We start from the raw sequence: 115343 nt of genomic DNA on the forward strand, positions 1-115343 counted from the left end.
GCCGCAGGTTGGTGTGATGGTGGAGGTGCCCGCCGCGGTGTATCAGGTGCGACGTTTTGCTCGTCGGGTGGATTTCATCTCAGTGGGGTCGAATGACCTGACGCAGTATCTGTTGGCGGTGGATCGAAACAATCCGCGTGTAGCGGGTTTATACGTGTCTTATCATCCTGCCGTGTTACGTGCGCTCGAATATATCGCGCGTGAAGCGCATAAAGAGAGTGTGCCTGTATCGATCTGTGGTGAGATGGCATCTGAACCGGGTGGCGCGTTGCTGCTGATGGGGATGGGCTATGACGTATTGTCGATGAATGCGACGAACTTACCTAAGATTAAATCCGCTATCCGGGGCGTCACAAAAATTGAGGCCGATGAGTTGTTGCAACAGGTGATGGGCATGGATGATGCCGATGAGATCCATCATCTGTTGCGTCGTCGCTTGCGTGAGCTGGGGCTGTCGCAGCTGACCCGTCCTGTTATTCCTGATTGATTCTGGCTGCAGCGCCAATCGCTGGTAGCTGCAGTTCAAACTCCTGGCTGTCCGTATTCCCATGTGTGTCGAATGTATCTTCACGCAGATAGGTTGTGCCGTCTGGTTTTTGCAATAAGAGCGTAATCGCGCGTGTGCCATAGTCGGGAGAGCGAATGAAACAGGAGGAGAGCATTTTCTCCCATTCTGCACTGATGCCAGTGTCGGGTAGATCTGTATCGGCAGCCTGAGTCTGATCCATCATCAGCGAGATTAATGCGTCAGGTTTCAGGTGGTTATCCTGCAGTTGTTGTGTCAGTCCGTTACGCACGTTGAGTAATTTGGGCCACGGGGTGTCTAGTAGTGCATTGGACAAGCCGTAAACGCCGGGGGGCAGTGAACGGTGTGTTGCGTCACTGCGGTTGCTGAGATAATGCAGCCCCGTTTCATCCCCCAGTAGCAGGTTGAAAGCACCGTAGGTGTGTTGTTCTGGTGTCAGATGTTCCAGATAGTGTCTTGCCGATTGTGGTTCTTGCAAATAGTGGCGGGTTAAATCGCCTCGGGAGCGAACCCCCATAGGTTTGTCCCGGCCATTACGGTGATTTGTGACTGTTGCAAAATGCCCGTGCTGATTCAGGCCTAGCCAGGTGCCTCCTTGTTCCAGATCACGCCCCGCCAGAATGTGGGGTGTATCCTGCCAGTAGTGCACTTCCCGGCTGGGGCGGCGGAAAAATTCGTCGCGGTTGGCTATCAAAATGAGTGAATAGACCGGATGGCTGTCGTAGGCGAATGTAATCAGGCACATGGGGCAGTTTGTCATTTCCTTAGCAAAGGTGGACCGCTAATATAGGCGCTTCCGAACGGGCGGGGCAAGTCAGCATGTGCAGCGGCAGCTGGTATGCAGGCGTTATCTGAAGGATTTTTCTATGTTCTTAACCCTATTGTTGTACTTGGTGCTGGGCGCAGTAGCAGGTGTTGTTGCAGGGCTTTTTGGTATCGGCGGCGGTTTGTTGATTGTGCCGGTGTTGATATTCAGCTTCGCTGCGCAAGGCATGTCGCCGGATGTGCTGACGCATGCGGCTGTGGCGACGTCGCTGGCAACGATTGTTGTTACCTCCATTAGCTCGGTGCGGGCGCATCATAAGCGTGGAGCTGTGCGCTGGGATCTGTTTAAACCGATCAGCGTGGGTATTCTGGTTGGGGCGTTTCTGGGGGTGAAAGTCGCCGGAATGATGCCCGGTTCCTTGCTGCAGGTTGTGTTTGGGGTGTTCGCACTGTGTGTGGCGGTCCAAATGGGGTTTGGGATCAAGCCGTCAGCAGGTACGGAGCCGCCATCGTCGACTACGTTGGCGGTGGGCGGAGGGTTTATTGGTGGACTGTCCACAATTTTTGGTATTGGTGGCGGTACATTAACCGTGCCATTTTTAAGCTGGAAGCGCGTGCAGATGCAGCAAGCGGTGGCAACATCCGCTGCCTGTGGATTGCCGATTGCGGTGATGGGTGCTCTGACCAATGTGTGGGAGGGTTGGGGGCATACGCAGACCGATGAGTGGAGTCTGGGTTATGTTTATCTGCCCGCGTTTGCCGGTATTGTGATTACCAGCTCTCTGTGTGCCAAATTTGGTGCGCGAATGGCGCACAGTTTGCCAGCGCCAGTGTTGAAACGATGTTTTGCTGTGTTTTTGCTGTGTGTGGGTACGTATTTAATCGGTAAGAACCTGTACTGAGGAAGGGTTTATGTGGGTGCATGATATTGATCCGGTCTTGCTGGATGTTGGGCCATTAACAGTCCATTGGTACGGTGTGATGTATCTGGTCGGTTTTGCGGCTGCCTGGTGGTTAGGGTGTGTGCGTGCACGTAAGCCGGCTTCAGGCTGGACCGAAGATCAGGTGTCTGATCTGATTTTTTGGGGGGCGATGGGGGTCGTACTTGGTGGCCGCTTTGGGTATGTGCTGTTTTACAACTTTGACCAGTTTTTGGCTGACCCGCTTTGGTTGTTCGCTGTATGGGAAGGCGGGATGTCTTTCCATGGGGGGTTGTTGGGCGTCATTGCCGTGCTTTGGCTTTGGGGGCGTAAGCACAATAAGTCGCTGTTGCAGATGGGAGACTTTGTTGCGCCACTGATTCCAATTGGTCTCGGGGCGGGCCGGATCGGTAACTTTATTGGTGGCGAGCTCTGGGGGCGTGCAACAGATCTGTCCTGGGGTGTTGTGTTCCCGCGTGCCGCCGATGGGATCGCCCGTCACCCGTCGCAGCTATATGAATTTGCACTGGAAGGTGTGTTGTTGTTCGTTATTCTGTGGTGGTACTCCAGTCAGCCGCGTCCAAGAATGGCAGTATCTGGTATGTTCCTCCTGCTATATGGCGTGTTCCGCAGTCTGGTGGAGTTGGCGCGTGAGCCTGATGCGCATCTGGGCTTTCTGGCATTCGACTGGTTGACGATGGGGCAGTTGCTCTCTGTGCCAATGATCCTGGTGGGGATGGGCATGATGGGGGCGGCTTATGCACGTACGAAGTGAATGGTGTAGAATCGGTTCAAAAATGACGCAATTGAAAGCTTAGGGCGAAACTATCCATGCAGCAGTATCTGGATCTGATGCGAGACATTCTGGAGAGCGGCACCGATAAAGGTGACCGTACCGGCACAGGGACGCGTTCTGTGTTTGGACGTCAGTTACGGTTTGATCTGTCAGAAGGTTTTCCGTTGTTGACGACGAAAAAGGTCCATCTCAAATCGATCATCTATGAGTTGCTCTGGTTTTTGGACGGCAATACGGACAATAACTGGCTGAAAGAACGCGGTGTTTCGATCTGGAATGAGTGGGCGCTCGAAGATGGTGATCTGGGGCCGGTATACGGTAAACAGTGGCGCTCCTGGCAGTGTCCTGATGGTAGTACTGTTGATCAGATCGGTCAGGTGGTTGAGCAGATCAAGCGCACGCCGAACTCCCGGCGTTTGATTGTCAGTGGCTGGAACCCGGCGGATTTGCCGGATGAGACTCAGAGCCCGCAAGACAATGTGCGTAACGGCAAGGCTGCGTTGCCACCATGTCATACCTTGTTTCAGTTTTATGTGCTGGACGGAAAGTTAAGTTGTCAGCTCTACCAGCGCAGTGCTGACTATGTACTGGGCGTGCCGTTTAATATCGCTTCCTATGCATTGTTAACTCACATGATTGCACAGCAGTGTGATCTGGATGTGGGGGACTTTGTGCATACCTTTGGGGATGCTCATCTCTATCAGGATCACATTAATGATCCTGCCATCGTATCTGAGCAGCTGTCTCGTACGCCGCGTGCATTGCCTAAATTGCTAATTAAGCGTAAGCCGGAAAGTCTGTATGACTATCGGTTTGAAGATTTTGAAGTCGTTGATTATGACCCGTATCCTCCGATCCGGGCTGCAGTATCAATCTGAGGAAAGAATATGAGGCTGGCAATCATCGTTGCTCAGGCAGAAAACCGGGTAATCGGGATTAACAATAAATTACCCTGGCATCTGCCGGAGGATCTGCGTTATTTCAAGCAGGTCACGATGTCGAAACCGATCATTATGGGGCGTAAAACCTATGAGTCGATTGGTCGTCCATTGCCGGGCCGAACGAATATTGTAATCTCCAGACAGGCCGGTTATACGCCGGAAGGGGTGAAGGTTGTCCCGTCGCTGGAGTCTGCAATAGAGCTGGCAGAGAGCATTTGTGTAATTGATGGTGCTGAAGAGGCGATGGTGATCGGTGGTGCTCAGATCTATGAGCAGGCGCTACTCCGTGCCGATCGGCTGTATCTGACGCAGGTTCACTCCAGTGTAGAGGGTGATGCCTGGTTCCCGGTGATTGCCATGGAACAGTGGCAAGAAGTTGGGCGCGAGGACTTCACAGCAAAGGAACCAAACCCCTACGATTACAGTTTTATCGTGTTGGACCGGGTGTAACGAAGGATGAAGTAGTATGGCGATCCGTTCGTTGTTGTCTATCCTGGCTGACGGACGCTTTCACTCTGGGCGTGAGCTTGGAGAAGTGCTTGGCGTAAGCCGTAGTGCAATCTGGAAGCAGATCCGCAAGCTGGAAGAGTTCGGCTTGGAAATTTATAGCGTTAAGGGACGTGGTTACCGGGTTCCGGGAGGTCTTGACCTGCTGGATCTGGAGCAGATTGAGACCGTACTGGAGCCATCAGTGCGAGCGAAGCTGAAAACCATTGAACTTGATTTATCTATTCCTTCGACAAATCTGCGAGCCTCGCAGAAGAGTCAGGAGGCTGACTGTCACGGGCATCTGTTCGTGGCCGAGCAGCAAACAGAGGGTCGCGGTCGTCGCGGCCGACCTTGGGAGAGCCCTTTTGGGCGTAATCTCTATTTCTCTTTGGTATGGCGTTTCGAAAACGGTGCCGCTGCGCTGGAAGGATTGAGTCTTCTGGTGGGGTTGAGTCTGGTTAAGGCTTTGCAAAAGCTGGGGGCGGACGAAGTTCAGCTGAAATGGCCCAATGATCTGCTGTGGCGAGATCGTAAGCTGGCGGGCATATTGCTTGAGATGACCGGAGATGCGTCGGGTGAATGTCAGGTCGTGATCGGTATTGGTGTCAATGTGGCGATGCCGATGGATTTTGCTGCCGCGATTGATCAGCCTTGGGTTGATCTACAAACTGCAATGGGTGTGAAGGTTTCACGCAATAATCTGCTGGCGGCGGTTCTGGAAGAGTTGGTGCCAGCGCTTGAGCGGTTTGCGGTTGAGGGCTTTGCGCCGCTAGTGGATCAGTGGCATCAGTGGCACGCCTATCAGGATCAGCCCGTTAATCTGTTTGTTGGTCAGAATACCCTTGAAGGTGTGTGTCGGGGTGTCGATACTAGCGGGGCGCTCTTGTTGGAAACAGCAGAAGGATTGCGCAGTTTTCATGGTGGTGAAGTGAGCGTCAGACGAACAGGATGATCCTTGATATCGATGTGGGCAATACGCTGCTGAAGTGGCGAACGGTGGAGTCGGGTGCGGTGGTTGATCGCGGTCGTCATCCCACCGATCGCTTAACGGCCGAGATGCCAGTGGACTGGCCTGCTCAGATTGATCAGGTTCGTATCTCTAATGTGGCGGGTCCGGCAGTCGCTGCTTTGCTATTGGCATACTGTCAGGCGCGCTGGGGTTGCCAGCCTGAGTTTGCGGTGACCCGTGCGGAAGCGGCGGGTGTTGTGAACAGTTACTCAGATCCATCGCGTATGGGGGTGGATCGCTGGCTGGCAATGCTGGCGGCGTATAACGACTGTCAGCAGGCGTGTTGCGTGGTTGATTGTGGTAGTGCGATCACCGTTGATTATCTGGAAGATGACGGTCGACACCGGGGAGGGTTTATTATCCCTGGTCTGCGTCTGATGTCTGAGAGTCTGCAGCGTAATACCGCAGAGGTGTTGGTTGATCGCACGGTAGATCAGTTTCAGGTAGAGCCTGGTCAGCATACGTCTGCAGCTGTTGCGCACGGTATAAATTTTGCTTTTAAGGCGTTGCAGGAAAAGATAGTCAATGAGCTGGGTGAGTCTGTCGATACCTGTCTCTATATCACCGGCGGTGATGGTGTGCTGTTTCATCAATTGTCAGGTGTGGGTCAGCTGCATCAGGATCTTGTAATGGAGGGTTTGCGCTGGTCGCTGTCCTGAGCCCTTCTCTTTCTATCCCCTTGTCTCTCCCTATTTGATATTCCGTCTATCTAAGGCGTGCGTAAGTTCGTTCCTTTCCTGTCTAAGAATTACCCAATAAAATCAAAGTGCTAACCCTGTTCAAAAGTTTTTCGAAAAAAACTTAAAAAAGTTGGGTTTTGGGGTTGCGTCGTATCTGAGCTGTGGGTAATATACGCGCCACTTCGACGCTGAGCCGGTATAGCTCAGTTGGTAGAGCAACTGACTTGTAATCAGTAGGTCCCGAGTTCGACTCTTGGTGCCGGCACCATTCAGCTGCGAAGTATTGGTAAGGTGGGATTCCCGAGTGGCCAAAGGGATCAGACTGTAAATCTGACGCGAAAGCTTCGGTGGTTCGAATCCACCTCCCACCACCATTTCAGCTTGACCCAAAGCGGGTATGGTATAGTGGCTATTACCTCAGCCTTCCAAGCTGAAGAGGCGGGTTCGATTCCCGCTACCCGCTCCAGCTGGAGTATATGAGTTTTCGCTCATGTAGCTCAGGGGTAGAGCACACCCTTGGTAAGGGTGAGGTCGGCGGTTCAAATCCGCCCATGAGCTCCAGTTTTATGAAGGGCAGATATAGCAATATATCTGCCCTTTGTTATATTTGTTTTTCAAAAAATTATCGCTAGTGGACTGTACTGATGGCTAAAGAACAATTTGAACGCTCCAAGCCGCACGTTAACGTTGGTACGATCGGCCACGTTGACCACGGCAAAACTACACTGACCGCTGCCCTGACTCGCGTATGTGCGGAAGTCTTCGGCGGTGAAATGAAAGCGTTCGATCAGATCGATAACGCTCCAGAAGAACGTGAGCGTGGTATCACTATCGCAACGTCTCACGTTGAATACGATTCTACTATCCGTCACTACGCACACGTAGACTGCCCAGGACACGCCGATTATGTTAAAAACATGATCACTGGTGCTGCGCAGATGGATGGCGCGATTCTGGTATGTGGCGCGACTGACGGCCCTATGCCTCAGACTCGTGAGCACATCCTGCTGTCTCGTCAGGTAGGTGTTCCTTTCATCGTAGTATTCCTGAACAAAGCTGACCTGCTGGCTGAAGATTGCGGCGGCGTTGACTCTGAAGAATACGAAGAGATGCTGGAACTGGTGGAAATGGAACTGCGTGAGTTGCTGGACACTTACGACTTCCCAGGTGATGACACTCCAATCATCGCTGGTTCCGCTCTGATGGCTCTGAACGGCCAGGACGACAACGAGCTGGGTACTACCGCTGTTAAGAAGCTGGTAGAAGCGCTGGATACTTACATTCCAGAGCCAGAGCGTGCTATTGATCAGCCGTTCCTGATGCCTATCGAGGACGTATTCTCTATCTCCGGTCGTGGTACTGTAGTAACGGGTCGTGTAGAGCGTGGTATCGTTAACGTTGGTGACGAAATTGAAATCGTCGGCGTTAAAGAAACTACCACTACTACTTGTACTGGTGTTGAAATGTTCCGTAAGCTGCTGGACGAAGGTCGTGCAGGTGAGAACATTGGTGCGCTGCTGCGTGGTACTAAGCGTGACGAAGTTGAGCGTGGTCAGGTACTGGCTAAGCCAGGTTCCATCACTCCGCACACTCGTTTCGAAGGCGAAGTATACGTACTGTCCAAAGAAGAGGGTGGTCGTCACACTCCATTCTTCAAAGGCTACCGTCCACAGTTCTACTTCCGTACAACTGACATCACTGGTGCTTGTGAGCTGCCAGAGGGTGTAGAAATGGTAATGCCGGGTGACAACATCCAGATGGACGTTACTCTGATCAACCCAATCGCGATGGAAGACGGTCTGCGTTTCGCTATCCGCGAAGGTGGTCGTACCGTTGGTGCAGGTGTTGTATCTAAAATTATCGAATAAAAACCGATAATTAGGTGTTGCCAAACACCGGGGGGGTGCATATAATGTGCCTCCCTATTACGCAGTAGGCCAGTGGCTCAATTGGCAGAGCAGCGGTCTCCAAAACCGCAGGTTGGGGGTTCGAGTCCCTCCTGGCCTGCCAATCCTTCTCGGGATTGGCATCACAAAGCAGTAGCTTTTCTAAAATTCTGAGGCTTCCAAACGTGAACTCTAAAGTGTCTTCCGAAGGTTCAAAATTCGATGCTCTTAAATGGGTAGCGGTTGTGCTGGTGGTTGCCGCCGGAGTTGTAGGTAACTCCATCTACGCGGAAGAATCGCTGTTCTATCGTGTCGTTGTGCTTGTGGTGCTGGCGCTGGTTGCAGGCTTTGTTGCTTTGCAGACGGCTAAAGGGCAGGCATTCTTTAACTTGTTTAAAGAAGCCAAAGCAGAAATTCGTAAGGTTGTATGGCCTACACGTCAAGAGACTGGTCAGACAACGGCAATCGTTGTGGTTGTTGTGTTGATCGTTGGTCTGGCGCTGTGGGGGCTGGATTCATTATTGAGCTGGCTTGTGTCCGGTGTGATCGGTTAAGAGGTTATTGGCATGTCTATGCGTTGGTATGTTGTACATGCGTATTCCGGTTACGAAAAGCGCGTGATGAATACGCTGAAAGAGCGTATTGAGCTGCATGAAATGCAGGATTTCTTTGGTGATGTGCTTGTGCCAACCGAAGAAGTAGTAGAGATCCGCGAAGGTAAGAAGCGTAAGTCCGAGCGTAAGTTCTACCCGGGTTACGTACTGGTGCACATGGATATGAATGATGAGTCCTGGCATCTGGTTAAGAATACTCCTCATGTGCTTGGTTTTATCGGTGGTACTGCAGGCAATCCTGCGCCGATCACTGAAAAAGAAGCAAATGAGATACTGCAGCGCGTTGAAAGTGGTGTAGATAAACCTAGGCCGAAGACAGTCTTCGAGCCGGGTGAAATGGTTCGTGTTACTGACGGTCCGTTTGCTGACTTTAATGGTGTTGTTGAGGAAGTTAATTACGAGAAGAACAGGCTGCAGGTTGCAGTGCTGATTTTCGGTCGCTCCACGCCGGTAGAGTTGGAATTTATTCAGGTCGAAAAGGCCTGAGTTAAGAAAAAGTTGTAAAAAACTCTGCCTCTTGAGGGGTGGGGTTTTTGCGTTTTAAAGAAACGGGGAGCCGCAAGGCGCTTGTACCCAAATGAGGTGATTTCAATGGCTAAGAAGATCGAAGCTTATATCAAGCTCCAGGTCGCTGCCGGTCAGGCTAACCCAAGTCCACCAGTTGGTCCAGCTCTGGGTCAGCACGGTGTAAACATCATGGAATTCTGTAAGGCATTTAACGCTGCTACGCAGAGCATGGAAAATGGGATGCCAATCCCGGTTGTGATTACTGTGTACGCTGATCGCAGCTTCACTTTCATCACCAAAACTCCACCAGCATCTGTTCTGCTGCTGAAGGCTGCAGGCCTGAAGAGCGGTTCCGGTCGTCCTAACACTGAGAAAGTCGGTACTGTTACCCGCGCTCAGCTGGAAGAGATTGCGACTACTAAGATGGCTGACCTGACAGCTGCTGATATGGATGCAGCTGTACGTACTATCGCAGGTTCTGCGCGTAGCATGGGTCTTGTTGTGGAGGGTCAGGAATAATGGCTAAGCTGTCTAAGCGTCAAAAGCTGATCAACGAAAAAGTTGATAGCACTAAACAGTACGCAGTTGCAGACGCTGTTGCACTGCTGACTGAACTGTCTACCGTTAAGTTCAAAGAAACTGTTGAGCTGGCTGTAAATCTGGGTATCGATCCACGTAAATCTGATCAGGTTGTTCGTGGTTCTACTGTACTGCCAAACGGCACTGGTAACGATGTTCGCGTTGCTGTTTTTGCTCAGGGTGAAAACGCTGAGAAAGCAAAAGCTGCTGGTGCAGATGTTGTTGGCTTTGAAGATCTGGCTGAGCAGATCAAAGGCGGCGATCTGGACTTTGGTGTTGTTATCGCAACTCCAGATGCAATGCGTGTAGTTGGTCAGCTGGGTCAGATTTTGGGCCCGCGCGGTCTGATGCCAAACCCTAAAGTTGGCACTGTAACTCCAGACGTTGTTACCGCTGTAAATAATGCTAAAGCCGGTCAGGTGCGTTTCCGTGCTGACAAAAACGGCATCATCCACGCGGGTGTTGGCAAAGTAGATTTCGATGCTGCTGCTGTTAAGAGCAACGTTGAAGCACTGCTGGTTGATCTGAAGAAGGCTAAGCCTGCTTCTGCCAAAGGCGTGTATGTGAAGAAAGTTACTCTGTCCACTACTATGGGACCGGGTCTGACTCTGGATCAGAGTTCTCTGGAATTCTAATTCTGAGTTAAAGGTTTTTTGAGGGTCTTCGTTCCCTCTTAATAGAGACGAAGGCCGTCAAAGACCGCAGGTGGACTGCAGTCTTCTGACTGTAGTTCTTAATGGGAAACCAGCCTGCGCAGACGGTGAGATTCCTTGTGAATCTAAAACCACCGTACTCAAGCTTCGCTTCCCAGTGAAGTGATTGGTAAACAGTCGTAAGACTAAATCCAGGAGTAAATCGTGGCATTAGGACTCGAAGACAAAAAAGCGATCGTCGCTGAAGTCCAGGAAGCTGCTAAAGGCGCTCTTTCAGCGGTAGTTGCGGATTCTCGCGGCGTTGCTGTTGAAGATATGACTGCTCTGCGTAAGCAGGCTCGTGAAGCAGGTGTGTGGCTGAAAGTTGTTCGTAACACACTGGCGCGTCGTGCGGTTGAAGGTACTGACTATGAGTGTCTGGCTGACACTTTCAAAGGTCCGTCCATCATCGCTTTCTCTACCGAACATCCGGGAGCAGGTGCTCGCATCCTGCAGGATTTCGCTAAGGGTAACGACAAGTTCGAGCTGAAAGCAGCAGCATTTGAAGGTGAAGCGGTAGATATCGCTATGCTGGCAAGCTTGCCAACATACGACGAAGCTATTGCGAAGCTGATGATGTGCATGAAAGAAGCAGCAGCTGGCAAGCTGGTCCGCACTATTGCGGCCGTTCGCGACCAGAAAGAAGAGCAGGCTGCGTAAGTTACTTACGCAGGCAGTTTTTAAAAGATTCAACGGGCTATGTGGCCCGAGATTATCAGGAAATACATCATGTCTCTGACTAACGAAGATATCCTTAACGCAATTGCTGAAATGTCCGTTAAGGACGTAGTTGTTCTGATCGAAGCAATGGAAGAAAAATTCGGCGTTACAGCTGCTGCTGCAGTTGTAGCTGGCGGCGCTGCTGGCGGTGACGCTGGTGCAGCTGAAGAACAGACTGAATTTGACGTTGTTCTGACCGCTGTAGGCGATAAGAAAGTAAACGTAATCAAAGCAGTACGTGCTGCAACTGGCCTGGGCTTGAAAGAAGCTAAAGGCATGGTTGACGGCGTTCCAGCGGCTGTTAAAGAAGGCGTTAGCAAAGAAGAAGCTGAAGAACTTAAGACTGCCCTGGAAGAAGCAGGCGCATCTGTTGAAGTTAAGTAATAGCTTCTTTGCATTACAGAGCAGCATATAGCTGCTCGAAGTGCTGATGGCTGGTGGCAAATTGCCACCGGCCTTTTTCCGTTATTTATAGACAGCAAATAATTAACGGCAAGACAGACCGGGAGCACTCCTTCTGGACTGTTTCTCACTTGGTGCACTTGCTGGGGAACACTGATGGCTTATTCATACACTGAAAAGAAACGCATCCGTAAAGACTTCGGCAAATTGCCGCAGGTTATGGATGTGCCTTACCTGCTTGCAATCCAGATCGATTCCTATAAGCGGTTCTTGCAGCAGGGATCCGATGTCGCTGAAGTTCGCGATGAAGGTCTTCACGCAGCGTTTAGTTCTGTTTTTCCAATTGTTTCATATTCCGGAAATGCATCTCTGGAATACGTCGGCTACCGCCTCGGTGAACCTGTTTTCGATGTAAAAGAATGCCAGATGCGCGGTATCACCTATGCTGCACCGCTGCGCGTCAAAGTTCGCCTGGTAATCTACGACCGTGAATCTAGCAATAAAGCGGTTAAGGATATCAAGGAGCAGGAAGTATACATGGGCGAGATGCCCCTGATGACTGATAACGGTACCTTCGTAGTGAACGGTACTGAGCGTGTTATCGTGTCTCAGCTGCATCGCTCTCCGGGTGTGTTCTTTGATCATGACAAAGGTAAAACACATTCTTCCGGTAAGCTGCTTTACTCCGCGCGTATTATTCCTTACCGCGGTTCCTGGTTGGACTTCGAGTTCGACCCGAAAGACAGCCTGTTCGTACGTATTGACCGTCGCCGTAAGCTGCCAGCAACTATTCTGCTGCGCGCGCTGGGCTACAGCTCTGAAGAAATTCTAGATATCTTCTTTGACAATACCTCATGGACACTGGACAAAGATACGATCCGCATGGAATTGGTGCCGGATCGCTTGCGCGGCGAGACCATGACCTTTGAGGTGAAAGATCCTGAAGGTAATGTAATCGTTGAGCCAGGTCGTCGTATTACTCCACGTCACATTCGTCAAATGGCGAAGGCGAACATGGAGCATCTGGAAGTGCCTGCAGAATATCTGGCAGGTAAAGCGATGGGTAAAGACATCGTTGATCCGACTACCGGTGAACTGCTTTGCGCGTCTAACGCCGAGATCACCGAAGACCTGATCGAAAAAATGCAGCACCTTGGCGTAACCGAGTTTGAAACTCTGTACACCAATGAGCTGGATTGTGGCGCGTTTATCTCCGATACCCTGCGTAACGATCCGACTCGCAACCAGCTGGAAGCATTGGTAGAGATCTACCGCATGATGCGTCCTGGCGAGCCGCCAACCAAAGAATCCGCAGAAGCGCTGTTTGAGAACCTGTTCTTTGCAGACGAGCGTTATGATCTGTCCGGCGTTGGTCGTATGAAGTTCAACCGTCGTCTGGGTCGTGATGCAGTCACTGGTCCTGGCGTGCTGGATAAAGAAGATATTCTGGCGGTAATGAAAACCCTGATCGAAATCCGTAACGGTTTCGGTACGGTCGATGATATCGATCACCTGGGTAACCGTCGTATCCGTTCTGTTGGTGAGATGGCAGAGAACCAGTTCCGTGTGGGTCTGGTGCGTGTTGAACGTGCGGTTCGTGAACGTCTGAGCATGGCGGAATCCGATAACCTGATGCCTCAGGATCTGATCAACGCTAAGCCAGTTGCTGCGGCAATCAAAGAGTTCTTTGGTTCCAGCCAGCTGTCCCAGTTTATGGATCAGAACAACCCGTTGTCCGAAGTTACTCACAAGCGTCGTGTATCCGCGTTGGGTCCAGGTGGTCTGACTCGTGAACGAGCGGGCTTTGAGGTGCGAGATGTACACCCGACTCATTACGGTCGTGTATGTCCAATCGAGACCCCTGAGGGTCCGAACATCGGTCTGATCAACTCGCTGGCTGTATTTGCCCGCACCAATGACTACGGTTTCCTGGAAACTCCATACCGTCGTGTTGTTGAGGGTGTGGTTACCGACGAGATCGATTACCTGTCTGCGATCGAAGAGAACAAATACGTTATCGCACAGGCGTCCGCGGAGATGGACGAAGGTAAGCGTCTGGTTGAAGAGCTGGTTAACGTTCGTCACCTGAACGAATTCACCGTGATGGCACCGGATAAAGTCCAGTACATGGACGTATCTCCACGCCAGGTTGTATCTGTTGCGGCATCCCTGATCCCATTCCTGGAACACGATGATGCCAACCGTGCATTGATGGGTTCCAACATGCAGCGTCAGGCTGTTCCAACATTGCGTGCTGATAAGCCGCTGGTTGGTACAGGCATGGAGAGTAACGTAGCACGTGACTCCGGTGTATGTGTGGTTGCCAAGCGTGGCGGTATCGTTGAGTCCGTTGATGCGGGCCGTATTGTTGTAAAAGTACGCGATTCGGAAGTGGGTGCAGGCGATGCAGGTGTAGATATCTACAACCTGACCAAATATACCCGTTCTAACCAGAATACCTGCATTAACCAGCGCCCAATCGTTTTCCCGGGTGATGAAGTTAATGCGCGTGACATCATGGCTGACGGTCCGTCCGTTGATATGGGTGAGCTGGCGTTGGGTCAGAACATGCGTATCGCGTTCATGCCGTGGAATGGTTATAACTTTGAGGATTCCATCCTCATCTCTGAGCGTGTTGTTCAGGAAGACCGTTTTACCACTGTTCACATTCAGGAACTGACCTGTGTGGCGCGTGACACCAAGCTGGGACCTGAGGAAGTGACTTCAGATATCCCTAACGTCGGTGAGTCTGCGCTCGGAAAGCTGGATGAGTCCGGTATCGTTCACATCGGTGCTGAAGTAGGCCCTGGTGATATCCTGGTCGGTAAAGTGACACCTAAGGGTGAGACTCAGCTGACTCCGGAAGAGAAGCTGCTGCGTGCGATCTTCGGTGAGAAGGCGTCTGACGTTAAAGATACGTCCCTGCGTGTTAAGACCGGTACCATCGGTAAAGTTATCGATGTACAGGTATTTACCCGTGATGGTGTGCCTAAAGACGAGCGTGCGCTGTCTATTGAGACCTCTGAGCTGGATTCCATCCGTAAGGATTTGAACGACGAATTCCGTATCGTTGAAGAAGCGGTATTTGAGCGTCTGGAAAAAGCGCTGGTTGGTCTTAAAGCTGACGGTGGTGCAGGTCTGGCGAAAGGCGACGAAATTACGTCTGAGTTCTTATCCGATCTGAAACACTCTGAGTGGTTCAAGATCCGCCTGTCCGATGAAGCTGTTGCAGAGCAGCTTGAGCTGGCTCAGAAACAGCTGGAAGAGCGTCGTGAACAGCTGGATGCCCGTTTCGAAGATAAGAAAGGCAAATTGCAGACTGGCGATGATCTGGCACCGGGTGTGCTGAAGATCGTTAAGGTATACGTTGCAACTAAGCGTCGTGTGCAGCCAGGTGACAAGATGGCAGGTCGTCACGGTAACAAAGGTGTTATCTCCGTGATCATGCCTGTTGAAGACATGCCTTACGACGAAAAAGGCGAGCCAGTCGATATCGTACTGAACCCGCTGGGTGTACCGTCTCGAATGAACGTTGGTCAGATTCTGGAGACCCACATGGGTGCTGCAGCTAAAGGTCTGGGTAACAAGATCAACGAGATGCTGGAAGAAGAGCGCGCTAAAGCCGAGAAGGTTAAAGAGCTGCGTGAATTCCTGGATCGTATCTACAACAGCAAGCTGGGTGGTTGGGAGAATGCCCGTAAAGAGGACCTGGATACCTTCAGCGATGAAGAGATCCTGACCCTGTCGCATAACCTGCGTAAAGGTGTACCTCTGGCAACTCCTGCATTTGATGGTGCGAAGGAAGCAGAGCTTAAAGAGCTGCTGACACTGGCAGATATCGACACCAGCGGTCAGTTCACGCTGTTCGACGGCCGTACCGGTAATAAGTTTGATCGTCCGGTAACCGTGGGTTACATGTACATGCTCAAACTGAACCACTTGGTTGACGATAAGATGCACGCGCGTTCTACCGGTTCTTACAGCTTGGTTACTCAGCAGCCGCTGGGTGGTAAAGCTCAGTTCGGTGGTCAGCGTTTCGGTGAGATGGAGGTATGGGCGCTGGAAGCATACGGTGCTGCATACACCCTGCAGGAAATGCTCACCGTTAAGTCCGATGACGTCAACGGCCGTACTAAGATGTACAAGAACATCGTTGATGGCGATCACCGTATGGAGCCGGGTATGCCGGAATCCTTCAACGTGTTGATCAAGGAGATTCGCTCCCTCGGTATCGATATCGAGCTGGAAAGCGAATAACGGCTTAACCGAAATCAGGCGGGGGTCACCTTGGTGGCCCCAGGCATTAACTCCGTGAGGAGCCAGAAATAATGAAAGATTTGCTGAATCTGCTTAAATCTCAGGGCCAGTCTGAAGAGTTTGACTCCATCCGTATTGGATTGGCGTCACCGGAGATGATCCGCTCCTGGTCTTATGGTGAGGTTAAAAAGCCGGAAACCATTAACTACCGTACTTTCAAGCCTGAGCGCGAAGGTCTGTTCTGTGCCAAGATTTTTGGCCCGGTCAAAGACTATGAGTGCCTGTGTGGTAAGTACAAACGCATGAAGCACCGTGGTGTTATCTGCGAGAAGTGTGGCGTTGAAGTAACCCTGGCAAAAGTTCGTCGTGACCGTATGGGCCACATTGAGCTGGCGTCTCCTGTCGCGCACATCTGGTTCCTGAAATCACTGCCGTCCCGCATCGGTCTGATGTTGGATATGACGCTGCGTGATATCGAACGTGTTCTGTATTTCGAATCATTTGTTGTGATCGATCCGGGTATGACTACCCTGGAACGTGGTCAGTTGATGAACGATGAGCAGTACTTCGAAGCACTGGAAGAATTCGGTGATGACTTCGATGCGCGTATGGGTGCAGAGGCGGTGAAAGAACTGCTGGCATCGATCGATCTGGAAGGCGATATCCAGATCCTGCGTGAAGAACTGCCACAGACAAATTCTGAAACCAAGATCAAGAAACTGTCCAAGCGTCTGAAACTGCTGGAAGCTTTCTTCAAGTCTGGCAATAACCCAGAATGGATGATCATGGAAGTACTGCCGGTACTGCCACCTGATCTGCGTCCTCTGGTACCGCTGGATGGTGGTCGATTCGCGACATCCGATCTGAACGATCTGTACCGTCGTGTTATCAACCGTAACAACCGTCTGAAGCGCCTGTTGGATTTGAATGCACCGGACATCATCGTACGTAACGAAAAACGTATGTTGCAGGAATCCGTTGATGCATTGCTGGATAACGGTCGTCGTGGTCGTGCCATTACTGGTTCGAACAAGCGTCCGCTTAAATCTCTGGCAGACATGATCAAAGGTAAGCAGGGTCGTTTCCGTCAGAACCTGCTGGGTAAACGTGTTGACTACTCCGGTCGTTCCGTAATCGTAGTAGGTCCGTACCTGCGTCTGCACCAGTGTGGTCTGCCTAAGAAGATGGCACTGGAGCTGTTCAAGCCATTTATCTTCTCCAAGCTGGAGCTGCGTGGTCACGCAACGACCATTAAGGCTGCGAAGAAGATGGTTGAGCGTGAAGAGCCGCTGGTATGGGATATCCTCGACGAAGTTATCCGCGAGCATCCGGTTCTGCTTAACCGTGCACCAACCCTTCACCGTCTGGGTATTCAGGCGTTTGAGCCCGTACTGATCGAAGGTAAAGCGATTCAGCTGCACCCTCTGGTATGTGCGGCATACAACGCTGACTTTGATGGTGACCAGATGGCGGTACACGTACCGCTGACAATTGAAGCGCAGCTGGAATCCCGCGCGCTGATGATGTCTACCAACAACGTGCTGTCTCCTGCGAACGGTGAACCAATCATCGTACCGTCTCAGGACGTTGTATTGGGTCTGTATTACATGACCCGTGAGCGTGTAAATGCTCAGGGTGAAGGTATGGTCTTCTCCAACATCGAAGAGGTGGAGCGTGCACACGGTGCCGGTCAGGTGTCTTTGCAGGCGAAAGTTCGTGTGCGTATCACCGAGACCATTCGTGACATTCAGGGTAATGTTGAAACCCGCACGGAAGTAAAAGAAACCACTGCAGGTCGTGCTTTGTTGTTCGCGATCGTTCCGGATGGCTTGCCATATGAGCTGGTCAACCAGAACATGAAGAAGAAGGCGATCTCTCGACTGTTGAACGAGGCGTATCGTCGCTGCGGTCTGAAAGATACTGTTATCTTTGCTGACCAGTTGATGTATACCGGTTTCCGTCAAGCGACGATGTCCGGAGCTTCCATCGGTGTAAACGATTTCGTTGTGCCGGATGAGAAAGTAGACATCATCGGTGAAGCTGACGCAGAAGTTAAAGAGATCGAACGTCAGTTCGCAGACGGCTTGGTAACTGCGGGCGAGAAATACAACAAAGTTGTTGATATCTGGTCCCGTGCCAACGAATTGCTGGCGAAGAAGATGATGGACAACCTGAAAACCGAGCCGGTGATTAACCGTGAAGGTGAAGAGGTTGAGCAGGAGTCTTTCAACTCCGTATATATGATGGCCGACTCCGGTGCACGAGGTAGTGCAGCGCAGATTCGTCAGCTGGCAGGTATGCGTGGTCTGATGGCGAAGCCGGATGGCTCGATCATCGAAACGCCAATCACCGCGAACTTCCGTGAAGGTCTGAACGTACTGCAGTACTTCATCTCGACCCACGGTGCTCGTAAAGGTCTGGCTGATACCGCACTGAAAACAGCAAACTCCGGTTACCTGACACGTCGTCTGGTAGATGTGGCACAAGATAACGTGATCACTGAGCACGACTGTGGTACCGAAGAAGGTCTGCTGATGACGCCGCTGATTGAAGGTGGTGATGTTGTAGTGGGTCTGGGTGATCGAATTCTGGGTCGTGTAATCGCGCGTGACGTATTGGATCCGGAAGGTAATCTTCTGATCGAAAACGGCGAGTTGATGGACGAAGCTTGGATTCATCTGCTGGAAAACGACGAAAAATACTCCTCAATCGATGAGGTGATCGTTCGCAGTGCAATTACCTGTGAAACGCGTCATGGTATTTGTGCGTGCTGTTACGGTCGTGATCTGGGTCGTGGCCATCAGGTTAATCCGGGCGAAGCTGTGGGTGTTATTGCTGCACAGTCTATCGGTGAGCCAGGTACACAGCTGACCATGCGTACGTTCCACATCGGTGGTGCTGCATCCCGAGCAGCTGCTGTCGACAGTGTTCAGGTTAAAAATGGCGGTGAAATTCGTCTGCATAATCTGAAGTATGTAGAGCGTCCTGACGGTGCTTTGGTTGCAACCTCTCGTTCCGGTGAGCTGGGTGTAACAGATGAGCACGGTCGTGAGCGTGAGCGCTACAAGCTGCCATACGGCTCTGTGATCAAGACTAAAGATGGCAAGTCTGTAAACGCTGGCGACATCGTAGCTAACTGGGATCCGCATACTCACCCAATCATCACTGAAGTAGGTGGTAAGGTTGAGTTTGCAGGGATGGAAGATGGCATCACTGTTAAGCGTCAGACGGATGAGCTGACAGGTCTGTCCACCATCGAGGTTCTCGATGCGAAAGACCGTCCGCAGGCGGGTAAAGATATCCGCCCATTGATCAAGCTGGTTGACGCTAACGGCGAAGATATCATCTTGACTAACGGTGCTCCTGCGACATACTTGCTGCCGGCTAAGGCGATCCTGAACCTGGCGGCAAACGCTGAGGTACAGGCAGGTGATGTACTGGCACGTATCCCTCAGGAAGGTACGGTCAACAAGGACATCACCGGTGGTCTGCCACGCGTAGCTGACTTGTTTGAAGCGCGTAAGCCAAAAGAGTCCGCGATTCTGGCTGAGATCTCCGGTACCGTAACGTTCGGTAAAGAAACCAAAGGCAAGAAGCGTTTGGTTATCAGTCCGAAGGACGGTGATCCGATTGAGATCATGATCCAGAAATGGCGTAACCTGAACGTGTTCGAAGGCGAGCAGGTTGAAAAGGGTGAGGTTATTTCCGATGGTCCATCTAACCCGCACGATATTCTGCGTGTACTGGGTGTAGGTGAGCTGGCGAAATATATCACTTCCGAAATTCAGGACGTTTACCGCCTACAGGGTGTAATCATCAACGACAAGCACATCGAAGTTATCGTACGTCAGATGTTGCGCAAAGTTGAGATCCTGTCGTCTGGTGACTCCAGCTTCATTCCGGGTGATCAGGTTGAATACCAGGCTGTTGTGGCTGAGAATGCTCAGCTTGAAGCAGATGGTAAGATCCCGGCGAAGTTTGAACGAGTCCTGTTGGGTATCACTAAGGCATCTCTGGCAACAGAATCCTTCATCTCTGCTGCATCCTTCCAGGAGACTACTCGAGTCTTGACTGAAGGTGCGGTGACCGGCAAGCAGGACTTCCTGCGCGGCCTGAAGGAAAACGTTGTTGTGGGTCGTTTGATCCCAGCGGGTAGCGGTCTTGCATACCATGCCGAGCGTAAGCGCAAGAAAGCGCAGCCGGAAACTGGTACAGCAACCGTGAGTGCGGAAGAAGTGCAACAGGCACTGACCGAAGCACTGAACGCTTCAATGCCAGACGCTGAATAAATTTTATTCAATGTTTGACGTTATGGGTCGGAATTGAGTACAATTCCGGCCCCTTTTGTGACTGGATTAATTTCAATTCAGTTTTTTATGGTGCCCATCAAAACGTGGAGTTTGCTAAATAATGGCAACTATTAACCAGTTGGTGCGCAAGCCTCGTAAACGTAAGGTGCAAAAAAGTGACGTTCCTGCTCTGCAGGCATGCCCACAGCGCCGTGGCGTGTGTACCCGTGTTTACACTACTACCCCGAAGAAACCGAACTCAGCATTGCGTAAAGTATGCCGTGTTCGTCTGACCAACGGATTTGAAGTGACTTCCTACATCGGTGGTGAAGGCCACAACTTGCAGGAACACTCCGTTGTACTGATTCGCGGTGGTCGTGTAAAAGACCTTCCGGGTGTACGCTACCACACTGTTCGCGGTTCTCTTGACTGCTCCGGTGTGAATGATCGTAAACAAGGCCGCTCCAAGTACGGTACCAAACGTCCTAAGTCTTAATCGCCATCCCTAATGGCGAGGCTAAGCAGCGGTCTTTAAGTAGGCCGCTGGCGCGCTAAACCAGACAGGATAAGAGTAAGGCGGGTGTCGTTTGACTACCTGAATACCTGAAGACCTTTTTAAATTTGAGGGCTTATCAATGCCTAGAAGAAGAGTTGCTGCGAAGCGCGAAATTCTGCCGGATCCGAAATTCGGTAACACAATTCTGGCAAAGTTTATCAACCACGTAATGATCAGCGGTAAGAAATCTGTTGCTGAGAAAATCGTGTACGGAGCACTGGACAAAATCCAGGAGCGCTCTGACCAGGATCCTCTGGAAATCTTCGACAAAGCGCTGGAAACAGTTCAGCCTATGGTCGAAGTAAAGTCCCGCCGTGTCGGTGGTGCTACTTACCAGGTTCCTGTTGAAGTACGTCCTAGCCGTCGTATGGCCTTGGCTATGCGTTGGTTGGTAGATGCATCTCGCGGTCGTGGTGAAAAATCCATGGCGCTGCGTCTGGCTGGTGAGCTGGCTGATGCTGCAGAAGGCCGTGGTGCTGCTGTGAAGAAACGTGAAGACGTTCATCGCATGGCTGAAGCGAACAAAGCATTCGCTCACTACCGCTTCTAAGCTGCTGAGGATTGAGTTGTGGCTCGTAAAACTCCTATCGCACAATATCGTAACATCGGTATTTGTGCGCACGTAGATGCTGGCAAGACCACTACCACTGAGCGTGTCTTATTCTACACCGGTCTATCCCATAAAATTGGTGAGGTGCACGATGGTGCAGCTACCATGGACTGGATGGAGCAGGAGCAGGAGCGAGGTATTACGATTACCTCTGCTGCGACTACTTGTTTCTGGAAAGGGATGAATCAGCAGTTTGAAGACCACCGTATCAACATCATCGATACACCAGGGCACGTTGACTTCACAATTGAAGTAGAGCGTTCTCTGCGAGTACTGGATGGTGCTGTGGTTGTGCTTTGTGCATCGTCCGGCGTGCAGCCTCAGACTGAGACTGTATGGCGGCAGGCGAATAAATATGAAGTGCCACGTATGGTGTTCGTCAATAAGATGGACCGTATGGGTGCGGATTTCTTCATGGTCGTAGACCAATTGAGGGATCGCCTGGGTGCAACTGCTGTGCCGATCAATTTCCCGATCGGTGCGGAAGATGAGTTTAAGGGTGTCGTAGATCTGATTCTCATGAAAGCTATCATGTGGAATGAGGCGGATCAGGGCATGACTTACGAGCTGCAGGATATCCCTGCAGACCTCCAGGATAAAGCCGAAGAGCTGCGTGAAGAAATGGTCGACGCTGCAGCCGAGGCATCCGAAGAGCTGATGGACAAATACCTTGAAGAGGGTGAGTTGTCCGCAGAAGAAATTAAAGCGGGTCTGCGTCAGCGCACGCTGGATAACGACATTGTTCTGATGCAGTGTGGTTCTGCGTTCAAGAACAAAGGCGTTCAGGCGGTGCTTGATGCTGTCATCGAATATATGCCGTCTCCGGTCGAAGTTAAAGCGATCGAAGGTACGCTTGATGACGCAGCAGAAACTGTCGCAACTCGCGAAGCTGATGACGAAGCGCCGTTTGCGGCGCTGGCGTTTAAGATCGCAACTGATCCATTCGTAGGTACGCTGACTTTCGTGCGTGTGTATTCCGGTGTTCTCAACTCTGGCGACAGTGTGATGAATTCCGTGAAAAGCAAGAAAGAGCGTGTTGGTCGTATGGTGCAGATGCACTCTAATAACCGTGAAGAGATCAAAGAGGTTCGCGCAGGCGACATCGCGGCTCTGATCGGTATGAAGGATGTAACGACCGGTGACACTTTATGTGCGACCAATAACGTTATCGTTCTGGAGCGTATGGAGTTTCCGGAGCCGGTTATCTCTGTTGCGGTTGAGCCAAGGTCCCAGGCGGATCAGGAAAAAATGGGTATAGCGCTGGGTAAGCTGGCGCAGGAAGATCCTTCTTTCCGGGTAGAAACTGATCAGGAAACGGGTCAGACTATCATTTCCGGCATGGGTGAGCTTCATCTGGATATTCTCGTGGATCGAATGAAGCGAGAGTTCAAGGTTGAAGCAAACATCGGTAAACCACAGGTTGCCTACCGCGAAAAAATTCGCCAGTCAGTTAACGCAAACCATAAGTTTGCGCGACAGTCTGGTGGTCGTGGTCAGTACGGTCACGTTGTGATTGAGTTCAGTCCGTCTGATAAAGAGGGTCTGGAGTTTATCAACGAGGTTGTGGGTGGTGCGATTCCGAAGGAATTCATCCCGGCGATCGAAAAAGGTATCACCGAGCAAATGCAGAACGGTGTTATCGCAGGCTACCCGCTTATTGGTCTGAAGGCTCGTCTTCATGATGGGTCCTTCCATGAGGTTGACTCCAACGAGATGGCGTTTAAAATCGCGGCATCTCAGGCGCTTAAGAAGTACGCGCAGGATGCCAGTCCATGCTTGTTAGAGCCGATGATGAAAGTAGAGGTGGTCACTCCTGAGGAGTACATGGGCGATGTGATGGGTGACCTGAACCGTCGTCGTGGCCTTGTTCAGGGTATGGAAGACAGCTCTTCCGGTAAGGTCATCAATGCACAAGTACCATTGGGTGAAATGTTCGGATACGCAACAGATTTGCGCTCCGCTACCCAAGGTCGTGCGACCTACTCTATGGAATTTGAAGATTACGCTGAAGCGCCAAAAAATGTCGCTGATGCGGTTATCAATCAGAATTAATTATTGCCCTTTCGTTTAAGAGGTATTAACCGTGGCTAAAGAACAATTTGAACGCTCCAAGCCGCACGTTAACGTTGGTACTATCGGCCACGTTGACCACGGCAAAACTACACTGACTGCTGCTCTGACTCGCGTATGCGCGGAAGTTTTCGGCGGTGAAATGAAAGCGTTCGATCAGATCGATAACGCTCCAGAAGAACGTGAGCGTGGTATCACTATCGCAACGTCTCACGTTGAATACGATTCTACTATCCGTCACTACGCACACGTAGACTGCCCAGGACACGCCGATTATGTTAAAAACATGATCACTGGTGCTGCGCAGATGGATGGCGCGATTCTGGTATGTGGCGCGACTGACGGCCCTATGCCTCAGACTCGTGAGCACATCCTGCTGTCCCGTCAGGTAGGTGTTCCTTTCATCGTAGTATTCCTGAACAAAGCTGACCTGCTGGCTGAAGATTGCGGCGGCGTTGACTCTGAAGAATACGAAGAGATGCTGGAACTGGTAGAAATGGAACTGCGTGAGCTGCTGGACACTTACGACTTCCCAGGTGATGACACTCCAATCATCGCTGGTTCTGCTCTGATGGCTCTGAACGGCCAGGACGACAACGAACTGGGTACTACCGCTGTTAAGAAGCTGGTAGAAGCACTGGATTCTTACATTCCAGAGCCAGAGCGTGCTATTGATCAGCCGTTCCTGATGCCTATCGAGGACGTATTCTCTATCTCCGGTCGTGGTACTGTAGTAACAGGTCGTGTAGAGCGTGGTATCGTTAACGTTGGTGACGAAATTGAAATCGTCGGCGTTAAAGACACTACCACTACTACTTGTACTGGTGTTGAGATGTTCCGTAAGCTGCTGGACGAAGGTCGTGCAGGTGAGAACATTGGTGCACTGCTGCGTGGTACTAAGCGTGACGAAGTTGAGCGTGGTCAGGTACTGGCTAAGCCAGGTTCCATCACTCCGCACACTCGTTTCGAAGGCGAAGTATACGTACTGTCCAAAGAAGAGGGTGGTCGTCACACTCCATTCTTCAAAGGCTACCGTCCACAGTTCTACTTCCGTACAACTGACATCACTGGTGCTTGTGAGCTGCCAGAGGGTGTAGAAATGGTAATGCCGGGTGACAACATCCAGATGGACGTTACTCTGATCAACCCAATCGCGATGGAAGACGGTCTGCGTTTCGCTATCCGCGAAGGTGGTCGTACCGTTGGTGCAGGTGTTGTATCTAAAATCATCGAATAATATTCGCTGATTGACAGAAAAAGGCTCCCGGACAGGGGGCCTTTTTTTTGGTTAAAAAATAAGCTTGACCGAATATCCTTATGCAAGTAGTATTTGCGTCCCCTACATAGTAGGGGTGGTCGGCTTTGCCGTAATATAATTCGTTAGGAATTGTGTGATCGAAATGCAGAATCAGAAAATTCGTATTCGTCTGAAAGCCTTTGATCATCGCCTGATCGACTCCTCCGCGCAGGAAATTGTAGATACTGCGAAACGGACGGGTGCTCAGGTGCGTGGCCCGATCCCACTTCCAACCCGCAAAGAACGCTACACAGTTCTGGTTTCTCCTCACGTGAATAAAGATGCACGTGATCAGTATGAAATCCGTACTCACAAGCGTGTTCTGGACATCGTTGAGCCAACTGAGAAAACAGTTGACGCACTGATGAAGCTGGATCTTGCTGCGGGTGTAGAAGTGCAGATCAGCCTCGGCTAATCAAAAGGCACTGCGCAGATTTAATTTATTAATGAAGCGCTTTTTTAGTGTGGAATGCTCTGGGAAGGGCAGCCGTAGTGGGTAACAGCCCCGTACACAACTGGCAAGAGGTTTTAAAGAAATGTCTGTAGGTCTTATCGGACGTAAAGCGGGTATGACGCGCATCTTCGCAGAAGATGGCGTATCCGTGCCAGTCACCGTCATCGAAGTGGAACCGAACCGTGTAACTACTGTGAAAACAGCAGATACCGACGGCTACGCAGCGGTACAGGTTACTACCGGTTCTAAGAAGGCTAATCGCCTGTCTAAGCCGGAAGCGGGTAACTTCGCCAAAGCTGGTGTAGAAGCCGGTCGAGGTTTGTGGGAGTTCCGCCTGTCAGGTGACGAAGAAGTCAACGTTGGCGATGAGCTAACTGTTGCGCGCTTCGAAGCAGGTCAGAAAGTAGATGTTACTGGTCAGTCTAAAGGTAAAGGTTTCCAGGGCGGCATTAAGCGCTGGAACTTCTCCATGCAAGACGCGACTCATGGTAACTCTCTATCTCACCGTGCTCCGGGTTCTATTGGTCAGTGTCAGACTCCTGGCCGCGTGTGGAAAGGCAAAAAAATGGCAGGGCACATGGGTGCTGCACAGGTAACTGTACAGACTCTGGAAGTCGTTCGCGTAGATGTTGAACGTAACCTGCTGTTGATCAAAGGTGCTGTTCCGGGCGCAACCGGCGGTGACGTAATCGTTAAACCGGCTGTTAAAGTCGGCGCCTAAGGGGGTTTGAAATGAATCTGAATTTAGCTGGAGCTAACGGTTCGGTAGAAGTTTCCGACCTGGCTTTTGGTAAAGAATTCAACGAAGCGCTAGTACATCAGGTTGTTACGGCATACCTGGCTGGCGCTCGTCAGGGTACTAAAGCCCAGAAAAACCGCTCCGCGGTATCTGGTGGTGGTGCTAAACCTTGGCGTCAGAAGGGCACCGGTCGTGCTCGTGCGGGTACTTCCCGTTCTCCAATCTGGCGTACTGGTGGCGTAACGTTCGCTGCACAGCCACGTGACCATGCTCAGAAAGTAAACAAGAAAATGTACCGCGCTGCTATGCGTTGCATCTTCTCTGAGTTGGTTCGTCAGGATCGCTTAGTGGTTGTAGAAGATTTCGCTCTGGAATCTCCTAAAACTAAACAGTTTGTGGCCAAGCTGAACGAGCTTGACCTGTCTAACGTACTGCTGATCACTGCAGACGTGGAACAGAATCTGTACCTGGCTGCGCGCAACGTACCACACGTTGACGTACGCGATGCTGCGGGTGTTGATCCAGTAAGCCTGGTCGGTTTCGACAAGGTGCTGGTCACTGTTGCTGCGCTGAAGAAGGTTGAAGAGGTGCTCGCATGAACCAGGAACGCATCTTCCAAGTGCTGTTGGGTCCGCACATCTCTGAAAAGGCAACCATCGTAGCTGAAGGTTCTCAGCAGGTGGTGTTCCGCGTTACTAAAGACGCTACCAAGCCAGAAATCAAGAAAGCGGTTGAAGAGCTGTTCGACGTCAAAGTTAAAGGCGTGAACATCGTCAACGTTAAGGGCAAGACCAAGCGCACTGCGCGTGGTTTCGGCAAGCGCAATGATGTACGTAAAGCGTATGTCTGCCTGGCTGACGGCTCTGAGATTGATTTCCTCGGTGGCGAGTAATTAGGGGTTTAAAAAATGGCATTGATCAAAACTAAGCCGACCTCTGCTGGACGTCGTCATGTCGTTAAAGTGGTAAGTGCTGACCTTCACAAAGGTAAGCCTTACGCGCCGCTGGTTGAGAAAAAATCCAAAAGCGGTGGTCGTAACCACTACGGTCGTATCACTACTCGTCACGTAGGTGGTGGTCACAAACAGCAGTACCGTGTTATCGATTTCCGTCGTAACAAAGATGGAATCCCAGCCGTTGTAGAGCGTCTGGAATACGATCCTAACCGTTCCGCACACATCGCTCTGTTGAAATACGCAGACGGTGAGCGTCGTTACATCATCGCACCTAAAGGTGTTGCTGCTGGTTCCCAGATCAAATCTGGTACTGACACTGACATCAAGCCGGGCAACTGCATGCCGTTGCGCAACATCCCTGTGGGTTCTGTTGTTCACTGCATCGAGTTGAAGCCTGGTAAAGGCGCTCAGATGGCACGTTCTGCGGGTACTTCTGCTCAGCTGGTCGCGCGTGAAGGTGCTTATGCAACTCTGCGTCTGCGTTCTGGTGAGATGCGTAAAGTCCTTGTTGACTGTCGCGCAACTCTGGGTGAAGTAAGCAACTCTGAACACTCCCTGCGTCAGCTGGGTAAAGCTGGTGCTAAGCGCTGGCGTGGTGTTCGTCCAACCGTTCGCGGTGTTGCAATGAACCCGGTTGATCACCCACATGGTGGTGGTGAAGGTCGTACCTCTGGTGGTCGTAACCCTGTTACTCCATGGGGTGTACCAACCAAGGGTTATAAGACCCGTAAGAATAAGCGTACCGATAAATTGATCGTACGCCGTCGTCAAGCCAAATAATTAGGTTGAGGATACAGTTGTGCCACGTTCACTGAAGAAAGGTCCATTTATCGACCTTCACCTGCTGAAGAAGGTAGAGGCTGCAATTGAGAACAATGAGCGCCGTCCTATCAAGACTTGGTCTCGTCGTTCTACCGTCTTCCCGAACTTTGTCGGTTTGACGATTGCAGTACATAACGGTCGCCAGCACGTTCCAGTGTTTATCACTGAGGACATGGTCGGTCATAAACTGGGCGAGTTCGCTGCTACACGTACATACCGTGGTCACGCAGCGGATAAGAAAGCCAAGCGATAATAGGAGTTAGATGATGGAAGTTGCCGCTAAATTGAAAGGCGCCCGCATCTCCGCTCAGAAAGCCCGTCTGGTCTGCGATCAGATCCGTGGCAAGTCTGTAGGTGAAGCTCTGGATATCCTGGCGTATAGCCCAAAAAAAGGTGCGGCGCTTGTTAAGAAAGTACTGGAGTCTGCTATCGCGAATGCGGAGCATAACGAAGGTGCTGATATTGATGAGCTGCGCGTTTCAACTACTTTCGTTGACGAAGGTATGACTATGAAACGCATCAAGCCGCGTGCGAAGGGTCGCGCAGATCGTATTCTGAAGCGTTCCTGCCACATCACCGTTAAAGTGGCTGACTAAGCGACTGCTAGGAGAGTTTGTTATGGGTCAGAAAGTACATCCGACCGGTATACGACTTGGTGTCGTTAAAGACCACACTTCGGTGTGGTATGCGGACAAGTCCGAATACGCAAGCAAGCTGCTGAATGACCTCGAGGTGCGTAAGTACCTGGAGAAGCAGCTCGAAAAAGCATCTGTAAGCCGCATCGAAATCGAGCGTCCTGCACAGAATGCAAAAATCACCATTCACACTGCGCGTCCTGGCATCGTGATTGGTAAAAAAGGCGAAGATGTAGAGAAGCTGCGTAATGCTGTTTCCCAGATGATGGGCGTTCCTGTTCACATCAACATCGAAGAAGTTCGCAAGCCTGAGCTGGACGCGAAACTGGTAGCACAGAGTGTTGCTAACCAGCTTGAGCGTCGCGTAATGTTCCGTCGCGCTATGAAGCGTGCGGTACAGAACGCTATGCGTCTGGGTGCTAAAGGCATCAAGATTCAGGTTGGCGGTCGTCTGGGTGGCGCTGAGATTGCGCGCTCTGAGTGGTATCGTGAAGGCCGTGTGCCGTTGCACACACTGCGTGCTGATATCGATTACGCTACTTATGAAGCGCACACCACATACGGTGTGATCGGCGTTAAAGTCTGGATCTTCAAAGGCGAGATTCTTGGTGGCATCGAACAGGTGCGTGCTGAGAAGAAAAATGCGCCTAAGAAGAAAGGTAAGTGAGGTAGAAGTCCATGCTGCAACCTAAACGCCTTAAATACCGCAAGATGATGAAAGGCCGCAACCGCGGTCTGGCACAGCGCGGTAGTAAAGTAAGCTTCGGCGAAATCGGCCTGAAAGCTACTAGCCGTGGCCGTATCACTTCCCGTCAGATCGAGGCTGCTCGTCGTACGATGACCCGTCACGTAAAACGTGGTGGTAAGATCTGGATTCGCGTTTTCCCTGACAAGCCAATTACCTCTAAGCCTCTTGAAGTGCGTATGGGTAAAGGTAAAGGTAGTGTTGAGTACTGGGTAGCCCAGATTCAGCCAGGTAAGATGCTGTTCGAAATGAGCGGTGTACCTGATGAGTTGGCGAATGAAGCGTTCGCGCTGGCTTCCGCTAAGCTGCCTGTTTCTACAACTGTTGTTAAGCGTACGGTGATGTGATGAAAGCGAGCGAACTACGTGAGAAGTCCGTTGATGAGCTTCAGCAGGAACTGTTAGGTCTTCTGAAAGAGCAGTTCAATCTGCGCATGCAGAAAACCACCGGTCAGCTGGCACAAAATCACCTGTTGGGCCAAGTCCGCCGCGACATCGCTCGCGTTAAGACTTTACTCAACGAGAAGGCAGGTAACTAAGAATGAGCGCAGAAAAACGTACTCGTACTGTTACTGGCCGCGTTGTCAGTGACAAGATGGATAAAACCATCACAGTTATGGTAGAGCGTAAAGAGAAGCATCCGATTTACGGAAAATTCATGAAACGTTCCACCAAACTGCACGCTCACGATGAGAAAAACGAGTGTCAGCAGGGGGATCTGGTAACCATCGCGGAAACCCGTCCTCACTCCAAGTCTAAAACTTGGGCACTGGTTCGTATTGAAGAGCGCGCAGCGAAGGTGTAATATACGCACCCTCGCTCCAATTGTCGGCTCGTTGCTTCTGGCGACGAGTCTTACACAGAGTTTGTGGAGTAGACCATGATTCAAACTGAATCTATGCTTGATGTCGCTGATAACAGCGGTGCTAAGCGTGTGCAGTGTATTAAGGTCCTAGGCGGTTCTCACCGTCGTTACGCAAGCGTCGGTGACGTTATTAAAGTTACCGTCAAGGAAGCAATTCCGCGTGGCAAAGTGAAGAAAGGTCAGGTCCTGAAGGCTGTTGTGGTACGTACCCGTAAGGGTGTTCGTCGTCCAGACGGCTCAGTAATCCGCTTTGATACTAACTCAGCGGTGTTGCTGAACGCTAGCGATGCACCTATCGGTACTCGTATCTTTGGCCCAGTAACGCGTGAACTTCGTTCTGAGAAGTTCATGAAAATCGTTTCCCTGGCGCCTGAAGTGCTGTAAAGATCAAACTCCAAGTAGTTTGATTTATGTAAAAACGCTAACGCCGAGAGGCGTTGGCGTTTTTGAGCATGAGAAGGACGTAGGAAAGAGGTATTTATGCTTAAAATTAGACGTGAAGACGAAGTTATCGTCATCGCAGGAAAAGACAAAGGCAAGCGTGGCAAAGTCATGCGTGTCCTGGATAACGGTCGTGTGATCGTATCCGGTATCAACATGGTGAAGAAACACACCAAACCTAACCCAATGCTGGGTCAGGCTGGCGGCATCGTAGAAAAAGAAGCGGCTCTGGCTGTTTCTAACGTTGCTATCTTCAACCCTCAGACGGGCAAAGGCGATCGCGTTGGCTTCAAGATTCTTGAAGACGGTACTAAGACGCGCATCTTCAAGTCCTCTGGCGAAGCGATCAGCTAAGGGGAATTGTTGATATGTCTAGATTGAAAGCGCTTTATAAAGATTCTGTTCAGCAGCAGCTGAAAGAAGAGCTGTCCAGCCCGAACATCATGGCTGTGCCTCGTTTGACCAAAATCACTCTGAACATGGGTGTGGGTGAAGCATTGGGCGATAAGAAACTGCTGGATTTTGCAGTTGCTGATATGACAAAAATCGCCGGTCAGAAGCCAGTAGTTACTCTGGCTCGTAAATCTATCGCGGGCTTTAAAGTTCGTGAGGGTTGGCCGATCGGTTGTAAAGTTACCCTGCGCGGCGAGCGTATGTGGGAATTCCTGGATCGCATGGTAGATATCTCTATCCCGCGTATCCGTGACTTCCGTGGCCTGAATCCGAAATCTTTCGACGGTCGTGGTAACTACAGCATGGGTGTTAAAGAGCAGATTATCTTCCCTGAGATCGAGTACGACAAGGTTGATAAGCTGCGTGGTATGGATATTACCATCACCACGACTGCTCGTGACAATGATGAGGGTCGCGCCTTGCTGGCTGCCCTAGGCTTCCCATTTAAGAAGTGATAGGGGTATATCATGGCTAAAGAATCTATGAAGGCACGCGAAGCTAAGCGTGCAAAAACAGTTGCTCAGTTCGCTGAAAAGCGTGCTGCACTGAAAGCAATCATCCTGAGCGCTACTGCATCTGAAGATGAGCGTTGGGAAGCACAAGTTGCGCTGCAGAAATTGCCGCGTGATGCGAGCCCTTCTCGTCAACAGCGCCGCTGTCAGGTTACAGGTCGTCCACATGCGGTTTACCGCAAGTTTGGCCTGTGCCGCAACCAGTTGCGTGAAGCCGCTATGCGCGGTGACGTGCCGGGTCTGAAAAAGGCTAGCTGGTAATCAGCTAGTTTCATGGTAAGCGCGACGGACAGGGCCTGAAAGGGCTACCGGGTCGCGCTGCACAACGAGGAAGTAAAAAGCATGAGCATGCAAGATACACTCGCGGATATGTTCACTCGTATCCGTAACGGTCACATGGCTGAAAAGCAGGCCGTATCCATGCCGTCTTCCAAAATGAAGGTTTCCGTAGCTAAGGTGCTGCAGGACGAAGGTTATATCGCTGACTTCTCTTTAGAAGAAGGTGTTAAACCTGTTCTGACCTTGGAACTGAAATACTTCGAAGGTAAGGCGGTTATCGAAGAGATCAAACGCGTAAGCCGTCCTGGTCTACGTATCTATAAAGGCGCTACTGAGCTGCCTAAGGTACGTGGCGGACTGGGCGTAGCTATCGTCTCTACGAGCAAAGGTGTCATGACTGATCGCGCAGCACGTTCTGCAGGCGTCGGTGGCGAAGTAATCTGCACGGTATTCTAAGAGGATTTCCAATGTCTCGTATTGCGAAAAACCCGATTGCTGTACCGGCAGGTGTTGAGCTGAAAATCGACGGCCAGACAGTCAATGTAAAAGGTAAAAACGGTCAGCTGAGCATTGATGTTCATGCGACTGTAGAGATTCAGCAGGGCGAAGAAGGCCTGACGTTTGCGGGCCGTGACGGTTCCAAACAGTCTACCGCTCTGGCTGGTACTAGCCGCGCGCTGATCAACAACATGGTTGTTGGTGTAAACGAAGGCTTCAAGAAAACTCTGCTGCTGCAGGGTGTTGGTTACCGTGCAGCTGTAAGCGGTAACACTTTGAACCTGACGCTGGGCTTCTCTCACCCGATCGATTATGAACTGCCTGAAGGTATCAAGGCTGAAGTACAGGGTCAGACAACTGTTGTTATCAGCGGTATTGATAAGCAGACTGTCGGCCAGGTAGCGGCTGAGGTGCGTGGCTTCCGTCCACCAGAACCTTATAAAGGTAAAGGTGTTCGCTACGCTGATGAATATGTTCGCCGTAAAGAAGCGAAGAAAAAATAAGTAGGGCAGAATCATGAACGCTAAGAAACAAGCTCGTGTTCGTCGTGCGCGCCGTTCTCGCCTGAAAATGCGTGAGCTGGGTGCTGCGCGTTTGTGCGTAAACCGCACACCGCGTCACATCTACGCGCAGGTTATTACTGCTGATGGTGCTACCGTTGTTGCGGCTGCGTCCACAGTAGAAAAAGAACTGCGTGAATCCACTACCGGTAACGTCTCAGCTGCTGAAAAAGTAGGTGAGCTGATCGCATCTCGTGCGAAAGAAGCCGGTGTTACTAAAGTTGCTTTTGACCGCTCTGGTTTTAAATACCATGGCCGTGTTAAGGCACTCGCTGACGCAGCCCGTGAAGGCGGCCTGGAATTCTAAAGGGGTCGAAAATGGCAAATCACGAACAGAAAGACGGTGACCTGCAGGAAAAACTGGTTCAGGTTAACCGTGTCGCTAAAGTGGTTAAGGGTGGTCGTATCTTCGGTTTCACCGCTCTGACTGTAGTTGGCGATGGTAACGGCCGTGTAGGTTTCGGTCGTGGTAAAGCACGTGAAGTACCTGTTGCTATTCAGAAAGCAATGGATCAGGCACGTCGCAACATGGTTCAGGTTGACCTGAACGGTGACACTCTGCAGTACCCTGTGAAAGCACGTCACGGTGCTTCCAAGGTATACATGCAGCCTGCTTCCCAGGGTACTGGTGTAATTGCAGGTGGTGCAATGCGTTCCGTACTGGAACTGGCAGGTGTACATAACGTACTGGCGAAGTGCTACGGCTCTACTAATCCGGTTAACGTTGTTCGCGCGACCATCAAAGGTCTGGCAGCAATGCATTCTCCGGAAGATGTGGCAGCTAAACGTGGCAAGTCTGTAGACGATATCCTGGGGTAATCGATAATGGCTAGCACTGTAAAAGTTACACTGGTTCGTAGCCCTATCGGTATCCTGCCTAAGCACAAATTGTGCCTGAAGGGTCTGGGTCTGCGCCGTATTGGCCACACAGTTGAAGTAGAAGATACTCCATCTGTCCGTGGCATGATCAACAAAGTCAACTACATGCTGAATGTAGAAGGCGAGTAAGGGGAGTTCGTCACATGCGTCTGAACACTCTGAGCCCTGCTGAAGGCTCCAAGCACGCACCGAAACGCGTCGGTCGTGGTATTGGTTCCGGTCTGGGTAAGACTTGTGGCCGTGGTCACAAAGGTCAGAAATCCCGCTCCGGCGGTTCCGTAAGACCTGGTTTTGAAGGCGGTCAGATGCCTTTGCAGCGTCGTCTGCCAAAATTTGGTTTTACTTCCCGTAAAGCACGTTACGTAGCAGAAATTCGTCTGAACGAATTGGCTGGCGTAAATGCTGACGTTATTGATCTGGCTGCTCTGAAAGAAGCAGACATCATTAAGCAAGAGATCAAAGTTGCTAAAGTGATTCTGTCCGGCGAGATCAACAAAGCTGTCACCATTAAAGGTCTTAAAGCGACCAAAGGTGCACAGGCTGCAATCGAAGCTGCGGGCGGCAAAGTCGAGGCGTAAATGGCTAAGCAAGGACCAGTACCAGCAGGCAACCAGAGCGGACTTGGCGAGCTAAAGTCTCGTTTATTGTTCGTGATTTTGGCGATTGTTGTATACCGTATCGGTGCGCATATACCGGTACCGGGCATCAACCCAGATCGTCTTGCTGCGTTGTTTGATCAGAATCAGGGAACAATCCTGAGTCTCTTTAATATGTTCTCCGGTGGTGCGTTGGAGCGAATGAGTATCCTCGCACTGGGCATCATGCCGTACATCTCTGCATCGATTATCATGCAGCTGATGACGGTGGTAAGTCCGACACTGGAACAACTGAAGAAAGAAGGCGAATCAGGTCGTCGCAAGATTAACCAGTACACCCGTTACGGGACGGTTATTCTGGCGACTGTTCAGTCTTTTGGTATGGCCGTTGGCCTTGCTAATCAGGGTATTGCATTCACCGCGGATGCCAGCTTCTACTTTGTAGCGGTTGTGACATTGGTGTCTGGTGCGGTCTTCCTGATGTGGCTGGGCGAGCAGGTAACCGAAAGAGGTATCGGTAACGGTATCTCCATTTTGATCTTTGCCGGTATTGTGGCTGGATTGCCTGGTGCAATCGGTCAGTCCTTTGAATCAGCACGTCAGGGTGACTTGAATATTCTGGCGTTGCTGGCCATCGCTGTACTGGCGGTCGCGACTGTTGGTTTTGTAGTGTTTATGGAGCGCGGTCAACGCCGTATCACCATAAACTATGCAAAACGTCAGCAGGGGCGTCGCGTGTATGCGGCACAGTCCAGTCATTTGCCTCTGAAGGTGAATATGGCCGGGGTGATTCCGCCGATCTTTGCATCTAGCATTTTGCTGTTCCCTGCCTCTATCGGCCAATGGTTTGGTCAGTCTGAAGGTATGGAATGGCTACAGGATGTTGCGCTGGCGCTGGGACCAGGTCAGCCGTTGTATATCCTGTTATTTGCGATTGCGATCATTTTCTTCTGCTATTTCTATACGGCGATTGTTTTCAATCCTCGTGACGTAGCAGATAACCTGAAAAAATCAGGTGCCTTTATTCCGGGGATTCGTCCTGGGGAACAGTCAGCGCGTTACATTGATACCGTGCTGAGCCGACTGACGTTGTTCGGGGCCTTGTACATCACTGCTGTGTCACTTATGCCACAGGCTTTGGTAGTTGCATGGAACATCCCGTTCTACTTCGGTGGTACGTCCCTGCTGATCGTTGTTGTCGTCGTGATGGACTTCATGGCGCAGGTGCAATCGCACCTCATGTCGCATCAGTACGAATCTCTGATGAAGAAATCTAATCTCAAAGGTGGCGGCGCAGGAATGATGCGCTAAGCACGCCAAAGGAGTAGATCATGAAAGTACGTGCGTCTGTTAAGAAGATCTGCCGTAATTGCAAAATCGTTCGTCGTAACGGTTCTGTGCGTGTGATCTGTAAAGTAGAGCCGCGTCACAAGCAGCGTCAGGGTTAATTTACCCTGATAATTGAAGTGTAGGGCGTGCATCCTTGATTTAATTTTGATCAGGGTGTATTATTGCGCGCCTTCCACGAACTAACGAGTTTTCGGTTCCTAGCCTCAACGTATAAAACAGAAGGCGAAAGAACCCCAATTGGAGTAAATAGAATGGCCCGTATAGCTGGAGTCAATATCCCTGACAATAAGCATGCGGTAATTTCTTTGACTTACATTTACGGGATTGGCCGTACTACGGCGCAGAGCATCTGCGACGCTTGTGGCATTGCTACAAGTACTAAGATCGCTGACCTGACTGATGAGCAGCTGGATAATGTTCGTGGTGAAATTTCCAAGCTGACTGTCGAAGGCGACCTGCGTCGTGAAGTTTCCATGAACATCAAGCGTCTGATGGACCTTGGCTGTTTTCGTGGTCTTCGTCACCGCCGTAATCTCCCGGTACGTGGGCAGCGTAGCAAAACCAATGCACGCACTCGTAAAGGCCCACGTAAGCCGATCCGTAAGTAAGTGGTAAGCGATAGGAATTCCCAATATGGCTAAGCCAGGTAATCGCACACGCAAAAAGGTTAAAAAGCAGGTAGCTGACGGGTTCGCCCACATTCACGCCTCTTTTAACAACACGATCATTACTATTACTGATCGTCAGGGCAACGCTCTGTCATGGGCAACTGCAGGTGGCTCCGGCTTCCGTGGTTCCCGCAAGAGCACCCCGTTCGCCGCTCAGGTAGCTGCTGAGCGTGCTGGTCAGGCCGCACTTGAGTATGGCCTGAAAAACCTCGACGTATTTGTTAAGGGACCTGGTCCCGGTCGCGAATCTGCAGTACGTGCATTGAATGCATGTGGCTACAAGATCGCTAACATCACCGACGTGACGCCAATCCCTCACAATGGTTGCCGTCCGCCGAAGAAACGTCGCGTTTAATCTGGAGACAGTAAAAAAATGGCTCGTTATTTAGGACCAAAGTGCAAGCTGTCTCGCCGTGAAGGTACGGACCTGTTCTTGAAGAGCGGTGTTCGTACACTGGATAGCAAGTGTAAAGCTGAAGCTGCTCCAGGTATGCACGGTGCGCGTCGTGGTCGTCTTTCCGACTATGGCCTGCAGCTGCGCGAAAAACAAAAAGTACGTCGTATGTACGGCGTGCTGGAACGTCAGTTCCGTGGGTATTATAAAGAAGCGGCTCGTCGCAAAGGTGCAACCGGTGAAAACCTGCTGCAGCTTCTGGAAGGCCGCTTGGACAACGTTGTATACCGTATGGGTTTCGGTGCGACTCGCGCTGAAGCACGTCAGGTAGTATCACACCGTTCTATCACTGTTAACGGTCAGGTAGTCAATGTGGCTTCCTACCAAGTACAGGCTGGCGATGTGGTAGCAGTTCGTGAAAAAGCTAAGACTCAGCTGCGCATCAAAGCGGCGCTGGATCTGGCTGCTCAGCGTGCACCAGTTGAGTGGGTAGAAGTTGATTCTGCGAAGATGGAAGGTACTTTTAAAGCCGCTCCTGAACGTAGCGATCTGTCTGCTGACATCAACGAGCACCTGATCGTCGAGTTGTACTCCAAGTAATTGTTGAACTCTTTATTGGTGGAACTATGCAGCGTTCGGTAAACGAGTTTCTAAGCCCACGTCATATTGACGTACAGGAAATTAGCAAAACTCGCGCTAAAGTGACTCTTGAGCCACTAGAGCGTGGGTTTGGCCACACGCTGGGCAATGCATTACGCCGAATTCTTCTGTCTTCTATGCCGGGTTGTGCCGTATCAGAAGTGGAAATTGAAGGTGTACTGCATGAGTACAGCACTGTAGAAGGGGTTCAGGAGGATGTAATTGAAATCCTGCTGAACCTGAAAGGTGTTGCGATCTTGTTGCACAGCAACGATGACGTAACCCTGACACTGAGCAAAAGCGAAGCGGGTCCTGTTACGGCAGGCGATATCCAGTTAAATCAGGATGTTGAGATCGCTAACCCGGATCACGTAATTGCTCACCTTAATGAAGGAGCGAGCCTCAACATGCAGCTGCGTGTTGAGCGTGGTCGTGGCTATGTGCCTGCCGATGCTCGTACTTCTGAGGAAGATGAAACTCGCGCCATTGGTCGCTTGCAGTTGGATGCTACTTACAGCCCGGTACGTCGTGTCTCTTACGTGGTAGAAAGTGCCCGTGTAGAACAGCGTACCGATCTGGACAAACTGGTAATCGATATTGAGTCTAACGGCACAATTGATCCAGAAGAGTGCATCCGTCGCGCGGCGACAATCCTTCAGCAGCAGCTAGCTGTATTTGTTGATCTGGAGGATGGAGCTGATCAGGCTAAGGAAGAACCGGAAGAACCAGAGATCGATCCGATCCTGTTACGCCCGGTAGACGACCTGGAACTGACTGTACGTTCTGCTAACTGCCTCAAGGCAGAGCAGATCTACTACATCGGTGACCTGATTCAGCGTACCGAGGTTGAGCTGCTGAAGACCCCGAACTTGGGTAAGAAGTCGCTGACTGAGATCAAGGACGTGCTGGCCTCTAAAGGTCTGTCCCTTGGTATGCGTCTAGAGAACTGGCCACCGGCTAGTTTGAAAAATGACGACAAAGTCGCGTCTTGATACAGCGATTCGAACTGACTAGTTTGGTAAGGATTTAATCATGCGTCATCGTAAAACTGGTCGTAAATTCAGCCGTACCAGTGCGCACCGCAAAGCGATGTTCAAAAACATGGCAGTGTCCCTGTTTGAGCATGAGTTGATTAGAACAACTCTGCCTAAAGCTAAGGAACTGCGTCGCTATGCCGAGCCACTGATTACACTGGCTAAAAACGACACCGTAGCAAACCGCCGTCTGGCATTTGCACGTACCAACAACAAAGTAGCTGTTGGTAAACTGTTCAACGATCTGGGCCCGCGTTACGCGCAGCGTCCAGGTGGCTACATTCGTATTCTGAAATGTGGCTTCCGCCCTGGCGATAATGCGCCAATGGCTTACGTTGAACTGGTAGACCGTCCGGTAGCAACTGAAGCAGTCGAAGAGACTTCTGAAGATTAATTGCTAATACCGTCAAAAAACCCGGCTTATGCCGGGTTTTTTATTGCCTGAAATTTGCCGTTGATGGGCTTCTGTCTTGCTAAAGCGCGAAGGACGATCCCACATTTCAGACATAAAAAAGGAGAGCTGCGCTCTCCTTTAGTGTTTTTGGAATAGGTTATCCGAGCATTGGCTTTAGGAAGCGACCGGTATGAGAATGCCCGCATTCGGCCACCTCTTCAGGTGTACCTGTTGCGATAATTTCGCCCCCGTTGATACCTCCTTCCGGTCCCAGATCTACAATCCAGTCTGCGGTTTTGATGACGTCGAGGTTGTGCTCGATAACCACAATGGTATTGCCGTGGTCACGCAGGCGGTTGAGCACGGTCAGCAGCTGCTGAATGTCGTAGAAGTGTAAGCCTGTGGTGGGCTCGTCGAGAATATACAGTGTCTTGCCGGTATCTCTCTTAGACAGTTCTTTCGCCAGTTTCACGCGCTGCGCTTCACCGCCTGACAGGGTGGTCGCGGCCTGACCGAGTCGGATGTAGCTCAAACCCACATCCATCAGTGTTTGTAAGCGGCGCGCAAGCGCAGGAATCGCATCAAAAAATTCGCGCCCGTCCTCGATTGTCATCTGCAGGACTTCGTCGATGCTCTTGCCCTTGTATTTAATCTCCAGTGTCTCACGGTTATAGCGTTTGCCTTTACAGACGTCGCAAGGCACATAGACATCGGGTAAGAAGTGCATCTCTACCTTAATGACCCCATCGCCCTGACACGCTTCACAGCGACCCCCTTTAACGTTAAAGCTGAAGCGGCCCGGCTTGTAGCCTCGGGAGCGGGCTTCCTGGGTGCCAGCAAAGAGTTCACGTACGGGCGTGAAGATGCCGGTGTAGGTTGCCGGGTTGGAGCGTGGAGTACGGCCAATAGGGCTTTGATCAATATCGATGACTTTGTCGAAGTGTTTCATGCCTGCAACGCTGTCATGTGCGGAGGCATCCAGAGTCGTCGCATGGTTCAGTTCGGTCGCGGCTATCGGGTATAGGGTTGAGTTGATCAGGGTGGATTTGCCGGACCCAGACACGCCAGTGATACAGGTGAAGAGCCCAACCGGCACTTCAAGGGTGACGTTTTTCAGGTTGTTCCCGGTGGCTCCGGCCAATGTCAGCATCTTCTCCGGATCAACCGGATGACGTTGTGCAGGCACTTCAATTTTACGGGCGCCCGACAGATACTGTCCGGTGAGAGAGTGCTCGCACTCCATCACATCCTGAGCTTTACCGTGTGCAACAATTTCACCACCGTGTACGCCTGCGCCGGGACCGATATCGACCAGATAATCAGCCATTCTGATAGCGTCTTCATCGTGTTCAACAACAATGACGGTATTACCGAGGTCGCGCAGGTGTTCCAGCGTCCCAAGAAGCCGTTCATTGTCACGTTGATGAAGACCTATCGAAGGTTCATCGAGGATATACATGACCCCGACCAGCCCCGCACCAATCTGGCTGGCAAGACGGATACGCTGAGCCTCGCCGCCGGAGAGTGTTTCTGCGTTACGTTCCAGTGATAGGTAATCCAGACCCACATTAACCAAGAAACTGAGGCGTTGGCGGATCTCTTTGAGGATTTTTTCCGCAATTTCGCCTTGTTTGCCTTCGAGTTTTAGCTGCTCGAAGTACTGGTAACAGTTGCCAATCGGAAGCTGTACAATTTTTGGCAGGGTTTCGCCATCAATAAAGACGTGGCGTGCATCGCGGCGTAAGCGGCTGCCTTCACAAGAAGGGCATGGCTGGATATTCAGGTATTTAGAGAGATCTTCGCGAACCATCTCTGACTCAGTCTCGCGATAACGGCGGTCGAGATTGTTCAGCACACCTTCAAACGGGTGTGACTTGCTGATCATGTCGCCACGGTCATTAAGGTATCGGAACGGAACGCTTTCCTTGCCACTGCCCTGGAGGATGATCTGCTGGTGTTTCTTAGAGAGATTACAGAATGCAGTATCCAGATCGAAACCGAAGTGTTCCGCCACGGCCTTAAGCTGCTGGAAGTAATACAGGCTGCGACGGTCCCAACCGCGGATGGCCCCCTCTGATAAGGTCAGGCTGTTATCGTGAACGACCTTGTTCGGATCAAAAAACTGTTTGACCCCTAAGCCGTCACACGAAGAACAAGCGCCGTGTGGATTGTTGAACGAGAACATACGGGGTTCAAGTTCCTGGATGCTGTGACCACAGTGTGGGCAGGCAAAGCGAGCAGAGAAGATCAGATCGTCTGCATCACCATCCATCCAGGCCACTTTAGCGATACCATCCGTTAGGTTGAGTGCGGTCTCAAAGGACTCGGCCAAACGTATCTGCAGGTCATCGCGTACTTTAAAGCGATCAACGACGGCTTCGATGTTGTGTTTTTTGTTCTTATCCAGCTCAGGTGCGCTGTCCAGGTCGACGACGATACCGTTGATCCGTGCACGCACAAAACCGCTGGTACGCAATTCACTCAAAGTGTGTAAATGCTCACCTTTGCGACCTTGAACCACTGGCGCAAGCAGCATCAGCTTGCTTCCCTCAGGCAGTTCTAACACCTGGTCCACCATCTGACTGACGGTTTGTGCGGCGAGTGGAAGGTCATGATCGGGACAGCGGGGCTCACCCGCTCGGGCGAACAACAGGCGCAGGTAATCGTAGATCTCCGTGATCGTGCCAACGGTAGAACGCGGGTTGTGCGATGTGGACTTTTGCTCAATGGAAATAGCAGGGGAAAGACCTTCGATATGGTCCACGTCCGGCTTTTCCATCATCGACAGGAACTGGCGGGCATAGGTGGAAAGGGATTCCACATAACGACGCTGACCTTCGGCATAGAGCGTATCAAACGCCAACGATGACTTACCCGAACCGGACAGGCCGGTAATGACAATCAACTGATCGCGAGGGATCTCCAGATCGATGTTCTTGAGGTTGTGGGTACGTGCACCGCGAACCAGTATCTTGTCCATGTTCTCTCCGCAAGGAACAAACAAAAGAGCAAATTATAAAGACTTAACGGCGGGTAATAAATGTACGTTGTGTTTTGAAGGTCATAAGGCGAGATAATGGATGAAAAATTTATGAGTAAATCCCCCGTGCCTTCATCTCATGCTGTGGTATTCTACACCCATAGTGAACACCCCTTTTCAGGGTGGTCAGGGACGACGTTAAGCAACGAATTTTAACTGGAGATTTTCATGGCTCGTGGCGTTAACAAAGTAATTCTTGTGGGTAATCTGGGTGGCGATCCTGAGGTTCGTTACATGCCCTCTGGCGGTGCAGTAACTAACGTTACTATTGCGACCAGCGAAAGCTGGAAAGACAAGCAGAGCGGTCAGCAGCAGGAACGTACTGAGTGGCACCGTGTAGTCTTCTTCAATCGTCTTGCTGAGATCGCAGGTGAGTATCTGCGTAAAGGTTCTCAGATCTATATTGAAGGCTCCCTGCGCACACGTAAGTGGCAGGACAACAATGGTCAGGATAAATACACGACCGAGATCGTTGCCAGCGAAATGCAGATGCTGGGCGGCCGTGGTGGTGATGGCGGTGGTTTCCAACAGCAGGGTCAGGGCGGCGGTGGCTATCAACAGCAGCAGCCACAGCAGTCTCAGCAGCAGGGTTACCAGCAGCAGGCGCCACAGCAGAACTACCAGCAACAGCAGCCACAGCAGAATTATCAGCAGCAGGCGCCTCAGCAAGCGGCTCCTCAGTCTCAGCCGGCGCCTCAGCAGCCAGCACAAGGCTTCGACGATTTCGACGACGATATCCCGTTCTAAATCGCCGTTTGTTACGATTTAAAAAGGCTCCGCATTGCGCGGGGCCTTTTTTGTATGCGTCGATCTGTAAACGCATCGCGTTGAAGCGGTTCTGTGTCTGATCCAGCGAATGGATGCCTGTGTGAAAGGAAGAGCGTCACTACGGCATTGCCTGTAAGGGGCTATTTGGGTAGTACGCTGTCCACCGACACCACTTCACCACAGCGGTCCGGCGTATAGCCGGGCAGCTGCATTACAGCTTGCTGGAACAACGGGCTGCGAATGTTCTGAAGCAGTCGCTCCATGGCGGCTTGCTCCAAATTACGATGATGGCAGACCAATAGATAGTATTCGTCTTCCAGCGGAATAAAGCCTAAGCCAAATTGCCGTGCAGCGGCTTCCACCCCCATGCCTACATCGGCCATCCCCGATGCGACGTAGGCCGCCACCGCAGAGTGGGTGAACTCCTCATTTTCAAACCCCGTGATATGCTGGCTGTCGATATCTTGCTGATACAGCATCTCGTCCAGTAGTACACGTGTACCAGAGTCTTTCTGGCGATTGATAAAGCGTACTTCCGGTTTGATCAGATCCTGCAGGCCATGGATCTCATGGGGGTTGTCCGCTTTGATGATCAGCCCCTGACGGCGGGTAATAAAGCGGATCACTTTATGCACACGGGGTTTCAAATATCGGCTGTAGCTTTCAATTAATTGGGGGCTGATCACACTGGTAGGTAGGTGGAACCCCGCAACTTCGCAGTTGCCCCTGCTAAGCGATGCCAGCGCTTCCTCGGCACTTTTATATTGCAGATCCAGTTGGATGCCGTCGGCATAATCCGGTAATAACGCCACTGCGTAACCGTGGCTGGCGTGCACCCGTAAGAGCGGGCTGACTCCTTCCAGTGCCCGGTGTATCTCCATATTCAGATCCGATGTCAGGCTTTCCAGTTGCGGCTCCAGACGGGCGACCACGCGTTGCTCAGCCCAGATCAGTTTCTCACCCAGTGCAGTCAGATGGGCACCCCGGCCCTTTTGTAATTCAACCAAAGGGACACCAAAAAATGCCGCCCAGGTGTTGAGCAGGTTCCAGCCGTGACGGTAGGAGATGCCCGCTTTTTTAGTTGCCGCAGTGAGCTTGCCTTCTTCGTGAATCGCTCGTAGCAGGGAAAATAACTGGGGATTCAACTGGTTACCGCTGCTATCACGGAAAGACCAGGTCGGTACAACTTGTATTCTCTTCATATGAACAACATTTCATATTTTTAATTATTAGCGTCAATGCTACTTTAAAATCATAAAACAGACATTATCACGTCTAGATAATGATCAAATATGTATTTTAGTGCATATATAAAAACAAGAGCCGAGTACTACATCACATGACTACAATCGCTTTCGATGAGCAGCGCGAGCAACGTGTGGCAGGCATTATTGAAGGGCTTAAACATAAGCCCGGTGCGCTTTTGCCAATTCTCCACGGTATTCAGGACAGTGAAGGCTACGTTCCTGAAAGCTCGGTCGTTATGATTGCCGCAGAACTTAACCTGTCACGGGCTGAAGTACACGGCGTCATCAGTTTCTATCACCACTTCCGGACCACGCCACCGGGTCGTCATATCGTCCAGATCTGTGCCGCAGAGGCTTGTCAGGCACGTGGTGCCCGGCAGTTAGAGGCTTACGCACAGGAACGCCTGGGCGTGGAGTATCACCAGACCACCGCTGACCGTGAGATCACGCTGGAGAAGGTGTTCTGTCTGGGCAACTGCGCCTGCGGCCCCTCTGTGCGAGTGGATGACGAGATCGTTGCGCGTGTCAGCAATGAGCGTTTTGATCAACTGGTGAACGAACTCACCACCCAGTCCCTGGAGGTGAAGTGATGACCGGTACGAGCGTTAAAGTATTTATCCCGCGGGACACCACATCGCTGGCATTGGGCGCTGAGCAGCTGGCGGCTGAATTTACGGCTGCCGCAGAACAGCGTAATGATCATGTTCAGATTGTACGCAACGGTTCGCGTGGTTTGTTCTGGCTTGAGCCGATGGTTGAGGTGGAAACACCTGCGGGGCGCGTCGGATACGGTCCGGTGACTTGTGCGGATATCGACAGTTTGCTGGAACAGGGCATGCTTAAGGGGGAGCAGGCACATCCTTTGAGCCTGGGTCTGGCCGAAGAGATCCCTTACCTGAAAAAACAACAGCGTCTGACCTTCGCCCGTGCCGGGATTACCGATCCGGTGTCGCTGGACGATTACCAGCAACATGATGGCTTTGCCGGCCTGCGTAATGCGCTGGCGATGAGTGCGCAGGATATTGTTGACGCGGTGAAAGCGTCTGGCCTGCGCGGCCGTGGCGGTGCGGCCTTCCCAACGGGTATCAAGTGGCAGACGGTGCTGGATGCGGTGCCTACGGACCTGTCTGGTCAGAAATACATTGTCTGCAACGCTGATGAAGGTGATTCCGGTACCTTTGCCGATCGTATGGTGATGGAAGCGGACCCTTACATGCTGATCGAAGGCATGACGATTGCCGGTCTGGCTGTGGGTGCCACTCAGGGTTACATCTACCTGCGCTCAGAGTATCCGGTGGCGCATCAGATTCTGAATGAAGCCATTGCTAAGGCCGAAGCGGCAGGGTTCCTGGGTCATAACATCTGCGGCAGCGGCCACGCTTTCCAGCTGGAGGTGCGTTTAGGTGCCGAGGCCTATATCTGTGGTGAAGAGACCTCTTTGCTGGAGAGCCTGGAAGGTAAGAGAGGTCTGGTGCGCGCTAAGCCGCCACTGCCCGCAATCGAAGGTTTGTTTGGTCAGCCCACGGTGGTTAACAACGTACTTTCACTGGCTGCCATCCCGTTCATTATGGACAAAGGTGCGCAGGCGTATGCCGATTTTGGCATGGGACGTTCACTGGGCACGTTGCCGTTTCAGCTGGCTGGCAATATTAAACGCGGCGGACTGATTGAGCTGGCATTTGGTCTCACCCTACGTGAACTGATCGAAGACTTCGGTGAAGGTACGTTCTCTGGTCGTCCGGCCCGTGCAGTACAGGTGGGCGGTCCGCTGGGCGCGTATATGCCGGAAAGCCAGTGGGATACACCACTGGATTATGAAGCCTTTTCTGCGATCGGCGCGGTCCTGGGCCACGGCGGTGTGGTGGTTTTTGATGATACGGTGGATATGTCCGAGCAGGCACGATTCTCCATGGAGTTCTGCGTGGCTGAATCCTGCGGTAAATGTACGCCGTGTCGTATCGGCTCTACCCGTGGGGTGGAGGTGATCGACCGTATCCGCAACAACGAAAACCGTGAAGCCAATCTGGAACTGCTGGGTGATCTTTGTGACACCATGATTGATGGCTCGTTGTGTGCGATGGGGGGAATGACCCCGTTCCCGGTCCAGAGCGCGGTGAAGTATTTCCCAGAAGATTTCGAACCTAAGACAGCTGACGGAGGTGTCTGATCATGTTGCAGCATTTTGATCCAAACAAAGATTACGGCACTCCGGCGCGATTGTCAGAAAACCTGATTACCCTGCAGATTGATGGCGTAGCGGTGACGGTACCGGAAGGTACTTCAGTGCTGCGTGCCGCGGCGGAAGCCGATATCAATATTCCGAAACTCTGTGCCTCCGATAATCTGGAAGCCTTTGGTTCCTGCCGTATCTGTGCCGTTGAGATCGAAGGTCGTCGCGGTACGCCCGCATCCTGCACCACCCCGGTGGAAGCGGGTATGCAGGTGAATACCCAGACCGACAAATTGGCCCGCTTGCGCCGCAATATCATGGAACTGTATATCTCCGACCACCCGCTGGACTGTTTGACCTGTCCGAGCAACGGTGATTGTGAACTACAGGATATGGCCGGAGCGGTGGGTTTGCGCGAAGTGCGTTACGGCTTTAAGGGTGACAACCATCTGGATGCCCAGAAGGATGAATCTAACCCGTATTTCACCTTCGATCCGAGCAAATGTATTGTCTGCTCCCGCTGTGTGCGGGCCTGTGAAGAGGTGCAGGGCACCTTTGCGCTGACGATCTCCGGACGTGGTTTTGATTCCACCGTCTCGCCGGGTCAGGATCAGCCGTTTCTGGATTCAGAGTGTGTCTCCTGTGGCGCCTGCGTGCAGAGCTGCCCGACCTCGACACTGATGGAAAAATCGGTGATTGATGCGGGTCAGCCGGAGCACTCGGTGGTGACCACCTGTGCGTATTGTGGTGTGGGTTGTTCCTTTAAGGCTGACATGAAAGGCAGCGAAGTGATCCGCATGGTGCCGTATAAAGACGGACAGGCAAACCACGGCCACTCCTGCGTTAAAGGCCGTTTTGCGTTTGGTTACGCGACCCATGAAGATCGTATTACCCAGCCGATGATTCGTGACTCTATCGATCAGCCGTGGCAGGAAGTGTCCTGGGACGAGGCAATCAGTTTTGCCGCTGAACGTATGCGCGCTATTCAGGCTGAGCACGGCCGTGAAAGCATCGGGGGGATTACCTCATCACGTTGCACCAATGAAGAAACTTATCTGGTACAGAAACTGATCCGTGCGGCGTTTGGTAACAACAATACCGATACCTGTGCCCGTGTGTGCCACTCGCCCACCGGTTACGGCCTGAAAACCACGCTGGGTGAATCCGCTGGCACGCAGACATTTGATTCAGTGATGCACGCTGATCTGGTGATGGTGATTGGGGCGAACCCAACCGATGCCCATCCAGTGTTTGGGTCCCTGTTGAAACGCCGTCTACGTGAAGGCGCTAAGTTGATCGTCGTGGATCCGCGCCGTATCGATCTGGTGAAAAGCCCGCACGTTGAAACCCAGCATCACCTGAAGCTGCGTCCGGGTAGCAACGTGGCGTTTGTGAATGCCATGGCCCATGTGATCGTGACCGAAGGTCTGGAAGATAGTGCGTTTATCGCAGAGCGTTGTGAAGAACAGGCGTATCAGGCATGGCGTACCTTTATCTCCGAGCCGCAGCATGCACCGGAGCAGACTGAAGCGATCACCGGCATCCCTGCTGATGAACTGCGCAGTGCAGCCCGTCTGTACGCACAAGCGGGTAACGCGGCGATCTATTACGGCTTGGGTGTGACTGAGCACAGTCAGGGTTCCAGCATGGTAATGGGTATTGCCAATCTCGCGCTGGCGACCGGCAATATCGGTCGTGAAGGTGTGGGTGTAAACCCGCTGCGCGGTCAGAACAATGTGCAGGGGTCCTGTGATATGGGCTCCTTCCCGCATGAGTTGCCGGGATACCAGCATGTAGCAGATGATGCAGTACGCAGTCGCTTTGAAGCACGCTGGAATGTGGAACTGGATAACGAACCGGGCCTGCGTATTCCGAACATGTTTGATGCGGCGCTGGATGGTACCTTCCGTGGCCTTTACTGCCAGGGTGAAGATATCGCCCAGTCCGATCCGAATACCAGCCATGTAGAGGCGGCGCTGAAGGCACTGGACTGTTTGATCGTGCAGGATATTTTCCTTAACGAAACCGCGAAGTTTGCCCATGTTTTCCTGCCGGGTTCATCTTTCCTGGAAAAAGACGGTACCTTTACCAATGCCGAGCGCCGCATTAACCGCGTGCGTAAGGTGATGCCACCTTTGGCAGGAAAAGCGGACTGGGAAGTGACGATGTTGCTGTCCAATGCCTTGGGTTATCCGATGGATTATCAGGATCCGTCCGAGATCATGGACGAGATCGCAGCTCTGACGCCAACGTTTACCGGCGTGAGTTACGACCGTCTGGAAGAGCTGGGCAGTATTCAGTGGCCCTGTAATGAGTCTGCACCGGACGGAACACCGACGATGCACCTGGAGAGCTTCCCGATTGGTAAGGCGCACTTCGCCATTACCGAATACGTGGCAACGGAAGAACGTTCCAGTCGCCGCTTCCCGCTGTTGCTGACAACGGGGCGTATTCTGTCCCAATACAATGTCGGTGCTCAGACACGTCGTACCGATAATCAGGTGTGGCATGATGAAGATGTGCTGGAACTGCATCCGCACGATGCCGAGGAGCGGGGTGTGAACGAGGGTGATTGGTTGGGTGTTGCCAGCCGTGCCGGTGAGACTGTGATGCGTGCGCGTATCAGCGATCGTATGCAGCCAGGTGTGGTCTATACGACGTTCCATCATCCAGGCAGTGGTGCCAACGTTGTCACGACCGATAACTCGGATTGGGCGACCAACTGTCCTGAGTACAAGGTTACCGCGGTGCAAGTGGTTAAGGTGAACCAGCCATCGGAATGGCAGGAGCGTTATCGCAACTTTGATGAACAACAGCAGGCATTGCTGGCCAAGGCACGCGCCGAAGGGCGTGGTCGTAAGTCCCGCAGCAGGGTATAGATGATGGCCGCCCGACCTGTACAGCACGCTAAGCGGGAGCAACCGCCCACCGAACAGGATCGCTGTTATGTGTCCGTCTCGGTGGAGCGTTTCCAGCAAGATGGCAATACGCAGGCAGATGATCTGATCGCGCAGGAAGTGCCGGTTGCATTGATCTACAACGGCATCTCCCATGTGGTGATGATGGCGTCCCCCAGTGACCTGGAAGACTTTGCAGTGGGCTTTAGCCTGAGTGAAGGAATTATCGAACAGGTTGCTGAGGTCTACGACATCGTTGTTCAGTATGATCCGGAAAATCTGCTGGCCGGTGTGGAAGTACACCTGAGTATTGCTGCGCAACGTCAGATGGAACTGAAGAAACGGCGGCGTAATCTGACAGGGCGCACCGGGTGTGGTCTGTGTGGGGCTGAGTCTCTGCAGGAGGTGATGCGTCCGGTAGGCCATGTCGAAGCGCAACCGTTGGTTGAGGGTCAGGCTGTTGAAGCGGCGGTTGCCGCGTTGGCAAAACACCAGCCTTTGCAAGCGATGACCGGAGCGTTTCATGGTGCGGCATGGTGTGACGGGCAGGGCAATATCCTGCAGCTACGGGAAGATATTGGACGCCATAATGCGCTGGATAAGCTGCTGGGGTATCTGCGCCGTAGTGAGATCGAGTTGAACACAGGTTTTGTCCTGGTATCCAGTCGGGCCAGTTACGAAATGGTTTATAAAAGCAGCCGTTGTGGTGTTGCAACGCTGGTGGCTGTATCAGCGCCCACCGCACTGGCTCTAAAAATGGCGCAGGAAGCGGGGTTAAACTTAATTGGGTTTGCCCGTCCCGGCCGTCACGTGGTGTATCACCGCGCTACTGAAGAATAAAGAGGAATACCAAACGATGGGGAGTCATCAGCTAGCCAGCCTGATCCGGATGGCCAATCAGATCGCCGAGAATAATCGTCATGTGGGGGATGATGCCGCAGTTGCTCATGTGGTTTCGGGTCACCTGAGTCGCTTCTGGGCGCGTTCAATGAAACAGCAGATACAGGCGTACTTAGAGGCCGGGGGAGAAGAATTGAATCCGGCTGCTCGGGTGGCTATTGCACAACTTTAACCAAGTGTGCTGGTTGTATTTTCGCCAGTGCACAACGCTTTTGCTTTACAGCAAAGGATAAAACTCTATTATCGAAAGAATTAGCAGATTTATTCAGTGGTCTGACGCCACAGTATTGATGTTGTTCTGAAGGATAGGTTTTACGCCGAATATGACGTTCGAAGATTACACACAGCCTGTAAAAATTCTGGTGACAGGCGCCACCGGACAGGTCGGTTCTGCCATTGTGCAGGGGGCTGACGATGAGCCTTTTTTCTCGGTCGTCGGTTTGGGACCGAAGGAACTGGATATCACGTCGCAAGAGCAGATTCGCGAGAAGCTGGATCTGTATCTGCCCGATTACGTCATAAACTGTGCGGGTTTTAACGGTGTTGATGCGGCTCAGCATGAGCATGAGCGCTGTTATGCCGTAAACGCCGAAGGTGTAGAGAAGCTGGCCGCGGCCTGTGGAGATCTCTCTATCCCGGTAGTACATCTTTCCAGTGATTTTGTCTTCGACGGTCACTATGACAGTGGTTATCGTGAAGACGATGAAGTGTCCCCGCTGGGGGTATATGGCGACAGTAAATGGCAGGGTGAAGAAGCGTTGCGCCGTGTTTTGCCGCAACACCTGATTCTGCGCGCTAGCTGGATATTTAGCGAAAGCGGTAATAACTTTGTGACACGAACGTTGGAGCGTGCGCGTTCGCAGTTGGAAATCAAAGCCGTGAATGATCGTATCGGTAACCCAACCGCTGCCTCCGACCTGGCCCGTGTGGTGCTGGCGATGCTGAAGCAGATACACAATGGCGCTGAAGCCTGGGGTACGTATCACTACTGTGGTGCGGAAGTGACGAACCGCTACAGTTTCTGCAAAGAAATTATTTCTCTGGCGATGGGATATGAAGAGTTGGCGATGGAAAAACTGACGTCAGTCAGCGCCAGTCATTACCCTAAAGAAGCGCAGCGCCCCAGCTCATCTGTGCTGGAGTGTAAAAAACTGCTCAATACCTTTGGTATCCATCAGCGGCCTTGGCGTAGTGATCTGTCAGAAGTTATCCGCTTTCACTATCAGAGCCGCAAACAGGCACTGCAAGACTAATCCCCGGCGGGGCCGTCAGAGTATCAGCCAGGGTTCAGGGTGGTGAGTCAGCGCCACCGCAACGATATAACCGGCTGTACAGATCGCGCCCGTTAAGGCCGCAATGCGTATTGCTCGGGTCCGTCCACGACGCAGCGCGATACTGCCCAACACAATATAAACCAGCAATCCCAGAACTTTTGCTGTCAGCCAGCTGTCCACAAAAGGATACTGCTGTAGTTTGAAGGCCAGAGTTCCGGCGCTGACCAGCAGAACGGTATCGACGATGTCAGGTCCGATCCGCATCCAGCGTTTACTGAGTAGGCGTGGTTTCTGCATCATGCACCAGCCACGAAAGAGGAAAAATGTCAGGCTGAGAATAACCGCCGTGACATGAATATGTTTTATTGCCAGATAGCTCATTTTTGAATATCTAATGGGTATAAGGATATAGCCAAAATTTCCGTGCTAAGATGGGCGTATGTTTTTTATACAGTGTCGTATATTAGATCTATATAAAGCACTGTGCATTGATATTGGTTAGTTATGAACTCTCAATCTGAACAACAAAAACAAGCACTGATTGATGACTTCGGCCGCCGCGTTGATTATGTCCGTTTATCGGTGACCGATCGCTGCGACTTCCGCTGTGTGTATTGCATGAGCGAGAAGATGGAGTTTCTGCCCAAGCAGCAAGTGCTGACGCTCGAAGAGATCTACAACGTTGCCGCATCGTTTTCTGATCTGGGTGTTAAAAAAATCCGACTGACTGGCGGTGAGCCGCTGGTACGCCGTGGCGTGATGGACCTGATTCGCGAGATCGGCAAGTTGCCGGTGGATCTGGTGATTACTACCAACGGTTCCCAGTTGGGGCATATGGCCGGTGATCTGAAAGACGCAGGTGTATCCCGCCTCAATATCAGCCTCGACAGTCTGCAGCGTGATCGTTTTCAGCGTATGACCCGCAGCGACAAACTTGATCAGGTGCTGGCAGGTATTGATGCCGCACGTGAAGCCGGGTTTGAGCGTATCAAACTGAATGCTGTGGTGATGCGCGGTCGTAATGATGACGAAGTGTTGGATCTGGTCGATTTCGCCCGTGATAAGCAGATTGATGTCAGCTTTATCGAAGAGATGCCCCTCGGCGGTATTACGGAGCATGACCGAGCTGAAGCGTATTGTTCCAGTGATGAAGTGCAGCAGATTATCGAGCAACGTTATCCCTTGCTGGCGACCACCGAGCGCACCGCCGGACCGTCTCGTTATTTCCGTATGAACGACAGTGATAGTCGGGTGGGTTTTATCTCACCTCACAGCCACAACTTCTGTAGCGAATGTAACCGTGTGCGGGTGACCGTTGAAGGCCGTCTGTTACTCTGCCTGGGTAATGAGCACTCGGTGGATCTGCGCAAGGTGATGCGTGCTAATCCGGGTGACCGCGCATTGCTGCAGCAGGCGATCATTGATTCCATGCATCTCAAACCTGAACGTCATTGGTTTGATCTGGAAGACGATGAGCCGCAGATTATCCGCTTTATGAATATGACTGGGGGCTGATTAGCGTCAGCCTTTTCCCTCACCGCTGTTGTGATACAGTGGTGCCTTTCTTCGATTTTGCGCACCTGTTATAGGTCTGCGCACGCACTTATTTGCCATAGTTTCAGGAGTTTCCAACAATGGGCCACGCATCCGCCAAGGCTGAGTTTATTCCGCTGAATATCGCTGTTCTGACTGTTTCTGATACCCGTGATGAGGTGACCGATAAATCCGGTCTGACACTGGTTGAATGCCTTCAGGCTGCGGGTCACACACTGGTTGAGAAAAAGATTGTTAAGGACGATGTCTATCAGATGCGTGCGGTGACCTCCCAGTGGATCGCAGACCCTCAGGTACAGGTGATTGTTTCTACCGGCGGTACCGGATTCGCGAATCGTGACTCTACGCCAGAAGCGATGAAACCGCTCTTCGACAAGGAGATTGAAGGGTTTGGTGAGTTGTTCCGTCAAGTTTCTTTCGAAGAGATCGGCACCTCCACTATTCAGTCCCGGGCGATTGGTGGTTTGGCGAATGGCACCGTGATCTTCTGTTTGCCAGGTTCCACCGGTGCTTGCCGTACCGGCTGGGAGAAGGTGATCAAAGATCAGCTAGATAATCGTTTCCGTCCATGCAACTTTGTAGAAATGATCCTGAAACACAGCGCTCAGGGCGCGAACTAAGGCGGCCTTGGGCCGTGTCTTGGTAGGAATAAGGAGAGAGCAATGAGCAGCTGTGATAATCCGGGTCTGATGCCAATCGACGAAGCGTTGTCTCGTCTGCTGGGTAATACGGTGGCGACTACTGATATTGAGACGATTGCCGTCGCCGATGCTGTGGGCCGCGTTTTGGCTGATTCGCCGGTTGCTGCGGTGGATGTACCACCCGCAGACAATAGCAGCATGGACGGTTACGTGGTGAACATTGCCGATCTGCATGCGGAGCAGGAAACTGCCCTCACAGTCAGTGCCCGGATCCCTGCAGGTCAGGCACCGGGTACGCTGCAGTCAGGGACCTGTGCACGGATCTTTACCGGTGCAGAGATTCCTGCGGGGGCCGATGCGGTGGTGATGCAGGAGCAAACCCGCATTGAGGGTGAGCGTGTGGTGTTCCCGGCAGCTGTAAAGTCGATGCAAAATATCCGTCCGCAAGGTCAGGATATTCAACAAGGGGCCGCCACGCTGGCCAAAGGGACCCGATTGCAGCCCGCCGATCTGGGTGTGCTGGCCTCGACGGGGTTGGCCGAAGTGCAGGCCTATCGCCCTCTCAAAGTCGCGCTGCTGTGCACCGGCGATGAGCTGGTGGAACCGGGGCAGCCGTTGGCTGCGGGGCAGATCTATAACTCCAATCGTTTTCTGCTGGCCGGTTTGGTTGAAAAGCTAGGCATGCAGCTGGTCGATCTCGGGCGGGTGCATGATACTGCAGAAGATACCGAACGCGCTTTGCGTGAAGCCGCGCAGCAGGCGGATGTGATTATCAGCACTGGCGGTGTATCGGTGGGTGAAGAAGATCATGTAAAAGGGGTGGTCGAAAAGCTCGGCCGCCTCGACCTGTGGCGTATCAAAATCAAACCGGGTAAGCCGCTGGCGTATGGTCAGGTGCAAGGCGTTCCATTTTTTGGTTTGCCGGGCAACCCCGCATCTAGCCTGATTACCTTCTGTCTGTTGGCGCGTCCCTGCCTGCTGAAACAGCAAGGCGCAGAGGTTGAAGCGCCGCTGATGTTACAAGCGCCGGCAGGTTTTACCCGTAATCGAGCGATCGTGCGGCAGGAATATCTGCGGGCGCGTTTTGAAAACGGGCGTATCGTACCGTTTGCGAATCAAAGTTCCGGGATGTTGTCATCAGCCAGCTGGGCGAACGGTCTGGCGGTGATCGCACCGGATATTCAGGTCGCTGAAGGTGATCTTGTCGGCTTTATTCCCTTCTCTGAACTTCTTTCATGATCTGTGCAGCAGCGGGCGGATTATTGATCCGTGTCGCTGCTGTGTATTCTTACGCTGTAAGTTGCCGCTTAAAACGGTAAAATGGGCGACTTTTTTCAACATCTGGTAATAAAACTGAGGGGCTAATGGCAGAGCAGCAGGATCCGTTTCGCGAGATTCGTCCATATAAGGATCAGGAAGTAGCTGAGGTGCTCAACCGACTGCTGTACAACGATGAACTGATCTCGGCAATTACTGGTTATCAGTTTCCGAACGCCTCGAAGTATCTCAGCTGGTTGTTGAAACCTGTTGTCAGGATCGCTCTGGCGCGCGAGATGGGTGATGTGAATAACGTCCGTGACTTCCAGGTGTTGGTGGCGAAGTACATGGAGAAGATGGTTGCCCGCAGCACGACCAAGCTCAGCTGCTCGGGCATCGATCAGTTGGATCCGGGTGAGTCCTATCTGTTTATCTCCAACCACCGTGATATCGCCATGGATCCGGCGTTTGTTAACTGGGTACGTTTCCAGTACGGCATGGATACGCTGCGTATCGCGATTGGTGACAACCTGCTGCGCAAGCCCTATGTGTCTGATCTGATGCGCCTGAATAAGAGCTTTATTGTCAATCGCTCTGCGACCGCACCGCGTGAAGTGATGAAAGCCCTGACTCAGTTATCGACCTATATCGATCACAGCATTGTGCACGATGGTCAGTCCATCTGGATCGCGCAACAGGAAGGCCGCGCAAAAGACGGTAACGACCAGACTGATCCAACCATCCTGAAGATGTTTTATATGTCTCACCGCAAAGCGAAGCGTAGCTTCAGTGAGGCGATGGGACGGTTGAACATTGTGCCGGTTTCCATCTCATATGAGTATGATCCTTGCGATGCGCTGAAAGCAAACGAGCTGTATGCGCTGCAAAAGGATGGCGAGTACGAAAAAGGGCAGTTTGAGGATATTGAAAGTATCGTCAAAGGCATCACCGGTAACAAAGGACGTGTACATGTGGCCTTTGGTGAAGTGGTGCGGGGCGATTTCGAAACGCCGGAAGCGATGGCAGAAGAGATTGATCGCCAGATCCGCGGAAACTACCACCTGCATAGCTCTAACCTGATCGCTGCTGGATGTGGTGATGAAACCAGTGCTGAAGAGCAGGCTGAATTTAATGCTAGGCTGGAGTCCGTCGCGCCGGGTGCACGCGAAATTTTGCGTGAAATGTATGCGAACCCCGTGATGAACCAGCGCAAGGCTAAGGCCCAGGAGAACTCATGAGCCGTCTGACCCATCTGGATGAACAGGGCAACGCCAATATGGTGGATGTGTCCGAAAAAGCAGTGACCACTCGCGAAGCAACCGCGTGTGCAGAAGTATTGATGACGCCGGAAACCTTACAGTTGATCACCGAAGGTGGCCATAAAAAAGGTGATGTGCTGGCCGTGGCACGTATTGCAGGTATTCAGGCTGCGAAACGCACCAGTGACCTGATACCGTTGTGCCATCCGCTGATGCTGAGCAAAGTCACTGTTGATCTTGAACCAAACGCTGAGCGTAACAGTGTTGAAATTAGTGCCACCTGCAAGTTGGCGGGCCAGACCGGCGTAGAGATGGAAGCGCTGACGGCTGCGTCGGTTGCTGCACTGACGATCTACGACATGTGCAAAGCGGTTGATAAAGGTATGGTGATCAGTGAAGTGAAACTGCTGGAGAAGAAAGGCGGTAAGAGCGGTCACTGGCAGGCGGGAGATAAATAATGGTTACTCTGGTGTACTTTGCCAGCTTTCGCGAAAAGCTGGGGCAGGACCGTGAACAGATGGATCTGCCTGCGACGGTATCAAATGTAGCGGATCTGATTGGGCATATTGTCAGTGATCGTGATGCGGTCTGGCAACAGACGTTACAGGCCGCCAATGTGCTGGTGGCGGTGAATCAGGAGATGGTAGAGGAAGATCACCCGGTCGCTGATGGTGACGAGGTGGCGTTCTTTCCGCCAGTAACAGGAGGTTAAGGAATGGCTCAGAAAGACTCCCCGTTACTTTATGTGCGGGCGGTAATCTATTACATCGGCTTCTATCTGGTCACGATCGTGTATTCCTCGATGTGTCTGTTGATTGCTCCGATGATGCCGTTTCGCGCGCGTTTTAAGTTGATCACCGGCATCAACTTTTTCTATATGTTCTGGCTGCGGGTCTGCTGCGGTTTAAAAGTTGATATTCAGGGCGCAGAGAAGTTGCCCAAAGATAGCAGTTACGTGGTGGTATCGAACCATTCCAGCGAATGGGAAACCTTGTTCTTCCAAACGATGGTGCGTCCGCAGAGTGCGGTGTTAAAGCAGGAGTTATTGAAAATTCCTTTCTTTGGCTGGGCGTTAGGTTTGCTGAAGCCGATTGCGCTGGATCGCAGTAAGCGTCGTGGTGCGTTGAAGCAGTTGCTGAAACAAGGAAAAGAACGGCTGGAAGAGGACATTCCGGTGCTGATCTTTCCGCAAGGTACGCGCGTACCGGTGGGGAAAACGGGTAAGTTTAACAAAGGTGGTGCGATGCTAGCAGCCAGTGCCGGTGTGCCCATTATTCCTATCGTACATGACGCGGGCATCTTCTGGCCGGGAAAAAGTTTTGTGAAATATCCCGGTACAGTGACGGTCAAAGTGGGGCCGGTTGTGGATACCCATGAGCGCACGGTCGACGAAGTGCACGAAGACTCTGCCGGTTGGTTGCTGGAAGAGATGAAGAGGATGAACGTCGCCTGATCGGCTTCCTTACTGTTAGCGCACGATTCAACAGGTTGGGTGAAAACCCAGCCTGTCTCCTCGCCAAATTACACGGCGTTTTTAAACGCCATACTCTTCAAAGATCTCTTTCAGCCCCGGCTTATTCGCCATCATCTCTTCCCGATCCAGTCCCTGCAGTTCGTGCGGGAATACCAGCCAGTCTTCTGACTTGTGGATATAGTAATCCGGTTCCAGATCCGTTTTGTTGTTTGACGGTTTGTAATAAGGGGTGGCGATACGAATATCGTGTGGTGTATTCAGACGCGCTTTATCTTTTAATGTCTTGATCACCGCTTCAATACTCAGGCCTGTGTCAAAGACGTCATCCACAATCAGCAGTGAATCAGGCTGGTTGATATTGCGGACCAGATAATCCAGGCCATGGACGCGGACTTCCTTATTACGTGTGCCAATGCCTGCGTATGAGGATGTGCGGATGGCAATATGGTCGGTTTTGACACCCATGTTATCCAGCAGCTCTTGTACAGCGATGCCTACCGGAGTACCCCCGCGCCAAACGCCAACGATAAAGTCGGGACGGAAATCGCTTTTGAGCACTTCAAGCGCCAGACGGAAAGAGTCTTCCAGCAGTTCCTGCGCGCTTACATATACCTTATCAACCATAGTGGTGCCTTCTTCTATCTGTGGATCGGGTGGAAAGGCCGCTACTGTATGCAGTCTTTTTATAAGGTGCAACTTAAGACGAAGGCTTAATTGACATAAATTCGTGTCCTTAAATCTGAAGCCTGATAATCTTGCCGCCTTAATGATCCATCTTAGTCTCAAGAACGGTAAAGACTGAATGAATGCACTGAATCAGTATTTCAAAATTTCCGAACGTGGCAGTGATATCAAAACCGAAATCCGGGCGGGTATTACCACGTTTTTGACCATGTCCTACATCCTGTTTGTGAACCCTCAGATCCTGAGTCTGGCGGGGATGCCTGCAAACGATGTGGCCATTGCAACCGCGCTGGCGGCGGCTGTTGCAACCTTGATCATGGGTGTATTTGCCAACTACCCGTTTGCACTAGCGCCGGGAATGGGGTTGAACGCCTATTTCACCTTTGGTGTCGTCAAAGGTATGGGGGTTGATTGGCAGATTGCGTTGGTTGCGGTGTTTATTGAAGGCCTGCTCTTTATGGCGCTGGCGATGACGGGGGTGCGTACCAAGCTGATTAACGCGATCCCGCATTGTATTAAGATCGCCACGATGACCGGTATTGGTCTGTTTCTGGCGATTATCGGTTTTCAGGGTGCGAAGCTGACGGTTGATCATCCGGCGACATTGGTGACCTTAGGCGATCTGCATGATCCGGCGGTGCTGTTGGCGTTGGCGGGGATCGTGTTGACGGCCGCGCTGGTGGTGAAGCAGGTTAAAGGTGCGATTCTGATTGGTATTGTCAGCCTGACGCTGATTGCCTGGTTCTCCGGACTGTCACCAATGCCTGAATCGATCGTTGCCATGCCGAGCCTGCCTGAAGAAACCTTTATGGCGCTGGACTTCAGTCAAATCTTTAATGCGACGTTGATCACTGTCGTCATCGCCTTTTTGTTTGTTGATATCTTCGATACGGCAGGGACCTTGCTGGGTGTGGGTCGTCTCGGCGGCTTCCTGAACAAAAAGGGTGAACTACCGGGTGCAGACAAGGCGTTTATGGCCGATGCCACCGGCACCACAGCGGGTTCCTTGTTGGGTACCAGTACAGTGACTACGTATATTGAATCGGCGACAGGTATTGAAGAGGGTGGGCGTACCGGCCTGACGGCTGTCGTGGTGGCCGCGCTGTTCCTGCTGGCCCTGTTTTTTACACCATTGTTTGTAGCAGTGCCTGCATTGGCAACCGCTCCGGCGCTGATTGTGGTGGGTGCGATGATGATGTCTGCGGCCAAAGAGATGGATTGGAATAAGCTGGAAGATGGTGTGCCGGCTTTCCTGACCATTATCGCTATGCCATTTACCTATTCTATTGCGCACGGTATTACGCTGGGGGTGATCTCCTACGTGCTGATCCACACCTTTACAGGTAAGGTTAGAGATATCCATCCAGTGATGGTGGTTCTGGCGGTTGCTCTAATCGCGTATCATGCCTTTATCTGAGTTATGCTGTGTCGATACGGGAGCCAAAGGCTTCCGTTTCAGGTGTTGTGAACGTGAACTTTACGAATCACCGGCTTCTTTAGTCCATCTGAATAAATATGACCATTAGTGAATATCCTTAAATGACAAGAACTTAACCCGTTCGTGTTAAAAAAACCGGCTTTTCGCGGCGAATGGCTCCACTTGTGGGGCGATTTCCTGTATCCTTTCGCGCAATATACGCCCCCAAATATCGAGAGATGAAATGGCAGATTTATCCCATTACCGTAATATTGGTATTTTCGCCCACGTTGACGCGGGTAAAACGACCACAACCGAACGTATCCTGAAACTGACCGGTAAAATCCATAAGACCGGTGAGGTTCACGATGGTGAATCAACTACCGACTTCATGGAGCAGGAAGCTGAGCGTGGTATTACCATCCAGTCTGCTGCGACGACTTGTTACTGGAAAGATCACCGTTTCAACATCATCGATACTCCGGGGCACGTAGACTTCACTGTTGAAGTATACCGTTCCCTGAAAGTACTGGATGGTGGTGTTGGTGTATTCTGTGGTTCCGGTGGTGTTGAGCCTCAGTCTGAGACTAACTGGCGTTACGCGAACGAATCTGAAGTTGCACGTATCATTTTCGTTAACAAACTGGACCGCATGGGTGCAGACTTCCTGCGCGTTGTAGACCAGGTTGAAAACGTACTGGGTGCTAACCCACTGGTTATGACTCTGCCAATCGGCATCGAAGAGAACTTCGTTGGTCTGGTTGACCTGCTGTCTCGTACTGCGTTTGTTTGGGATGATTCTGGTAAGCCAGAAAACTTCGAAATCGTTGATATCCCTGCGGACATGGTTGATGACGTAGAGATGTACCGTGAGAAGATGATTGAAACTGCTGTTGAGCAGGACGATGATCTGATGATGGCTTACATGGATGGTGAAGAGCCTTCTATCGAAGACATCAAGCGTTGCATCCGTAAGGGTACTATCGCGCTGGACTTCTTCCCGACTTACTGTGGTTCTGCATTTAAGAACAAAGGTGTTCAGCTGGTGCTGGATGCGGTTGTTGATTACCTGCCAAGCCCAACAGAAGTTGAAGCACAGCCTCTGACTGACGAAGTTGGTGAGCCAACAGGTGAAGTTGCAACTGTATCTACCGATGAGCCTTTCCGTGCGCTGGCATTTAAGATCATGGATGACCGTTTCGGCGCCCTGACCTTTATCCGTATTTACTCTGGTGTGCTGAACAAGGGTGATACCATCCTGAACTCCTTCACTGGCAAAACTGAGCGTATCGGCCGTATGGTTGAGATGCACGCCGATGAGCGTACCGAGCTGAGCACTGCTCAGGCGGGCGACATCCTGGCTGTTGTTGGTATGAAGAACGTTCAGACTGGTCACACTCTGTGTGATCCGAAGAACGAATGTACTCTGGAGCCAATGATCTTCCCTGAGCCGGTAATCTCTATCGCAGTATCGCCTAAAGATAAGGCGTCTACTGAGAAGATGGGTGTTGCGATCGGTAAGATGGTTGCAGAAGATCCAACGTTTGTCGTTGAGACTGACGAAGATTCCGGTGAAACCATCCTGAAAGGTATGGGTGAGCTGCACCTGGATATCAAAGTAGACATCCTGAAGCGTACTTACGGCGTTGAGCTGGAAGTAGGTCAGCCGCAGGTTGCTTACCGTGAGACTATCACTCAGCCAATCGATGATAGCTACACGCACAAGAAACAGTCCGGTGGTTCTGGTCAGTTCGGTAAAGTTGATTACCGTATCAAACCAGGTGAGCCAGGTACTGGCTTCAAGTTCTCCTCTACTGTTGTTGGTGGTAACGTTCCTAAGGAATTCTTCCCAGCTGTAGAGAAAGGCTTCAAAGGCATGATGGATGAAGGTCCATTGGCTGGCTTCCCTGTACTGGACGTTGAGATTGAGCTGTACGATGGTGGTTTCCACGCCGTTGACTCCTCTGCTGTAGCGTTTGAGATCGCAGCAAAAGGTGCGTTCCGTCAGTCTATGCCTAAGGCGGGCCCACAGCTGATCGAGCCTATCATGAAGGTTGATGTGTTCACTCCAGACGATCACGTTGGTGATGTTATCGGTGACCTGAACCGTCGTCGCGGCATGATCAAGGATCAGGAAGCGGGTACTACTGGTGTTCGTATCAAGGCAGACGTTCCTCTGTCCGAGATGTTTGGTTACATCGGTCACCTGCGTACTATCACTTCTGGTCGTGGTCAGTTCTCCATGGAGTTCTCCCACTACATGCCTTGCCCGAACTCAGTTGCTGAAACTGTAATCGCGGAAGAGAAAGCGCGTAAAGCTGCCAAGTAATTTGGTATAAGCTACGCTGCTAAGAAACCCCGGTGATGTAAATCATCGGGGTTTTATTTTGCCTGTAAAAAGTGAGTGGTTTGTTTAAGGCTAAATTGCAGGCATAAAAAAACCGCCATAGGGCGGTTTTTTTGGTTTTCGTGCCGCTTAGCTCTGCAGTTTTTCGAATACCAGAGTAGCGTTGGTGCCGCCGAAGCCGAAGCTGTTAGACATTACGCGGTTTAGCGTCACGTTGTCTTCGCGCTTGGTTACGATTGGCAGGCCTTCAGCTGCTGGGTCGATTTCGCTGATATTAGCGGAAGCGCAGATGAAGTCGTTCTCTTGCATCAGCAGGCAGTAAACCGCTTCCTGAACGCCAGCTGCTCCAAGAGAGTGGCCGGACAGGGATTTAGTTGAGCTGACTTTTGGCATGTCGTCGCCGAAGGTTTCTTTCATTGCCTTCAGTTCCTGCATGTCGCCTGCAGGTGTGGATGTGCCGTGTGCGTTGATGTAATCAACCGGGCCATCGACTGTTGCCATTGCCTGCTTCATGCAGCGAACAGCGCCTTCGCCGGAAGGTGCGACCATGTCGTAACCATCAGACGTTGCACCATAGCCTACCAGTTCAGCGTAGATTTTAGCGCCGCGTGCTTTGGCGTGTTCCAGCTCTTCGATAACCAGTACACCTGCGCCGCCTGCAATAACGAAACCGTCGCGGTTTGCGTCGTATGCGCGGGAAGCTTCTTCTGGTGTTTCGTTGTACTTGCTGGACAGTGCGCCCATGGCGTCAAACATCGCTGTCTGTGCCCAGTGCAGTTCTTCGCCGCCGCCGGCGAATACTACGTCCTGTTTACCCAGCTGAATTTGCTCCATAGCGTTGCCGATGCAGTGAGCGCTGGTTGCGCATGCAGAGGTGATGGAGTAGTTCACGCCTTTGATCTTGAATGGTGTTGCCAGGCAAGCGGAAACAGTTGAGCCCATGGTGCGGGTTACGCGGTAAGGGCCAACGCGCTTAACGCCCTTCTCGCGGGTGATGTCTGCGCTTTCTACGATGTTAGCTGCAGATGCGCCGCCAGAGCCTACAACCAGGCCTGTGCGCTCGTTGGATACCTGGTCTTCGCTAAGGCCAGAATCTGCAATGGCTTCGTTCATTGCAATGTAAGTGTATGCTGCGGCATCACCCATGAAGCGCAACAGTTTGCGATCGATCTTCTCGGAGAAGTCGATATCAATACTGCCTGCTACGTGGCTGCGGAAACCGCGCTCTTTGTAATCTTCCTGGAACTTGATGCCGGAGCGGCCCTGTTGCAAAGACTCCAGGACAGATTCCTTATCTGTGCCCAGGCAGGACACGATTCCCATACCGGTAACTACTACCCGTCGCATGTGATGCCTCTCTTATTCCACTCGTTTATTTTATGCACAGCAAATAACCCAGTATTTCCCGATAATCTGTATCGTTTGGCAAATCGTCAATGATAAGAATTATCAGCAATAGGGGTTATGGCGGTCTTTATTGTAAGACCGCCAAATTGATCAGAAGTCGTCAGTCGAAGTGAACAGACCAACGCGCAGATCTTTTGCGGTGTAGATTTCGCGGCCATCAACAGACATGGAAGCGTCTGCGATGCCCATAACCAGCTTGCGTTCGATGACGCGTTTCAGCTGTACGTGATAGGTAACTTTTTTGGCGGTAGGCAGTACCTGGCCGAAGAATTTTACTTCGCCAGAGCCCAGTGCGCGTCCGCGGCCTTTGTTGCCGCGCCAGCCCAGGTAAAAGCCAACGATCTGCCACATAGCATCCAGGCCCAGACAGCCTGGCATAACAGGGTCTTCCTCGAAATGGCAGCCGAAGAACCAGAGGTCAGGATTGATGTCCAGCTCGGCAATGATTTCGCCTTTGCCGAATTCGCCACCGTCTTCAGTGATTGTCAGGATTCGATCCATCATCAGCATGTTGCCGATTGGAAGACGGGCGTTGCCCGGACCGAACATTTCACCGTGGCCACATGACAGCAGCTCATCGCGATTAAAAGAGGAAGGTCTTGTCATTGGAAACTGTTTACCCAGATTTTTCTTAAAATATCGCGTGATTATACCGTTTTGGGCTCTGTGTGGCACGGCTTGTGTCAGTTAAAATCTGTAAAAAGTTTAAAACTTAAGGTGTAGAGGTCGTTATGGAGCACGCTTTTTGGCATGCACGTTGGGCGGAAGGTCGTATCGGCTTCCACCAGGATGAGTTTAATTCTCAGTTGCAGGCGTATTGGTCCGGCCTGGATGTGGGCTCGGAAGGGCAGGTGCTCGTGCCTTTGTGTGGCAAGAGTAGCGATATGCTCTGGTTACGTGAGCAGGGGCATCCGGTCATGGGTGTTGAGCTTAGTCAAAGTGCATGTGAAGCATTTTTCGCTGAGCGTAACGCGGAGCCAGTGGTTCGGCAGGGCGCGACTTATCTACATTACGGGTGTGATGGTGTTGAATTGCTGTGCGGAGATGTTTTCTCTTTATCGGCGGCTCAGCTGAAAGATGCGAGGGCGGTCTATGATCGTGCTGCATTGGTAGCGCTGCCGCCGGAAATGCGTAAACAATATGCGCGGATGTTGATCGAGCGTTTGCCGGCGGGGGTGTCCGTATTGTTGATCACAATGGAGTTCGAAGGTGAGCAGGGGCCGCCGTTTAGTGTGGTGGAGTCTGAAGTAGGGGCGCTATTTTCGTCGCGCTTTCAGGTTGAGCGTTTGAGTGAGCGGGATGATAGTGCTGGGCGGCAGGATATAGCTTATCGATTAACGGATAAAAGCTGAGGTAAGGGCTGGGGTAAAAACGCCGGAGTGATCGTCCGGCGTTGGGGGGGTCAGGCTTTGCGCTTAACTGCAATGTCAGCCAGTTGCTTCAGTGTGTCTTTAAAGGAGCTGTCGGCCAATACGTCGAGTGCGGCGATGGCTTTGTCGGCTTCTTCTTGTGCGCGGGTCTGGGTGTAGGTAATGGCGCCTGTCTGGCGTACGATCGCCATGATGGGTTCCAGATCTTCCAGTCCACCCTTGCGGATTGCCTGACGAATCAGCTGGCGTTCTTCGTCATTGCCTTCACGCATGGCATGAATCAGTGGCAATGTTGGTTTGCCTTCGGCCAGATCGTCACCGACGTTTTTGCCCATCTCTTCTGCGGTGGATAGATAGTCCATTACATCATCGATCAGCTGGAACGCAATGCCCAGGTGTCGGCCATACAGTCGCAAGGCTTCGCGCTGTTCGGCGGAGCAGTCCGCTAGAATTGCGCCTGATTCGGTGGCGGCTTCGAACAGCATCGCAGTTTTGCCCAGAATGACCTGCATGTAAGAGTCTTCTGTGGTGTCCGGGTTTTTTGCGTTCAGTAGCTGCAGGACTTCGCCTTCGGCGATCACGTTGGTGGCATTTGAGATGACCTGCATGATATCCATGCTGCCAATCTCAACCATCACCTGAAATGCGCGGGAATAAAGAAAGTCGCCTACCAGTACGCTAGGAGCGTTGCCCCAGCGCGCATTGGCGGTGTCTTTGCCGCGGCGTAAATCTGAATTATCAACAACATCGTCATGCAACAGCGTGGCGGTGTGAATGAATTCAATGATTGCGGCAAGTGGGATGTGCTTGTCGCCATTGTAACCGCAGGCATTTGCACTCAGCAGTACCAGCAGTGGGCGGAGGCGCTTACCGCCACTTTCTACGATGTAGTGGCCGATTTTCTCAACCAGCGGGACGTTGGAGCCCAGGTGGTTGACGATGTAATCGTTGACGGCTTCGAACTGTGGTTCGACTTGTGGATTTAGCTGATGTGGCTGCATGGCGTATATATATACATATAGGAGTATGGCCGCATGCTAGGGACAGTGGCGGGCGGTGTCAAGGATAGAGGTCAAGAGTTGCTCAATGTTGTTAACTGCTATATAATCGCGCGCCCTAGTTCATCCAAATTAAGCTCCCTACCATATGGGTTGGCCATTAGAAGTAGGTCGTTTTTTAAACAGTAGCCGGATGAGCTGAATATACGGAGAAAATCATGTACGCAGTAATTGTTAGCGGCGGCAAGCAGTACCGAGTTCAGGAAGGTCAAACCCTGAAACTGGAAAAGCTGGCAGTTGAGCAGGGCGCGAATGTTGAATTCGATCGCGTTTTGCTGGTTGGCAACGGTGACGACATTAAAGTCGGTGCGCCAGTTGTTGAAGGTGCTAAGGTAACCGCTGAGGTTGTTGAGCACGGTCGCGGTAAGAAAGTTCATATTCTGAAGTTCAAGCGCCGTAAGCATCACATGAAACGTCAGGGCCACCGTCAGTGGTTCACTGAAGTTAAAATTACTGGCATTAACGCCTAATTTTAATCTGACTGGAGAATAGATAATGGCTCATAAGAAGGCCGCGGGTTCTACTCGCAACGGTCGCGACTCCGAGTCGAAACGTCTTGGTGTTAAGCGTTTCGGTGGTCAGGTTGTGACTGCAGGCAGCATCCTGGTTCGTCAGCGCGGTACTAAGTTCCACGCTGGTACAAACGTAGGTTGCGGCAAAGATCACACTCTGTTTGCTAAAGCAGACGGCGTAGTGAAGTTTGAAGTTAAAGGTCCTCATAAGCGTAAGTACATCACTATCGAAACTGCGTGATAAGGCCTTTTCCTTGCAAAAAGCTCCGCTCAGGCGGAGCTTTTTTGTTTGTGCGTTTTACCTTGCTCCAGCTTATATAATGAACTGGAGAACAAAACCTTTCGGGGGTCCCAAATGAAATTTGTCGATGAAGTGATGATTACAGTAGAAGCCGGTAAGGGAGGCAATGGCTGTATGAGCTTTCGGCGTGAAAAATATATCCCGAAAGGTGGTCCTGACGGCGGTGACGGCGGTGACGGTGGCTCTGTGTATTTTGAAGCCAGTGAGTCCCTGAATACGTTGGTCGATTTTCGCTTCACCCGTCGCTTTAAAGCGGATAATGGGCAGGGCGGTATGAGTCGGGATTGTACCGGGGCAAAAGGTGAAGACCTGGTATTGGAGGTGCCGGTGGGTACGACCATTATCGATACAGATACAGATGAAGTGTTGATCGATCTGACTGAGATTGGTCAGCGCGAAAAGATTGCCCAAGGTGGTTTTCATGGCTTAGGTAATACGCGCTTTAAAAGCAGTGTAAACCGCGCACCACGTCAGACGACGAAAGGGTCGATTGGTGAGACGCGTAACCTGAAACTGGAGCTTAAGATTCTGGCGGATGTGGGTTTGCTGGGGCTGCCCAATGCAGGTAAGTCGACCTTTATTCGTGCGGTGTCTGCGGCTAAGCCAAAAGTGGCTAACTATCCGTTTACCACGTTGGTGCCGAATCTGGGTGTGGTGCGTATCGAGAAGCATCGTAGCTTTGTGATTGCGGATATTCCGGGCATCATCGAAGGCGCGGCCGAAGGGGCGGGTCTGGGTATTCGCTTCCTCAAGCATTTGGCGCGTAACCGTCTATTGCTGCATATTGTTGATATGGCTCCGTGGGATGGGGTTTCTCCGGCGGAAGCGGCCGAGGTTGCCGTAGGTGAGCTGGAGAAGTTCAGTGGTACGCTGGCTGAGCAGCCGCGTTGGCTGGTCTTGAATAAGCTGGATATGGTGCCAGAGGCTGAGCGCGAAGAGCGCTGTCAGTCGGTGATTGATGCGCTGAACTGGGAAGGTCCTGTGTATCGTATTTCTGCGATCAGTAAAGAAGGTACTGATCTGCTGGCGCGTGAGATTCAGACCTTTCTGGACGATCGGTTGTATGCGATTGAAGAAGATCCGAGCATACTGGATCAGGAGCATGCGATTCGCGAGCAGATTGATGTCGAGGCGCGTTCGCGTATTGAAGAGTTGCGCTTGTCTCGTGGTCGGGCGGAAGCAGCAGATGATGTGGATGACTACGACGACGATGATTACGATATCGAAGTCGAATGGGTGCGGGAATAGGATTGAGGTACGTTTGTGACATCTGAACGCCAACAGTTAGTCAAAGGAAAGCGCTGGGTCGTCAAAATTGGTAGCGCCTTGCTGACCAATGATGGTCAGGGGTTGGATCATGAGGCGATTGCGCATTGGGTGGAGCAGCTGGCTGCTTTGCGTGCGCAGGGCATGGAGATCGTATTGGTCTCCTCAGGGTCGGTTGCAGAAGGTATGACGCGTCTGGGTTGGTCTGATCGCCCGAATGAGGTGTTTAAGCTTCAGGCGGCTGCGGCGGTAGGTCAGATGGGTCTGGTGCAGGCATATGAGGCTAACTTCCAGCGTCATGGTATGCATACTGCGCAGATTCTCCTGACCCATGAGGATCACTCTGATCGTAAGCGTTATCTGAATGCGCGTGCGACATTGCGTACTCTGCTTGATCTGGGTGTCGTGCCGGTTGTTAACGAAAACGATACCGTGGTGACCAATGAGATTCGCTTTGGGGATAACGATACCCTGGGAGCATTGGTGGCCAATCTGGTCGAAGCGGATGGCTTGGTAATCCTGACGGATCAGCGTGGTCTGTATAAAGAGGATCCGCGCAATAATCCGAACGCGGAATTTGTCTCTGAGGGGCGTGCCGGGGATGAGGCGCTTGAGGCAATGGCTGGCGGTGGTGGCAAGCTGGGTCGTGGTGGTATGGCGACTAAGGTGCGTGCGGCGAAGCTGGCGGCCCGCTCAGGTGCTGTGACGGTCATTGCCAGTGGTCGCGAGGACAATCTGCTGACGCGCTTGCGCGGTGGTGAGAGTGTAGGGACCTTGCTGGTGCCTGATCAGCAGCCTGAGGCGGCACGTAAGCAGTGGATTGCGGGTCATTTGCAGGCAAAAGGAACGCTGGTCCTGGATCCGGGTGCTGTTAAGGCGCTAAAAGAACGTGGTAAGAGTTTGCTGCCTGCGGGTGTAAAAAGCGTTAAAGGTAATTTCTCTCGCGGTGAGATGGTGCTGATGGTCGATGAGAATGACTACATCGTCGCCCGTGGGTTGGTGAATTACGGTATTGATGCCGCGCGTAAAATTATTGGTAAGCCAAGTTCACAGATCGAAACTATCCTTGGATTCATCGGGGAAGAGGAGTTGGTGCATCGTGATAATCTGGCGCTCAGCAGTCGTGTGTCTTCCTGAGTCTCAAGCTTAACGTCCGGTAATTTCTGGCAGGGCGCTTGTCCTGCCAATGCTGTCCTTCAATATGTCTCTACTTCTCTACTTCTCTACTTCTCTACTTCTCTACTTCTTATGCTCTGCGCTCTTGGTGGGTTTGTTGCGCAGTTTGGGTGTAGTTGCTTTGGCGGGTTTTGCGTAAATGGCAGGCACAAAAAAACCGGCAGAAGCCGGTTTTTTTAGAAAGCAGTTTGGTAATTAAACCAGTGCTTTAATACGCGCGTTCAAGCGGCTCTTGGTGCGAGCAACTTTAGACTTGCTGAAGATGCCTTTGTTCACGGAAGCATCCATGATTGGCTGAGCGACTTTCAGCGCTGCATTAGCTGCAGCCTGATCACCACTATCGATAGCAGTAACTACTTTCTTGATGTAAGTACGCACCATGGAGCGCAGGCTAGCGTTGTGCTGGCGACGCTTTTCCGCCTGGCGAGCGCGTTTACGAGATCCTGCGGAATTTGCCACAGTCCGACTCCTTAAACGTTATCTAATAAAAAATGTTCGTTGATATCGCAAGAGCAGATACCAAAAAACGAGAGGCGAGATTATTCACATTTGTGGAAGTGGTGTCAACAAAAGGATGAGCATTTTTAAGGGGGCAAAGGTATTATTGCCGCAGTTAAGCCCTCTGAGGATAGATTTTTGGATACACAGAAGGAAAAGCCAACCCCGGCGGACCCTAAAGCACCTAAGCCATCCAGTTTGTTAAGGTCCAGTGGTGTGGTGGGTATTATGACCATGCTATCCCGTATTTTAGGGCTGGTGCGTGATGTGGTGGTGGCGAACTATTTTGGCGCGTCCGGCAGTGCTGACGCCTTCTTTGTAGCGTTCAAAATTCCCAATTTTCTACGTCGATTGTTTGCCGAAGGGGCTTTTTCGCAGGCGTTTGTCCCGGTGTTGTCTGAATACCGCACGCAGCGTGATCATCTGGCGGTCAAGGCACTGATCGATCGGGTAGCGGGCACATTGGGCGCTACGCTGATTACCGTGACGCTGATCGCGATGTTGGGTGCACCGCTACTGACCGCATTGTTTGCCCCCGGATTTTATATAGCGGGTGGTGAAAAATTTGAGCTAGCAGCATCGATGCTGCGGATTACGTTCCCTTATCTGCTGCTGATTTCGCTGACGGCCTTTGCGGGCGCAATTCTGAACAGCTATGAGCGTTTTGCGGTGCCTGCGTTTACCCCGGTGCTGCTCAACGTAACGCTGATCAGTTCTGCTGTCTTTCTTTCGCCGCTGTTTGATCCGCCGATTCTGGCGCTGGCCTGGGGGGTCATGATTGCGGGTGTGGTACAGCTGGTGTTCCAGTTGCCGTTTCTAGCGCGCTTGCGGTTACTGCCCTGCCCGGTGGTGGACCGGACCGATGAAGGCGTGCGTCGCATTCTTAAGCTGATGTTGCCCGCGTTGTTTGGGGTTTCGGTGACGCAGATAAACCTGCTGCTGGATACGGTGCTGGCGTCCTTCCTGCAAACCGGCAGTGTGTCCTGGCTTTACTACTCTGATCGTTTGGCTGAACTGCCGTTGGGTGTTTTTGGTATCGCCATTGCAACCGTCATTCTGCCAAGTCTGTCACGCAAGCACGCGACAAAATCAGCGGAACATTTTTCGAACACCCTTGATTGGGCGATGCGCATGGTGCTCTTGATCGGAATGCCTGCCGCGGTTGCCCTGTTTATTCTGGCCGGGCCAATGATAGTGACCTTGTTTCACTATGGCGCTTTGACTGACCGTGATGTGCATATGGCCTCCATGAGTTTGCAGGCTTACGCCTGCGGCGTGATGGCCTTTATGCTGATCAAGGTATTAGCGACTGGCTATTTCTCCCGTCAGGATACGAAGACGCCCGTTAAAATTGGTATTCAGGCCGCCATTGCCAATATGGTGCTTAACCTGATTCTGATCGGACCGTTGCAGCATGTGGGGTTGGCGGCGGCTACGTCGATGTCGGCATTCCTTAATGCGGGCCTGTTGCTGCACGGGTTGTTACGGGCAGGTGTGTTTCAGTGGCAGCCGGGCTGGAGCATTATTTTGTTTCGCTTGGTGCTGGCGAATGCCGCGATGGGGGCGGTATTGCTCTGGCTAGCAGGTGATCTGCAGCAGTGGCTGGAGTGGGGTGTTATGGACCGTGCCTGGAATATGGGGGTGCTGGTAGTGAGTGGTGCAGGCATCTATGTATTGGTGTTGGTGTTAATGGGGATGCGGCCTTCGCATCTGAAAAATTCCGGTTGATACGCTTGCAAGTCACGTAACTCTCTGATTGTAGAGGTACTCGCAGGCGCACAATTAGGCTATAATTCGCCGTTTGTTTTTGGGGCTTGGCTGTTGTACTGATGGAACTCATTCGAGGATTACATAATCTGCGCGACAAACACCGGGGCTGTGTGGCCACTATCGGCAATTTTGATGGTGTGCATTTAGGTCATCGCCGGGTACTCGAGCAGGTTAAGGCCAAAGCCAAAGAGCTGGGATTGCCCTCGGTTGCGATTACGTTTGAGCCGCAGCCGCGAGAATTTTTTGCCGGAGATAAAGCGCCTCCACGGCTGACGCGTTTCGACGAGAAGGTCCGCTTGCTGCAGGCAGAGAATATCGACCGCGTGTTATGCCTGACGTTTAACAAACGGCTGCAGTCGATGTCGGCGGATGCGTTCATCAACCAGCTGCTGCTCAAAGGGCTTGAGGTGAAGCACTTTGTCGTTGGTGATGACTTCCGTTTTGGTTGTGATCGCGCGGGCGACTATAAAATGCTGCGTAACACCGGCGATCAGCACGGCTTTTCTGTGGTGAATACCGCGACTTTCCTGATGGATGGGGAGCGGGTCAGCAGTACACGTATACGTACAGCACTAGCGCAGAACGATTTCGCATTGGCGGAAAGCTTGCTGGGGCGCCGTTACACCGTCACAGGCCGAGTGTTGCATGGACAAAAACTGGGACGTCAATTGGGTGTCCCCACCGCAAACATTCGTATGCACCGCTTCCCGTGTCCGATGAAGGGCGTTTATGCGGTGCGGGTGGCGATGCCCGATGGTAGCTACGAGCGGGGTGTTTGCAACGTAGGCCCGCGTCCTACCGTTAACGGTATTCAGCCCGTACTGGAAGTGCACTTGCTGGATTATCAGGGCCATCTCTACGGACAGCTACTCAGCGTAGAATTTTTAGAATTTATCCGCGCCGAACAGAAGTTCGACGGACTGGAACAGCTTAAAAAACAGATTTTTGCAGATATCGATCAGGCGCGCGCTTACTTTGCGTGATGCACCTGAACATCAATCCGGAAGCGACAGATCATGACCGATTACAAAGCGACACTGAACTTGCCTAAAACGGCATTCCCGATGCGAGGCAATCTGGCCCAGCGCGAACCAAAAATGCTGAAGCGCTGGCAGGAGATGGACCTGTATCAGAAGATTCGTGAGGTTAGCAAAGGTCGTAAGAGCTTCATTCTGCACGATGGCCCTCCGTACGCAAACGGCGATATTCACATCGGTCACGCCGTGAACAAAATCCTCAAGGATATGATTATCAAGTCCCGTACTCTGGCGGGCTTTGATGCGCCATACGTGCCGGGCTGGGATTGCCACGGGTTGCCCATCGAACACAAAGTTGAAACCAAATTCGGTAAAGCCGGCGCCAAACTGAGCCATAAAGAGTTTCGTCAGAAGTGCCGTGCTTATGCCAGCAGGCAGGTTGATGGTCAGAAAGCGGATTTCGTACGTCTGGGTGTTCTGGGTGACTGGGACAATCCATACCTGACGATGAACTTCGATACTGAAGCGAACATCATCCGTGCACTGGGTCGTATTGCTGAAAACGGTCATCTGGTGAAGGGTTACAAGCCGGTTTACTGGAGTGTTGTTGGTGGTTCTGCACTGGCGGAAGCGGAAGTTGAATATCAGGACAAAACCTCCACCGCGATCGACGTGCGTTATGCACCGGTTGATGCGGCTGATTTCCTGGGGCGTTTTGAGCAGGAAAACGGTGGCGGTGAAGGTAACGTCTCTGTGGTTATCTGGACCACTACGCCATGGACCTTGCCATCGAGTCAGGCCGTATCTCTGAATGCCGAGCTGGATTACGTGCTGGTACAGGCGGATCTGGGTCTGGGTCAGGAACGCGTTTTGCTGGCAGAAGGTCTGGTTGAGTCTGCGATGCAGCGTTACGGTGTGGACAGCTACAGCATTGTTGCCCGCTGTAAAGGTCAGGCGCTGGAAAACAGCCCGCTGCAGCACCCGTTTGTCGCTGAGCGCACAACGCCGGTAATTCTGGGTGACCACGTAACACTGGATGCCGGTACGGGCGCAGTACATACCGCACCGGATCACGGCGTGGAAGACTTTGAGGCAGGTCGTCGTTACGGTATCGGTACACTGAATCTGGTCAGCGATAACGGTGTCTTTGTTGAAGGTGCCGGGCAGTTTGCCGGACAGCATGTATACAAAGTGGATGACGCTGTTGTTGAGGTTCTGAAAGAGAATCACGCGCTGATTCTGGAACATAAGTTCCAGCACAGCTACCCACACTGCTGGCGTACTAAAACACCGCTGATCTACCGTGCGACACCGCAGTGGTTTATCAGCATGGAAGAGAAAGGTCTGAAGGCCGATGCGCTGACTGCGATCAAAGGTGTGGAGTGGTTCCCGGCCTGGGGTCAGAACCGCATCGAAGCGATGGTTGAGCAGAGCCCGGACTGGTGTGTCTCCCGTCAGCGTACCTGGGGTGTGCCAATCACTCTGTTTATCCACAAAGAAACTCAGCAGCTGCATCCAAAAACGGCTGAGCTGATTGAGCAGGTTGCCCTGCGTGTGGAAAAAGAAGGGATTGATGCGTGGTTTGATCTGGATGCGGCTGAGCTGCTGGGTGATGAAGCTGAGCAGTACTCTAAAGTGACCGATACGCTGGATGTGTGGTTTGACTCCGGTGTGACGCACTGCTCTGTACTGGATACCCGTGAAGGTCTGCATTCACCTGCCGATCTGTATCTGGAAGGATCTGATCAGCACCGTGGCTGGTTCCAGTCTTCCCTGAAAACCGGTATCGCAATCAAAGGTGAAGCGCCTTACAAACAGGTTCTGACACACGGCTTCACCGTGGATGGTCAGGGTCGCAAGATGTCCAAGTCCATCGGTAACGTTGTTGCGCCGCAGGAAGTGATGAACAAATACGGTGCAGATATCCTGCGCTTGTGGGTTGCATCCACCGATTACAGCGGTGAAATGACCTGTTCTGATGAGATCCTGAATCGTGCAGCGGATGCCTATCGTCGTATCCGTAACACGGCGCGTTTCCTGCTGTCGAACCTGAGTGGTTTCAATCCGGAAACGGATCTGGTTGCAGCAGAAGAGATGGTTGCACTGGATCGCTGGGCGGTTGATCGTGCGGCACGCCTGCAGAAAGAGCTGGAAGGTCATTACGACCGGTATGAATTCCTGAACGTATATCAGAAAATCTCTCACTTCTGTTCGCAGGAGCTGGGTGGTTTCTATCTGGATATCATCAAGGACCGTCAGTACACCGCAGCGACCGATGGCGTAGCACGTCGTTCTTGTCAGACCGCGCTGTACCATATCGTTGAAGCACTGACCCGCTGGATTGCACCGATCCTCAGCTTCACGGCTGATGAGATTCTGGAACAGATCCCAGGCGAGCATGACGAATCTGTGCTGCTGGGTACCTGGTATGAGAATCTGGCCGAATTGTCTGATGATGCGCAGATGGGGCGTGACTTCTGGAATCAGGTGATGGCTGTGAAAACAGCGGTCAACAAAGAGCTGGAAACCCGTCGTACAGAAGGTCTGATTGGCTCCAGTCTGGAAGCAGAAGTGACGTTGTACTGCAGTGAAGAGCTGAAAGCGACGCTGGATCTGTTGGGTGATGAGCTGCGCTTTGTCTTGCTGACCTCTAAAGCGGCGGTTGCGACTTCTACTGAAGCGGCCGACGCACAGGCGACTGACGTAGACGGTTTGCAGGTGAGTGTAGCGAAAACCGCACACGAAAAATGTGATCGCTGCTGGCACCACCGTGAAGATGTGGGTGCGAACGCTGAACACGAAGCATTGTGTGGTCGTTGCGTAGAGAATATCACCGGTGAAGGTGAAAGCCGCAGCTTTGCATAAGGACTTCGGTTGATGTCTGCCGCTTCGCAAAAGAGTTCGCTGATCTGGCTATGGTTGGCGGTGGTTATTGTCGTCCTGGACCTGTGGTCCAAGTTTGTGACCAATACCTCGCTGGATTACGGTGTACCGGTGGAGATTCTGCCGGTCTTTGATCTGCGTCTTTCCTACAATACGGGCGCTGCATTCAGCTTTCTGGCGGATGCCGGTGGCTTGCAGCGCTGGTTCTTTGTGGCCGTTGCCGTGGGTGTCAGCGCCATGCTGGTGGTGTGGATGAAGCGTACACCCCGCTGGCAGTGGTGGGTTGGTATTGCTCAGGCTCTGGTTCTGGGTGGGGCGTTAGGCAATCTTTACGACCGGGTGGTGCAGGGGTATGTCATCGACTTTATCTCACTGCACTACGGCGAGTACTATTTTGCCGTGTTTAATCTGGCCGATGTGGCCATCTCTGTCGGCGCGACATTATTGATCATTGATATGCTGTTTCTGGAAGGTAAGTTCCGGGACAGAAACGAAACAGAAGGTGAAGCATGAGCGAACAGATCATTGGTCCGGGTAAAACCGTGACTCTGCACTTTGCGATCAAACTGGAAGATGGTCAGGTTGTTGATTCTAACTTTGAAGGACAGCCAGCAACATTTACCGTGGGCGATGGCAACCTGCCAGAAGGGTTCGAGCAGGCTTTATTTGGTTTGGTAGAAGGGGCAAAAGATTCCCTGCAGATCTCACCGGAGCATGCCTTTGGGATGCCAAACCCAAGCAATGTCCAGCGCTTTCCGCGTACCCAGTTTGAAGATATGAAACTGGAGAAAGGTCTGGTGATCACTTTTCAGGACGCCAAGCAGGGTGAGCTGCCAGGTGTGATCGATCGTTTTGATGAGCAATCGGTGCATGTTGATTTTAACCACCCGCTGGCTGGCCGTGAGCTGAGCTTTGAGGTGGCGATCCTGTCGGTAGCTGACGCGAGCTAAGCCTTCCGGGGCATAAAAAAACCGATGCCGTTGCATCGGTTTTTTTATGTCTGATATATCAATTTGCCCCTTTGTTTTACCTTCTTTCGCCTGCCTTCACGTACTTCCCGCCTTTCTTAAGCCCCTTTTTTAATCGAGTGTTTTTTGATCAGGAGCAGATTCCGTCTATTTTTTACGTCGTCGTATGGCGGGACTTGAAGGCAGCGACTAGACTATTTCACTACGAAGAAAGTATTAGTTTAGGCCTTGTTCAAAAATGAAGAAATTTGATGGTTTTACGTTGATAGAGTTACTGATCGTACTGTCGATTATCGTGATTCTCTCCACAATCGTAATGCCCAATTTCGGACCGTTTGTTCAGCAGAGCCGAATGGATTCGATTCAAAACCGGTTACTCGCCAGTGTTTCACTGGCAAGAGCAGAGGCGATACGCCAGGACGTGCAAGTAACCGTGTGTGCGCGTAACAACACCGAAAATATGGCGAACTACACCTGTGGCAGTAACTGGGCCAACGGTTGGGCAGTTATTGCGGGTAGTTCGGCGGTGCGGGTTGAAGATGCACCTGCAAATGCCATTGCGGTCAGTGGAAGTAATATTACGTTTAAGAGCTCAGGGCTTCTCAGTAGCGGTAATGATGTCTGCTTTTCTGCCGATGATGGCAATGGAGATACTGATGTACGGTATCTGCAGGTCAATCAGTTCGGCAGAATCCGGGCCTGGGATGGAGCGCAGAATGATGGTGTCTGTGGGTCCGATGGGTGAACGTGGTTACACCCTGATCGAAGTGTTGGTCGCATTGTTACTCACATCTCTGGGGTTGATGGGAATGGCAGGGTTGCAGGTGGTTTCCCTAAAACAGAATCAGAGCGCTTATATGCGCAGCCAGGCGACAATTCTGGCGTATGACATTATCGATAGAATGCGCGCCAACGTTGCTGCGGTCGAGAATGGTAACTATTTTCTCGCCTCTGGTACGGAAGACAGTGACTGTGAAACGACCGCGGGCTGCACTGATGCGGAGATGGCGGCGCATGATGTATTTCGTTGGCAGGCACGGTTGGCGGAAGAGCTACCTTTAGGGAGTGGTTTAGTGTGTCGTGATACTGACCCTGATGACAGTACCGATGGTGATATAACAACCCCGGCATGTGGTACCAGTACCGACACTGATCTGCCCATTGTGGTGTATGTCTGGTGGAATGATGAACGTGCCAGCAATGCCGTTTCAACACGTTTGGCGGTCAGCGCGAGCTTATGAAACTGTTAGGTAGATTAAACCGTAAGCGGCAGCAGGGGCTGTCGATGATTGAGCTGATGGTTGCCTTGCTGATCGGTACGTTGTTGACGGCGGCCGTTCTGCAGATGTTTCTTGGCAGCCGTACGACATACGCTATGCAAAGTGCACTGGCGACGATGCAGGAGAATGCCCGCTTCGCGGTTGAGTTCCTGTCGCGGGATCTGCGCAAGGCGGGGTATACCGGGTGTTCCACGAATACAACAATTGCCAATACGCTGCGTGACAGCAGTAACAGTGACGAAATCTACGCCCAGTACGACATGTCTGCACCTGTCTCGCTTGAGGATAACTACAGCGTTGCTGCGGGTACCAGTATACCGTTACCCACATCCGCTTCACCTACCGCTGGTACCGATATTGTGAGTGTGAAGTTTGCTGATGGTGAAGGTAGCTGCACGGTGGAAAGCCATGTAGCGGCTTCGGCTACCATTCATTGCTACGCCAATCACGATTACCAGAAAGGCCAGGTACTGTTGATCTCGGACTGTTCTCATTCAGCGATTTTCCAGCAGAGCAATACGGTCAACACGAACAGCCAGACCAAGCAGGTCAATCACAATACCGGTCAGGCAGTGCCGGGAAATTGTACGAAAGGGCTGGGATTGCCAGTGGATTGTTCGACTACCCTGGGAACTGCATACACCTTTCCCACTGGGGCTACGGTGCAACTATATAAAAACTACACCTACTACATTGATGACAATGACTTCGGCTCGCCAGCCCTGCACCGTTCTGCCATCAGCTTAACCAGTGGTACCGCAGCACTGGCTGAGCAGGAATTGGTTGAAGGTGTAGAAGATATGCAGATCACCTACGGCATCGATAATGATGATGATGGCGATGCAGATTATTACGTGGCGGCAGATACCAACGGCGATGGTGTTGAAGATCTGGACGTGACTGAGGTCGTTGCCATCCGTGTCAGCCTGCTGATGCGCAGTATTGAGAACAATGTGCTCTCGAGTGCGCAGACATACAGTTATAACGGGGCAACGGTTACCGCAACGGACAGACGCTTACGCAAAGTGTTTACGGCAACCATTACCCTGCGTAACCGGGTGATCTAGATGAGTGAGATAAAAAAGCAGCAAGGCGCAGTGCTGATTGTGTCGATGATTTTTCTGGTGATCATGACGCTGATAGGGATGGCAGGTCTTGAAGTGACCGGATTGGAAGAGAAGATGGCGGCGCAGTCACGCGACCGGCAGATGGCGTTTGAGGCTGCAGAAGCGGCGTTACATGACGGCGAAGCGTATTTGGAGTCAGTTGTGACCATGCCTGCGTTCAATGGTAGTAACGGTCTGTACAGCCCGAAAACCGATGGCACCAACAATTGGGATGACTGGTCTGCGTTGGGGACCAGTGTCCGGACCATGCGTTCCCAAGTAACGGATGCGGATAAAAAAGGCTTTGCGCAATTATCAGCATTTTCGACCTATATCATCGAGGAGTTAGCGGCGTCGGCACCAGACGACAGTAAGGAAGCGGGAAAAGCGATCGAAAAACGCCGTTATTACCGTATTACCGCCCGCGCAGTCGGGCTGAGTTCGTCATCCGAAGTGAAATTACAGTCAGTCTATAAACGTTAACCGCAGGAACTGAAACTATGAACAGGATCTTCCGGATGCGATTGGGGTATCTGTCGCTGCCCATCGTCATGTTTCTTCCCTCGTTCTCGGCGGCTGAGCTTTCACAGACCCCGCTTTATCTGACGACATCGGTTAAACCGAACATTTTTTTTCTGGTGGATGATTCCGGCAGCATGGATTGGGAGGTGCTGAAATCAACCGATGCCAACGCCATCTCTATCTACGACAGTTACCCTAATAGCGGCAATGTTGATATTACGCCGACCCGCGAAGATCGCGATGAGATTTTGGAATCCTGCGCAGGCTATAACGTCTTGTATTACGATCCAAGCAAGACCTATATACCTTGGGAAGGGGTGGACGAAGACGGTAACGCTTATGCTGATCAGTTGATTACCGCTGCCCGTATGGATCCTTATGATGCTAACGGTTCAACCAAAGACCTTACCGACGATGAGGGATACGGTGATCCGCCAGGTTATATGATCTGGGCGGACGACGGAGACGGCGTTTTCGAATTGGATGAGTGTCCTGACCCCGGACGCTCCGGATATGACTACGTTAACCAGTTTGTGGCTACCACATCCGGTTTTGGCGTGAATACCGTCATGACCGCCGCCCAGCAAACAAATTTTGCCAATTGGTACACCTACTATCGTAAGCGTGAATATGTGATCAAGGCGGCGCTGCTGAGCATTACGAATAACTCTGAACAGCGTTTGGGATTGGCGACTTTGCATCGTAATAACAGTGTCGACTTTCCTGTCGCTGACCTGGCTACGGGTAGCAATAAAACCGATCTGATGACCCAGATCTCAAGTATTGGATCCAGTGGGAACACGCCACTACGCTCAAAGCTTGCGCAAGTCGGTGAATACTTTAAGGGGACTACATCAACTTCACTGTTTGGCTCAGCTCAGGCAACGCCAATTCTTTCTGAAGCGTCTGGCGGGGCCTGTCAGCAAAACTTTTCGGTAGTGATGTCGGATGGTTACTGGAACGGCAGCGCACCCAGTGTGGGTAATGCTGACCGGGGTTCGACCAGTGACGGGGATGCAAATGATTCGGAATACGATGGCGGTGTGTACCGCGATCAATATAACGGTGTATCCAATACGCTGGCTGATGTTGCGATGCATTACTACGAAACGGATCTCAGCACACTGGATAATAAAGTACCGGGCACGCCCGATGACAGCAACACCCGGCAACACTTAGTGACCTATACCGTTGCGTTTGGTGTGAATGGCACGCTGAGCAGTAATCCGGATGCCAACGCCACCAGTTTTGATTGGCCTACACCGGTCAGTGATCAGAGTACCACCATCGATGATATGCGCCACGCGGCGTGGAACGGACGGGGAGAATTCCTTAGTGCGGATGATCCGCAGACATTGATTAACGCTTTCACGACCGCCATTGCCAGTATTGAGTCCCGCACCTCCAGTGCGGCAACCGTTGCGACTAACTCAACTCGGCTGGATGCGAACTCCAAAATTTATCAGGCACGATTTAACAGTGGTGAATGGAGCGGTCAGTTCCGTGCTTATGCTCTGAACTCCACCACCGGAGATGTGGGAACCTTGCAGTGGGATGCGGCAGACCTGATTCCGTCAGCCAGTGCGCGTAAAGTCTATAGCAGCCATAGCAATACGGGTTTCTCGTTTGATACCACATCATGGGATGGCGGACTCTTTAGTACTTCGCAGATGAGCGCACTGAATGCATTAGGTGGTACCACTGATAACCGAGGACGGGATCGGGTTAATTACCTGCGCGGTGATACTGCCTACGAAGGCACTGACTTTCGGACGCGTGCCGGACGGTTAGGCGACATTGTGCACTCGGACCCGGTATTTGCTTTCAATGAGAGTTTTGATTACTACGGTGTAGCCCCTACGGTCAGCGTTGGTGGGGTGGCGACAGATAGTTACTACGTCTACCTGACTGACGACAGCACGGATACTAATAAAGCGGCACGAGACTCGATGCTGTATGTGGGGGCCAATGATGGGATGTTGCATGCTATGCGTGCCGAAGGAGCGGTGGGGACTATTGAAACCCCCTGTAACGTTGCGACTGCGGATTGCGAAGGGGAGGAGATGTTTGCCTATGTTCCTAAGGCGCTGTATTCCAAACTGAGTAATCTGTCGGATACCAATTACAGTCATACCTATTATGTAGATGGTTCAGTCCGTATTGCTGATGCCTATTTTGATTATAACGATGATGGTGTGTCGGATACGACGCGCTGGGGGACAGTATTGGTCGGGTTGCTGGCCGGTGGTGGTCAGGGTGTTTACGCGCTGGACGTATCCGCCCCGTTTAGTTTTTCAGCCAAAGATGTGTTGTGGGATCTGGACAGTACCGATCTGGCGGAGTTGGGATACACCTTTGGTAACGCTTCAGTGGTGAAACTACCGGATGGTACTTGGGCGGCGATCTTTGGAAACGGCTATGAGAGCGCAAACCATAAAGCCGGTCTCTATATCGTTAATATGGAAGATCCCAGCGACGTCGTCTTTATCGACACAGAAGCAGATGGTACCGCCGGTTCGCCAAACGGCTTGTCCTCTCCACTGCCAGTGGATACCAATAACGACAAAATAGCCGATGCTGTATACGCGGGAGATCTCTACGGTAATCTCTGGAAGTTCGATCTGAGCAGTAGCAACCGTAATGGATGGGACGTGGCGTTTAAGCAGGGCAGTACCCCAAAACCACTGTATCGGGCGTGTACCAGCGACGACTGCAGCAGCCCGCAACCAATTACATCGCGACCGGAAGTGGCCGATCATACCCAGGGCGGGCTGATGGTGCTCTTTGGTACGGGCCGTTATATTTCAACCAGTGATCCATCAACTACTCAGATGCAGACCTTTTATGGTATTCGCGATAACGGTTCCGCCGTCACTAATCGCAGTGCATTACAGGTACAGGATATTCTCACCGAATTTTATGTGGCTGCCAGTGATACCGATTATCGGGTGACCAGCAATACCCAGGTTGATTACACTGCAAATGATGGCTGGTATCTGGATATGGACTCCAGCAGTTATGTCGGAGAACGTGTGGTTGCCAACCCCATTGTGCGTGGAGGGCGTATTATCTTCACCACGTTGTCGCCGGATACTGAGCCCTGTGAATTTGGCGGCAGTAGCTGGTTAATGGAACTGGATTATGAAAATGGATCGCGTCTTACGGTCTCTCCATTTGATGTGAACGATGATACGGTAATCAATTCATCTGATTTTGTGACCGTCACTATCTCTGAAAATGGAGGTCAGGCTTCAGAAGTCACTGTGCCTGTATCCGGACGAAAATCTACGGTGGGTATTGTAAAAACACCTGCTGTTATCTCTACCGGCACTAAAGAGCTGAAGTATTTCTCCGGCTCAAGCGGTGCGGTTGAAACCGTACGTGAATCCAGTGGAGATAAATTGGGGCGCCAGTCCTGGATTCAGTTAAACTGATAGCCTTACCGCAGTAGTTGGCCGTAACAAGGATGTTGGCTTTTACCATTGTTAGAGGGATCTGTTAAGAAGGCCCACGGGCATGCTTGTGGGCTTTATACTCATCTTTATACCAGCTCCCTTCTACGATCGTCGTGTAACACCGACTTGCGTCATCTTGTCGCGATGTTTAAGCCAGTTTAATGCTATTAACGACCTATAAAACTGTATTAATATTGATCAGTTTTATCGCGTTGCCGCGGCATATTGACTGAATGGCTGTTTCATTAATTGTTAATACACATAGATTCTTCCGATGCCGATAATGAGTGGTGATTAGCATGCGTGGCATTACAAATGAATCAGAAGAGCCTGATAGAGCGATTATCCCTGAATATGGAAAGCAGAGTGGTTTTTAAAAAGGTTAAAGACAGGGGATTTACGCTGGTTGAATTAATGATCACGTTGGCGATCCTCGCAATATTGATGACTGTTGCGGTGCCGAATTTTGGTTTGTTTGTACAGACGGGGCGAATGGACACGATTCAAAACCGGTTGGTGGCCAGCTTGGCACAAGCGAGGTCTGAAGCGATTCGTCGGGGTGAAGATGTCACGGTGGCCTTTACCGTTTCCGGTGGGCGCGTCACCCAGTGGCTGTCGACAGATGAAGGTGGTGATTCGATTCGTCAGGAATCCGGGTCTGATGCCAACGTATCACTGACTCTGTCTGCCGCTCAGAATACCGTAGTCTTTACGAGAGATGGTGAACTAAGTTCGGCGAGTGACGTCTGTTTTGTCGTGGATGATGGAGATAGCGCAACAGATGTGCGATATGTGCAGCTGAATGCGGTTGGCCGTGCCCGGGCCTGGGATGGAGAAACCGATGATACGGTATGTGGTAGTGGAAGCTGAACGCGGTTACACCCTGATTGAGGTGCTGGTGGCTCTGTTAGTTATCTCTCTGGGCCTGCTGGGGATGGCGAGCCTTCAGGTGACAGGGCTTAAACAGAACCAGAATGCTTATATACGTAGTCAAGTTTTGGTTGCTACTCAAGACATTGTCGGGCGGATGCGGGCAAATAAAACGGGTGTGTTAAACGGCGATTATTTCGAAGCGGCGTCCGATGAACAGATCAAAAATATTGATACGTCCTGTGAAAGCACTGCCTGCACCAGTGCAGAGCTGGCGATCTACGACCTGAATAATTGGAAATACCATTTGCAGCAAGAGGCCGGTGGTGGCGGTTGTATGACGCGTGCTATAGAGACAAGTAATAGTTATCAAGAAGAAGCGGTTAGCGATCTGACTAAGCTTTGCACCGACAGTAATGACCAAAGTAAGCCGGTGGTTATGTATGTTTGGTGGAACGACTCTCGGTATAAAAATAAGGAAGAAGCGAAGAGCAGTGACAAGGATATTCAAGTCATCGCTTTGAGTGTGGAAATATGATGAAGCGACATGGAATTCATATGAAATATCAGAAAGGTCTGTCTCTGATAGAGCTAATGATCGCTCTGGTGATTGGTTTGTTGCTGGTGGCTGCTACCGTCCAGATGTTTGTGGGCAGTCGTGTCACATATAGCATGCAAAACGAGCTGGCCAAAGTTCAGGAAAATGCCCGTTTTGCGATGAATTTCATTAGCCGGGACTTGCGTATGGCGGGATATATCGGCTGTACCAAACACCTTACTATTGCGAATACATTGCGTGATACTGCAAATGGGGATGCTGCCCATGGTGAATATGATCTATCTGTACCTATAGCAATAGAAGATAACTATGTGTCTGCGTCAGGTACAAGTATCGATCTTCCATCAAACGCATCTCCGAGTGATGGTACTGATATCGTCAGTATTAAGTTTTCCGACACCGAGGGGGCTTGTTCGGTTACGGATCATAATACGAGCTCCGCTGTGATGACATGCACCGGACATGAGTTTGTGACGGGACAGGTTTTATTGGTTTCTGACTGTAAGAAGGCCGCGATTGTTCAGCATACAGGTGGAAACCCCAATAAAATTGTTCACAACACAGGAAACTCTGTTACACCGGGAAATTGTACCAAGGGGCTTGGTCTGCCAATAGTTTGCAGCACGCTGGGAACAGCAGAAGACTTCACCGGTGGGACAGTCATGTTGCTGCGTAATTACACCTATTATATCGATCAGAACGCCTTTGGAGTGCCTGCGTTGTATCGGACTAGCATTGGGGTGACAGACAAAAATGCTACGTTGAATCAGCAAGAACTGGTAGAGGGCGTCGAGAATATGCAGGTTTTGCTTGGTTTGGATACCGATGATGACGGTACCGCAGACTGCTTTAAGAGTTCTGTGAGTCGGTGTGTAAGCAGTGGTTCTGTTACTGTGACGGAAGATAACATTGTCGCGATAAGGGTCAGTTTAGTAATACGTAGTATCGCAAATAATGTTACGTCTACTCCCCAAAGTTATGTATTAAACGGTGTGACAATAACCCCTACGGATAACTATCTGCGCAAGGTTTTCACCTCAACAGTTACGCTTCGCAACAGGACGCTTTAAGGATGAAACAGCGGCTACAGAGAGGCTCGGTACTGATTGTATCTATGGTGCTCTTACTCGTTATGACTTTGATTGGTATGGCAGGCATAGAGGTTACCAGTCTCGAAGAAAAGATGGTGTTTAATCTGCGTGATCGACAGGTTGCGTTTGAAGCAGCTGAAGCTGCATTGTTGAGCGCAGAGGAATATTTGCAGCTGGATACAGGAGACACCTCAATTATTCAGTTTGAAGGTGGTAGTGGTGGTCTTTACTCCGTCGAGCAGTCTGATTCTTGCAATGATTCACCGTCGTCAGATTCAGACGAAGATGATAGTCCTGGAAACAGCGGAAACAGCGGAAACAGCGGAAACAGCGGAAACAGCAACAACGAGGACGATAGTGAAAGCAGTGAAACCGTTGACAGCATAGCGCTAGCTAAAAAAGATTGGGACGTGGGTTGCCGTATAGAGTTCAGCAGTCTTCAGCCAGATGCATTTACGAAGCAAGCGCCCAACTTTATTGTGGAAGAGCTTTTGGTCGATGAACTGTCGCCTTCGCTGAAGGTCGGTGAAGTCAGTGATCGTTATATCTACTACCGGGTAACCACGAGTGCACAAGGGCTGACCGGTTCCTCGGAAGTGCGTGTTCAAACTGTGTATAAGGTTTATCGAAAATAACCGTCGGATAAGGGAAAAGGTCACGGGATGATGGGGAAAATAGAGTGGAAGAACATGCGTCGAATGTTTCAGGACGGCTTCCCGGTTGCCTTTAATTTATTAATAGCTGTATCTACCTTGTTGGTCTTGAGTCAGCCTTTACAGGCTGATTCAACGTTGCATCTAAAGGATGTACCACAGGCAAATATCCTGTTTTTGATTGATGATGCGTTGAGCTTGGATTTTGAGAAACTCATGGATAGGGAGGAGGAGGAACGTTTAGGGATTGATGACTATCGCTTTTACTTTAAGTATAAAAGTCTCAATAAATTTAATGATATAGCGCCACATTGTACCCGCTACAATAAGCTGGCGTATGACCCGTCTAAAACGTATCGCCCTTGGTGGGGAACAGACTCAGAAGGTAATATATTTCAAGATCAGACCAATATCAGTTCTGTACCCTTCGATCCTTATTTACCGAAAGATGTGGGAATAGCAGATGCCGATGAGATTGCTAGAAACCAAGACAATCACACAGATCTGTCTCAGGCATTTTATCTTGTTTGGACGGATGGCAATGATAATGGTGAGCATGATGAAGGGGAATGTTCGGTTCCGACTCAATTACATTCCGACTGCAAAGAAGGGGAAGGTAACGAGAAGCTTGCCAGTAGCATATGCGTCTCTGTCGCTGATATGTCATCCGCAGAGCAGATTAATTTTGCCAATTGGTACGCGTATCACCGTAAGCGTGAATATGTCATTAAATACGCCTTAGCCGAAGTCATCAATAAATCTCAAGCACGTATCGGAATCGGATTTTCCAGTACCGAGAAATTCCATAATACGGTTAGCCGCGGAGCTGAAATTAAAGATGTAGATGATATTTCTTTTCCGATTGACCCGCAGGCTAAGGCAAACAAAGAGGAATTGTTAACCCGGGTTTTTGCGTTTGATACGAAAGCAGTAGGAAAAGATATTTCTCAAGTCCGCCGTACCTATGAAGCTGCTGGTAACTACTTTGAGCGTGAAGAGGTGTATGAATCGGGTGATACCTCAGGTGTGAGGGAGCTGTTTGGATATGATAGTGATGAGGCCGAGCCAGAATCCCCTATCGTAATCAGTGATGCACGAGGCGTTTGTCAGAATAACGCTACTGTTGTTATTGCAGGTCGGTATGAAAATGGTTCAGACAGTAGTAACTATTCGCGCCGAATCCTTCATAAACATATAGATGGTGACAATAGTTCTGACTACGACGGCGAGTGGGTTGCTGGGATCTCGCCAAAAGATTCTTATGCCGATGATTATTTCGATACTCTAGCCGATGCGGCGATGTTCTTTTATGAACGTGATCTCTACCCGGATGAAGATAACCCTAATATTATCCAGCGTATGTCTACCCATATGGTGGCGCTTGGATTGGAGGGGACATTAAGTGCAGGACCAAGTTCAGCGACGGAGCCCTTTACTTGGACTGATCGTGTGAATAGCCATAAAGAAACTATCGACGATATGCGTCATGCTGCCTGGAATGGCCGGGGGCGGTTTCATGATCCAAGTGATGGTGAAGAACTAGTCGACGCGCTTAAGGATATTCTATTCAACGTCGAGCTCGCCTCTGAAAATGAGGCTAATGCCGTGGGCTCGAACATGCTGTCAGTGACTTCGTTGCGCGCCAGCAGTGCAACCACTGCTTTTGTGACTAGGTTTGAGCCGAGTATCTGGACGGGGCATTTGCTGGCATTTCCGATCAATCAAACTACGTTGGCTTTGGAAGATCAGGCGTGGAATGCTGCTGATTTGATCCCGACCCATACACGCAGGAACATATTTAGTCACAATGGTGATGCCGGTTTCGAGTTTACGACCGCTGCACTGACTAATAGCAATGGCTTTTCCGATACGCAGCTGGCTAATCTGAATGCACTGAATGATGTGACAGATAGCCTGGCGCAGAAGCGTGTTGCTTATCTGCGGGGGGATCAAACAGATGAAGGGAACCCCTTCCGTTCTCGTAGTGGACTGTTGGGCGATATCGTGAACTCCGATGCCTTTTATACCTATGATGAAAACCACCGCTATCATGGTTTAGAAACGGCAGAAAGTGATACGACGGGCAGTTACTACTATTACCTCAAAAATAAAAAGCGTTCGAAACGCCCTATGGTCTATGTGGGCGCGAATGATGGAATGTTGCATGGTTTTTACGCGACAGCGGATAGTGATCTGGCTGATGACGTTGATGCTGCGACCTGTAAAGAAACCAGTGCTAAATGTGCCGGTGAGGAGGCCTTTGCCTACATTCCCAAGAGTGTTTACGGAAAACTGAGTAACCTGACCGATCCGGACTATTCACACAATTATTTTGTTGATGGACCGGCGATTGTGGCGGATGCCTATATCAATTTCAGTGATGAGGGCAGTAGTGCGAAACGTTGGGGCTCGGTGCTGCTTGGCTCACTGGGTGTCGGCGGCGCTGGTGTGTTTGCACTGGATGTCTCAAAGCCAGACAGCTTTGGCAGTAACGATGTGCTTTGGGACTTAGATGCCACTGATCTGCCGGACTTAGGTTCCTTATCCGGCCGTATCTCTGTGGTGAAACTACAGAACGATTCTTGGGCCGCGGTGTTTGGCAATGGTTACGACAGCGCCAATCATAAAGCAGGCCTTTACATCGTACCGCTGGAAAGCCCGAAAGACGCAATCTTTATTAATACTGAGTCCGACGGGACGTCAGACAGTCCGAATGGTTTGTCGGCGGCTTTGGCAACGGATACCGACGGTGATAAAAGAGCGGATCGCATCTATGCCGGTGATCTGCAGGGGAATATGTGGGTGTTTGATCTGAGTGCAGATAATAGCGACGATTGGAAAGTGGCATATAAACAGGGTTCATCCCCCGAACCACTATTCCGCTCCTGCACTAACGACGATTGTAGCAATCCCCAGCCGATTACCATGCGCCCTGAAGTGGTCAAATATAGTGGTGCCGGTGGGGGGCAATTGGTCTTGTTTGGTACCGGTAGTTATCGCACGGCGGATGATGTAGATAGCACCCAGGTACAGAGCTTTTATGGTGTGCGTGATGACACCGACAATGCAGTTCCTGGCCGATCTAGTTTGCAGCAGCAGGAAATCGTAAAAGAGTTCACTGTGCAAACCACCGGGGAACATCGTGTTACCTCTAAAAATAGTGTGGATTACAGCAGTTCGAGAGGTTGGTATATCGATTTCAATTCATCTCGTTTCATCGGTGAACGTATGATCACCGACCCTGTGGTAAGGCGCGATACAGTGCGGTTCTTTACCTTCACTGTAGAAGGTGGCGTTTGCAGCCGTAATGGCGGCGATAGCTGGTTTATGGAACTGGACTTCAACACTGGTGCCCGGGCAGATTCATCTACCTTTGATGTGAATGGCGATGGGCGGGTAGATGCGGATGATCTGGAAACGCTGGAGACTAGCGCAGGCACTGAGCAAGTCCCTGTGTCCGGGTTTAAAGCGGAAGGTTTGGTGAAAACCCCCGATTTTGCCTCCAATGGTGAGACTACCCGTCTGCGTGGTGATTCATCCGGTGGTGGGCTGGTTGAGCGTGCGCGTCAGGAGGGGCCGCCACTGGGGCGTCAGTCCTGGATTCAGGTTCGATAATTTAGATAATCAGAGAAGGCGAACAACGTGAAGCAGAAAGGTTTCAGTCTGATTGAGCTGATGATCACAGTGGCGATTATCGGCATTATTGCCGCGATTGCGTATCCGTCTTACACCGACTATGTACAGCAGGCCCGTCGAGCCGATGGGCAGGGCGCTATGTTGCAAGCGGCGCAGTGGATGGAGCGACAGTTTACAGTAAATGGAAATTACAATTCGGACTTCAATTCCGTTGATGGTGACGGTAATGCAATAAAGCCTTATGACACAGACTTTTATAGCATCGTGGTTTCAGGCTCTACAACAAGTACTTACACGATCCAAGGGACCCCAACAGGCGCTCAGGCCAGTGATGATTGCAAGATATTGTCTGTGACCAGCGTGGGTGTAAAATCCGCCAAAGAATCTGATGGTACTGCGATAGACGGTTGTTGGGACTGAATATCCTAATCAATGCGTGGTGTTTTCATATTATGATTTTTGTTGGCTCTGCTATATCAGGATGATGTTCAGGGCCAGTTTGCTGAGGGGTTGTATCGCTTATTGATCAGTTCTGATACTGGTAAAGGTCTATCAGGTCTGGAATTCACTTAACCTGCAACGGATTGTAGGGAGTACCTTATGTACAAGGATGTGTGTCGTCGCCCGGCAGGGCACTTTGTGGCTGAGGCAAGGGGTTTTACCCTGATTGAGCTGTTGGTCACCCTCTCTGTTCTTTCTATTCTGATGTTTGTTGCTGTTCCCAGTATGAGCGATGTAGTCGCGGACTCTCGTGTCGCTGAAACTCGTCATCGTGTGCGTGCTGCGCTGGCGTTGGCACGTTCAGAAGCGATTCGACGGGGTATTACGGTGACGATGTGTGCGTCAGTCGATAGCCAAAGTTGTGAAGGGAGGGCCAAGCAGGGTAAGTATCTCTGGTCGCAACTGCTGTTATTCAAAGACAATAATGCCGATCGGATGTTCTTCACTGCCGATCAGGATGAGTTAATTCGTGTGGTTGATCTGAGCGGTGGAGGTCAGGTGTTATGGAACCGAGGGCAGTCCACGATCTATGCGAGTGATGGCAGTTTGTCGGGCAGTGTGAATGGCTCGTTTTACATCTTCGATGAAGCGGAGATGAGCAAAGGGGTGAGGATGTTGCTGCAGTTGACCGGTCGGCTACGGCAAGCGGATTTCTCTAATCAAGACATTGCTTATGTAGACCAGTATCTGGGTCATTAAAGCGTAAATTGGCCCTTGAGAGGGTAGGTGTTGTGTCATACTCTCGGCATTCGGTCTAAGTTGTTGAGAATACTGGAGGATGCATGTCTGATTATCTGATCGTTGGTGGTGGTGTTATCGGGATGATGATGGCGCGTGAGCTGTCTACAGCCGGTGCCGATGTTACCTTGGTTGATCGTCGCGGCTGTGCGGAAGAATCCTCCTGGGCGGGGGGCGGTATTGTTTCTCCGCTGTACCCGTGGCGCTACAAAGATCCAATTACTGCTCTGGCGACCTGGTCCCAAAGCAGTTATGTCCTGCTTGCACAGGAGCTGCTGGAAGAGACCGGTTACGATCCGGAGCTGCGCCAAAAAGGTATGTTTATGGTGTCGGTGGAAGACGCGGACGACGCGCGTCGCTGGGCAGCGAAGCATCACCGTCCTCTGACAACTGTAGATGCAGATTTCCTCTACCAGAAAGAACCGCACCTGAAAGAAAACCTTGGAGAAGCGTTATGGATGCCGGAAGTGGCCAGTATCCGCAACCCTCGTTTGGGTCGCTCGTTGCGTCAGAGTCTGGTTGGGCGTGATAACGTGACGGTGCTTGAGCATCAACCGCTGGAAAGCCTGATCATTGAAGGTGAGCAGGTAAAAGGGATCAAGACCCATAAAGGTGAGATCCGTGCAGACAAGACGATTATCGCAGCGGGTTCATGGAGTGGTGAGCTGGTGAAACCACTGGGGTTGAATGTGCCCGTTGAACCGGTACGTGGTCAGATGATGATCTTTAAAGCACCGCAAGGGTTGGTGAATCGTGTGGTGTTGATGGACGGACGTTATGTGATTCCACGTAATGACGGTCGTGTGTTGATCGGCAGTACTATGGAACATACCGGCTTTGTAAAAGAGACTACCGAAGACGCACGTGCCTCACTCTATGAGACGGCCATTAATATAGTGCCGGCGCTGGCGGACCATCCGATTGAGCACCATTGGGCGGGCTTACGTCCGGGATCACCGGAAGGTGTACCGTTTATTGGTGCGGTGCCGGGATACGAAAATCTGTATATGAATGCTGGGCATTTCCGTAATGGATTGGTGCTGGCGCCGGCATCAACCCGCTTGCTGGCCGATCAGTTACTGGGACGTACACCGATTATCGATCCGGCTGCGTATGCGCTGAGTGGACGGGTCACATCTGGCTGATCCAATCGCCTGAGTGCAGATACAAAAAAGCCCGGTTATCACCGGGCTTTTTATCGTTTGTAACTATTTATTGCTTGTGACTGTGGCTCTTATTTGTCCTGAGTCTCTTTGGCGTCTTCTTCGCCGTCGTCACCGAACAGGCCAAAGGAGAGACGGTTCAGCCAGGAGCGCTTCTCTTCCGCTTCTTCGTCAGACAGTGTGTTGATAACGGGTGCAGGTGCCTCAGGTGCGCCACGGAACAGATCGAAAGTGGCGGCATCCAGCAGGGTCTTTTCAGACTCTTTAACCGGACGGTATACGTAGTTCGGATAGTTCGCATTCAGCACGGCCATTGCATCGTCGGCGAGTTCAACCTGTCCCAGTAGAGTGTAGGCTTCAACCATTACGGCCAGTGCAGCCGGAATCGCCGGGGTTTTCTGCAGATTCTCGATTACATAACGACCACGGTTAGCGGCTGCCAGATAAGCGCCACGCTGGATGTAGTAGTGTGCTACGTGAACTTCGTAGGTTGCCAGACGGTTTTTCAGGTGGACCATACGTTTACGCGCGTCCGGTGCGTATTCGCTGTCCGGATACAGACGTACCAGAGATCGGAAGCTGTCGAATCCATCCAGTGCCGCACCCGGATCACGTTTTGTCTCATCCAGTGGCAGGTACTTGATGAAGAAGGTGCGATCCTGCTCAAACGCGGTCAGACCTTTCAGGTAATACGCGTAATCGATGTTTTCATGGTTAGGATGCAGACGGATAAAGCGGTCGGCCGAGGCGCGGGCAGCTTCCGGTTCGAAGTTCTTGAAGTAGGCATATGTCAGCTCAAGCTGTGCCTGTTCAGAATAACGACCGAAGGGGTAGCGGGCTTCCAGCAGCTGCAGCTTTTCAATCGCCAGAACATAGTTGTCCAGCTCGAGTGCTTCCAGTGCATCTTCGTAGATCTCTTGCTCAGGTAGATCCGGAATCTCTAGTTCATCATTGGAGGAGCAGGCAGAAACCAGAACACAGAGGGCTGCGACTGCGATAATCTTGGTGATACGCATCCTGTTGAATCTCGATGTAGTCCTAAGCCGTAACCAGTTATACTGGGCGGATATGATTGAAAAACGCAGCGGACATGGCTTGGTCCATCAGGCCGCTTGCGGTTGAATAACAGCCTATTTAAACACAACCCCTATCTAAGCCAAAGTCTCTAAGGCATTTAAAGGCAATTTCCCGGCAGATAGGCGGCATAGCAGATTAAGGTTTCAATGTCAGAACAGATAAGCTTGCACGCACAGGTCTCCGATGACTTGGTAGGGAAACGGTTGGATCAGGCCGTTGCGCAATTGTTCCCGGATTATTCCCGTTCCCGTCTTCAGGAATGGATTAAAGACGGATCTATCACCGTAGACGGTCAGGCAAAACGTCCACGGGATAAGTTGATGGGTGGCGAATCGGTACAGCTGGATGCGCAGCTCGAAGTGATCGAAGCCCATCAGCCACAGGATATTCCATTGAATATTGTCTATGAAGATGACGATATTATGGTGATCAACAAACCGGCTGGGCTGGTGGTACATCCGGCTCCGGGCCATCCTGATGGCACCTTGCTGAATGCCTTGCTGCATCATTTCCCGGAGATCAATCAGGTGCCACGTGCAGGGATTGTGCACCGCCTTGATATGGATACCACCGGTTTGATGGTGATTGCGAAAACGATTCAGGCGCAAACTGAGCTGGTGGTTCAGTTGCAGGAACGCACCATGGGTCGTGAATATGAAGCGGTGGTGAACCGCGTCATGACGGGGGGTGGTACGGTAGACGAGCCGATGGCCCGTCACTCCAAACACCGCCAGAAAATGGCGGTTGTCGGATTGGGTAAAGAAGCAACAACCCATTACCGGATACTGGAGAAGTTCAGCGCCCATACGCATATTCGCCTGAAGCTGGAAACGGGCCGTACCCACCAGATTCGTGTGCATATGTCTTACATTAACTATCCGCTGATTGGCGACCCGCTATACGGTGGTCGTTTCCGTCTGCCGAAAGGCACCACTGAAGAGCTGCAACAGTTACTGCGTGGCTTTAAGCGTCAGGCGCTGCATGCGAAGAAGCTGGAACTCTGGCATCCGAAAACCGGTGAGCTGATGTCTTGGGAAGTGGATCTGCCTGATGATATCCAGCAGCTGCTGGAAGCACTGAAGCAGGATGCGGTTGTTCAGGATAATGATTTCTAAGATCGCCGAATAAGAAGAGAGTATCAACATGCAACGGATCATCGCAGACTGGGCTGCCCCGACGAATGTTCATGCACTGACGACAACCCGGTTGGGCGGTGTCAGTATCATGCCTTATGCGGGTTTGAATCTGGGTGATCATGTTGATGATGATCCGGCCGCAGTTGCCGCCAATCGCAGTCAACTGATACGTGAACTGGGCTTGAAGCAGCCACCACAATGGTTGCAGCAGGTGCACGGTATTCAGGTGGTGGAAGCCCGTGCCGATGGCATTGTGCCTGAAGCTGATGCCTGCTGGAGCGATCAACCCGGACAGGCGTGTATTGTGATGACCGCCGATTGTTTGCCGGTCTTCTTTGCGGATCAAAAGGGACGGAAGGTGGCTGTTGCACACGCAGGCTGGCGCGGGCTGGCGGATGGTGTATTGGAAGCGACCCTGAACTGCTTTGATGACCCTGCACAGATGACGTGCTGGCTGGGTCCGGCGATTGGTCCGCAGGCGTTTGAGGTGGGTGGTGAAGTCCGTACACAATTCTGTGATCTGCTGCCGGCTTCCGAACAGGCCTTTCAGCCGGTAGCGGGGAAAGAGGCTGAAGATAAGTGGCTGGCAGATATCTATCAATTGGCACGTTTACGATTGAGCGCTGCGGGTGTGACGGCTATCAGCGGTGGGGAACACTGCACTTATACCGACTCTGACCTGTTCTACTCCTACCGCCGTGATGGCGTGACCGGTCGTATGGCCAGCGTCATCTGGCTCGATTGATCTTATAGTCATGTTGTAGGGCAGGCTTTTAGCCTGTCAGGCAGCCTGAAGGCTGCCCTACAAGCGCGTTGTAGTAAGTCTGAACCCTTTGTAGGGTCGGCTTCAGCTGACCGGCAGACTCATCACCTACGGTGACGCTGAGCCTGCCCTATACAGGTAGTTATCATCACAGCGATACAGCCCTGTCATTCGCCTTTTTATCATCCTGAGAACGTTTCCCTCTATATTCGAGTATTGCCACACGGGATTTTTGCGTCATAATATACTGTATATAAATACAGTATTGTTGTGTTTTCCTATGGCTACAGAAACTGGTTCACTGCATAAATTGCTTCACAAAGGCGAGGTTTGGCGCGGGCGACAGGCCGCTGAGCAGCTGCGTCACCGATGTTTGAGCAGTGGCTTTCCACAGTTGGATGCCCTGTTACCCGGCCAGGGCTGGCAGGCATCACAGCTGGTGGAGCTGCTCTACAGCGATGAGGGCAGTGGTGAACTGGGTGTGCTGTTGCCGCTGCTGGCAGAGCTGTCCCAGCAGGAGCGTTGGGTGTTGTGGGTGGATCCGCCACATATTCCTTATGCGCCGGCTTTACTGGGTGCAGGGGTGAATCTGGATCGGGTGCAGGTCGTGCGGAGTAATAGCCGTCGAGATCGACTCTGGTGTCTGGAGCAAAGCTTAAAAAGTGGGTGTTGCAGTGCGGTTCTGGGGTGGTTGCCCGCCGGGCAAGAGAAAGCGATCCGGCGTTTACAGGTGGCGGCAGTTGAGGGGGATTGTCGGGGATTCCTGTTTCGCCATAGCCGTTGTCAGTCACAGCACTCTGCTGCGCCTTGTCGTTTGTTGCTGGAACCTCATCCTGAAGGTGTCACGGTGAGTGCCCTGAAACGGCGTGGAGGCTGGCCATTACCGCCACGTCTGATTCCGGTCTCTCCCGTGGTTTCTCAAACCGCTGAACCTGATGCCGGGCCAGCGCGCCTGACTCTGGTTGGCACATCCACTTAAAAGCCGATGAACCGTTTAGCCACCGAACGGGAGTCCCTTTGGCTCTACCTGCATTTTTCACAGCTGGCGTTAGAAGCTCAGCAGCTGGAAGCAGGGATTGCCGGGTTGCTGGACACACGGGGACAGAAGCTGGAATTGTGCAGTTACGATGCGGTGCAGGCCGGACTGGAACCGGGCATGGCCATCGCCACTGCGTTTAGTATCTGCCCGGAGGTAGAGCTCTTTCATCCCAACCCGGAACGAGTCCAGCAGCAGTTGGAAGCGCTGGCGTTATGGGCGGGCAGCTTCAGTGCGCAGGTGGTGCTGTATCCGCCGGAAGGTCTGTTGCTGGAAGTGGCATCGATGCTGGATTATTTCGGTGGCCTCAACAATCTCTGGCAACAGATGGAACAGCGGCTTAAGCGTTTGGGGTTTCAGGTACGTTATGCCACCGGGCATACTCCGTTGGCAGCACGCTTACTGGCCCGGGCGGGGCGTTCATTGGTTATTGAAGGGCGGGCATCTCACCGGCAAGTATTGCAGATGCTGCCTCTGAGCCAATTGGAACTGCCTGCTAAACAACAGGATCAGCTCCGGGGAATGGGGTTGTTACGCCTGGAGCAGTTACACGCCTTGCCCCGGGATGCCATTAGTAGTCGCTTTGGTGTGAAGTTACTCGATTATCTGGATCGCCTTGAGGGGCGTCGTCCCGATCCTCAAGTGCTATTTGAACCCCCACCGATCTTCCAGCAATTTCATGAATTCTCCCGCGAAATTGAACACAGTCTGGCGCTGTTATTTCCTCTGCGGCGTATTCTGGAAGCGTTAGCCGGTTATCTGCAACGTCGCGAACTGCTGGCACAGCAATTGATTCTGACGCTGGTTGAACGCGATGGTGGTCATCAACAGCATGATATTGGCCATGCCAGTGGTTCAGCGGATGATGAGACCTGGTTAGAGCTGTGCAAGTTACGACTGGAGCAGGTGAAACTGCAGCAACCGATCTTGGCGTTACAGGTGGAGGTGGAACGGTTTAAAACCAGTCAGCAGCAGAGTTATGACCTGTTTGACTCTCAGCGCCATGCCGAAGATCCAATGGATCTGCTCAGCCGTTTGCAGGTGCGGCTCGGAGAGGCGGCGGTGCAGCCGGTGACGCTCTGTGCTGATCATCGCCCTGAACAGAGCTGGCAGCTCAAACAACACCCGCAGAAGGCAGTGGATAACGCTACGATGCCCCTACCTAAAGGCCGCCCCGGCTGGTTGCTGAAAAGTCCGCAGCGGATATCTCAGCACCAATTACCTCCGCATATTGAACTCAAAACCGGTCCGGAGCGGATCAGTAGTGGCTGGTGGGATGCTCAGCAGGTACGCCGCGACTATTACATCGCCCGCTGGGCCGATGGGCGCCACGGCTGGTTATTTCGTGATGCGCAGGGAGGCTGGTATCTGCATGGCTGGTTTGGTTGAGAGGTGGGGCGATGCAATACGCTGAACTGCACTGTATCAGTAATTTCAGTTTCCTACGGGGTGCGTCCCACCCGGATGAACTGGTGAAGCGCGCCCATGAACTGGGCTATCAGGCGCTGGCCATCACCGACGAGTGTTCCGTGGCCGGGGTGGTGAGGGCATGGGAGGCCCGCCGAGATCTGCCGCTGAAACTGATCGTGGGGGCTGAGTTCTATCTGGACGACCACTGTTTGGTGCTGTTAGCCCCGGATCGTCAGGCATATGCCGCACTGTGTGCCTTGATCTCCACCTGCCGACGCCGATGCGAAAAGGGTCAATATGAACTGCGCTGGGATGATTTGGCGGAAGGCGTGGGAGGCTGTCTGCTGCTGTTCCGTCCAGCAAATAGCCCCGCATCGGATACAGAGAACGCCTTGGCGTGCGGGAAGCGGCTGAAGGCATGGTTTCCCCAGCGTTGCTGGTGGTTGTTAGAACGTCTGCTAGAGAATGGCGACGATGGCCGCTTCCAGCAACAGATACGGCAATCCCGGATGCTGGGGATTCCGCCGGTCTGTGGCAATGATGTGCATATGCACCACCCTGACCGGCAACGTTTGCAGGATGTACTCACGGCCATTCGATTACGCACCAGTGTGCAGCGGGCTGGTTTTGCGCTGGCCGCGAATGCGGAGCGTCATCTGCGTTCCTTTCGTAAATTGCAGCACTTGTATCCTGATGAGTTACTGCAAGAGACCGCCGCGATAGCGGAGCGCTGTCACTTTGACCTGTCCGAACTGCGCTACGAATATCCCGCCGAGCTGGTACCAGAGGGATCCAGTGCGAAACAGCATTTGCTGGGTCTGGTGATGGCCGGACAAAAGGTACGTTATCCAGACGGCACGCCCGAACAGGTACAGCGGCAGATTGATTATGAGCTGAAAGTGATTGGGGAGATGCAGTACGAGCACTACTTCCTCACCATTCACGACATCGTCCGTTTTGCCCGTGCTCAGCAAATTCTGTGTCAGGGTCGCGGATCAGCGGCGAACTCGGTGGTCTGTTACTGCTTACATATCACCGAAGTGGACCCGTTGAAGGTCAACCTGCTGTTCGAACGTTTTATCTCCAAAGAGCGCAACGAACCACCCGATATCGATGTGGATTTTGAGCACGAACGGCGCGAGGAGGTGATTCAGTATATCTACCGCCAATACGGTCGGGAGCGGGCAGGGCTGGCCGCGACGGTGATCAGCTATCGGGCGAAAAGTGCGGTGCGGGATGTGGGCAAAGCGTTGGGAATGGATGAAAGTTATCTGACATGGTTGCTCAGCCGTTTGGATCGCCGTGACCACGAAAACCCCTGGTTAGCGCAGCTGGCTACCATGGGCGGCGATGAACCGGCTCCTATCTATCAGCAGTTTGTTGCGCTAGTGGCGGAGATACTCGATTTCCCGCGCCATCTGTCCCAACACGTGGGTGGTTTCGTGATCTCTGCCGGGCCTCTGTCGGAGCTGGTGCCAGTGGAGAATGCCGCGATGAAAGACCGCACGGTGATTCAGTGGAATAAGGATGATCTGGAAGCCCTTGGTCTGCTGAAGGTGGATGTGTTGTCACTGGGCATGCTTACCGCAATTCGCAAAACGCTGGACCTGCTCAGCGAACAGACCGGTAAGCCGGTGCGGCTGCAGGATATTCCCCGTGAAGATCCGGCAGTGTACGCCATGCTCAGTCAGGCAGATAGCATTGGCGTATTTCAGGTCGAATCCCGCGCCCAGATGAGTATGCTGCCGCGCCTGAAACCACAGAGATATTATGACTTGGTGATCGAGGTGGCGATTGTGCGTCCCGGCCCGATTCAGGGCGATATGGTGCACCCTTACCTGCGCCGACGGGATGGTATTGAAGCGGTGGATTATCCCAGTGAGGCGGTGAAAGAGGTATTGGAACGCACCTTGGGCGTGCCGATTTTTCAGGAGCAGGTGATTAAACTGGCGATGGTCGCCGCAGGGTTCACTGGTGGTGAAGCGGATCAGTTGCGCCGTGCGATGGCAGCGTGGCGCCGCACAGGGTATATCCGCCAATATCAGCAGAAGCTGGTGGATGGGATGCTGGAACGGGGTTATGAGCTGGACTTCGCGCAGCGGATCTGTCGCCAGATTGAAGGATTTGGGGAGTACGGCTTCCCCGAATCCCATGCGGCCAGTTTTGCACTGTTGGTGTATATATCTGCCTGGCTCAAATGCCATCATCCGGCGGCATTCTGTTGTTCGTTGCTGAACAGTCAGCCGATGGGATTCTATACCCCCGCACAGTTAATACAGGATGCACAGCGACATGGGGTGACGGTGTTGCCGGTCGACCTGAATGCCAGTGGTTGGGATCATTCCCTTGAACCGCGATCTCCCGTCGACACGCTCCCTGAAGATCAGTATCGCTCCCTGCGGTTGGGATTAAGATTAATCAAAGGTCTCTCCAAGCGTGGTGCGGAAGCGCTGATCGAAGCCCGCCCCGCAACAGGCTATCAATCTGTTTCCCAAGCCCGGCAGCGTTGCCGCTTATCCCGTTCAGATTGGGACGCACTGGCTGCAGCGGGTGCCATGAACAGCATCTCGGAACACCGTTATCAGGCGCGTTGGGAGTTGCTGGCCGATACCCCGTGGCTGGAACTCGATTCTGACCCGGTTGCAGCGATTCACGATGATCCGATCCGCCTGGCTGCCCCCGATGAACAATCGGATCTGGAAGAGGACTTTCGTAATACGGGGGTCAGTCTGGGGCGTCATCCACTGGCCCTGATGCGTGAACAGGGTGTTTTACCCCGTTGTCTGAAGGCTGAGCAGTTAACCGAGTGTCGTCACGGTCAGCTGGTGCATGTGGCGGGTCTGGTGACCAACCGACAACGACCAGGCACCGCCAGCGGGGTGACCTTTGTCACACTGGAAGATGAAAGCGGGCAGATCAATCTGGTGGTCTGGCAGGCAACGGCGAAGGCTCAGCGACGTGCGCTGCTGGCGGCCAATATCCTACAGGTCTCCGGGGTGCTGGAGCGGGAAGGGGAGGTGATTCATGTGGTCGCCGGGCGGTTGCAGGATATTAGCTTCCAGTGGGATGCGCTGAAGGTGAAGTCACGGGATTTCCGCTGACCGTACACTTTCAGTGTGTTTCTCTCATTTTGCAGTAGCGAAAAGCAGAGGCCGCCGTTACTCTGGTAGATGCATGCCATCTCTCTAAGGAAACCACCGTGAATCCCAAGCAACGCCCTGATCTGATTGTTGATCTGCTCTCCATTGCTCCGAACATTCAGTTGGACCTGAAATACCTGACCGGCGATAACTTTGTCGGTGACCGTATAGAGGGGTATGACGCAGAACTGTGCCTGATCAGCCGTCCGGCCGCGAGTGCGTTACAGCGGGTACAGCTGGCATTAGCTGAGTTCGGGTTGGGATTAAAAGTGTTTGACGCTTACCGGCCGCAACGTTCAGTGGATCATTTCCTGCGCTGGTCAGAGGATCACCAGGATATCCGGCATAAAGCAGATTATTATCCCGAGCTTGCCAAACCCGAGCTGTTCTCTAAAGGCTATCTGGTGCAGCACTCCAGTCACTCCCGTGGCAGTACGGTGGATCTGACCGTGATTGATCTGGAGACCGGTGATGAACTGGAGATGGGCACCCGCTTTGATTTCTTTGGAGAGGAAAGCTGGATTGACTGTCAGAGCATCAGCGCCCAAGCCCGCGGCAACCGGATGCTACTTCAGCATGTGATGGTGCAGCATGGTTTTGTACCGTTTCATCATGAATGGTGGCACTTCACCCTGCAGGATGAGCCGTATCCAAATATCTGCTTTGATTTTCCTATTGCTTAGCAGTGACAGCTGATTTTTCCATATATTAGTAAACCTTGATATTAATCATGTGTCGTAGTGTAAGGGTGTCGGATAATCATTCGCATTCTCTTATACGGTGGTTGGCCCATGACATTAACTGACGTCGCAAAAAAACAAACCTGTCGTATTCTAGCGATCAAAGGCCCCGATAATCTGCGCCAACGATTAACCGCTTTGGGGGTATTACGAGGCCAGCGGGTGCGACTCAGTGCCAATACCCTGTGGGGTAATCCACGTACCTACGCGATTGGACGCCAGCAGATCTGCCTGCGCAATGAAGATGCGGTGATGGTGGAAGTGGAGCTGTGCAATGACTGAACGTGTGTTTACCGTCGCCCTGCTTGGTAATCCCAATTGCGGTAAAACCTCTCTGTTCAATCTGCTGACCGGTTCCCGGCAACGTACCGGCAATATGGCGGGTGTGACCGTGACTGGACGGGAAGGTGAGCGCGAACATCAGGGTGTCACGCTGAAATTTGTCGATCTGCCAGGTATCTATTCGCTGAGCCACAACCGCGTTGAAGAGCGGGTCGCACGGGATTACCTGTTTGAGACGCCACCCGATTTGATCCTGAACGTCTTGGATGCAGGCAACCTGTCCCGCAATCTGGCGTTAACCACTCAGTTGTTGGAGCAGCAGTTACCCAGCGTCATAGCCGTTAATATGCTGGATGAAGCAGAAGCACAAGGGATCGCTCCAGACTGCGATGAACTCGGACAGCTGTTGGGTTTACCGGTGCTGCCCAGTGACGGTCGCCGTCCTCGTTTCCTTGATCTGCTGCTAGACACTTTAGTTGGGCAGCTACGCATCCCATCCCAGCAACCTGATCTGGCCATCGATTACGAAAAACACGTCGAGCAGTCGCTGACTCAGTTGATGGCAACAGGCCTTAATCGCTGGCAAGCGGTGCAGGCGCTGGAGTCGGGTGGTGATGTTGCGTTTGTTCTGCATGATGACCAGCAAGCGTTGGTCAAAAAACAGATTAAACAGTTAGAAAACTATCACGATGACAGCGCTGCTCAATTGATCGCCGAGGGCCGTTACGGCTTTATTCACGGACTGATGCATAACAGCGGTAGCGATCATGAAGAGCTGACCTTCGCTGAGCACTGGCTGGATTCTATCGCGCTGAACCGTTGGTTGGGTTTTCCTGTCTTTGTGGGTCTGTTGTGGTTGATGTTTGAGGCTACCTTTACCTTAGGTGCGTATCCGGCGGATTGGATCGACGCGACTGTGAGTGCTTTGGGCCAGTGGCTGGCGTCAGGGTTACCTGACGGTTTATTGCGTGATGTGCTGGTGGATGGATTGATTGCTGGAGTTGGCGGGGTGTTGGTGTTCCTGCCCAATGTGGTGTTGCTGTTCACCTTTATCGCCATCATGGAGCAGTCCGGTTATATGGCGCGGGCCGCTTTCCTCACTGACCGCCTGATGAGCCGGGTTGGCTTGCACGGCAAGGCGTTTGTGCCTTTGGTGATGGGGTTTGGCTGTAACGTCCCTGCGATTATGGCGACCCGAACGATTGAAGAACCCCGTGCCCGCCTGATCACGATTCTGATCAATCCGTTTATGAGTTGTTCTGCACGGCTTCCCGTCTATGTGTTGCTGGCGGGTGTCTTCTTTGCGGACCGTGCTGGTACCGTGATGTTTGGTATCTACATACTGGGCATCTTGATGGCGTTTACTGTGGCGTTGATTTTGTCCCGTACGATCCCGACTCAGCACGATGAGTCCTTCATTATGGAGCTGCCGCCGTGGCGTTTCCCGTCCCTACGCTCTTTGTGTCTGCATGTTTGGGATAAAGCAGGCGATTTTCTGTCCAAAATCGGTGGGGTGATTCTGGTGGGATCGTTGCTGATCTGGCTGTTGCAGACTTTCCCGCAAGGTGCAGACCAATCTTTCCTGGAGCAGTTGGGACATTTTCTGGCGCCGCTGTTTGCCCCGTTAGGGTTTGGCTGGCAGGAAACGGTCGCGTTGCTTTCGGGTTTTATCGCGAAAGAGGTGATTGTTGCCACGTTGGCGGTGGTCTATCAGATGGGCGAACACGATATGGTGGGCTTACAGGCGGCCATGTTGGCCGGTATGGCACCGGCTGCGGGGTTGGCTCTGATGGTATTTACCCTGCTTTATATGCCGTGTCTGGCCACCATTGCGGTGATCCGGCGTGAAACGGGTAGCTGGCGCTGGGCATTAATCTCGATTCTGATGGGATTAGTATTAGCGTGGGGCGGAGCGTTTATTACCTATCGGGTGGGTAGCCTGTTTTTTTGAGGACGTTGATATGCAAGATTTAGGTCTGCTCGACTGGTTGGTATTACTGGCCGTGATTGGCGTCATCCTGATCTGGTTTAGTCGCTTTATCCGTCGCAGCCTTAAACCCGGATGCAGTCAGTCGTCAGGGTGCGAGGGGTGTAAGGGCTGTGATCAGCCAGAACCACCTCGCGAGCCCTCATCTTCTTCCTGATACGGTAGTGCAACTGTAGGTAGCGAATAGTGCTACCTGAACGGAGAAAATTCCTTCCATTGAGACTCTAACCAATACTGCAGCCATCAACTTAACGGGAGGCAGCGGTATGACACGTCAGGCGCAATTGGATCAGCTGGAAGCACAAGTTCGCGACACTTTGCAGGAAGGCGATATCCTGTTTATCTCCATCAACAGCTTTTTGTATAAGCAGGTCGCCCGCGGCACCGGTAGCTGGTGTTCCCACGTGGGTTTTGTGGTGCGGGAGCAGGGTGAGTGGTTTGTCATGGAGAGCGCCGTACCGGTGGTAAAACGCAGTCCTCTACGCTCATTTCTGAGTAAAACCTGTGAGGATCAGGTCGCGATCCGTCGTCTCAAATCCGGAGTCAGTAGCGACCAGATTGATCGCCTGAAAGCTGAAGCTGAAAAGCGCTTAGGCACCTTCTACCATCTGGGGTTTAAGTACGATTCCAAACGCCAGTTCTGTTCCAAGTTTGTCCACGAATGTTTCCGTGATGCACTGGATATTAAGCTGGGTAAAGTCGAAACACTGGAGGTCTTGCTGGAGCAGAATCCTCAGGCCTCGGTCGGCTTTTGGCGCGCATGGTATTTTGGATTGATCCCATGGCAGCGCCGTACCTTAACTCCTGCCAGTCAGCTGGCTGATGATGCACTGGAAACGGTGTTTTCCACCCGATCCTGCTAATTAACCGGCAGGTTGGGACGAGCCGCGCGATTCTCAACAGGAGGGATGGGCCTTTTCCGTTTCCACCATTGCTGGCCGAGTAAGACCAGCGTGATGAATAGCGCCAGCCCCAATGCATATAACATGGCATCGCCCAGACAGTAGACAAACAAACCGCAGGCGCATAAACCGATGGCAATGGCAGGACGGTGGCGGCGTGACAAAAGCTTCCATGCAGCCAGCAGGGAGGTGGTGTAGATCAGGATAAAGGCACCATTCACCCAGTGAGCTAACGCGGGGAAGTCCAGTTCTGCCAGATAGCTCAGGATCAGCATGGCAGCGGAGATCAGGATGAACATCAGCAGTGCCACCGCAGGCACCTGGTGTTGATTCAGGGGTTTCAGCTGAGCGGGTAATATGCCTTCATTACTGAAGCTCCACGCCAGTCGTGACAGGCTGGCAAAGTAGATATTAATCGTCGCAATGCCACTAATCAGTCCTAATGCGCCGATAATCCAGCGCCCGCCATCACCCAGTAAGACCTTAAAGGCCCCAACCATCGCGAGATTGTCTTGTGGTGCTAAGAGGGATAGATATGTACAGCCGATAAAGATGATCCCCACTAGCGTGATACCTCCGACCGTTGCTGGAATAAAATCTCTTTTTACATCTTTGAATTCGGTCGCCAGATGGGTGATCGCTTCAACCCCCAGAAAACACCAGATTGCCAGACCAATGGCAGACAGTATGTCGCTGGATGTCCCTGCTTTGACCGGTGCGGTTTCCGGCGATGTTATCAGCAAGGTTATGAGCATAATTCCTACAACCGCGAGGATGGCGAGTGCCAGTCCCAGTTGAAGCTTGCCGGATAACTGTAATCCACGTCGGTTGATAAAAAACAGCAGGCCGAACACCAGCAGCTCACCACAAAAGGCTTCCCGAGGGGACAGCGTGACCAGCGGATTAAAGAATTCAAAGGTCATGATCAGCGCTGCGGCGGCCCCCGGTGGTACGGCAAACAAGAACACCAATCCGACCACCCGACCGGCAGTGACGCCAAAGGCTTTGCTGACAAAGTACGCAGGGCCTGCCGCATGGGTAAACTTACGGCCCAGCTCAGCGAATACGTAGGCCAACGGCAAGATCGACAGCAACAGGATGAGCCATGCCCAGATCGCTTTGTCGCCTGCTTGAGCAATGGTGAGTTGGGGAACAATAAATACGCCGGTGCCTAGCAGTGTGGTCGCAATCAATCCCATCCCTTGCCAGCGTGTAATTGTTTGATTTAGCCTTGTCATCCCAACGCTCCGAATCGAAAACAACAGTGTACGGATGATGGCCAAAACAAGGCGTCGTTATGACGTTTCGATTTGCAGGTATTTATACGATTTCCCGACGTTATGCGGGGGAAGGTAGTCAGATGGACAGCTTTGATCAGAAAATAATCGCGGCGCTGAAGGACAATGCCCGTCAGAGTGTGTCCAGCATCGCAGAGCAGGTGAATCTTTCCCGAACGGCGGTTTCAGAACGCATGAAGCGGATGGAAGCGCAGGGTGAGATTCTGGGTTATCAGGTGCTGACCGCATCACACAACGAGAGCGGAAATGCCTTAAAAGCGTACTTTGAAGTCAGCCACGGCGGGTTTGAATGTGCACCCTTTGTGCAGGAATTGATGAAGTTTCCCGAAGTACAGAGCTGCCACGGTATCAGTGGTGAAGTCGATGTTCTGGTGTATGTGGAAGCACCTACTATGCAGCGCCTGCATGATCTGCTGGAAGCGGTTGATGCCCTTAAACCCAGTGGCGCCCGGATTAAGACCCATATGATTATGCGTGAGTGGCATCGCTAACACGTAGGTTGATGATGAGCGTCGTGATTCCCAACTGGGATGGCGGCAGGCCCGGTTAATCAGTCCGAAAAAAGGCGCCCGAAGGCGCCTTTTTTAATACGGTATTAGCAGAGTTTTACGCGCCGATGATGCCACCGTCGTTACGGCGCACCACCATGATGGTGGAACGTGGTTTGCTATCGCCGCCTGCCGGGAAGTGAGACGGTTTGCCTTTTTCACCCGGATGCTGCACACCAACGAACATGGTGCGCTGATCAGGTGAGAAGGTCAGGCCGGTAATTTCACAGGCGATAGGGCCGGTTGCAAAGCGGCGAATTTCGCCCGATTCCGGGTCCGCACACAACATCTGGTTGTTCCCCATACCGGCGAAGTCATCCTTATTGGAGTACTTGCCGTCAGTCAGAATCCACAGGCGACCGGCATCGTCGAAGCCCAAGCCATCAGGGCTGTTGAACATGTTTTCGTTGCTGATGTTGCTGGAACCCGCGTACAGGTTGCCGGAGTGAACGTCCGGGTTACCGGCGATCACCATCAGGTCCCAGTCAAATTCCGCGGCGGCGTGATCTTCATTGGCAGGCCACCAACGTACGATCTGACCGTACTTGTTGTTGATGCGTGGGTTAGGACCGCCCACCGGCTGGCCGTCTTTCTTGCCACGGTGTTTGTTGTTGGTCAGGGTGCAGAACACAGTCTTGTTGTTCGGGTGTACGGCCACCCATTCAGGGCGATCCATAGTGGTTGCGCCCACCTGAGTGGCTGCTTCACGGGCAAAGATCATCACCGCTGCCTGATCGTCGAAGCCGTTTTCTTTGGTCAGGCCGTTTTTGCCGTGCGTCAGTTCAACCCACTCGCCTTTACCTTTTAGCTCGCCTTCTGCTGCGTTGAAGCGCGCCACGTATAGAGTGCCTTCTTCCAGCAGGTTGCGGTTCGCTTTCATATCGTTCGCGTTGTAACGGTCTTTAGAGACGAACTTGTACAAGTGTTCGCCACGCTCGTCGTCACCCAGATAGACCACAACCTGACCGTCTTTGTTGATGGTCAGTGCTGCGTTCTCGTGCTTAAAGCGGCCCAATGCAGAACGTTTCTTCGGCGTTGAAGTGGGATCAAATGGATCGATCTCGACCACCCAACCGTGGCGGTTTGCTTCCTGAGATTCTTTCGCCAGATCAAAACGCTCGTCGAACTTCGCCCACTGGTAACCGCGATCTTTTGCTTTGATCCCGTAACGTTTCTGCTGAGCGGTCAGTTTGATATCGGCATCGGAAGAGGAGAAGTAACCGTTAAAGTTCTCTTCACAGGTCAGGTACGTGCCCCAAGGGGTCTGGCCATTTGCACAGTTGTTGAATGTGCCCAGTACCTTAGTCCCGGTTGGGTCCGCTTTGGTTTTCACCAGATCGTGACCTGCCGCTGGGCCGGTCAGTTCCATCTCGGTGTACGCTGTGATACGACGGTTATACGCGGAATCGTTCAGGTAATCCCAAGTGCCGTCAGCGTTCTGCTTCACTTCGAATACGGATACACCGTGTGCTGCCTGAGATTTACGGACATCATCCGCTGTCATCACGTCGCCTTTGTGCGCGAATAGCAGTTGGTAGTTGGTGTATTCGTTGTTCACGGCCAATAGCGCACGGTCTTCAGATAGCGGGAACAGACTCATGCCGTCGGTGTTGTCACCAAACTGAGCAGCCTGCGCTGCCGCGTTCTGAGTGCCGGACTGATCAAAGGCTGGTGCCCCGCGTAGGATCGGATCACCCCAGGAGATCAACGGCTGCGCGCTGTAACCTTCCGGAACGATAAACGTATCGGCTGTGCTGGCGCGTACTGCAGAGAAACCGATCAGCTTGCTTGTCGCCGGTTTAGTGGCTGCCGCGACAGCCTGTGCCAGAGGGTTTGCTGCCAGAAACAGCCCCATCGCCGCAGCACCACCCCGGAGGAAACCACGACGGCTGACGGCCTTATCTACAATCGTTTCCAGATCAGAAGCGTTATCCTGCAGGCGATCTGCGTCACCCTGAAGTTGATTCTTAAGCATCTCACGAGTCCTGTTGACGTATTTTCATTGGGTCCATGTTTTAGTGGATGGGTATGACAATGGGGTGACCAAATTATTGAACTTTTGTTTCTGAACTCTTTTCTGACGTCTTGGGTTCCATCGTTTTGCACAAAACATGCGCCTGATCAAAAAATAATCAGGCTGATGATGTGTCGGCTTGAAAGGCGCTGATAGAGGCCCCATACATTAGGAGAGTAACAGAGAACCTTATATTTCTGGCAGCGCGCCAGAGGTGTAAACCGCACTTGCCTGATTAGGGAGTGCAGGAGGAGGACAGTGGCTGGCCTGATGCCAGATCTGTCGTCGTCTAAGCCACACAGGCCGACAGGCTGTGAAAGGAGAAACTATGAGACCCGATAAATTTACTGCCAAGCTTCAGGAAGCCCTGGCTGACGCGCAGTCGCTTGCCGTAGGCCGTGACCACAATTACATCGAACCGCTGCACTTGCTCAGTGCATTGATGGATCAGCAGCAAGGTTCCACCCCACAACTGCTGGCGCAGGCGGGCGCTGATATTAATGTATTGCGACAGAAATTGTCGCAGGCGCTGACCGACCTGCCCCGTGTACCGAATGCCGACGGTGAGATCCGTATCTCGCCTGATACCGGCCGTATCTTCAATTTAACCGATAAGCTGGCACAACAACGTGGCGATCAATATATCGCCAGTGAACTGGTGTTGCTGGCGATGGTGGATGATAAATCCCCCGTCGGAAAATTGTTGCGTGAAATGGGTGTGAATAAACAACGTCTGGAAGGAGTGGTCAGTCAGATGCGCGGTGGTGAAAACGTAAACGATCCGAATGCGGAAGAGAGCCGTCAGGCATTGGACAAATACTGTGTAGATCTGACCGAACGTGCCGAAAGCGGCAAGCTGGATCCGGTGATTGGCCGTGACGATGAAATTCGCCGGGCAATTCAGGTGTTGCAGCGCCGTACCAAAAACAACCCGGTATTAATTGGTGAACCGGGTGTGGGTAAAACCGCCATCGTGGAAGGCCTGGCGCAGCGCATTATCAACGGTGAAGTACCTGAAGGGCTGAAGCGCAAACGGGTACTGTCGCTGGATATGGGCGCCTTGATCGCCGGGGCGAAGTTCCGCGGTGAGTTCGAAGAGCGCCTGAAAGCGGTGCTGAACGAACTGTCGAAACAGGAAGGCCAGATCATTCTGTTTATTGACGAACTGCACACCATGGTCGGTGCCGGCAAAGCAGACGGCGCCATGGATGCGGGTAATATGCTCAAGCCTGCGCTGGCACGTGGTGAACTGCACTGCGTGGGTGCCACGACACTGGACGAGTACCGTCAGTATGTAGAGAAAGATGCCGCACTGGAACGCCGTTTCCAGAAGGTGCTGGTGGATGAACCCAACGAAGAAGATACCGTGGCGATCCTGCGTGGCTTGAAAGAGCGCTATGAAGTGCATCATGGTGTTGATATCACCGACTCGGCCATTATTGCGGCCGCGAAGTTGTCACAGCGTTATATCACCGACCGTCAGCTACCGGATAAAGCGATCGACCTGATCGATGAAGCAGCCAGCCGAATCCGCATGGAGATGGACTCCAAGCCGGAAGATATGGACCGCCTGGAACGTCGCCTGATCCAGCTAAAAATGGAACGTGAAGCGCTGAAGAAAGAGAAAGACAGTGCGGCCCAGAAACGTCTGGCCGAGCTGATCAGCACCATCGGTACATTGGAAAAAGAGTTTGCCGATCTGGATGAGATCTGGAAAGCAGAGAAAATTGCCCTGCAAGGCTCCCAAAAAGTGAAAGAGGAGCTGGATCAGGTGCGCGTGGAGATGGAAAAAGCACGCCGCGAAGGTGATCTCTCCCGCATGTCTGAGCTGCAATACGGACGTATCCCCGAGTTGGAACGCCAGCTCGAACAGGCCCGTGAAGCCGAGCAGCATGAAGGCGAAAGTAAAAATACCCTGCTGCGCAATAAAGTCACTGAAGAAGAGGTGGCCGAAGTGGTCTCCCGCTGGACCGGGATCCCGATCAGCAAAATGCTGGAAGGTGAGCGCGAGAAACTGTTGCGTATGGAAGCCGAGCTGCACAAGCGTGTTATGGGTCAGGAAGAAGCGGTCGTGGCGGTGTCGAATGCCGTTCGTCGTTCGCGTGCCGGTTTGTCCGATCCTAATCGTCCGCACGGTTCTTTCCTGTTCCTTGGTCCAACCGGGGTGGGTAAAACCGAACTCTGTAAGGCGCTGGCCGGTTTCCTGTTTGATACGGAAGAAGCGATGGTACGCATCGATATGTCCGAGTTTATGGAGAAACACTCTGTTGCTCGCCTGATTGGTGCACCTCCGGGTTACGTGGGGTACGAAGAGGGTGGTTATCTGACCGAAGCGGTACGCCGTAAACCATACTCTGTGCTGCTGCTGGATGAGGTGGAAAAAGCCCACCCGGATGTGTTTAACATCCTGCTGCAGGTGCTAGAAGATGGCCGCCTTACCGATGGGCAGGGGCGTACCGTCGACTTCCGTAACACCATCATCGTAATGACCTCCAATCTGGGGTCGGATCTGATACAGAACTTCAGCGACGATGATGATTACGAGCTAATGCATGCGGCGGTGATGGAGGCCGTGGGTGGTCACTTCCGTCCAGAGGTGATCAACCGTATCGATGAAGTTGTCGTGTTCCACAGCCTGAAGAAAGAGCAGGTGGCGGGTATCGCCGAAATTCAGCTCAACCGTTTGCGGGCACGCTTAGCCGAGCGTGAACTGACGCTGAGTATGACCTCAACGGCGATGGATAAACTGGTGGAGAGAGGCTTTGAACCGATCTACGGTGCACGTCCGCTAAAACGGGCGATTCAGCAGTACATTGAAAACCCATTAGCGCAGAAGCTGCTGGCAGGCGATTTTGCGAAGGGGGATGAGATTGCTGTGGATGTGGAAACCGGAGAATTCACGTTCCGCTGAACAAAAAAAACGGCCCGGAAACGGGCCGTAAGTGTTTGGGAGCATGCCCCCGGGCTGACATGACAATTAGGGAGGTATCAATGTCAGATTCGTTGTGCCTTACGCTGTGTTAACGGAAGGCCAGATCGCGCAAGCCGAGAGAGATCTCTGGGAACAACACCAGCAGTATGGTGGCAAACATCAGGATCAGCAGAAACGCGGATACGCCGCGGATTACGTCGATAAATGGACGCCGGAATACCGCAACCGCTGTGAATATGTTGCAACCGAATGGCGGTGTGGCCGCCCCAATCGCTACCTGTAATGTAATCAGCACACCAACCAATACTGGATCGAGGCCCGCTGCTTTCACCAGCGGTGCGAAGATTGGCACCAGAATCAGAATCACCACAATCGAATCCACAAACATACAGCCCACAAAGAAGGCGATGTTGATGGCGATCAGCGTCATGATCGGACCTGCGCCTTCCAATCCAATTGCCGCGATGATCTGCTGCGGAATCTGTGCGAACGACAACACCCAGGAGAAGGCTGCACCCGCTGCGATCAGGATGAACACCACAGAGGTGATGGCACCAGTCGAGAGTGCGATGTCGAATACATCACGGAATTTGATGGAACGAAAGACCAGCGCTTCCAAGACCAATGCATAGAGCACACAGATAGCCGCTGCTTCGGTAGGGCTGAATACGCCGCCATAGATACCGCCGACAATAATCGCTGGAAAACCCAGAGGCCAGAGGGCGCGGCGCAGCGCGACGAAACGTTCTTTCCAGCTGGCGCGTGGTTCCACCGGAATATTGTGTTTCTTCGCGTAGTACATGCAGTAAAGCGAGAACAGCACGATGATCAGTAAGCCGGGACCAAGACCGGCGATAAACAGCTCGGAAATCGACGTGCCGGAGATCACACCGTAGATGATCATGCCGATGGACGGTGGAATCAGGTACGCCAGATCCGCCGCGTTGATGATCAGCCCCATGGCGAAGGAGTCGTTATACCCGGCCTTCAGCATGCGTGGACGCATCGCGCCGCCTACTGCAACAACCGTGGCCTGCGTGGAGCCACACACTGCCCCAAATAATGCACAGGCTGCCGTCACAGAGACTGCCATGCCGCCCCGGATATGCCCCATAAAGCGCATCACCAGATCAACCAGTCGGTCTGCGGAATGACCGCGTGTGATGATATCGGCCGCCAGGATAAACATTGGGATAGCGATCAGCGCAGCGGGTTTGACACCACCGATCATCTGTTGTGCAACTAACTGCAGGTTCAGGTCCGGCAGGTAGATAAAGAAGGCCAGCAGGGTAGCGGCCAACAGCGGCATCATCATCGGGAATCCCGCCGCGAGCAGCAGGATCATTACAGCTAACATCATCAGAGTCATGATTTGCTCTCCTGTGTATCGGCAAGGGTGTGCTGAGCGGATTCAGGTACTGTCTCCAGTTCGTGATCCTGTTGATACAGGTGCATCACTTCGCTGATTTCAGGATCTTCGTACTGATCAATCGTGGTGTACGAGATGTAGACATCCGGGTCCGCCAGATTCAGGTTCTTCACTACCGTCAGGACATACTGAATACCGGTGAGGGCGAAGCCGACCACCACCCAGACGTAGGTCATGTACAGTGGAGCCTGCAGGGCAGGGGTTACCCGGCCACGACGGGCAATCTTAGCCACGTATTCGAAGGCATACCAGGCGAGGATAAACATCGCCACAGCGGTCGTGCTGGCGATAAGAATCATCATCAGCTTTTTGCTGCGTGCGGGCAGCAAATCGTAAAAGGCGGACATACGGATATGGCGGCCTTTACGGGTCACATAACCGAGCCCCATAAAGGTGATGATAATAATCAGGAACTCATTGAGCTCCTCGGTAAAGTAGATACTTTGAGAAAAGACATAACGGCCGAAGACGTTCGCGATGGTATTAGTCGCCATAATGATGACGCCCCAACCCAGAATGAACGCTTCGGTGCGGTCGATAAAGTTGTCCAGACCCGATAAGAGACGGTGTGGCGCATTACCTTGTGAGATCATTGCTTCCACCTTTTGTTTTTATAATTAAAGCTAGTTGAATCCCGGTGGATCGGAGTGGATTATGTTCTGAGGTGATGCAGACACGTCAGATCGGTACTATTCCGGTAGGTGTAGCCGGGAGAAGGCTGTGCAGGCGCTCACTACCTGCACAGCGATGGGGTGCCGGGTTTTACTTGATACCCAGTTCGTTCAACAGAGAGGTCAGCAGTTCTTCACCGCGCTCACCGGCAATCTTGGTGTAGGCGCTGCGGGTTGCGATACTCCGCTGCTGAAATACTTCACGTTCTGCGGCAGTCAGGTGAATCAGGTTGATCTCTGGCTTGGCTGCCTTGATCTTCTCCAGTTTTTCCTTGTTGAAGCGCTCTACTACTTCGTAGATATATCCATCCAGCTCAGCCAGGGTGTCGCGAATCAGCTTTTGGCGTTCGGCGGATTGGTTATCGTACCAGTAGGTACCGGACATGACGGTGGTGAGATGCTGTTGCTCACCCGCCCAGATCAGATAATCGGTGACTTCGTAAAACTTCATCTCTTCGATGGTGGCAGCCGGATTAACCTGACCATCCACCTGTTTCAGCTGCAGAGCACCGTATACTTCACCAAACGGTAATGGGGTTGGGCTTGCGCCCAGATCTTCATAAGCGCGTAACAGAATCGGTGACACCATCACCCGCATCTTGAAGTTATCGAATTCGTCCGGATTACGGACAGGACGGTTTGTGGTCCAGACCTGCTCGCCTTCCGAATACATCGTGTGCAGCTTCAGGCCTTTGGATTCGAAATCCTGGCTGAGCTGATTGTAGATGGTGTTACTGCTGCTGAGGAATTTTGAGGTGGCTTTGTTATCGGCCGGCAGGGTGTAGGGCAGCATAAACAGCTGGGATTCCGGCACGATGGTGCCCAGGTTGCCCACCGATACGTTGGTGAACTGCACAACGCCATCCGCGACATGTTCGACCAGCTCAGTCGGAGTGCCCAGAGAACCGAGGGGATAGATCTTGACCGTTACATCACCGTTCGTTTTGTTCTCAATCAGCTTCTTAAATTCCTGCGCATAGGTATCCATGATCGAGCCAGGAATCTCTTCAATCGCAAACTTCCACTCTTCTGCCAGCGCCGCGCCGCTGCTCATGACCAGAGCGGTGGTTAAAGCTACGCCTTTAAGTACTTTTTTTATTGTTGGCATGGTGAATCACCTTTTGTAGTTATTTTAGTTCAAGTCGTTCGGGACTGATTTGAGTATTGCAAAGGGTATTTCATTAAAAAATATAAAAGTTGATATGTTTATATTGTGTAATGTAATGTAATTGCCTGGTTAAAGTTTAAACAGTAACGGCCGTGTGCGATTCAGCTATTCAGCGAAACTGGATTGGACGGGGGATCAGCAACGGCAAAGGATGACGGTAGCGGCTTATGCATTCCATCAAACATATGAGAACCTTTTGTACCGTGGTGGAGTATGGGGGCTTTGTCGGCGCTCAAGCCTCGCTGGGGATGAGTCAGCCAGCGATCAGCACCCATATTCGGGACTTCGAGATCCGCTTAGGATTTCGCTTGTGTCACCGTGGTCGTAGCGGTTTCAGGCTGACCGAAAAAGGAGAGATCACCTACCGCAAGTGTCGTGAGATGTTAAACATGATCGCCGACTTTGATGCGGATCTAGGTGAGTTGCGGAATAAGCTGACCGGGGTACTGCGTGTTGGGCTGATTGATAACACCGTGACGAATCGGGAGTTTCCAATCCCGGATGCGATCAACCGCTTCTATAGCCGGGATAACGATGTGTCACTGTCGCTGACAGTACTATCGCCTGAGGATTTGGAGCGGGAGTTGCTCAGTGGCAATATTCATTTAGCCATCGGTATCTTCAGCAACCGTCACAGTGCAGTCCGCTACCGACACCTCTATACCGAAGCGCACAAGTTCTATTGTGGCAAGGGACATCCGCTGTTTGATCTGCCGGATGATGAGATTACGCTGGAAACCCTGCGCAAGCATCCGATCTCGTCCCGCACCTATCTGCAGCAGGCTGACTTGCAGTATTTCCGTAAAAATCACAATACCGCCTCTGTGTCTAATATGGAGGCGCAAGCAATCCTGATAACCAGTGGTAGCTTCATGGGATTTCTGCCGGTGCATTATGCTCAACAATGGGTAAAGCGGGGTGAAATGCGTGCGCTGGAGCATCTGGGGCTGAACTGGAGTTCCGATTTCCAGTTGGCCGTGCGCTCCTCTCCCGCCCCCAAGAATATCGCGCGGGTGTTTGTTGAAGATATAGAGGCCTCGATCAACACCCTTTCTAGTAGCTGATTTTTCATGTCTGCCAGCGTACCTGTAAGTGGCTTATATCCCTTTGTTTTTATGTGGTTTTATCTTCAAGGTGTCGAGCTGCGTATGTGGTTATATATAGAATTTTATAATGTGAACATCATAAGTTTTATATTTTTGGAAGTAAGTGCTTTTGCAATACTGATCGGGCTGTGAGCCAAAACCGATAGCCGTCTCAACGTTGGCACACGAGCGTTCCGATAACATCCCCCCGGTGCTCCTGCGCCGGGCGACACAGTAAGGTTGCAGAATAATGAGTAATAACACTTACGAAAAAGGCCGCTTGAACCTGCCATTTGTTGGCTTTTGTACATTTGCTAAAAGCCGTACCTGCGAAGATTGGGACAATATCAAAGCCGACGTTGCCTTTATGGGCGCACCCTTTGATTGCGGCACCCAGTGGCGTTCCGGTGCCCGAATGGGACCGCGTGCGATACGTGAGGCTTCCACTTTATTTTCCTTTGGCCACAGCGGTGCTTACGATCATGAAGATGATGTGATGTATCTGGATGGTGTGGATATC

At 52.0% G+C, this 115343-nt stretch carries 116 protein-coding genes and 5 tRNA genes (2 of these 121 cut by a window edge); 106 read left to right on the top strand and 15 right to left on the bottom strand.

Going from position 1 to position 115343, the window contains the following annotated elements; all coding sequences use genetic code 11:
- A protein-coding gene (gene ptsP / locus IOQ59_RS06520) for a phosphoenolpyruvate--protein phosphotransferase (protein ID WP_193952472.1) crosses the window boundary here: on the top strand, positions 1-487 show its 3' portion. 1784 nt of this gene lie to the left of the window's left edge; only the last 487 of its 2271 coding nucleotides appear in the window; its start codon lies off the left edge, out of view; its stop codon occupies positions 485-487.
- Here the strand turns inward: ptsP and IOQ59_RS06525 are convergent.
- Positions 474-1271: an NRDE family protein gene (locus IOQ59_RS06525; protein WP_193952473.1), complete on the bottom strand. Its 798-nt coding sequence runs from the start codon at positions 1269-1271 to the stop codon at positions 474-476. The genes ptsP and IOQ59_RS06525 overlap by 14 nt on opposite strands.
- 121 nt (positions 1272-1392) lie before the next feature.
- On the opposite strand from IOQ59_RS06525, the gene IOQ59_RS06530 reads away from it, so the two are divergent.
- The 52 genes from IOQ59_RS06530 to rplQ all read left to right on the top strand — a co-directional run bounded on the left by IOQ59_RS06530 (position 1393) and on the right by rplQ (position 38516).
- Positions 1393-2193, top strand: coding sequence for a sulfite exporter TauE/SafE family protein (locus IOQ59_RS06530; protein ID WP_193952474.1), 801 nt, complete (start codon positions 1393-1395; stop codon positions 2191-2193).
- Positions 2194-2203: 10 nt separating this feature from the next.
- Positions 2204-2986, top strand: coding sequence for a prolipoprotein diacylglyceryl transferase (gene lgt, locus IOQ59_RS06535; protein WP_193952475.1), 783 nt, complete (start codon positions 2204-2206; stop codon positions 2984-2986).
- A gap of 56 nt (positions 2987-3042) precedes the next feature.
- Complete coding sequence (locus IOQ59_RS06540) at positions 3043-3885, top strand: thymidylate synthase (RefSeq protein WP_193952476.1); 843 nt, start codon at positions 3043-3045, stop codon at positions 3883-3885.
- A 9-nt stretch (positions 3886-3894) separates the two neighbouring features.
- Complete coding sequence (folA, locus tag IOQ59_RS06545) at positions 3895-4398, top strand: type 3 dihydrofolate reductase (RefSeq protein WP_193952477.1); 504 nt, start codon at positions 3895-3897, stop codon at positions 4396-4398.
- A 16-nt stretch (positions 4399-4414) separates the two neighbouring features.
- A complete protein-coding gene (gene birA, locus IOQ59_RS06550; protein WP_193952478.1) occupies positions 4415-5389 on the top strand; it encodes a bifunctional biotin--[acetyl-CoA-carboxylase] ligase/biotin operon repressor BirA in 975 nt (324 codons plus the stop codon).
- Positions 5386-6105, top strand: a complete 720-nt coding sequence (locus IOQ59_RS06555; RefSeq protein WP_193952479.1) for a type III pantothenate kinase — start codon at positions 5386-5388, stop codon at positions 6103-6105. The genes birA and IOQ59_RS06555 overlap by 4 nt, the downstream gene beginning before the upstream one ends.
- Positions 6106-6318: 213 nt before the next feature.
- Positions 6319-6394, top strand: a tRNA-Thr gene (locus IOQ59_RS06560).
- A 22-nt stretch (positions 6395-6416) separates the two neighbouring features.
- Positions 6417-6500, top strand: a tRNA-Tyr gene (locus IOQ59_RS06565).
- A 17-nt stretch (positions 6501-6517) separates the two neighbouring features.
- Positions 6518-6592: transfer RNA gene (locus IOQ59_RS06570), tRNA-Gly, on the top strand.
- 20 nt (positions 6593-6612) lie between these two features.
- A tRNA-Thr gene (locus IOQ59_RS06575) sits at positions 6613-6687 on the top strand.
- A gap of 83 nt (positions 6688-6770) precedes the next feature.
- Positions 6771-7994, top strand: a complete 1224-nt coding sequence (gene tuf, locus IOQ59_RS06580; RefSeq protein ID WP_193952480.1) for an elongation factor Tu — start codon at positions 6771-6773, stop codon at positions 7992-7994.
- Between the two features lie 66 nt (positions 7995-8060).
- Positions 8061-8136 (top strand) — tRNA-Trp (locus IOQ59_RS06585).
- A 61-nt stretch (positions 8137-8197) separates the two neighbouring features.
- On the top strand, positions 8198-8566 hold the full coding sequence (gene secE / locus IOQ59_RS06590) for a preprotein translocase subunit SecE (protein WP_193952481.1): 369 nt from the start codon (positions 8198-8200) through the stop codon (positions 8564-8566).
- Between the two features lie 12 nt (positions 8567-8578).
- Positions 8579-9112, top strand: coding sequence for a transcription termination/antitermination protein NusG (nusG, locus tag IOQ59_RS06595; RefSeq protein WP_193952482.1), 534 nt, complete (start codon positions 8579-8581; stop codon positions 9110-9112).
- Positions 9113-9217: 105 nt separating this feature from the next.
- On the top strand, positions 9218-9652 hold the full coding sequence (rplK, locus tag IOQ59_RS06600; RefSeq protein WP_193952483.1) for a 50S ribosomal protein L11: 435 nt from the start codon (positions 9218-9220) through the stop codon (positions 9650-9652).
- Positions 9652-10347: a 50S ribosomal protein L1 gene (gene rplA, locus IOQ59_RS06605; protein ID WP_193952484.1), complete on the top strand. Its 696-nt coding sequence runs from the start codon at positions 9652-9654 to the stop codon at positions 10345-10347. The genes rplK and rplA overlap by 1 nt, the downstream gene beginning before the upstream one ends.
- A gap of 222 nt (positions 10348-10569) precedes the next feature.
- Positions 10570-11064 (top strand): 50S ribosomal protein L10, encoded by a 495-nt coding sequence (rplJ, locus tag IOQ59_RS06610; protein ID WP_193952485.1) that lies wholly within the window; start codon positions 10570-10572, stop codon positions 11062-11064.
- A 69-nt stretch (positions 11065-11133) separates the two neighbouring features.
- Entirely contained in the window at positions 11134-11508 is a 375-nt protein-coding gene (gene rplL, locus IOQ59_RS06615; RefSeq protein ID WP_193952486.1) for a 50S ribosomal protein L7/L12, read from the top strand.
- A gap of 174 nt (positions 11509-11682) precedes the next feature.
- Complete coding sequence (rpoB, locus tag IOQ59_RS06620) at positions 11683-15783, top strand: DNA-directed RNA polymerase subunit beta (protein WP_193952487.1); 4101 nt, start codon at positions 11683-11685, stop codon at positions 15781-15783.
- 71 nt (positions 15784-15854) lie between these two features.
- Positions 15855-20072 (top strand): DNA-directed RNA polymerase subunit beta', encoded by a 4218-nt coding sequence (rpoC, locus tag IOQ59_RS06625; RefSeq protein WP_193952488.1) that lies wholly within the window; start codon positions 15855-15857, stop codon positions 20070-20072.
- A 121-nt stretch (positions 20073-20193) separates the two neighbouring features.
- Positions 20194-20568, top strand: coding sequence for a 30S ribosomal protein S12 (gene rpsL, locus IOQ59_RS06630; RefSeq protein ID WP_193952489.1), 375 nt, complete (start codon positions 20194-20196; stop codon positions 20566-20568).
- Between the two features lie 139 nt (positions 20569-20707).
- On the top strand, positions 20708-21178 hold the full coding sequence (gene rpsG, locus IOQ59_RS06635; protein WP_193952490.1) for a 30S ribosomal protein S7: 471 nt from the start codon (positions 20708-20710) through the stop codon (positions 21176-21178).
- An 18-nt stretch (positions 21179-21196) separates the two neighbouring features.
- Positions 21197-23290, top strand: coding sequence for an elongation factor G (gene fusA / locus IOQ59_RS06640; RefSeq protein ID WP_193952491.1), 2094 nt, complete (start codon positions 21197-21199; stop codon positions 23288-23290).
- A 31-nt stretch (positions 23291-23321) separates the two neighbouring features.
- The gene (tuf, locus tag IOQ59_RS06645; protein ID WP_193952492.1) at positions 23322-24545 is read left to right on the top strand and encodes an elongation factor Tu; all 1224 of its coding nucleotides are present in this window, start codon (positions 23322-23324) and stop codon (positions 24543-24545) included.
- A 163-nt stretch (positions 24546-24708) separates the two neighbouring features.
- Entirely contained in the window at positions 24709-25020 is a 312-nt protein-coding gene (gene rpsJ / locus IOQ59_RS06650; RefSeq protein WP_027857456.1) for a 30S ribosomal protein S10, read from the top strand.
- Between the two features lie 121 nt (positions 25021-25141).
- The gene (gene rplC, locus IOQ59_RS06655; protein WP_193952493.1) at positions 25142-25780 is read left to right on the top strand and encodes a 50S ribosomal protein L3; all 639 of its coding nucleotides are present in this window, start codon (positions 25142-25144) and stop codon (positions 25778-25780) included.
- 11 nt (positions 25781-25791) lie between these two features.
- Positions 25792-26397 (top strand): 50S ribosomal protein L4, encoded by a 606-nt coding sequence (gene rplD, locus IOQ59_RS06660; protein WP_193952494.1) that lies wholly within the window; start codon positions 25792-25794, stop codon positions 26395-26397.
- Positions 26394-26690, top strand: coding sequence for a 50S ribosomal protein L23 (rplW, locus tag IOQ59_RS06665; RefSeq protein WP_193952495.1), 297 nt, complete (start codon positions 26394-26396; stop codon positions 26688-26690). The genes rplD and rplW overlap by 4 nt, the downstream gene beginning before the upstream one ends.
- A 15-nt stretch (positions 26691-26705) precedes the next feature.
- Positions 26706-27533 carry a 50S ribosomal protein L2 gene (gene rplB, locus IOQ59_RS06670; RefSeq protein WP_193952496.1) on the top strand — a complete coding sequence of 276 codons (828 nt, stop codon included), beginning with the start codon at positions 26706-26708 and terminating at the stop codon, positions 27531-27533.
- A 19-nt stretch (positions 27534-27552) separates the two neighbouring features.
- Positions 27553-27828: a 30S ribosomal protein S19 gene (rpsS, locus tag IOQ59_RS06675; protein ID WP_193952497.1), complete on the top strand. Its 276-nt coding sequence runs from the start codon at positions 27553-27555 to the stop codon at positions 27826-27828.
- A 13-nt stretch (positions 27829-27841) separates the two neighbouring features.
- Positions 27842-28171 (top strand): 50S ribosomal protein L22, encoded by a 330-nt coding sequence (gene rplV, locus IOQ59_RS06680; protein ID WP_193952604.1) that lies wholly within the window; start codon positions 27842-27844, stop codon positions 28169-28171.
- Positions 28172-28193: 22 nt separating this feature from the next.
- Complete coding sequence (gene rpsC, locus IOQ59_RS06685) at positions 28194-28877, top strand: 30S ribosomal protein S3 (protein ID WP_193952498.1); 684 nt, start codon at positions 28194-28196, stop codon at positions 28875-28877.
- Positions 28878-28888: 11 nt separating this feature from the next.
- Positions 28889-29302 carry a 50S ribosomal protein L16 gene (gene rplP / locus IOQ59_RS06690; protein ID WP_193952499.1) on the top strand — a complete coding sequence of 138 codons (414 nt, stop codon included), beginning with the start codon at positions 28889-28891 and terminating at the stop codon, positions 29300-29302.
- The gene (gene rpmC, locus IOQ59_RS06695) at positions 29302-29493 is read left to right on the top strand and encodes a 50S ribosomal protein L29 (RefSeq protein ID WP_193952500.1); all 192 of its coding nucleotides are present in this window, start codon (positions 29302-29304) and stop codon (positions 29491-29493) included. The genes rplP and rpmC overlap by 1 nt, the downstream gene beginning before the upstream one ends.
- A gap of 2 nt (positions 29494-29495) precedes the next feature.
- Positions 29496-29759 carry a 30S ribosomal protein S17 gene (rpsQ, locus tag IOQ59_RS06700; protein ID WP_193952501.1) on the top strand — a complete coding sequence of 88 codons (264 nt, stop codon included), beginning with the start codon at positions 29496-29498 and terminating at the stop codon, positions 29757-29759.
- Positions 29760-29834: 75 nt separating this feature from the next.
- Positions 29835-30203, top strand: a complete 369-nt coding sequence (gene rplN, locus IOQ59_RS06705; protein ID WP_193952502.1) for a 50S ribosomal protein L14 — start codon at positions 29835-29837, stop codon at positions 30201-30203.
- Positions 30204-30299: 96 nt separating this feature from the next.
- Complete coding sequence (rplX, locus tag IOQ59_RS06710; RefSeq protein WP_193952503.1) at positions 30300-30614, top strand: 50S ribosomal protein L24; 315 nt, start codon at positions 30300-30302, stop codon at positions 30612-30614.
- A 14-nt stretch (positions 30615-30628) separates the two neighbouring features.
- Positions 30629-31168 (top strand): 50S ribosomal protein L5, encoded by a 540-nt coding sequence (gene rplE / locus IOQ59_RS06715; protein ID WP_193952504.1) that lies wholly within the window; start codon positions 30629-30631, stop codon positions 31166-31168.
- A 12-nt stretch (positions 31169-31180) separates the two neighbouring features.
- A complete protein-coding gene (gene rpsN / locus IOQ59_RS06720) occupies positions 31181-31486 on the top strand; it encodes a 30S ribosomal protein S14 (RefSeq protein WP_193952505.1) in 306 nt (101 codons plus the stop codon).
- 81 nt (positions 31487-31567) lie between these two features.
- A complete protein-coding gene (gene rpsH, locus IOQ59_RS06725) occupies positions 31568-31960 on the top strand; it encodes a 30S ribosomal protein S8 (protein ID WP_193952506.1) in 393 nt (130 codons plus the stop codon).
- Between the two features lie 11 nt (positions 31961-31971).
- Positions 31972-32505 carry a 50S ribosomal protein L6 gene (rplF, locus tag IOQ59_RS06730; protein WP_193952507.1) on the top strand — a complete coding sequence of 178 codons (534 nt, stop codon included), beginning with the start codon at positions 31972-31974 and terminating at the stop codon, positions 32503-32505.
- A gap of 13 nt (positions 32506-32518) precedes the next feature.
- Positions 32519-32869 (top strand): 50S ribosomal protein L18, encoded by a 351-nt coding sequence (gene rplR, locus IOQ59_RS06735; protein WP_193952508.1) that lies wholly within the window; start codon positions 32519-32521, stop codon positions 32867-32869.
- An 11-nt stretch (positions 32870-32880) separates the two neighbouring features.
- The gene (gene rpsE / locus IOQ59_RS06740) at positions 32881-33381 is read left to right on the top strand and encodes a 30S ribosomal protein S5 (protein ID WP_193952509.1); all 501 of its coding nucleotides are present in this window, start codon (positions 32881-32883) and stop codon (positions 33379-33381) included.
- Positions 33382-33387: 6 nt separating this feature from the next.
- Positions 33388-33570 carry a 50S ribosomal protein L30 gene (gene rpmD / locus IOQ59_RS06745; protein WP_193952510.1) on the top strand — a complete coding sequence of 61 codons (183 nt, stop codon included), beginning with the start codon at positions 33388-33390 and terminating at the stop codon, positions 33568-33570.
- Between the two features lie 14 nt (positions 33571-33584).
- Positions 33585-34019, top strand: coding sequence for a 50S ribosomal protein L15 (gene rplO, locus IOQ59_RS06750; RefSeq protein ID WP_193952511.1), 435 nt, complete (start codon positions 33585-33587; stop codon positions 34017-34019).
- Positions 34020-35348, top strand: a complete 1329-nt coding sequence (secY, locus tag IOQ59_RS06755; protein ID WP_193952512.1) for a preprotein translocase subunit SecY — start codon at positions 34020-34022, stop codon at positions 35346-35348.
- 20 nt (positions 35349-35368) lie between these two features.
- Positions 35369-35485, top strand: coding sequence for a 50S ribosomal protein L36 (gene rpmJ, locus IOQ59_RS06760; protein WP_007021200.1), 117 nt, complete (start codon positions 35369-35371; stop codon positions 35483-35485).
- Between the two features lie 153 nt (positions 35486-35638).
- The gene (gene rpsM / locus IOQ59_RS06765; RefSeq protein ID WP_193952513.1) at positions 35639-35995 is read left to right on the top strand and encodes a 30S ribosomal protein S13; all 357 of its coding nucleotides are present in this window, start codon (positions 35639-35641) and stop codon (positions 35993-35995) included.
- Positions 35996-36020: 25 nt separating this feature from the next.
- Entirely contained in the window at positions 36021-36410 is a 390-nt protein-coding gene (gene rpsK, locus IOQ59_RS06770) for a 30S ribosomal protein S11 (protein ID WP_193952514.1), read from the top strand.
- An 18-nt stretch (positions 36411-36428) separates the two neighbouring features.
- Entirely contained in the window at positions 36429-37049 is a 621-nt protein-coding gene (gene rpsD, locus IOQ59_RS06775; RefSeq protein WP_193952515.1) for a 30S ribosomal protein S4, read from the top strand.
- Between the two features lie 26 nt (positions 37050-37075).
- Entirely contained in the window at positions 37076-38080 is a 1005-nt protein-coding gene (locus tag IOQ59_RS06780) for a DNA-directed RNA polymerase subunit alpha (RefSeq protein ID WP_193952516.1), read from the top strand.
- Between the two features lie 40 nt (positions 38081-38120).
- Positions 38121-38516, top strand: a complete 396-nt coding sequence (gene rplQ, locus IOQ59_RS06785) for a 50S ribosomal protein L17 (protein ID WP_193952517.1) — start codon at positions 38121-38123, stop codon at positions 38514-38516.
- A gap of 157 nt (positions 38517-38673) precedes the next feature.
- Here rplQ and uvrA read toward each other — a convergent pair whose 3' ends face one another.
- Positions 38674-41496: an excinuclease ABC subunit UvrA gene (gene uvrA, locus IOQ59_RS06790; protein ID WP_193952518.1), complete on the bottom strand. Its 2823-nt coding sequence runs from the start codon at positions 41494-41496 to the stop codon at positions 38674-38676.
- Between the two features lie 228 nt (positions 41497-41724).
- On the opposite strand from uvrA, the gene ssb reads away from it, so the two are divergent.
- The gene (gene ssb, locus IOQ59_RS06795; protein WP_193952519.1) at positions 41725-42303 is read left to right on the top strand and encodes a single-stranded DNA-binding protein; all 579 of its coding nucleotides are present in this window, start codon (positions 41725-41727) and stop codon (positions 42301-42303) included.
- A 161-nt stretch (positions 42304-42464) separates the two neighbouring features.
- On the opposite strand, the gene IOQ59_RS06800 is transcribed toward ssb, so the two are convergent.
- On the bottom strand, positions 42465-43526 hold the full coding sequence (locus tag IOQ59_RS06800) for a substrate-binding domain-containing protein (RefSeq protein WP_193952520.1): 1062 nt from the start codon (positions 43524-43526) through the stop codon (positions 42465-42467).
- A gap of 137 nt (positions 43527-43663) precedes the next feature.
- Here IOQ59_RS06800 and IOQ59_RS06805 point away from each other — a divergent pair, with 137 nt between their 5' ends.
- The 6 genes from IOQ59_RS06805 (at position 43664) to rfbD (ending at position 50791) form a co-directional block, all read left to right on the top strand.
- Positions 43664-44161, top strand: a complete 498-nt coding sequence (locus tag IOQ59_RS06805; RefSeq protein ID WP_193952521.1) for a formate dehydrogenase subunit gamma — start codon at positions 43664-43666, stop codon at positions 44159-44161.
- On the top strand, positions 44161-45738 hold the full coding sequence (locus tag IOQ59_RS06810; RefSeq protein ID WP_193952522.1) for a formate dehydrogenase beta subunit: 1578 nt from the start codon (positions 44161-44163) through the stop codon (positions 45736-45738). Before IOQ59_RS06805 ends, IOQ59_RS06810 begins: the two co-directional genes overlap by 1 nt.
- Positions 45739-45740: 2 nt before the next feature.
- The gene (fdhF, locus tag IOQ59_RS06815; protein WP_193952523.1) at positions 45741-48620 is read left to right on the top strand and encodes a formate dehydrogenase subunit alpha; all 2880 of its coding nucleotides are present in this window, start codon (positions 45741-45743) and stop codon (positions 48618-48620) included.
- Complete coding sequence (gene fdhD, locus IOQ59_RS06820; protein ID WP_228050732.1) at positions 48621-49478, top strand: formate dehydrogenase accessory sulfurtransferase FdhD; 858 nt, start codon at positions 48621-48623, stop codon at positions 49476-49478.
- Positions 49479-49494: 16 nt separating this feature from the next.
- Positions 49495-49710 carry a formate dehydrogenase subunit delta gene (locus IOQ59_RS06825; protein WP_193952525.1) on the top strand — a complete coding sequence of 72 codons (216 nt, stop codon included), beginning with the start codon at positions 49495-49497 and terminating at the stop codon, positions 49708-49710.
- Positions 49711-49861: 151 nt separating this feature from the next.
- Positions 49862-50791, top strand: coding sequence for a dTDP-4-dehydrorhamnose reductase (rfbD, locus tag IOQ59_RS06830; protein WP_193952526.1), 930 nt, complete (start codon positions 49862-49864; stop codon positions 50789-50791).
- A 15-nt stretch (positions 50792-50806) separates the two neighbouring features.
- Here rfbD and IOQ59_RS06835 read toward each other — a convergent pair whose 3' ends face one another.
- Complete coding sequence (locus IOQ59_RS06835; protein WP_193952527.1) at positions 50807-51193, bottom strand: SirB2 family protein; 387 nt, start codon at positions 51191-51193, stop codon at positions 50807-50809.
- Between the two features lie 123 nt (positions 51194-51316).
- Between IOQ59_RS06835 and moaA the strand changes: the two genes are divergently transcribed.
- The 7 genes from moaA (at position 51317) to IOQ59_RS06870 (ending at position 56976) form a co-directional block, all read left to right on the top strand.
- Positions 51317-52327, top strand: coding sequence for a GTP 3',8-cyclase MoaA (moaA, locus tag IOQ59_RS06840; RefSeq protein ID WP_193952528.1), 1011 nt, complete (start codon positions 51317-51319; stop codon positions 52325-52327).
- Between the two features lie 119 nt (positions 52328-52446).
- Positions 52447-52986, top strand: a complete 540-nt coding sequence (moaB, locus tag IOQ59_RS06845) for a molybdenum cofactor biosynthesis protein B (RefSeq protein WP_193952529.1) — start codon at positions 52447-52449, stop codon at positions 52984-52986.
- 42 nt (positions 52987-53028) lie between these two features.
- Positions 53029-54246, top strand: coding sequence for a molybdopterin molybdotransferase MoeA (locus IOQ59_RS06850; RefSeq protein ID WP_193952530.1), 1218 nt, complete (start codon positions 53029-53031; stop codon positions 54244-54246).
- Between the two features lie 125 nt (positions 54247-54371).
- Positions 54372-55502: a 1-acyl-sn-glycerol-3-phosphate acyltransferase gene (locus IOQ59_RS06855; RefSeq protein ID WP_193952531.1), complete on the top strand. Its 1131-nt coding sequence runs from the start codon at positions 54372-54374 to the stop codon at positions 55500-55502.
- Positions 55499-55981, top strand: a complete 483-nt coding sequence (gene moaC / locus IOQ59_RS06860) for a cyclic pyranopterin monophosphate synthase MoaC (protein ID WP_193952532.1) — start codon at positions 55499-55501, stop codon at positions 55979-55981. The genes IOQ59_RS06855 and moaC overlap by 4 nt, the downstream gene beginning before the upstream one ends.
- Positions 55981-56235 (top strand): molybdopterin converting factor subunit 1, encoded by a 255-nt coding sequence (moaD, locus tag IOQ59_RS06865; RefSeq protein WP_228050733.1) that lies wholly within the window; start codon positions 55981-55983, stop codon positions 56233-56235. Before moaC ends, moaD begins: the two co-directional genes overlap by 1 nt.
- A 3-nt stretch (positions 56236-56238) precedes the next feature.
- On the top strand, positions 56239-56976 hold the full coding sequence (locus IOQ59_RS06870; RefSeq protein WP_193952533.1) for a lysophospholipid acyltransferase family protein: 738 nt from the start codon (positions 56239-56241) through the stop codon (positions 56974-56976).
- 81 nt (positions 56977-57057) lie between these two features.
- On the opposite strand, the gene IOQ59_RS06875 is transcribed toward IOQ59_RS06870, so the two are convergent.
- Complete coding sequence (locus IOQ59_RS06875) at positions 57058-57621, bottom strand: phosphoribosyltransferase (RefSeq protein WP_193952534.1); 564 nt, start codon at positions 57619-57621, stop codon at positions 57058-57060.
- A 178-nt stretch (positions 57622-57799) separates the two neighbouring features.
- Here IOQ59_RS06875 and IOQ59_RS06880 point away from each other — a divergent pair, with 178 nt between their 5' ends.
- Both IOQ59_RS06880 and fusA (IOQ59_RS06885) read left to right on the top strand, forming a co-directional pair.
- A complete protein-coding gene (locus IOQ59_RS06880; protein WP_193952535.1) occupies positions 57800-59098 on the top strand; it encodes an NCS2 family permease in 1299 nt (432 codons plus the stop codon).
- Between the two features lie 244 nt (positions 59099-59342).
- Entirely contained in the window at positions 59343-61427 is a 2085-nt protein-coding gene (fusA, locus tag IOQ59_RS06885) for an elongation factor G (RefSeq protein WP_193952536.1), read from the top strand.
- 147 nt (positions 61428-61574) lie between these two features.
- Here fusA (IOQ59_RS06885) and fabB read toward each other — a convergent pair whose 3' ends face one another.
- On the bottom strand, positions 61575-62792 hold the full coding sequence (fabB, locus tag IOQ59_RS06890; protein ID WP_193952537.1) for a beta-ketoacyl-ACP synthase I: 1218 nt from the start codon (positions 62790-62792) through the stop codon (positions 61575-61577).
- 150 nt (positions 62793-62942) lie between these two features.
- Positions 62943-63458, bottom strand: a complete 516-nt coding sequence (fabA, locus tag IOQ59_RS06895) for a bifunctional 3-hydroxydecanoyl-ACP dehydratase/trans-2-decenoyl-ACP isomerase (RefSeq protein ID WP_193952538.1) — start codon at positions 63456-63458, stop codon at positions 62943-62945.
- Between the two features lie 125 nt (positions 63459-63583).
- Here fabA and IOQ59_RS06900 point away from each other — a divergent pair, with 125 nt between their 5' ends.
- Positions 63584-64204 (top strand): thiopurine S-methyltransferase, encoded by a 621-nt coding sequence (locus IOQ59_RS06900; protein WP_193952539.1) that lies wholly within the window; start codon positions 63584-63586, stop codon positions 64202-64204.
- Positions 64205-64254: 50 nt separating this feature from the next.
- On the opposite strand, the gene ispB is transcribed toward IOQ59_RS06900, so the two are convergent.
- Complete coding sequence (gene ispB, locus IOQ59_RS06905) at positions 64255-65223, bottom strand: octaprenyl diphosphate synthase (RefSeq protein ID WP_193952540.1); 969 nt, start codon at positions 65221-65223, stop codon at positions 64255-64257.
- A 215-nt stretch (positions 65224-65438) separates the two neighbouring features.
- Between ispB and rplU the strand changes: the two genes are divergently transcribed.
- The 4 genes from rplU to proB all read left to right on the top strand — a co-directional run bounded on the left by rplU (position 65439) and on the right by proB (position 68496).
- Positions 65439-65750 carry a 50S ribosomal protein L21 gene (gene rplU, locus IOQ59_RS06910; protein ID WP_193952541.1) on the top strand — a complete coding sequence of 104 codons (312 nt, stop codon included), beginning with the start codon at positions 65439-65441 and terminating at the stop codon, positions 65748-65750.
- Between the two features lie 25 nt (positions 65751-65775).
- Complete coding sequence (gene rpmA, locus IOQ59_RS06915) at positions 65776-66033, top strand: 50S ribosomal protein L27 (protein WP_193952542.1); 258 nt, start codon at positions 65776-65778, stop codon at positions 66031-66033.
- 114 nt (positions 66034-66147) lie between these two features.
- Positions 66148-67341: an Obg family GTPase CgtA gene (cgtA, locus tag IOQ59_RS06920; protein WP_193952543.1), complete on the top strand. Its 1194-nt coding sequence runs from the start codon at positions 66148-66150 to the stop codon at positions 67339-67341.
- A 15-nt stretch (positions 67342-67356) separates the two neighbouring features.
- Entirely contained in the window at positions 67357-68496 is a 1140-nt protein-coding gene (gene proB / locus IOQ59_RS06925) for a glutamate 5-kinase (RefSeq protein ID WP_193952544.1), read from the top strand.
- Between the two features lie 234 nt (positions 68497-68730).
- On the opposite strand, the gene rpsT is transcribed toward proB, so the two are convergent.
- Positions 68731-68994, bottom strand: coding sequence for a 30S ribosomal protein S20 (gene rpsT, locus IOQ59_RS06930; RefSeq protein ID WP_193952545.1), 264 nt, complete (start codon positions 68992-68994; stop codon positions 68731-68733).
- Between the two features lie 177 nt (positions 68995-69171).
- On the opposite strand from rpsT, the gene murJ reads away from it, so the two are divergent.
- The 18 genes from murJ to thiO all read left to right on the top strand — a co-directional run bounded on the left by murJ (position 69172) and on the right by thiO (position 91187).
- Positions 69172-70761, top strand: a complete 1590-nt coding sequence (gene murJ, locus IOQ59_RS06935) for a murein biosynthesis integral membrane protein MurJ (protein ID WP_228050734.1) — start codon at positions 69172-69174, stop codon at positions 70759-70761.
- A gap of 101 nt (positions 70762-70862) precedes the next feature.
- The gene (gene ribF / locus IOQ59_RS06940; protein WP_193952546.1) at positions 70863-71786 is read left to right on the top strand and encodes a bifunctional riboflavin kinase/FAD synthetase; all 924 of its coding nucleotides are present in this window, start codon (positions 70863-70865) and stop codon (positions 71784-71786) included.
- 33 nt (positions 71787-71819) lie between these two features.
- Entirely contained in the window at positions 71820-74645 is a 2826-nt protein-coding gene (ileS, locus tag IOQ59_RS06945) for an isoleucine--tRNA ligase (protein ID WP_193952547.1), read from the top strand.
- A gap of 12 nt (positions 74646-74657) precedes the next feature.
- Complete coding sequence (gene lspA, locus IOQ59_RS06950) at positions 74658-75176, top strand: signal peptidase II (RefSeq protein ID WP_193952548.1); 519 nt, start codon at positions 74658-74660, stop codon at positions 75174-75176.
- Positions 75173-75613 (top strand): FKBP-type peptidyl-prolyl cis-trans isomerase, encoded by a 441-nt coding sequence (locus IOQ59_RS06955; protein ID WP_193952549.1) that lies wholly within the window; start codon positions 75173-75175, stop codon positions 75611-75613. Before lspA ends, IOQ59_RS06955 begins: the two co-directional genes overlap by 4 nt.
- 256 nt (positions 75614-75869) lie before the next feature.
- The gene (locus IOQ59_RS06960) at positions 75870-76376 is read left to right on the top strand and encodes a GspH/FimT family pseudopilin (protein ID WP_193952550.1); all 507 of its coding nucleotides are present in this window, start codon (positions 75870-75872) and stop codon (positions 76374-76376) included.
- Positions 76348-76872 (top strand): type IV pilus modification protein PilV, encoded by a 525-nt coding sequence (pilV, locus tag IOQ59_RS06965; RefSeq protein ID WP_193952551.1) that lies wholly within the window; start codon positions 76348-76350, stop codon positions 76870-76872. The genes IOQ59_RS06960 and pilV (IOQ59_RS06965) overlap by 29 nt, the downstream gene beginning before the upstream one ends.
- Positions 76869-77978: a PilW family protein gene (locus tag IOQ59_RS06970; RefSeq protein WP_228050735.1), complete on the top strand. Its 1110-nt coding sequence runs from the start codon at positions 76869-76871 to the stop codon at positions 77976-77978. Before pilV (IOQ59_RS06965) ends, IOQ59_RS06970 begins: the two co-directional genes overlap by 4 nt.
- Complete coding sequence (locus IOQ59_RS06975; protein ID WP_193952552.1) at positions 77979-78500, top strand: pilus assembly PilX family protein; 522 nt, start codon at positions 77979-77981, stop codon at positions 78498-78500.
- A gap of 17 nt (positions 78501-78517) precedes the next feature.
- Complete coding sequence (locus tag IOQ59_RS06980) at positions 78518-81973, top strand: pilus assembly protein (RefSeq protein WP_193952553.1); 3456 nt, start codon at positions 78518-78520, stop codon at positions 81971-81973.
- A 336-nt stretch (positions 81974-82309) separates the two neighbouring features.
- Positions 82310-82864: a GspH/FimT family pseudopilin gene (locus IOQ59_RS06985; protein ID WP_193952554.1), complete on the top strand. Its 555-nt coding sequence runs from the start codon at positions 82310-82312 to the stop codon at positions 82862-82864.
- Positions 82854-83402 carry a type IV pilus modification protein PilV gene (gene pilV / locus IOQ59_RS06990; RefSeq protein WP_193952555.1) on the top strand — a complete coding sequence of 183 codons (549 nt, stop codon included), beginning with the start codon at positions 82854-82856 and terminating at the stop codon, positions 83400-83402. The genes IOQ59_RS06985 and pilV (IOQ59_RS06990) overlap by 11 nt, the downstream gene beginning before the upstream one ends.
- A 20-nt stretch (positions 83403-83422) precedes the next feature.
- Positions 83423-84493, top strand: a complete 1071-nt coding sequence (locus IOQ59_RS06995) for a PilW family protein (RefSeq protein ID WP_193952556.1) — start codon at positions 83423-83425, stop codon at positions 84491-84493.
- A 2-nt stretch (positions 84494-84495) separates the two neighbouring features.
- Positions 84496-85149: a pilus assembly PilX family protein gene (locus IOQ59_RS07000; protein ID WP_193952557.1), complete on the top strand. Its 654-nt coding sequence runs from the start codon at positions 84496-84498 to the stop codon at positions 85147-85149.
- Between the two features lie 27 nt (positions 85150-85176).
- Positions 85177-88782, top strand: coding sequence for a pilus assembly protein (locus IOQ59_RS07005; RefSeq protein ID WP_193952558.1), 3606 nt, complete (start codon positions 85177-85179; stop codon positions 88780-88782).
- A gap of 27 nt (positions 88783-88809) precedes the next feature.
- On the top strand, positions 88810-89223 hold the full coding sequence (locus tag IOQ59_RS07010) for a type IV pilin protein (protein ID WP_371871832.1): 414 nt from the start codon (positions 88810-88812) through the stop codon (positions 89221-89223).
- 180 nt (positions 89224-89403) lie between these two features.
- The gene (locus IOQ59_RS07015; protein ID WP_193952559.1) at positions 89404-90003 is read left to right on the top strand and encodes a GspH/FimT family pseudopilin; all 600 of its coding nucleotides are present in this window, start codon (positions 89404-89406) and stop codon (positions 90001-90003) included.
- 83 nt (positions 90004-90086) lie between these two features.
- Positions 90087-91187, top strand: a complete 1101-nt coding sequence (gene thiO, locus IOQ59_RS07020; RefSeq protein WP_193952560.1) for a glycine oxidase ThiO — start codon at positions 90087-90089, stop codon at positions 91185-91187.
- An 89-nt stretch (positions 91188-91276) separates the two neighbouring features.
- Here the strand turns inward: thiO and IOQ59_RS07025 are convergent, their stop codons facing one another.
- Complete coding sequence (locus tag IOQ59_RS07025) at positions 91277-92221, bottom strand: outer membrane protein assembly factor BamD (protein WP_193952561.1); 945 nt, start codon at positions 92219-92221, stop codon at positions 91277-91279.
- Positions 92222-92428: 207 nt separating this feature from the next.
- On the opposite strand from IOQ59_RS07025, the gene rluD reads away from it, so the two are divergent.
- From rluD to IOQ59_RS07075, 10 genes are all read left to right on the top strand, one after another.
- Entirely contained in the window at positions 92429-93397 is a 969-nt protein-coding gene (rluD, locus tag IOQ59_RS07030) for a 23S rRNA pseudouridine(1911/1915/1917) synthase RluD (RefSeq protein ID WP_193952562.1), read from the top strand.
- A 28-nt stretch (positions 93398-93425) separates the two neighbouring features.
- Positions 93426-94163, top strand: a complete 738-nt coding sequence (gene pgeF, locus IOQ59_RS07035) for a peptidoglycan editing factor PgeF (RefSeq protein ID WP_193952563.1) — start codon at positions 93426-93428, stop codon at positions 94161-94163.
- Positions 94164-94461: 298 nt separating this feature from the next.
- Positions 94462-95160, top strand: a complete 699-nt coding sequence (imuA, locus tag IOQ59_RS07040) for a translesion DNA synthesis-associated protein ImuA (RefSeq protein WP_193952564.1) — start codon at positions 94462-94464, stop codon at positions 95158-95160.
- A 6-nt stretch (positions 95161-95166) separates the two neighbouring features.
- A complete protein-coding gene (locus IOQ59_RS07045) occupies positions 95167-96606 on the top strand; it encodes a Y-family DNA polymerase (protein WP_193952565.1) in 1440 nt (479 codons plus the stop codon).
- A gap of 11 nt (positions 96607-96617) precedes the next feature.
- Positions 96618-99728 carry an error-prone DNA polymerase gene (locus IOQ59_RS07050; protein ID WP_193952566.1) on the top strand — a complete coding sequence of 1037 codons (3111 nt, stop codon included), beginning with the start codon at positions 96618-96620 and terminating at the stop codon, positions 99726-99728.
- Between the two features lie 98 nt (positions 99729-99826).
- Positions 99827-100450 (top strand): M15 family metallopeptidase, encoded by a 624-nt coding sequence (locus tag IOQ59_RS07055; protein WP_371871833.1) that lies wholly within the window; start codon positions 99827-99829, stop codon positions 100448-100450.
- 108 nt (positions 100451-100558) lie between these two features.
- Complete coding sequence (locus IOQ59_RS07060) at positions 100559-100789, top strand: FeoA family protein (RefSeq protein ID WP_193952567.1); 231 nt, start codon at positions 100559-100561, stop codon at positions 100787-100789.
- Positions 100782-102740, top strand: coding sequence for a ferrous iron transport protein B (feoB, locus tag IOQ59_RS07065; protein ID WP_193952568.1), 1959 nt, complete (start codon positions 100782-100784; stop codon positions 102738-102740). The genes IOQ59_RS07060 and feoB overlap by 8 nt, the downstream gene beginning before the upstream one ends.
- A 10-nt stretch (positions 102741-102750) precedes the next feature.
- Entirely contained in the window at positions 102751-102933 is a 183-nt protein-coding gene (locus IOQ59_RS07070; protein ID WP_193952569.1) for a hypothetical protein, read from the top strand.
- 109 nt (positions 102934-103042) lie between these two features.
- Positions 103043-103639 (top strand): YiiX/YebB-like N1pC/P60 family cysteine hydrolase, encoded by a 597-nt coding sequence (locus tag IOQ59_RS07075; RefSeq protein WP_193952570.1) that lies wholly within the window; start codon positions 103043-103045, stop codon positions 103637-103639.
- Here IOQ59_RS07075 and yjeH read toward each other — a convergent pair.
- A complete protein-coding gene (gene yjeH / locus IOQ59_RS07080; protein WP_193952571.1) occupies positions 103636-104916 on the bottom strand; it encodes an L-methionine/branched-chain amino acid transporter in 1281 nt (426 codons plus the stop codon). The two genes, IOQ59_RS07075 and yjeH, sit on opposite strands and share 4 nt — an antisense overlap.
- Positions 104917-104975: 59 nt before the next feature.
- Between yjeH and IOQ59_RS07085 the strand changes: the two genes are divergently transcribed.
- Positions 104976-105467 (top strand): Lrp/AsnC family transcriptional regulator, encoded by a 492-nt coding sequence (locus tag IOQ59_RS07085; protein WP_228050736.1) that lies wholly within the window; start codon positions 104976-104978, stop codon positions 105465-105467.
- 115 nt (positions 105468-105582) lie between these two features.
- Here the strand turns inward: IOQ59_RS07085 and IOQ59_RS07090 are convergent, their stop codons facing one another.
- Positions 105583-107499 carry a PhoX family protein gene (locus tag IOQ59_RS07090; RefSeq protein WP_193952572.1) on the bottom strand — a complete coding sequence of 639 codons (1917 nt, stop codon included), beginning with the start codon at positions 107497-107499 and terminating at the stop codon, positions 105583-105585.
- A gap of 367 nt (positions 107500-107866) precedes the next feature.
- On the opposite strand from IOQ59_RS07090, the gene clpB reads away from it, so the two are divergent.
- Complete coding sequence (clpB, locus tag IOQ59_RS07095) at positions 107867-110449, top strand: ATP-dependent chaperone ClpB (RefSeq protein WP_193952573.1); 2583 nt, start codon at positions 107867-107869, stop codon at positions 110447-110449.
- Positions 110450-110558: 109 nt separating this feature from the next.
- Here clpB and IOQ59_RS07100 read toward each other — a convergent pair whose 3' ends face one another.
- From IOQ59_RS07100 to IOQ59_RS07110, 3 genes are all read right to left on the bottom strand, one after another.
- Complete coding sequence (locus tag IOQ59_RS07100) at positions 110559-111839, bottom strand: TRAP transporter large permease (protein WP_193952574.1); 1281 nt, start codon at positions 111837-111839, stop codon at positions 110559-110561.
- Positions 111836-112492, bottom strand: a complete 657-nt coding sequence (locus IOQ59_RS07105) for a TRAP transporter small permease (RefSeq protein WP_193952575.1) — start codon at positions 112490-112492, stop codon at positions 111836-111838. The genes IOQ59_RS07100 and IOQ59_RS07105 overlap by 4 nt, the downstream gene beginning before the upstream one ends.
- 169 nt (positions 112493-112661) lie before the next feature.
- The gene (locus IOQ59_RS07110; protein ID WP_193952576.1) at positions 112662-113678 is read right to left on the bottom strand and encodes a TRAP transporter substrate-binding protein; all 1017 of its coding nucleotides are present in this window, start codon (positions 113676-113678) and stop codon (positions 112662-112664) included.
- Between the two features lie 227 nt (positions 113679-113905).
- On the opposite strand from IOQ59_RS07110, the gene IOQ59_RS07115 reads away from it, so the two are divergent.
- Together IOQ59_RS07115 and speB are read left to right on the top strand one after the other, a co-directional pair.
- Positions 113906-114802 (top strand): LysR family transcriptional regulator, encoded by an 897-nt coding sequence (locus tag IOQ59_RS07115; protein ID WP_228050737.1) that lies wholly within the window; start codon positions 113906-113908, stop codon positions 114800-114802.
- Between the two features lie 271 nt (positions 114803-115073).
- A protein-coding gene (gene speB / locus IOQ59_RS07120) for an agmatinase (RefSeq protein ID WP_193952577.1) crosses the window boundary here: on the top strand, positions 115074-115343 show its start. It continues 696 nt past the right edge of the window; 270 of the gene's 966 nt are visible here — the first part of the coding sequence; the start codon lies at positions 115074-115076; the stop codon falls past the right edge of the window.

The organism is Pontibacterium sinense (assembly GCF_015209595.1).
Classification (GTDB): domain Bacteria; phylum Pseudomonadota; class Gammaproteobacteria; order Pseudomonadales; family Balneatricaceae; genus Pontibacterium; species Pontibacterium sinense.

Bases quoted from the DNA above. Each gene is read 5' to 3' on its own strand.
- lspA (WP_193952548.1), top strand. From the start codon at position 74,658: ATGTCTGCCGCTTCGCAAAAGAGTTCGCTGATCTGGCTATGGTTGGCG.
- IOQ59_RS06955 (WP_193952549.1), top strand. From the start codon at position 75,173: ATGAGCGAACAGATCATTGGTCCGGGTAAAACCGTGACTCTGCACTTT.
- rplR (WP_193952508.1), top strand. From the start codon at position 32,519: ATGAACGCTAAGAAACAAGCTCGTGTTCGTCGTGCGCGCCGTTCTCGC.
- rplD (WP_193952494.1), top strand. From the start codon at position 25,792: ATGAATCTGAATTTAGCTGGAGCTAACGGTTCGGTAGAAGTTTCCGAC.
- IOQ59_RS07090 (WP_193952572.1), bottom strand. From the start codon at position 107,499: ATGCTTAAGAATCAACTTCAGGGTGACGCAGATCGCCTGCAGGATAAC.
- fabB (WP_193952537.1), bottom strand. From the start codon at position 62,792: ATGCGACGGGTAGTAGTTACCGGTATGGGAATCGTGTCCTGCCTGGGC.
- IOQ59_RS07115 (WP_228050737.1), top strand. From the start codon at position 113,906: ATGCATTCCATCAAACATATGAGAACCTTTTGTACCGTGGTGGAGTAT.
- rplW (WP_193952495.1), top strand. From the start codon at position 26,394: ATGAACCAGGAACGCATCTTCCAAGTGCTGTTGGGTCCGCACATCTCT.
- rpsK (WP_193952514.1), top strand. From the start codon at position 36,021: ATGGCTAAGCCAGGTAATCGCACACGCAAAAAGGTTAAAAAGCAGGTA.
- IOQ59_RS07015 (WP_193952559.1), top strand. From the start codon at position 89,404: ATGTACAAGGATGTGTGTCGTCGCCCGGCAGGGCACTTTGTGGCTGAG.
- moaA (WP_193952528.1), top strand. From the start codon at position 51,317: ATGAACTCTCAATCTGAACAACAAAAACAAGCACTGATTGATGACTTC.
- rpsC (WP_193952498.1), top strand. From the start codon at position 28,194: ATGGGTCAGAAAGTACATCCGACCGGTATACGACTTGGTGTCGTTAAA.
- moaD (WP_228050733.1), top strand. From the start codon at position 55,981: ATGGTTACTCTGGTGTACTTTGCCAGCTTTCGCGAAAAGCTGGGGCAG.
- birA (WP_193952478.1), top strand. From the start codon at position 4,415: ATGGCGATCCGTTCGTTGTTGTCTATCCTGGCTGACGGACGCTTTCAC.
- rplA (WP_193952484.1), top strand. From the start codon at position 9,652: ATGGCTAAGCTGTCTAAGCGTCAAAAGCTGATCAACGAAAAAGTTGAT.
- IOQ59_RS07070 (WP_193952569.1), top strand. From the start codon at position 102,751: ATGCAAGATTTAGGTCTGCTCGACTGGTTGGTATTACTGGCCGTGATT.
- rpsE (WP_193952509.1), top strand. From the start codon at position 32,881: ATGGCAAATCACGAACAGAAAGACGGTGACCTGCAGGAAAAACTGGTT.
- rplL (WP_193952486.1), top strand. From the start codon at position 11,134: ATGTCTCTGACTAACGAAGATATCCTTAACGCAATTGCTGAAATGTCC.
- pgeF (WP_193952563.1), top strand. From the start codon at position 93,426: ATGCAACGGATCATCGCAGACTGGGCTGCCCCGACGAATGTTCATGCA.
- fusA (WP_193952536.1), top strand. From the start codon at position 59,343: ATGGCAGATTTATCCCATTACCGTAATATTGGTATTTTCGCCCACGTT.
- rpmC (WP_193952500.1), top strand. From the start codon at position 29,302: ATGAAAGCGAGCGAACTACGTGAGAAGTCCGTTGATGAGCTTCAGCAG.
- rpsH (WP_193952506.1), top strand. From the start codon at position 31,568: ATGAGCATGCAAGATACACTCGCGGATATGTTCACTCGTATCCGTAAC.
- ileS (WP_193952547.1), top strand. From the start codon at position 71,820: ATGACCGATTACAAAGCGACACTGAACTTGCCTAAAACGGCATTCCCG.
- lgt (WP_193952475.1), top strand. From the start codon at position 2,204: ATGTGGGTGCATGATATTGATCCGGTCTTGCTGGATGTTGGGCCATTA.
- IOQ59_RS06880 (WP_193952535.1), top strand. From the start codon at position 57,800: ATGAATGCACTGAATCAGTATTTCAAAATTTCCGAACGTGGCAGTGAT.
- nusG (WP_193952482.1), top strand. From the start codon at position 8,579: ATGTCTATGCGTTGGTATGTTGTACATGCGTATTCCGGTTACGAAAAG.
- IOQ59_RS06900 (WP_193952539.1), top strand. From the start codon at position 63,584: ATGGAGCACGCTTTTTGGCATGCACGTTGGGCGGAAGGTCGTATCGGC.
- IOQ59_RS06960 (WP_193952550.1), top strand. From the start codon at position 75,870: ATGAAGAAATTTGATGGTTTTACGTTGATAGAGTTACTGATCGTACTG.
- imuA (WP_193952564.1), top strand. From the start codon at position 94,462: ATGGCTACAGAAACTGGTTCACTGCATAAATTGCTTCACAAAGGCGAG.
- IOQ59_RS07060 (WP_193952567.1), top strand. From the start codon at position 100,559: ATGACATTAACTGACGTCGCAAAAAAACAAACCTGTCGTATTCTAGCG.
- rplO (WP_193952511.1), top strand. From the start codon at position 33,585: ATGCGTCTGAACACTCTGAGCCCTGCTGAAGGCTCCAAGCACGCACCG.
- IOQ59_RS06825 (WP_193952525.1), top strand. From the start codon at position 49,495: ATGGGGAGTCATCAGCTAGCCAGCCTGATCCGGATGGCCAATCAGATC.
- IOQ59_RS06875 (WP_193952534.1), bottom strand. From the start codon at position 57,621: ATGGTTGATAAGGTATATGTAAGCGCGCAGGAACTGCTGGAAGACTCT.
- rplX (WP_193952503.1), top strand. From the start codon at position 30,300: ATGCTTAAAATTAGACGTGAAGACGAAGTTATCGTCATCGCAGGAAAA.
- IOQ59_RS06855 (WP_193952531.1), top strand. From the start codon at position 54,372: ATGGCAGAGCAGCAGGATCCGTTTCGCGAGATTCGTCCATATAAGGAT.
- rplC (WP_193952493.1), top strand. From the start codon at position 25,142: ATGTCTGTAGGTCTTATCGGACGTAAAGCGGGTATGACGCGCATCTTC.
- rpmJ (WP_007021200.1), top strand. From the start codon at position 35,369: ATGAAAGTACGTGCGTCTGTTAAGAAGATCTGCCGTAATTGCAAAATC.
- rpsJ (WP_027857456.1), top strand. From the start codon at position 24,709: ATGCAGAATCAGAAAATTCGTATTCGTCTGAAAGCCTTTGATCATCGC.
- yjeH (WP_193952571.1), bottom strand. From the start codon at position 104,916: ATGACAAGGCTAAATCAAACAATTACACGCTGGCAAGGGATGGGATTG.
- ispB (WP_193952540.1), bottom strand. From the start codon at position 65,223: ATGCAGCCACATCAGCTAAATCCACAAGTCGAACCACAGTTCGAAGCC.
- rpmA (WP_193952542.1), top strand. From the start codon at position 65,776: ATGGCTCATAAGAAGGCCGCGGGTTCTACTCGCAACGGTCGCGACTCC.
- fdhD (WP_228050732.1), top strand. From the start codon at position 48,621: ATGATGGCCGCCCGACCTGTACAGCACGCTAAGCGGGAGCAACCGCCC.
- rpsL (WP_193952489.1), top strand. From the start codon at position 20,194: ATGGCAACTATTAACCAGTTGGTGCGCAAGCCTCGTAAACGTAAGGTG.
- clpB (WP_193952573.1), top strand. From the start codon at position 107,867: ATGAGACCCGATAAATTTACTGCCAAGCTTCAGGAAGCCCTGGCTGAC.
- rplF (WP_193952507.1), top strand. From the start codon at position 31,972: ATGTCTCGTATTGCGAAAAACCCGATTGCTGTACCGGCAGGTGTTGAG.
- IOQ59_RS06970 (WP_228050735.1), top strand. From the start codon at position 76,869: ATGAAACTGTTAGGTAGATTAAACCGTAAGCGGCAGCAGGGGCTGTCG.
- moaC (WP_193952532.1), top strand. From the start codon at position 55,499: ATGAGCCGTCTGACCCATCTGGATGAACAGGGCAACGCCAATATGGTG.
- rpsN (WP_193952505.1), top strand. From the start codon at position 31,181: ATGGCTAAAGAATCTATGAAGGCACGCGAAGCTAAGCGTGCAAAAACA.
- rplN (WP_193952502.1), top strand. From the start codon at position 29,835: ATGATTCAAACTGAATCTATGCTTGATGTCGCTGATAACAGCGGTGCT.
- moaB (WP_193952529.1), top strand. From the start codon at position 52,447: ATGGGCCACGCATCCGCCAAGGCTGAGTTTATTCCGCTGAATATCGCT.
- IOQ59_RS06810 (WP_193952522.1), top strand. From the start codon at position 44,161: ATGACCGGTACGAGCGTTAAAGTATTTATCCCGCGGGACACCACATCG.
- rpmD (WP_193952510.1), top strand. From the start codon at position 33,388: ATGGCTAGCACTGTAAAAGTTACACTGGTTCGTAGCCCTATCGGTATC.
- fabA (WP_193952538.1), bottom strand. From the start codon at position 63,458: ATGACAAGACCTTCCTCTTTTAATCGCGATGAGCTGCTGTCATGTGGC.
- rplK (WP_193952483.1), top strand. From the start codon at position 9,218: ATGGCTAAGAAGATCGAAGCTTATATCAAGCTCCAGGTCGCTGCCGGT.
- secY (WP_193952512.1), top strand. From the start codon at position 34,020: ATGGCTAAGCAAGGACCAGTACCAGCAGGCAACCAGAGCGGACTTGGC.
- IOQ59_RS06870 (WP_193952533.1), top strand. From the start codon at position 56,239: ATGGCTCAGAAAGACTCCCCGTTACTTTATGTGCGGGCGGTAATCTAT.
- rplE (WP_193952504.1), top strand. From the start codon at position 30,629: ATGTCTAGATTGAAAGCGCTTTATAAAGATTCTGTTCAGCAGCAGCTG.
- thiO (WP_193952560.1), top strand. From the start codon at position 90,087: ATGTCTGATTATCTGATCGTTGGTGGTGGTGTTATCGGGATGATGATG.
- rplV (WP_193952604.1), top strand. From the start codon at position 27,842: ATGGAAGTTGCCGCTAAATTGAAAGGCGCCCGCATCTCCGCTCAGAAA.
- rpoC (WP_193952488.1), top strand. From the start codon at position 15,855: ATGAAAGATTTGCTGAATCTGCTTAAATCTCAGGGCCAGTCTGAAGAG.
- uvrA (WP_193952518.1), bottom strand. From the start codon at position 41,496: ATGGACAAGATACTGGTTCGCGGTGCACGTACCCACAACCTCAAGAAC.
- rpsQ (WP_193952501.1), top strand. From the start codon at position 29,496: ATGAGCGCAGAAAAACGTACTCGTACTGTTACTGGCCGCGTTGTCAGT.
- rplQ (WP_193952517.1), top strand. From the start codon at position 38,121: ATGCGTCATCGTAAAACTGGTCGTAAATTCAGCCGTACCAGTGCGCAC.
- IOQ59_RS07110 (WP_193952576.1), bottom strand. From the start codon at position 113,678: ATGCCAACAATAAAAAAAGTACTTAAAGGCGTAGCTTTAACCACCGCT.
- pilV (WP_193952551.1), top strand. From the start codon at position 76,348: ATGATGGTGTCTGTGGGTCCGATGGGTGAACGTGGTTACACCCTGATC.
- rluD (WP_193952562.1), top strand. From the start codon at position 92,429: ATGTCAGAACAGATAAGCTTGCACGCACAGGTCTCCGATGACTTGGTA.
- IOQ59_RS07075 (WP_193952570.1), top strand. From the start codon at position 103,043: ATGACACGTCAGGCGCAATTGGATCAGCTGGAAGCACAAGTTCGCGAC.
- IOQ59_RS07105 (WP_193952575.1), bottom strand. From the start codon at position 112,492: ATGATCTCACAAGGTAATGCGCCACACCGTCTCTTATCGGGTCTGGAC.
- rpsG (WP_193952490.1), top strand. From the start codon at position 20,708: ATGCCTAGAAGAAGAGTTGCTGCGAAGCGCGAAATTCTGCCGGATCCG.
- rpoB (WP_193952487.1), top strand. From the start codon at position 11,683: ATGGCTTATTCATACACTGAAAAGAAACGCATCCGTAAAGACTTCGGC.
- IOQ59_RS06555 (WP_193952479.1), top strand. From the start codon at position 5,386: ATGATCCTTGATATCGATGTGGGCAATACGCTGCTGAAGTGGCGAACG.
- folA (WP_193952477.1), top strand. From the start codon at position 3,895: ATGAGGCTGGCAATCATCGTTGCTCAGGCAGAAAACCGGGTAATCGGG.
- IOQ59_RS06800 (WP_193952520.1), bottom strand. From the start codon at position 43,526: ATGAAGAGAATACAAGTTGTACCGACCTGGTCTTTCCGTGATAGCAGC.
- IOQ59_RS07050 (WP_193952566.1), top strand. From the start codon at position 96,618: ATGCAATACGCTGAACTGCACTGTATCAGTAATTTCAGTTTCCTACGG.
- IOQ59_RS06980 (WP_193952553.1), top strand. From the start codon at position 78,518: ATGAACAGGATCTTCCGGATGCGATTGGGGTATCTGTCGCTGCCCATC.
- IOQ59_RS07025 (WP_193952561.1), bottom strand. From the start codon at position 92,221: ATGCGTATCACCAAGATTATCGCAGTCGCAGCCCTCTGTGTTCTGGTT.
- IOQ59_RS06995 (WP_193952556.1), top strand. From the start codon at position 83,423: ATGAAATATCAGAAAGGTCTGTCTCTGATAGAGCTAATGATCGCTCTG.
- ssb (WP_193952519.1), top strand. From the start codon at position 41,725: ATGGCTCGTGGCGTTAACAAAGTAATTCTTGTGGGTAATCTGGGTGGC.
- IOQ59_RS07005 (WP_193952558.1), top strand. From the start codon at position 85,177: ATGATGGGGAAAATAGAGTGGAAGAACATGCGTCGAATGTTTCAGGAC.
- IOQ59_RS07000 (WP_193952557.1), top strand. From the start codon at position 84,496: ATGAAACAGCGGCTACAGAGAGGCTCGGTACTGATTGTATCTATGGTG.
- IOQ59_RS06780 (WP_193952516.1), top strand. From the start codon at position 37,076: ATGCAGCGTTCGGTAAACGAGTTTCTAAGCCCACGTCATATTGACGTA.
- IOQ59_RS06525 (WP_193952473.1), bottom strand. From the start codon at position 1,271: ATGTGCCTGATTACATTCGCCTACGACAGCCATCCGGTCTATTCACTC.
- rplB (WP_193952496.1), top strand. From the start codon at position 26,706: ATGGCATTGATCAAAACTAAGCCGACCTCTGCTGGACGTCGTCATGTC.
- IOQ59_RS07085 (WP_228050736.1), top strand. From the start codon at position 104,976: ATGACGTTTCGATTTGCAGGTATTTATACGATTTCCCGACGTTATGCG.
- IOQ59_RS06530 (WP_193952474.1), top strand. From the start codon at position 1,393: ATGTTCTTAACCCTATTGTTGTACTTGGTGCTGGGCGCAGTAGCAGGT.
- rpsD (WP_193952515.1), top strand. From the start codon at position 36,429: ATGGCTCGTTATTTAGGACCAAAGTGCAAGCTGTCTCGCCGTGAAGGT.
- IOQ59_RS06975 (WP_193952552.1), top strand. From the start codon at position 77,979: ATGAGTGAGATAAAAAAGCAGCAAGGCGCAGTGCTGATTGTGTCGATG.
- IOQ59_RS07045 (WP_193952565.1), top strand. From the start codon at position 95,167: ATGAACCGTTTAGCCACCGAACGGGAGTCCCTTTGGCTCTACCTGCAT.
- IOQ59_RS07100 (WP_193952574.1), bottom strand. From the start codon at position 111,839: ATGACTCTGATGATGTTAGCTGTAATGATCCTGCTGCTCGCGGCGGGA.
- IOQ59_RS06985 (WP_193952554.1), top strand. From the start codon at position 82,310: ATGAATCAGAAGAGCCTGATAGAGCGATTATCCCTGAATATGGAAAGC.
- IOQ59_RS06835 (WP_193952527.1), bottom strand. From the start codon at position 51,193: ATGAGCTATCTGGCAATAAAACATATTCATGTCACGGCGGTTATTCTC.
- IOQ59_RS06850 (WP_193952530.1), top strand. From the start codon at position 53,029: ATGAGCAGCTGTGATAATCCGGGTCTGATGCCAATCGACGAAGCGTTG.
- rpsM (WP_193952513.1), top strand. From the start codon at position 35,639: ATGGCCCGTATAGCTGGAGTCAATATCCCTGACAATAAGCATGCGGTA.
- cgtA (WP_193952543.1), top strand. From the start codon at position 66,148: ATGAAATTTGTCGATGAAGTGATGATTACAGTAGAAGCCGGTAAGGGA.
- feoB (WP_193952568.1), top strand. From the start codon at position 100,782: ATGACTGAACGTGTGTTTACCGTCGCCCTGCTTGGTAATCCCAATTGC.
- rplP (WP_193952499.1), top strand. From the start codon at position 28,889: ATGCTGCAACCTAAACGCCTTAAATACCGCAAGATGATGAAAGGCCGC.
- fdhF (WP_193952523.1), top strand. From the start codon at position 45,741: ATGTTGCAGCATTTTGATCCAAACAAAGATTACGGCACTCCGGCGCGA.
- tuf (WP_193952480.1), top strand. From the start codon at position 6,771: ATGGCTAAAGAACAATTTGAACGCTCCAAGCCGCACGTTAACGTTGGT.
- IOQ59_RS06540 (WP_193952476.1), top strand. From the start codon at position 3,043: ATGCAGCAGTATCTGGATCTGATGCGAGACATTCTGGAGAGCGGCACC.
- ribF (WP_193952546.1), top strand. From the start codon at position 70,863: ATGGAACTCATTCGAGGATTACATAATCTGCGCGACAAACACCGGGGC.
- IOQ59_RS06805 (WP_193952521.1), top strand. From the start codon at position 43,664: ATGACTACAATCGCTTTCGATGAGCAGCGCGAGCAACGTGTGGCAGGC.
- rplU (WP_193952541.1), top strand. From the start codon at position 65,439: ATGTACGCAGTAATTGTTAGCGGCGGCAAGCAGTACCGAGTTCAGGAA.
- rfbD (WP_193952526.1), top strand. From the start codon at position 49,862: ATGACGTTCGAAGATTACACACAGCCTGTAAAAATTCTGGTGACAGGC.